This window comes from Actinosynnema sp. CS-041913 (assembly GCF_050942485.1).
In the GTDB taxonomy this organism is placed as follows: Bacteria; Actinomycetota; Actinomycetes; order Mycobacteriales; family Pseudonocardiaceae; genus Actinosynnema.
Genome location: NZ_CP192037.1, coordinates 1,080,001 through 1,192,240 on the forward strand (window position 1 = coordinate 1,080,001; position 112,240 = coordinate 1,192,240).

General features: G+C 67.6%; 113 protein-coding genes, 3 tRNA genes, 2 rRNA genes, 1 other RNA gene and 1 pseudogene (2 of these 120 running past the window's edge). 62 read left to right on the plus strand and 58 right to left on the minus strand.

All coding sequences use genetic code 11. The annotated features are described in order from the left end of the window. From ACQPZF_RS05330 to ACQPZF_RS05340, 3 genes are all read left to right on the plus strand, one after another. Positions 1-2,464, plus strand: a 23S ribosomal RNA gene (locus tag ACQPZF_RS05330) (it extends 616 nt beyond the left edge of the window). A 101-nt stretch (positions 2,465-2,565) separates the two neighbouring features. Next, a 5S ribosomal RNA gene (rrf, locus tag ACQPZF_RS05335) occupies positions 2,566-2,682 on the plus strand. Positions 2,683-2,750: 68 nt separating this feature from the next. Then, positions 2,751-3,614: a GNAT family N-acetyltransferase gene (locus tag ACQPZF_RS05340; RefSeq protein WP_433268863.1), complete on the plus strand. Its 864-nt coding sequence runs from the start codon at positions 2,751-2,753 to the stop codon at positions 3,612-3,614. On the opposite strand, the gene ACQPZF_RS05345 is transcribed toward ACQPZF_RS05340, so the two are convergent. The 4 genes from ACQPZF_RS05345 to ACQPZF_RS05360 are packed head-to-tail and all read right to left on the minus strand — an operon-like array spanning position 3,586 to position 5,411. Next, a complete protein-coding gene (locus ACQPZF_RS05345) occupies positions 3,586-3,801 on the minus strand; it encodes a helix-turn-helix domain-containing protein (RefSeq protein WP_433268865.1) in 216 nt (71 codons plus the stop codon). The genes ACQPZF_RS05340 and ACQPZF_RS05345 overlap by 29 nt on opposite strands. Continuing rightward, positions 3,798-4,397 carry a hypothetical protein gene (locus ACQPZF_RS05350; protein WP_433268867.1) on the minus strand — a complete coding sequence of 200 codons (600 nt, stop codon included), beginning with the start codon at positions 4,395-4,397 and terminating at the stop codon, positions 3,798-3,800. Before ACQPZF_RS05350 ends, ACQPZF_RS05345 begins: the two co-directional genes overlap by 4 nt. After that, positions 4,394-4,921 (minus strand): hypothetical protein, encoded by a 528-nt coding sequence (locus tag ACQPZF_RS05355; protein WP_433268869.1) that lies wholly within the window; start codon positions 4,919-4,921, stop codon positions 4,394-4,396. Before ACQPZF_RS05355 ends, ACQPZF_RS05350 begins: the two co-directional genes overlap by 4 nt. A 25-nt stretch (positions 4,922-4,946) precedes the next feature. Further along, positions 4,947-5,411 carry an Lrp/AsnC family transcriptional regulator gene (locus ACQPZF_RS05360; protein WP_433268871.1) on the minus strand — a complete coding sequence of 155 codons (465 nt, stop codon included), beginning with the start codon at positions 5,409-5,411 and terminating at the stop codon, positions 4,947-4,949. 80 nt (positions 5,412-5,491) lie between these two features. Here ACQPZF_RS05360 and ACQPZF_RS05365 point away from each other — a divergent pair, with 80 nt between their 5' ends. From ACQPZF_RS05365 to ACQPZF_RS05390, 6 genes are all read left to right on the plus strand, one after another. Continuing rightward, on the plus strand, positions 5,492-5,914 hold the full coding sequence (locus ACQPZF_RS05365; protein WP_433268873.1) for a rhodanese-like domain-containing protein: 423 nt from the start codon (positions 5,492-5,494) through the stop codon (positions 5,912-5,914). A 15-nt stretch (positions 5,915-5,929) separates the two neighbouring features. After that, complete coding sequence (locus ACQPZF_RS05370) at positions 5,930-6,667, plus strand: type 1 glutamine amidotransferase (RefSeq protein ID WP_433268875.1); 738 nt, start codon at positions 5,930-5,932, stop codon at positions 6,665-6,667. An 83-nt stretch (positions 6,668-6,750) separates the two neighbouring features. After that, positions 6,751-7,884, plus strand: a complete 1,134-nt coding sequence (locus ACQPZF_RS05375) for an anion permease (protein WP_433268877.1) — start codon at positions 6,751-6,753, stop codon at positions 7,882-7,884. After that, positions 7,881-8,105 (plus strand): hypothetical protein, encoded by a 225-nt coding sequence (locus ACQPZF_RS05380; protein WP_433268879.1) that lies wholly within the window; start codon positions 7,881-7,883, stop codon positions 8,103-8,105. The genes ACQPZF_RS05375 and ACQPZF_RS05380 overlap by 4 nt, the downstream gene beginning before the upstream one ends. Positions 8,106-8,144: 39 nt before the next feature. Continuing rightward, positions 8,145-11,087, plus strand: coding sequence for a bifunctional [glutamine synthetase] adenylyltransferase/[glutamine synthetase]-adenylyl-L-tyrosine phosphorylase (locus ACQPZF_RS05385; RefSeq protein ID WP_433268881.1), 2,943 nt, complete (start codon positions 8,145-8,147; stop codon positions 11,085-11,087). A gap of 12 nt (positions 11,088-11,099) precedes the next feature. Further along, complete coding sequence (locus tag ACQPZF_RS05390) at positions 11,100-12,029, plus strand: NADP-dependent oxidoreductase (protein ID WP_433268883.1); 930 nt, start codon at positions 11,100-11,102, stop codon at positions 12,027-12,029. 35 nt (positions 12,030-12,064) lie between these two features. On the opposite strand, the gene ACQPZF_RS05395 is transcribed toward ACQPZF_RS05390, so the two are convergent. Next, a complete protein-coding gene (locus ACQPZF_RS05395) occupies positions 12,065-12,280 on the minus strand; it encodes a hypothetical protein (protein WP_433268885.1) in 216 nt (71 codons plus the stop codon). 199 nt (positions 12,281-12,479) lie between these two features. Here ACQPZF_RS05395 and ACQPZF_RS05400 point away from each other — a divergent pair, with 199 nt between their 5' ends. From ACQPZF_RS05400 to ACQPZF_RS05410, 3 genes are read left to right on the plus strand one after another with little or no spacing between them, the layout of a single operon-like run. Continuing rightward, positions 12,480-13,094 (plus strand): hypothetical protein, encoded by a 615-nt coding sequence (locus ACQPZF_RS05400; RefSeq protein ID WP_433268887.1) that lies wholly within the window; start codon positions 12,480-12,482, stop codon positions 13,092-13,094. 60 nt (positions 13,095-13,154) lie between these two features. Continuing rightward, positions 13,155-13,421 (plus strand): hypothetical protein, encoded by a 267-nt coding sequence (locus ACQPZF_RS05405; protein WP_433268889.1) that lies wholly within the window; start codon positions 13,155-13,157, stop codon positions 13,419-13,421. Beyond that, on the plus strand, positions 13,421-14,158 hold the full coding sequence (locus ACQPZF_RS05410; protein WP_433268891.1) for a DUF6338 family protein: 738 nt from the start codon (positions 13,421-13,423) through the stop codon (positions 14,156-14,158). The genes ACQPZF_RS05405 and ACQPZF_RS05410 overlap by 1 nt, the downstream gene beginning before the upstream one ends. A 51-nt stretch (positions 14,159-14,209) precedes the next feature. Here ACQPZF_RS05410 and glnA read toward each other — a convergent pair whose 3' ends face one another. Then, positions 14,210-15,634, minus strand: a complete 1,425-nt coding sequence (glnA, locus tag ACQPZF_RS05415) for a type I glutamate--ammonia ligase (RefSeq protein WP_433274442.1) — start codon at positions 15,632-15,634, stop codon at positions 14,210-14,212. A gap of 197 nt (positions 15,635-15,831) precedes the next feature. Between glnA and ACQPZF_RS05420 the strand changes: the two genes are divergently transcribed. After that, positions 15,832-16,305 (plus strand): RDD family protein, encoded by a 474-nt coding sequence (locus tag ACQPZF_RS05420; protein WP_433268893.1) that lies wholly within the window; start codon positions 15,832-15,834, stop codon positions 16,303-16,305. 66 nt (positions 16,306-16,371) lie between these two features. Here ACQPZF_RS05420 and ACQPZF_RS05425 read toward each other — a convergent pair whose 3' ends face one another. After that, complete coding sequence (locus ACQPZF_RS05425; protein WP_433268895.1) at positions 16,372-17,100, minus strand: DUF4191 domain-containing protein; 729 nt, start codon at positions 17,098-17,100, stop codon at positions 16,372-16,374. Positions 17,101-17,171: 71 nt separating this feature from the next. On the opposite strand from ACQPZF_RS05425, the gene ACQPZF_RS05430 reads away from it, so the two are divergent. The 5 genes from ACQPZF_RS05430 to ACQPZF_RS05450 all read left to right on the plus strand — a co-directional run bounded on the left by ACQPZF_RS05430 (position 17,172) and on the right by ACQPZF_RS05450 (position 21,736). Next, positions 17,172-19,226 carry an ATP-dependent DNA helicase UvrD2 gene (locus ACQPZF_RS05430; RefSeq protein ID WP_433268897.1) on the plus strand — a complete coding sequence of 685 codons (2,055 nt, stop codon included), beginning with the start codon at positions 17,172-17,174 and terminating at the stop codon, positions 19,224-19,226. 501 nt (positions 19,227-19,727) lie between these two features. Beyond that, complete coding sequence (locus ACQPZF_RS05435; protein ID WP_433268899.1) at positions 19,728-20,153, plus strand: WhiB family transcriptional regulator; 426 nt, start codon at positions 19,728-19,730, stop codon at positions 20,151-20,153. Further along, entirely contained in the window at positions 20,150-20,374 is a 225-nt protein-coding gene (locus ACQPZF_RS05440) for a hypothetical protein (protein WP_433268901.1), read from the plus strand. Before ACQPZF_RS05435 ends, ACQPZF_RS05440 begins: the two co-directional genes overlap by 4 nt. A gap of 298 nt (positions 20,375-20,672) precedes the next feature. Further along, positions 20,673-21,566, plus strand: coding sequence for a class I SAM-dependent methyltransferase (locus ACQPZF_RS05445; RefSeq protein WP_433268903.1), 894 nt, complete (start codon positions 20,673-20,675; stop codon positions 21,564-21,566). Between the two features lie 38 nt (positions 21,567-21,604). Beyond that, positions 21,605-21,736, plus strand: coding sequence for a hypothetical protein (locus ACQPZF_RS05450; protein ID WP_433268905.1), 132 nt, complete (start codon positions 21,605-21,607; stop codon positions 21,734-21,736). A gap of 198 nt (positions 21,737-21,934) precedes the next feature. Here ACQPZF_RS05450 and ACQPZF_RS05455 read toward each other — a convergent pair whose 3' ends face one another. The 4 genes from ACQPZF_RS05455 to ACQPZF_RS05470 all read right to left on the minus strand — a co-directional run bounded on the left by ACQPZF_RS05455 (position 21,935) and on the right by ACQPZF_RS05470 (position 25,306). Next, the gene (locus tag ACQPZF_RS05455) at positions 21,935-22,501 is read right to left on the minus strand and encodes a hypothetical protein (RefSeq protein WP_433268907.1); all 567 of its coding nucleotides are present in this window, start codon (positions 22,499-22,501) and stop codon (positions 21,935-21,937) included. A gap of 111 nt (positions 22,502-22,612) precedes the next feature. Further along, positions 22,613-23,923 carry an ABC1 kinase family protein gene (locus ACQPZF_RS05460; RefSeq protein ID WP_433268909.1) on the minus strand — a complete coding sequence of 437 codons (1,311 nt, stop codon included), beginning with the start codon at positions 23,921-23,923 and terminating at the stop codon, positions 22,613-22,615. An 84-nt stretch (positions 23,924-24,007) separates the two neighbouring features. Then, a complete protein-coding gene (locus ACQPZF_RS05465; protein ID WP_433268911.1) occupies positions 24,008-25,024 on the minus strand; it encodes a thiamine biosynthesis protein ThiF in 1,017 nt (338 codons plus the stop codon). Positions 25,025-25,150: 126 nt separating this feature from the next. Then, positions 25,151-25,306, minus strand: coding sequence for a DUF5679 domain-containing protein (locus ACQPZF_RS05470; protein WP_015098458.1), 156 nt, complete (start codon positions 25,304-25,306; stop codon positions 25,151-25,153). A gap of 204 nt (positions 25,307-25,510) precedes the next feature. On the opposite strand from ACQPZF_RS05470, the gene ACQPZF_RS05475 reads away from it, so the two are divergent. Next, positions 25,511-26,038, plus strand: a complete 528-nt coding sequence (locus ACQPZF_RS05475) for a M48 metallopeptidase family protein (protein WP_433268913.1) — start codon at positions 25,511-25,513, stop codon at positions 26,036-26,038. Positions 26,039-26,228: 190 nt separating this feature from the next. Here the strand turns inward: ACQPZF_RS05475 and ACQPZF_RS05480 are convergent, their stop codons facing one another. Further along, positions 26,229-27,518, minus strand: coding sequence for a zinc-dependent metalloprotease (locus ACQPZF_RS05480; RefSeq protein ID WP_433268915.1), 1,290 nt, complete (start codon positions 27,516-27,518; stop codon positions 26,229-26,231). Between the two features lie 81 nt (positions 27,519-27,599). On the opposite strand from ACQPZF_RS05480, the gene ACQPZF_RS05485 reads away from it, so the two are divergent. After that, entirely contained in the window at positions 27,600-28,685 is a 1,086-nt protein-coding gene (locus ACQPZF_RS05485) for a YlbL family protein (protein WP_433268916.1), read from the plus strand. A gap of 47 nt (positions 28,686-28,732) precedes the next feature. Here the strand turns inward: ACQPZF_RS05485 and ACQPZF_RS05490 are convergent, their stop codons facing one another. Then, positions 28,733-29,272, minus strand: coding sequence for a PPA1309 family protein (locus ACQPZF_RS05490; RefSeq protein WP_433268918.1), 540 nt, complete (start codon positions 29,270-29,272; stop codon positions 28,733-28,735). A gap of 106 nt (positions 29,273-29,378) precedes the next feature. Between ACQPZF_RS05490 and ACQPZF_RS05495 the strand changes: the two genes are divergently transcribed. The 3 genes from ACQPZF_RS05495 (at position 29,379) to ACQPZF_RS05505 (ending at position 32,872) form a co-directional block, all read left to right on the plus strand. Then, entirely contained in the window at positions 29,379-32,366 is a 2,988-nt protein-coding gene (locus tag ACQPZF_RS05495; RefSeq protein ID WP_433268920.1) for a UPF0182 family protein, read from the plus strand. A 94-nt stretch (positions 32,367-32,460) separates the two neighbouring features. Beyond that, positions 32,461-32,534: transfer RNA gene (locus tag ACQPZF_RS05500), tRNA-Met, on the plus strand. A gap of 264 nt (positions 32,535-32,798) precedes the next feature. Next, positions 32,799-32,872: transfer RNA gene (locus ACQPZF_RS05505), tRNA-Met, on the plus strand. A 64-nt stretch (positions 32,873-32,936) separates the two neighbouring features. On the opposite strand, the gene ACQPZF_RS05510 is transcribed toward ACQPZF_RS05505, so the two are convergent. Beyond that, entirely contained in the window at positions 32,937-33,131 is a 195-nt protein-coding gene (locus ACQPZF_RS05510; RefSeq protein WP_433268922.1) for a hypothetical protein, read from the minus strand. Positions 33,132-33,506: 375 nt separating this feature from the next. On the opposite strand from ACQPZF_RS05510, the gene ACQPZF_RS05515 reads away from it, so the two are divergent. The 6 genes from ACQPZF_RS05515 (at position 33,507) to ACQPZF_RS05540 (ending at position 38,260) form a co-directional block, all read left to right on the plus strand. Further along, on the plus strand, positions 33,507-34,007 hold the full coding sequence (locus tag ACQPZF_RS05515; RefSeq protein WP_433268924.1) for a PadR family transcriptional regulator: 501 nt from the start codon (positions 33,507-33,509) through the stop codon (positions 34,005-34,007). A 51-nt stretch (positions 34,008-34,058) separates the two neighbouring features. Further along, positions 34,059-35,162, plus strand: a complete 1,104-nt coding sequence (gene prfB, locus ACQPZF_RS05520) for a peptide chain release factor 2 (RefSeq protein ID WP_433268926.1) — start codon at positions 34,059-34,061, stop codon at positions 35,160-35,162. An 88-nt stretch (positions 35,163-35,250) separates the two neighbouring features. Next, positions 35,251-35,940, plus strand: coding sequence for a cell division ATP-binding protein FtsE (gene ftsE, locus ACQPZF_RS05525; protein WP_121002587.1), 690 nt, complete (start codon positions 35,251-35,253; stop codon positions 35,938-35,940). Between the two features lie 41 nt (positions 35,941-35,981). Then, positions 35,982-36,881, plus strand: a complete 900-nt coding sequence (gene ftsX / locus ACQPZF_RS05530) for a permease-like cell division protein FtsX (protein WP_433268930.1) — start codon at positions 35,982-35,984, stop codon at positions 36,879-36,881. A gap of 48 nt (positions 36,882-36,929) precedes the next feature. Next, positions 36,930-37,406, plus strand: coding sequence for an SsrA-binding protein SmpB (gene smpB, locus ACQPZF_RS05535; RefSeq protein WP_184692469.1), 477 nt, complete (start codon positions 36,930-36,932; stop codon positions 37,404-37,406). After that, positions 37,403-38,260: an amidohydrolase family protein gene (locus ACQPZF_RS05540; RefSeq protein WP_433268932.1), complete on the plus strand. Its 858-nt coding sequence runs from the start codon at positions 37,403-37,405 to the stop codon at positions 38,258-38,260. Before smpB ends, ACQPZF_RS05540 begins: the two co-directional genes overlap by 4 nt. 686 nt (positions 38,261-38,946) lie before the next feature. Here the strand turns inward: ACQPZF_RS05540 and ACQPZF_RS05545 are convergent. Beyond that, complete coding sequence (locus ACQPZF_RS05545) at positions 38,947-39,591, minus strand: response regulator transcription factor (RefSeq protein ID WP_433268934.1); 645 nt, start codon at positions 39,589-39,591, stop codon at positions 38,947-38,949. After that, positions 39,579-40,826, minus strand: a complete 1,248-nt coding sequence (locus ACQPZF_RS05550; protein WP_433268936.1) for a sensor histidine kinase — start codon at positions 40,824-40,826, stop codon at positions 39,579-39,581. The genes ACQPZF_RS05545 and ACQPZF_RS05550 overlap by 13 nt, the downstream gene beginning before the upstream one ends. A gap of 175 nt (positions 40,827-41,001) precedes the next feature. Here ACQPZF_RS05550 and ssrA point away from each other — a divergent pair. Continuing rightward, positions 41,002-41,374, plus strand: a transfer-messenger RNA (tmRNA) gene (gene ssrA, locus ACQPZF_RS05555). Positions 41,375-42,032: 658 nt separating this feature from the next. On the opposite strand, the pseudogene ACQPZF_RS05560 reads toward ssrA, so the two are convergent. The 11 genes and pseudogenes from ACQPZF_RS05560 to ACQPZF_RS05610 all read right to left on the minus strand — a co-directional run. After that, positions 42,033-43,070: pseudogene (locus tag ACQPZF_RS05560) on the minus strand (recombinase family protein); the annotation flags it as partial. Positions 43,071-43,859: 789 nt separating this feature from the next. Further along, positions 43,860-44,777: an antirestriction protein ArdA gene (locus tag ACQPZF_RS05565; protein ID WP_433268938.1), complete on the minus strand. Its 918-nt coding sequence runs from the start codon at positions 44,775-44,777 to the stop codon at positions 43,860-43,862. Beyond that, entirely contained in the window at positions 44,778-45,824 is a 1,047-nt protein-coding gene (locus tag ACQPZF_RS05570) for a DNA-methyltransferase (protein WP_433268940.1), read from the minus strand. It abuts the gene before it with no gap. Beyond that, positions 45,821-46,633, minus strand: coding sequence for a replication-relaxation family protein (locus ACQPZF_RS05575; protein ID WP_433268942.1), 813 nt, complete (start codon positions 46,631-46,633; stop codon positions 45,821-45,823). The genes ACQPZF_RS05570 and ACQPZF_RS05575 overlap by 4 nt, the downstream gene beginning before the upstream one ends. A gap of 112 nt (positions 46,634-46,745) precedes the next feature. After that, entirely contained in the window at positions 46,746-48,923 is a 2,178-nt protein-coding gene (locus ACQPZF_RS05580) for a type IV secretory system conjugative DNA transfer family protein (RefSeq protein WP_433268943.1), read from the minus strand. 671 nt (positions 48,924-49,594) lie between these two features. After that, positions 49,595-49,798, minus strand: coding sequence for a hypothetical protein (locus ACQPZF_RS05585; RefSeq protein ID WP_433268945.1), 204 nt, complete (start codon positions 49,796-49,798; stop codon positions 49,595-49,597). Then, a complete protein-coding gene (locus ACQPZF_RS05590) occupies positions 49,795-50,508 on the minus strand; it encodes a hypothetical protein (protein ID WP_433268947.1) in 714 nt (237 codons plus the stop codon). Before ACQPZF_RS05590 ends, ACQPZF_RS05585 begins: the two co-directional genes overlap by 4 nt. Beyond that, on the minus strand, positions 50,505-51,593 hold the full coding sequence (locus ACQPZF_RS05595) for a hypothetical protein (protein WP_433268949.1): 1,089 nt from the start codon (positions 51,591-51,593) through the stop codon (positions 50,505-50,507). The genes ACQPZF_RS05590 and ACQPZF_RS05595 overlap by 4 nt, the downstream gene beginning before the upstream one ends. A gap of 5 nt (positions 51,594-51,598) precedes the next feature. After that, on the minus strand, positions 51,599-52,417 hold the full coding sequence (locus ACQPZF_RS05600; RefSeq protein ID WP_433268950.1) for a hypothetical protein: 819 nt from the start codon (positions 52,415-52,417) through the stop codon (positions 51,599-51,601). A gap of 75 nt (positions 52,418-52,492) precedes the next feature. Next, a complete protein-coding gene (locus ACQPZF_RS05605) occupies positions 52,493-52,717 on the minus strand; it encodes a hypothetical protein (protein WP_433268952.1) in 225 nt (74 codons plus the stop codon). Positions 52,718-53,299: 582 nt separating this feature from the next. Beyond that, entirely contained in the window at positions 53,300-53,614 is a 315-nt protein-coding gene (locus tag ACQPZF_RS05610) for a hypothetical protein (RefSeq protein WP_433268954.1), read from the minus strand. Between the two features lie 73 nt (positions 53,615-53,687). On the opposite strand from ACQPZF_RS05610, the gene ACQPZF_RS05615 reads away from it, so the two are divergent. Continuing rightward, positions 53,688-55,700 carry a hypothetical protein gene (locus ACQPZF_RS05615; RefSeq protein WP_433268956.1) on the plus strand — a complete coding sequence of 671 codons (2,013 nt, stop codon included), beginning with the start codon at positions 53,688-53,690 and terminating at the stop codon, positions 55,698-55,700. Between the two features lie 87 nt (positions 55,701-55,787). Next, positions 55,788-56,615 (plus strand): phosphotransferase, encoded by an 828-nt coding sequence (locus ACQPZF_RS05620; protein WP_433268958.1) that lies wholly within the window; start codon positions 55,788-55,790, stop codon positions 56,613-56,615. Here the strand turns inward: ACQPZF_RS05620 and ACQPZF_RS05625 are convergent. The 6 genes from ACQPZF_RS05625 to ACQPZF_RS05650 all read right to left on the minus strand — a co-directional run bounded on the left by ACQPZF_RS05625 (position 56,596) and on the right by ACQPZF_RS05650 (position 59,292). Continuing rightward, entirely contained in the window at positions 56,596-57,810 is a 1,215-nt protein-coding gene (locus ACQPZF_RS05625) for a JmjC domain-containing protein (RefSeq protein WP_433268960.1), read from the minus strand. The genes ACQPZF_RS05620 and ACQPZF_RS05625 overlap by 20 nt on opposite strands. Positions 57,811-57,914: 104 nt before the next feature. Next, a complete protein-coding gene (locus ACQPZF_RS05630; RefSeq protein WP_433268962.1) occupies positions 57,915-58,037 on the minus strand; it encodes a hypothetical protein in 123 nt (40 codons plus the stop codon). 5 nt (positions 58,038-58,042) lie between these two features. Then, on the minus strand, positions 58,043-58,429 hold the full coding sequence (locus ACQPZF_RS05635; protein ID WP_433268964.1) for a hypothetical protein: 387 nt from the start codon (positions 58,427-58,429) through the stop codon (positions 58,043-58,045). Positions 58,430-58,434: 5 nt separating this feature from the next. Continuing rightward, positions 58,435-58,821 carry a recombinase family protein gene (locus tag ACQPZF_RS05640; RefSeq protein ID WP_433268966.1) on the minus strand — a complete coding sequence of 129 codons (387 nt, stop codon included), beginning with the start codon at positions 58,819-58,821 and terminating at the stop codon, positions 58,435-58,437. A gap of 4 nt (positions 58,822-58,825) precedes the next feature. Further along, positions 58,826-59,044: a hypothetical protein gene (locus ACQPZF_RS05645; RefSeq protein WP_433268968.1), complete on the minus strand. Its 219-nt coding sequence runs from the start codon at positions 59,042-59,044 to the stop codon at positions 58,826-58,828. Between the two features lie 119 nt (positions 59,045-59,163). Continuing rightward, complete coding sequence (locus tag ACQPZF_RS05650) at positions 59,164-59,292, minus strand: hypothetical protein (RefSeq protein WP_433268970.1); 129 nt, start codon at positions 59,290-59,292, stop codon at positions 59,164-59,166. A gap of 114 nt (positions 59,293-59,406) precedes the next feature. Between ACQPZF_RS05650 and ACQPZF_RS05655 the strand changes: the two genes are divergently transcribed. Further along, positions 59,407-59,835 (plus strand): effector-associated constant component EACC1, encoded by a 429-nt coding sequence (locus tag ACQPZF_RS05655; protein ID WP_433268971.1) that lies wholly within the window; start codon positions 59,407-59,409, stop codon positions 59,833-59,835. A 40-nt stretch (positions 59,836-59,875) separates the two neighbouring features. On the opposite strand, the gene ACQPZF_RS05660 is transcribed toward ACQPZF_RS05655, so the two are convergent. Next, positions 59,876-61,096, minus strand: a complete 1,221-nt coding sequence (locus ACQPZF_RS05660) for a helix-turn-helix domain-containing protein (protein ID WP_433268973.1) — start codon at positions 61,094-61,096, stop codon at positions 59,876-59,878. Positions 61,097-61,303: 207 nt separating this feature from the next. Between ACQPZF_RS05660 and ACQPZF_RS05665 the strand changes: the two genes are divergently transcribed. Continuing rightward, complete coding sequence (locus ACQPZF_RS05665) at positions 61,304-61,930, plus strand: NucA/NucB deoxyribonuclease domain-containing protein (RefSeq protein ID WP_433268975.1); 627 nt, start codon at positions 61,304-61,306, stop codon at positions 61,928-61,930. Further along, entirely contained in the window at positions 61,918-62,499 is a 582-nt protein-coding gene (locus tag ACQPZF_RS05670; protein WP_433268977.1) for a DUF6461 domain-containing protein, read from the plus strand. The genes ACQPZF_RS05665 and ACQPZF_RS05670 overlap by 13 nt, the downstream gene beginning before the upstream one ends. On the opposite strand, the gene ACQPZF_RS05675 is transcribed toward ACQPZF_RS05670, so the two are convergent. The 3 genes from ACQPZF_RS05675 to ACQPZF_RS05685 form a co-directional block, all read right to left on the minus strand. After that, positions 62,496-63,545 (minus strand): ImmA/IrrE family metallo-endopeptidase, encoded by a 1,050-nt coding sequence (locus tag ACQPZF_RS05675; RefSeq protein WP_433268979.1) that lies wholly within the window; start codon positions 63,543-63,545, stop codon positions 62,496-62,498. The two genes, ACQPZF_RS05670 and ACQPZF_RS05675, sit on opposite strands and share 4 nt — an antisense overlap. A gap of 1 nt (position 63,546) precedes the next feature. Beyond that, positions 63,547-64,167 carry a hypothetical protein gene (locus ACQPZF_RS05680; RefSeq protein ID WP_433268981.1) on the minus strand — a complete coding sequence of 207 codons (621 nt, stop codon included), beginning with the start codon at positions 64,165-64,167 and terminating at the stop codon, positions 63,547-63,549. A 134-nt stretch (positions 64,168-64,301) separates the two neighbouring features. Further along, entirely contained in the window at positions 64,302-64,556 is a 255-nt protein-coding gene (locus ACQPZF_RS05685; protein ID WP_433268983.1) for a helix-turn-helix domain-containing protein, read from the minus strand. Positions 64,557-64,995: 439 nt separating this feature from the next. Between ACQPZF_RS05685 and ACQPZF_RS05690 the strand changes: the two genes are divergently transcribed. The 3 genes from ACQPZF_RS05690 (at position 64,996) to ACQPZF_RS05700 (ending at position 67,578) form a co-directional block, all read left to right on the plus strand. Further along, on the plus strand, positions 64,996-65,931 hold the full coding sequence (locus ACQPZF_RS05690) for a hypothetical protein (protein ID WP_433268985.1): 936 nt from the start codon (positions 64,996-64,998) through the stop codon (positions 65,929-65,931). 90 nt (positions 65,932-66,021) lie between these two features. Then, positions 66,022-66,303, plus strand: coding sequence for a hypothetical protein (locus tag ACQPZF_RS05695; protein ID WP_433268986.1), 282 nt, complete (start codon positions 66,022-66,024; stop codon positions 66,301-66,303). A 147-nt stretch (positions 66,304-66,450) separates the two neighbouring features. Beyond that, positions 66,451-67,578, plus strand: a complete 1,128-nt coding sequence (locus ACQPZF_RS05700) for a pentapeptide repeat-containing protein (RefSeq protein WP_433268988.1) — start codon at positions 66,451-66,453, stop codon at positions 67,576-67,578. 94 nt (positions 67,579-67,672) lie between these two features. On the opposite strand, the gene ACQPZF_RS05705 is transcribed toward ACQPZF_RS05700, so the two are convergent. Further along, the gene (locus tag ACQPZF_RS05705) at positions 67,673-68,611 is read right to left on the minus strand and encodes a restriction endonuclease (protein WP_433268990.1); all 939 of its coding nucleotides are present in this window, start codon (positions 68,609-68,611) and stop codon (positions 67,673-67,675) included. Between the two features lie 137 nt (positions 68,612-68,748). Beyond that, positions 68,749-69,672 carry a hypothetical protein gene (locus ACQPZF_RS05710; protein ID WP_433268992.1) on the minus strand — a complete coding sequence of 308 codons (924 nt, stop codon included), beginning with the start codon at positions 69,670-69,672 and terminating at the stop codon, positions 68,749-68,751. A gap of 160 nt (positions 69,673-69,832) precedes the next feature. On the opposite strand from ACQPZF_RS05710, the gene ACQPZF_RS05715 reads away from it, so the two are divergent. Then, on the plus strand, positions 69,833-70,510 hold the full coding sequence (locus tag ACQPZF_RS05715) for a hypothetical protein (RefSeq protein ID WP_433268994.1): 678 nt from the start codon (positions 69,833-69,835) through the stop codon (positions 70,508-70,510). Positions 70,511-71,015: 505 nt separating this feature from the next. Here ACQPZF_RS05715 and ACQPZF_RS05720 read toward each other — a convergent pair. The 3 genes from ACQPZF_RS05720 to ACQPZF_RS05730 form a co-directional block, all read right to left on the minus strand. After that, positions 71,016-71,981, minus strand: a complete 966-nt coding sequence (locus tag ACQPZF_RS05720; RefSeq protein ID WP_433268996.1) for a hypothetical protein — start codon at positions 71,979-71,981, stop codon at positions 71,016-71,018. Continuing rightward, positions 71,981-72,202 carry a hypothetical protein gene (locus ACQPZF_RS05725; RefSeq protein ID WP_433268998.1) on the minus strand — a complete coding sequence of 74 codons (222 nt, stop codon included), beginning with the start codon at positions 72,200-72,202 and terminating at the stop codon, positions 71,981-71,983. Before ACQPZF_RS05725 ends, ACQPZF_RS05720 begins: the two co-directional genes overlap by 1 nt. Before the next feature lie 78 nt (positions 72,203-72,280). Further along, the gene (locus ACQPZF_RS05730; RefSeq protein ID WP_433269000.1) at positions 72,281-73,138 is read right to left on the minus strand and encodes a DUF3846 domain-containing protein; all 858 of its coding nucleotides are present in this window, start codon (positions 73,136-73,138) and stop codon (positions 72,281-72,283) included. A gap of 223 nt (positions 73,139-73,361) precedes the next feature. Here ACQPZF_RS05730 and ACQPZF_RS05735 point away from each other — a divergent pair, with 223 nt between their 5' ends. Both ACQPZF_RS05735 and ACQPZF_RS05740 read left to right on the plus strand, forming a co-directional pair. Further along, positions 73,362-73,673: a hypothetical protein gene (locus ACQPZF_RS05735; protein WP_433269002.1), complete on the plus strand. Its 312-nt coding sequence runs from the start codon at positions 73,362-73,364 to the stop codon at positions 73,671-73,673. Positions 73,674-73,863: 190 nt separating this feature from the next. Continuing rightward, entirely contained in the window at positions 73,864-74,754 is an 891-nt protein-coding gene (locus ACQPZF_RS05740; protein ID WP_433269003.1) for a transposase, read from the plus strand. Between the two features lie 430 nt (positions 74,755-75,184). Here ACQPZF_RS05740 and ACQPZF_RS05745 read toward each other — a convergent pair whose 3' ends face one another. From ACQPZF_RS05745 to hrpB, 3 genes are all read right to left on the minus strand, one after another. Further along, a complete protein-coding gene (locus ACQPZF_RS05745; RefSeq protein ID WP_433269005.1) occupies positions 75,185-75,358 on the minus strand; it encodes a hypothetical protein in 174 nt (57 codons plus the stop codon). Positions 75,359-75,480: 122 nt separating this feature from the next. Further along, entirely contained in the window at positions 75,481-75,903 is a 423-nt protein-coding gene (locus tag ACQPZF_RS05750) for a hypothetical protein (RefSeq protein WP_433269007.1), read from the minus strand. 53 nt (positions 75,904-75,956) lie between these two features. Continuing rightward, positions 75,957-78,287, minus strand: coding sequence for an ATP-dependent helicase HrpB (hrpB, locus tag ACQPZF_RS05755; RefSeq protein ID WP_433269009.1), 2,331 nt, complete (start codon positions 78,285-78,287; stop codon positions 75,957-75,959). A gap of 232 nt (positions 78,288-78,519) precedes the next feature. Between hrpB and ACQPZF_RS05760 the strand changes: the two genes are divergently transcribed. The 5 genes from ACQPZF_RS05760 to ACQPZF_RS05780 all read left to right on the plus strand — a co-directional run bounded on the left by ACQPZF_RS05760 (position 78,520) and on the right by ACQPZF_RS05780 (position 83,330). Next, on the plus strand, positions 78,520-79,155 hold the full coding sequence (locus ACQPZF_RS05760) for a hypothetical protein (protein WP_433269011.1): 636 nt from the start codon (positions 78,520-78,522) through the stop codon (positions 79,153-79,155). A 67-nt stretch (positions 79,156-79,222) separates the two neighbouring features. Then, positions 79,223-80,323 (plus strand): glycosyltransferase, encoded by a 1,101-nt coding sequence (locus ACQPZF_RS05765; protein ID WP_433269013.1) that lies wholly within the window; start codon positions 79,223-79,225, stop codon positions 80,321-80,323. A gap of 4 nt (positions 80,324-80,327) precedes the next feature. Further along, positions 80,328-81,137 (plus strand): GNAT family N-acetyltransferase, encoded by an 810-nt coding sequence (locus ACQPZF_RS05770; protein ID WP_433269015.1) that lies wholly within the window; start codon positions 80,328-80,330, stop codon positions 81,135-81,137. 57 nt (positions 81,138-81,194) lie between these two features. Continuing rightward, a complete protein-coding gene (locus tag ACQPZF_RS05775) occupies positions 81,195-82,502 on the plus strand; it encodes an MFS transporter (RefSeq protein ID WP_433269017.1) in 1,308 nt (435 codons plus the stop codon). A gap of 45 nt (positions 82,503-82,547) precedes the next feature. After that, positions 82,548-83,330, plus strand: coding sequence for a DsbA family protein (locus ACQPZF_RS05780; RefSeq protein ID WP_433269019.1), 783 nt, complete (start codon positions 82,548-82,550; stop codon positions 83,328-83,330). On the opposite strand, the gene ACQPZF_RS05785 is transcribed toward ACQPZF_RS05780, so the two are convergent. Further along, entirely contained in the window at positions 83,323-84,615 is a 1,293-nt protein-coding gene (locus ACQPZF_RS05785; RefSeq protein WP_433269021.1) for a phenylacetate--CoA ligase family protein, read from the minus strand. The genes ACQPZF_RS05780 and ACQPZF_RS05785 overlap by 8 nt on opposite strands. 121 nt (positions 84,616-84,736) lie before the next feature. Between ACQPZF_RS05785 and ACQPZF_RS05790 the strand changes: the two genes are divergently transcribed. The 6 genes from ACQPZF_RS05790 to ACQPZF_RS05815 all read left to right on the plus strand — a co-directional run bounded on the left by ACQPZF_RS05790 (position 84,737) and on the right by ACQPZF_RS05815 (position 87,410). Continuing rightward, a tRNA-Ala gene (locus tag ACQPZF_RS05790) sits at positions 84,737-84,809 on the plus strand. 408 nt (positions 84,810-85,217) lie between these two features. Next, positions 85,218-85,460 (plus strand): hypothetical protein, encoded by a 243-nt coding sequence (locus ACQPZF_RS05795; protein WP_433269023.1) that lies wholly within the window; start codon positions 85,218-85,220, stop codon positions 85,458-85,460. Positions 85,461-85,476: 16 nt separating this feature from the next. Next, positions 85,477-86,130 carry a hypothetical protein gene (locus ACQPZF_RS05800; protein WP_433269024.1) on the plus strand — a complete coding sequence of 218 codons (654 nt, stop codon included), beginning with the start codon at positions 85,477-85,479 and terminating at the stop codon, positions 86,128-86,130. An 8-nt stretch (positions 86,131-86,138) separates the two neighbouring features. Beyond that, entirely contained in the window at positions 86,139-86,549 is a 411-nt protein-coding gene (locus ACQPZF_RS05805) for a YbaB/EbfC family nucleoid-associated protein (protein ID WP_433269026.1), read from the plus strand. 16 nt (positions 86,550-86,565) lie between these two features. Then, complete coding sequence (locus ACQPZF_RS05810) at positions 86,566-86,889, plus strand: hypothetical protein (RefSeq protein ID WP_433269028.1); 324 nt, start codon at positions 86,566-86,568, stop codon at positions 86,887-86,889. 341 nt (positions 86,890-87,230) lie between these two features. Continuing rightward, positions 87,231-87,410, plus strand: a complete 180-nt coding sequence (locus ACQPZF_RS05815) for a hypothetical protein (protein ID WP_433269030.1) — start codon at positions 87,231-87,233, stop codon at positions 87,408-87,410. Between the two features lie 30 nt (positions 87,411-87,440). Here the strand turns inward: ACQPZF_RS05815 and ACQPZF_RS05820 are convergent, their stop codons facing one another. The 5 genes from ACQPZF_RS05820 to gdhA form a co-directional block, all read right to left on the minus strand. Then, on the minus strand, positions 87,441-90,038 hold the full coding sequence (locus ACQPZF_RS05820) for a hypothetical protein (protein ID WP_433269032.1): 2,598 nt from the start codon (positions 90,036-90,038) through the stop codon (positions 87,441-87,443). Then, positions 90,035-91,525, minus strand: a complete 1,491-nt coding sequence (locus ACQPZF_RS05825) for a hypothetical protein (RefSeq protein ID WP_433269034.1) — start codon at positions 91,523-91,525, stop codon at positions 90,035-90,037. The genes ACQPZF_RS05820 and ACQPZF_RS05825 overlap by 4 nt, the downstream gene beginning before the upstream one ends. Before the next feature lie 991 nt (positions 91,526-92,516). Beyond that, a complete protein-coding gene (locus ACQPZF_RS05830) occupies positions 92,517-93,677 on the minus strand; it encodes a hypothetical protein (protein ID WP_433269036.1) in 1,161 nt (386 codons plus the stop codon). Then, positions 93,674-93,820: a hypothetical protein gene (locus ACQPZF_RS05835; RefSeq protein WP_433269038.1), complete on the minus strand. Its 147-nt coding sequence runs from the start codon at positions 93,818-93,820 to the stop codon at positions 93,674-93,676. Before ACQPZF_RS05835 ends, ACQPZF_RS05830 begins: the two co-directional genes overlap by 4 nt. 219 nt (positions 93,821-94,039) lie before the next feature. Beyond that, positions 94,040-95,377 (minus strand): NADP-specific glutamate dehydrogenase, encoded by a 1,338-nt coding sequence (gdhA, locus tag ACQPZF_RS05840; RefSeq protein WP_433274444.1) that lies wholly within the window; start codon positions 95,375-95,377, stop codon positions 94,040-94,042. A 1,028-nt stretch (positions 95,378-96,405) separates the two neighbouring features. Between gdhA and ACQPZF_RS05845 the strand changes: the two genes are divergently transcribed. Both ACQPZF_RS05845 and ACQPZF_RS05850 read left to right on the plus strand, forming a co-directional pair. After that, positions 96,406-97,089 (plus strand): helix-turn-helix domain-containing protein, encoded by a 684-nt coding sequence (locus ACQPZF_RS05845; protein ID WP_433269040.1) that lies wholly within the window; start codon positions 96,406-96,408, stop codon positions 97,087-97,089. Between the two features lie 163 nt (positions 97,090-97,252). Beyond that, complete coding sequence (locus ACQPZF_RS05850; RefSeq protein WP_433269042.1) at positions 97,253-97,840, plus strand: hypothetical protein; 588 nt, start codon at positions 97,253-97,255, stop codon at positions 97,838-97,840. Between the two features lie 138 nt (positions 97,841-97,978). On the opposite strand, the gene ACQPZF_RS05855 is transcribed toward ACQPZF_RS05850, so the two are convergent. After that, entirely contained in the window at positions 97,979-98,797 is an 819-nt protein-coding gene (locus ACQPZF_RS05855) for a lipase family protein (RefSeq protein ID WP_433269044.1), read from the minus strand. A gap of 164 nt (positions 98,798-98,961) precedes the next feature. On the opposite strand from ACQPZF_RS05855, the gene ACQPZF_RS05860 reads away from it, so the two are divergent. Then, positions 98,962-99,357: a hypothetical protein gene (locus ACQPZF_RS05860; RefSeq protein WP_433269046.1), complete on the plus strand. Its 396-nt coding sequence runs from the start codon at positions 98,962-98,964 to the stop codon at positions 99,355-99,357. Positions 99,358-99,374: 17 nt separating this feature from the next. Here ACQPZF_RS05860 and ACQPZF_RS05865 read toward each other — a convergent pair whose 3' ends face one another. After that, positions 99,375-99,734, minus strand: a complete 360-nt coding sequence (locus tag ACQPZF_RS05865; protein ID WP_433269048.1) for a hypothetical protein — start codon at positions 99,732-99,734, stop codon at positions 99,375-99,377. Between the two features lie 99 nt (positions 99,735-99,833). Here ACQPZF_RS05865 and ACQPZF_RS05870 point away from each other — a divergent pair, with 99 nt between their 5' ends. From ACQPZF_RS05870 to ACQPZF_RS05890, 5 genes are all read left to right on the plus strand, one after another. Further along, a complete protein-coding gene (locus ACQPZF_RS05870) occupies positions 99,834-100,517 on the plus strand; it encodes a TetR/AcrR family transcriptional regulator (protein ID WP_433269049.1) in 684 nt (227 codons plus the stop codon). A gap of 52 nt (positions 100,518-100,569) precedes the next feature. Further along, entirely contained in the window at positions 100,570-101,001 is a 432-nt protein-coding gene (locus ACQPZF_RS05875; protein ID WP_433269051.1) for a PPOX class F420-dependent oxidoreductase, read from the plus strand. A gap of 185 nt (positions 101,002-101,186) precedes the next feature. Beyond that, entirely contained in the window at positions 101,187-101,447 is a 261-nt protein-coding gene (locus ACQPZF_RS05880) for a lasso peptide biosynthesis PqqD family chaperone (RefSeq protein WP_433269053.1), read from the plus strand. Next, positions 101,444-101,893: a lasso peptide biosynthesis B2 protein gene (locus ACQPZF_RS05885; protein WP_433269054.1), complete on the plus strand. Its 450-nt coding sequence runs from the start codon at positions 101,444-101,446 to the stop codon at positions 101,891-101,893. The genes ACQPZF_RS05880 and ACQPZF_RS05885 overlap by 4 nt, the downstream gene beginning before the upstream one ends. After that, positions 101,890-103,680: an ABC transporter ATP-binding protein gene (locus ACQPZF_RS05890; RefSeq protein ID WP_433269056.1), complete on the plus strand. Its 1,791-nt coding sequence runs from the start codon at positions 101,890-101,892 to the stop codon at positions 103,678-103,680. The genes ACQPZF_RS05885 and ACQPZF_RS05890 overlap by 4 nt, the downstream gene beginning before the upstream one ends. A 169-nt stretch (positions 103,681-103,849) precedes the next feature. Here the strand turns inward: ACQPZF_RS05890 and ACQPZF_RS05895 are convergent, their stop codons facing one another. From ACQPZF_RS05895 to eccCa, 4 genes are all read right to left on the minus strand, one after another. Then, entirely contained in the window at positions 103,850-105,319 is a 1,470-nt protein-coding gene (locus tag ACQPZF_RS05895) for an MFS transporter (RefSeq protein ID WP_433269058.1), read from the minus strand. Between the two features lie 113 nt (positions 105,320-105,432). Continuing rightward, entirely contained in the window at positions 105,433-106,548 is a 1,116-nt protein-coding gene (locus ACQPZF_RS05900) for a hypothetical protein (protein ID WP_433269060.1), read from the minus strand. Positions 106,549-106,558: 10 nt separating this feature from the next. Next, positions 106,559-106,954, minus strand: a complete 396-nt coding sequence (locus tag ACQPZF_RS05905; RefSeq protein WP_433269062.1) for a hypothetical protein — start codon at positions 106,952-106,954, stop codon at positions 106,559-106,561. Positions 106,955-107,076: 122 nt separating this feature from the next. Further along, positions 107,077-111,045 (minus strand): type VII secretion protein EccCa, encoded by a 3,969-nt coding sequence (gene eccCa / locus ACQPZF_RS05910; protein WP_433269063.1) that lies wholly within the window; start codon positions 111,043-111,045, stop codon positions 107,077-107,079. 195 nt (positions 111,046-111,240) lie between these two features. Here eccCa and ACQPZF_RS05915 point away from each other — a divergent pair, with 195 nt between their 5' ends. Then, positions 111,241-111,573 carry a WXG100 family type VII secretion target gene (locus tag ACQPZF_RS05915; protein ID WP_433269064.1) on the plus strand — a complete coding sequence of 111 codons (333 nt, stop codon included), beginning with the start codon at positions 111,241-111,243 and terminating at the stop codon, positions 111,571-111,573. 21 nt (positions 111,574-111,594) lie between these two features. Next, positions 111,595-111,888, plus strand: a complete 294-nt coding sequence (locus ACQPZF_RS05920) for a hypothetical protein (RefSeq protein WP_433269066.1) — start codon at positions 111,595-111,597, stop codon at positions 111,886-111,888. 93 nt (positions 111,889-111,981) lie between these two features. On the opposite strand, the gene mycP is transcribed toward ACQPZF_RS05920, so the two are convergent. Continuing rightward, positions 111,982-112,240, minus strand: partial view of a type VII secretion-associated serine protease mycosin gene (gene mycP / locus ACQPZF_RS05925; RefSeq protein WP_433269068.1) — the 3' portion only. Its footprint extends 1,019 nt past the window's final position; 259 of the gene's 1,278 nt are visible here — the last part of the coding sequence; its start codon lies off the right edge, out of view — the gene reads right to left on this strand; its stop codon occupies positions 111,982-111,984.

The following is a 112,240-nucleotide window of genomic DNA, read 5'->3' on the forward strand; positions in this document are numbered from 1 at the left end:
CCGTCGGAGCCTTTCGGGGTGACGGCGTGCCTTTTGAAGAATGAGCCTGCGAGTTAGTGCTGCGTGGCGAGGTTAACCCGTGTGGGGTAGCCGTAGCGAAAGCGAGTCCGAATAGGGCGGTTGAGTCGCGTGGTCTAGACCCGAAGCGGAGTGATCTAGCCATGGCCAGGGTGAAGCGTGGGTAAGACTGCGTGGAGGCCCGAACCCACCAGGGTTGAAAACCTGGGGGATGAGCTGTGGTTAGGGGTGAAAGGCCAATCAAACTCCGTGATAGCTGGTTCTCCCCGAAATGCATTTAGGTGCAGCGTCGTGTGTTTCGTGCCGGAGGTAGAGCACTGGATGGTCTAGGGGGCCCACAAGCTTACCGAAATCAACCAAACTCCGAATGCCGGTACGTGAGAGCGCGGCAGTGAGACTGCGGGGGATAAGCTTCGTAGTCGAGAGGGAAACAGCCCAGAACGCCGGCTAAGGCCCCTAAGTGTGTGCTAAGTGGGAAAGGATGTGGGGTCGCCCAGACAACCAGGAGGTTGGCTTAGAAGCAGCCACCCTTTAAAGAGTGCGTAATAGCTCACTGGTCAAGTGGTCCTGCGCCGACAATGTAGCGGGGCTCAAGCACACCGCCGAAGCCGTGTCATTCCGATTATGTCGGGATGGGTAGGGGAGCGTCGTTCAGCCATTGAAGCGCCGGAGTGATCCAGGTGTGGAGGCTGGACGAGTGAGAATGCAGGCATGAGTAGCGAAAGCAGAGTGAGAAACTCTGCCGCCGGATGACCAAGGGTTCCTGGGCCAGGCTAATCCGCCCAGGGTAAGTCGGGACCTAAGGCGAGGCCGACAGGCGTAGTCGATGGACAACGGGTTGATATTCCCGTACCCGTGTGAACGCGCCCATGGCGAACCTTGTGATACTAACCGCCCGAAGCGCCATGGAAGTCTTCGGACGACTGTGGTTGTGGAGCGCGGGACCTGAACTTGTAGTAGTCAAGCGATGGGGTGACGCAGGAGGGTAGCTCCGCCAGTGAGTGGTAGTACTGGTGTAAGCGTGTAGGCCGTTCGGTAGGCAAATCCGCCGGACATCAAGGCTGAGACGTGATGCATAGCCGATTGAGGCGAAGTAGGGTGATCCCATGCTGTCGAGAAAAGCCTCTAGTGAGTGTTCATGCGGCCCGTACCCCAAACCGACACAGGTGGTCAGGTAGAGAATACCGAGGCGATCGGGCGAACTGTGGTTAAGGAACTCGGCAAAATGCCCCCGTAACTTCGGGAGAAGGGGGGCCGAGGGATTTGAAGCCTTTTTCGGGCTAGGATTTTTCGGCCGCAGAGACCAGCGAGAAGCGACTGTTTACTAAAAACACAGGTCCGTGCGAAGTCGCAAGACGATGTATACGGACTGACGCCTGCCCGGTGCTGGAACGTTAAGGGGACCGGTTAGTCCTTCGGGGCGAGGCTGAGAACTTAAGCGCCAGTAAACGGCGGTGGTAACTATAACCATCCTAAGGTAGCGAAATTCCTTGTCGGGTAAGTTCCGACCTGCACGAATGGCGTAACGACTTCTCGACTGTCTCAACCACAGGCCCGGCGAAATTGCATTACGAGTAAAGATGCTCGTTACGCGCGGCAGGACGGAAAGACCCCGGGACCTTTACTATAGCTTGGTATTGGTGTTCGGTTCGGCTTGTGTAGGATAGGTGGGAGACTGTGAAGCGGCCACGCCAGTGGTTGTGGAGTCGTCGTTGAAATACCACTCTGGTCGTACTGGATGTCTAACCTCGGTCCGTGATCCGGATCAGGGACAGTGCCTGGTGGGTAGTTTAACTGGGGCGGTTGCCTCCCAAAGGGTAACGGAGGCGCTCAAAGGTTCCCTCAGCCTGGTTGGCAATCAGGTGTCGAGTGCAAGTGCACAAGGGGGCTTGACTGTGAGACCGACGGGTCGAGCAGGGACGAAAGTCGGAACTAGTGATCCGGCCATGGCTTGTGGAAGCGTGGTCGCTCAACGGATAAAAGGTACCCCGGGGATAACAGGCTGATCTTGCCCAAGAGTCCATATCGACGGCATGGTTTGGCACCTCGATGTCGGCTCGTCGCATCCTGGGGCTGGAGTAGGTCCCAAGGGTTGGGCTGTTCGCCCATTAAAGCGGTACGCGAGCTGGGTTTAGAACGTCGTGAGACAGTTCGGTCCCTATCCGCCGCGCGCGTAGGATACTTGCGGAAGGCTGTCCCTAGTACGAGAGGACCGGGACGGACGGACCTCTGGTGTGCCAGTTGTCCTGCCAAGGGCATTGCTGGTTGGCTACGTTCGGAAGGGATAACCGCTGAAAGCATCTAAGCGGGAAGCCTGTTCCTAGATGAGGTATCCCACCCATTCGTGGGGTAAGGCCCCCAAGAGACTATTGGGTTGATAGGCCGGAGATGGAAGGTCGGTAACGGCTGGAGTTGACCGGTACTAATAGGCCGAGGACTTGTCACGAAAATGCTACGCATCCACTGTGCGGTTCTGAAAGAACCAACCGGGCACACCAGGCGACCTTTCGGGGGCGCGGGGTGTCTGTGGTGGTAATTTCATAGTGTTTCGGTGGTCATGGCGGAGGGGGAACACCCGGTCCCATTCCGAACCCGGTAGTTAAGCCTTCCAGCGCCGATGGTACTGCACTCGTGAGGGTGTGGGAGAGTAGGACGCCGCCGAACATTCTTTCCCTCAGGGGCACCCGGTTATCCGGGTGCCCCTGAGGGCTTTTTGCGTTACGGTCCCGTCCGTGGCGGATGTGAAGAGGCACGACGACCTGGCCGGCTTCTGGGCCTTGACCAGGGACTTCTTCAACGCGGACCCGGTGTTCCACACCATCCCGATCGCGGCCGTGCGGCGGCGGCTCGACCGGCCGCTGCCGACCGACGAACAGCCGACGCTGGTCACGGTCACCGAGGACGGCAAGGTCGTCGCGGCGGCCCTGCGCACCCCGCCGTGGCCGTTGACGCTCAGCGGTGTGCCGGTCGACTGGGTGGAGGCGGTCGCCGAGAACCTGGAGGGTGTCGAGCTGCCGGGCATCAACGGGCCGCGTGACTCGGCCGAGGCGTTCGCCCTCGCTTGGACGACCCGTACCGGGTACGGCGCGCAGGAGGTCATGGCGCAGCGCCTGTACCGGCTGGACGAGTTGACGCCGCCGACCGGTGTGCCCGGCGCTGCCCGCCTGGCCACCGAGAACGACGCCGCGCTCCTCGTCCGCTGGTACCTGGACTTCACGGCCGAGTCGACCCCGTACGACCCCGACGAGGAGCATGCCGACGGCTTCGTCCGGAACAGCCTCGCCGCCGGCTCGGGCCACCTGCTGTGGCTCGACGGCGACCAGCCGGTCGCGTGGGCGGGCTGCGGACCACCCGCCTCGGGCATGTCCCGCATCGGCCCCGTCTACACCGCGAAGGAACACCGCCGGCGCGGCTACGGCGCGGCGGTCACCTCGGCGTGCGCCCGGTGGGCGTTGGAGGCCGGCGCGGAGCACGTGGTGCTGTTCACCGACCTGGCCAACCCGACCTCCAACTCGATCTACCAGCGCATCGGGTTCCGCCCGGTGTGCGACGCGGCGGAGTTCGTCTTCACTCCGCCCGTTGCGGGACAACCGTGAGCAGGTCTCCCGGCTGACACCCCAACGCCTCGCACAGCGCGACGAGCGTGCTGAACCGGATGGCCCGCGCCCGGCCGTTCTTGAGGATCGACAGGTTCACCACCGTCACGCCGACGCGTTCGGACAGCTCGGTCAACGTCATGCCGCGATCGGCCAGCAGCCGGTCTAGGTGCACCTGGACGCTCACACCGTTCCTTCAAGCTCCTCGCGCATCGAAGCGCTGGTCCGCATGATCTTCGCCAGCGACAGCATCCCCAACCCGGTGACCAATGCCCACCAGGGGGCGTCCCACTCGGCGAGGAACATGGTCGCTTCGACGTCGTAGGTCACCGCGCGCTGGACGAGCACCGACCGTGACACGGCTTCGACCAGGGTCGCCGCCGGCATCGCGATCAGCAGGTACCAACCGAACCGCCGCAGCCGGTCCGCTGTGTCGGCGGTGTGGATGCCTTCCTTGACTGCCTTCTCCAGCAGCACCATCAACAGCAGGAACGTGCCCGCGTACCCGAAGTTGGACGGCGCGGACTCCAGGATGCCGAGCAGCCGGTCGCCGAACGTCGGCTCCGGCAGGCACATGCGCACGACCTCCGGGTACGCCGTGACGGTGTCCCGGTACAGCGGGGAGTCGTCCACGCCGGGACTGGGCGCGTTGTCGGCGGTGAAGCAGACCGTGCCCCGGAGCGTGTAGACGGCCCTCAACAGCGCGCCGCCCGCGAACAGGACGGCGGTGATCGACCACCCGAACCGCACCAGGCTGGTCAGCGGCTGCAACGGGTTCTTCATACCGTCCCCTCCAACTCGGCCCGCATCTCCGCGCCGGCGTGCAGGATCTTCGCCAACGTCAGCAGGCCGAGGCCGGTGAACAGGGCCCACCACGGGAAGTCCCACTCACCGAGGAAGGACAGCGCCTCGTGCGGCACCAGGACGTTGCGGACGATGCTCTCGACCAACGTCGCCACGGGCATGCTGATCAGCAGGAAAAGTCCGTAGCGGCGGGCGCCGAGGGCGATGTCGGAGCTGTGCGGCCCCAGCCGCTCGGCCCGGATCAGCAGCCGCATCAGCAAGATCAGCGCCGCGACGTAGGCGGCCGACGTCGGCAGGCTCAGCAGGACGCTCAGCAGCCGCTGGCTCCCGGACGGCTGCTCCAGACAGACGTCGCGCCACAGGTCGTGCACGCACACAGGCCGGCTGATCGCCACGTACACGGTGTGCGCAAGCCCGCTGACCAGCAGGCACGACGCCACGGACGCGAAGGCGGTGACGACGCCGAGCAGCGGTTGTAACGGGTTCCTCCTCCGACGTGACATGGTCCCCCCATATCGTTTATCGATGCTATCGAAAAACGATACCCCCGAACACCTCCGGCGTCACGGGCCGGTTGCGGACCGCCGACGAGAACACCAGCGAGGTGGTCGTGTCCCCGTACCGCTGGGCGTGCTCCACGAACTCCTCCAGCTCCACCGTCGACCGGCACACCACGCGCAGCAGCCAGCAGTCGTCCCCGGTCACGTGGTCCGCGTCGAGCACCTGCGCCATGGTCACCACCCGCTCCCGGAACCGGGGCGTGTCCAGGCTCCGTACCCGCACCCGCACGATCGCCTCGATCGGCAGCCCGATCCGCCGCGGCGACACCACCGCCGCGTACCCGGTGATCACGCCCGCCTGCTCCAGCCGCCGCACCCGCTCGGTGGCCGCCGGCGCGGACAGCGACACCCGCCTGGCCAACTCGGTGAACGTCATCCGCCCGTCCCGCTGGAGCAGCTCCAGCAGCTTCCAGTCCAGGTCGTCCAGTTCCACCGTGGAATCGTAGGCACATCCGGCCGCGCGCCTGGACTTCCCCATGTCCCGGAAAACCCTGCTCAAGCAGGATTCAAGCCATGACGAACACGCTGCGCTTCCCACCCGCCGACCCCGCTGCCGCCGCCGCGTTCTTCGCCGCCGAACTGTCGTTCGAGGCCGATCCCGACGACGTGGTGCGCGACCTGGCGGCCGGTGAGACCGAGGGCTTCCGGCTGGTCGAGACCCGCGGCGCCGAGGCGTTCGCGCGGGCGCACATCCCCGGCGCGATCAACTTGCCGCACTGGGAGATGGACGAGACCACCACCGCCGACTGGGACCGTGGCCTGGTCTACGTCTGCTACTGCGAGAGCTTCGAGTGCAACGCCGCCACCAAGGGCGCGGTCGCGTTGTCGCGGCTCGGCTTCCGGGTGAAGCGGCTGGCCGGCGGCCTCCGGGCCTGGGAGGCCGCGGGCTACCCGGTCGAAGGCCACGGGCTGCACGGGATCGGCTGCGCCTGCTGATCTACCCTCGGACAGGTGACGCGTCTGCTCGTGCTGCAACCCGACCGCAGTGACCCGATCGGCCGCCTCGGCGACTGGCTGACCGGCGCCGGCGCGGTGCTCGACGTGCTCGAACCGCAGGAGCGGCCGGTCCCCGCGACGCTCGACGGCTACCAGGGCGTGGTGTGCCTGGGCGGCGCCATGGGCGCGCTGGACGACGTGGACCACCCGTGGCTCGCCGACGTGCGGAAACTGCTCTCGCACGCGGTCGCCAAGAGGGTGCCGACGCTCGGCATCTGCCTGGGCGGGCAACTGCTCGCGGCGGCGACCGGCGGCCAGATCCGGCGCGGTCCGCGCGGGCCCGAGGTGGGCGTGCTGCTGGTGGCCAAGCGGGACGTCGCGGGCAGCGACCCGCTGTTCGGGGACCTGCCGTGGACGCCGGACGTGCTCCAGTTCCACGTGGACGAGATCGCGCTGCTGCCGCCGACGGCCGAGCTGCTCGCGTCCTCGCCGATGTACCAGAACCAGGCGTTCCGGGTCGGCGACAACGCCTACGGGGTGCAGTTCCACATCGAGACGACGCCGGAGATGGTGTTGGACTGGGCACGGGGAGCGCCCGACGCCGCCGCGTGCGCGCGGCCCGGCCAGTTCGACCCGGAGCGGCTCGAACGCGGCCACGAGGACATCCGCGAGGTGTGGCAGCCGTTCGCCGAGCGGTTCGTCCGACTGGCGGCGGGCGACCTCGCCACCCAGCGGAACCTTCCTTTGGTGTGACGAACCTCCGCTGATGTGAGTGTTCATCGGTCCGACAGGTAGCGTTCACCCACGACTGTGTCGGTTCAGCCGGAGGAATCAGCGTGGATGCCTCGCTCCTCGTCATCATCGTGGTCATCACGGCGCTGGCGTTCGATTTCACCAACGGCTTCCACGACACGGCCAACTCGATGGCCACGTCGATCGCGACCGGGGCGCTGAAGCCGCGCACCGCCGTCGCGTTCTCCGCGGTGCTCAACCTGGTTGGCGCGCTGCTGTCGGTCGAGGTGGCCAAGACCATCTCCGGCGGCATCGTGGACGACGCCCGCATCACGCCCGCCGTGGTGTTCGGCGGCCTGGTCGGCGCGATCATGTGGAACCTCGTCACCTGGTACGTGGGGCTGCCGTCGAGTTCGTCGCACGCCCTGTTCGGCGGGCTCATCGGGGCCACCTGGATCGCGTCCGGCGCGGACGCGGTGCACTTCGCCAAGGTCGTGGACAAGGTCGTGGTGCCGTCGATCGCCGCGCCGCTGGTCGCCGGGATCGTGGCGCTGCTGGCCACGTTCCTCACCTACCGGCTCACCCGGAGGACCCGCGAGTCGGTCGCGCGCAAGGGTTTCAAGGCCGGCCAGGTGGCGTCCGCCGCGCTCATGTCGCTCGCGCACGGCACCAACGACGCGCAGAAGACGATGGGCATCATCACCCTCACCCTGATCACCGCGGGGACGCTCGCGCCCGGTTCCGCGCCGCCGATGTGGGTGATCCTGAGCGCCGCCGTCGCCATCGCGCTGGGCACCTACCTGGGCGGCTGGCGCATCACGCACACCCTCGGCAAGGGCCTGACCACGATCGAGGCCCCGCAGGGCTTCGCGGCGCAGACCAGCGCGGCGACCGTGATCATGGCGTCCTCGCATCTCGGCTTCGCGCTGTCCACCACGCACGTCGCGTCCGGCGGGATCATGGGCTCCGGGCTGGGGCGGCAGCGGGACGGCGTGCGGTGGGGCGTGGCCGGGCGGATGGCGCTGGCCTGGATGCTCACCCTGCCCGCCGCCGGGATCGTGGGCGCGGCGGCCGGCAAGCTCGCGTCCACCGGCACGGTCGGCGTGGTCGTCGTGGCCGCCGTCGCGGTGGTCGGGTCGCTGGTCATCTGGCTGCTGTCCCGGCGTGAGCCGGTGCGGCCGGAGCACGTGGTGGACGAGATCGCGGCGCAGGCCGAGACGCACAAGGTGGCGGCATGAAGGTCGACTGGGCGGCGCTGGGCACCGTGTTCGGGGTGAGTCTGGGCGTGGTGCTGGGACTGGTCGTGCTGTTCTCGACCGGGCTGCGCGCGTTGTCCGCGCGGGAGGAGGCGCGGGAGCGCGGCGGGTCCGTCGTCGTGTCCACGGCCGCCGCGACCGCCTGTCTCGTGGCGTGCGTGACCGTGGTGTTGTTCGGCATCTACTTGATCGTGGCGAGCTGAAGCCTCGCCTCCGGGGCCACCGGGCTACGGTGGTCGGCGATGACCGATCCAGCCCGTACACCGACGTCCCCCGCCCGATTCGGGCTGACCGGGGCACGCAGTGGCGAATACCTGCACGCGGCCGGGTGGTGGGAGGACCGCAGGCCCGCGGAGCGCCACGAACCGGTCCTGTGGGCCCTGTCGCGCAGCCCCGACCCGGATCTCGCGCTGCTCGGCGTCGACCGGCTGCGGACCGCGCTCGGTGACCGGTGGCCGGCGCTGGACGAGGCGCTGCGGGCGAACGAGGTGCTGCGCGGCCGGCTGCTGGCCGTGCTCGGGTCGTCCAGCGCGCTGTCGGACCTCCTGGTCGCCAACCCCGACCGGTGGACGTCGCTGGCCGACGCCGAGCAGGTCTCGCCGGACACGTTCGCGCCGACCCTCGTCGCCGCCGTCGACGGGCTGACCGGCGCGGACGCGGTGCGGGCACTGCGGCGGGAGTACCGGGCGCTGCTGTGCCGGATCGCGGCCGAGGACCTGGCGCACGTCGTCGAGCCCGACGTGCGGTACGTGGACTACGACGCCGTGGCCGGGCTGCTGTCCGACCTGGCGGTGGCGGCGCTGCGGGCCGCGCTGGACGTGGCGGCGCGGGAGGTGCCGCGGGCCGACGAGTGCACGCTGGCCGTGATCGCGATGGGCAAGTGCGGGGCGCGCGAACTGAACTACGTCAGCGACGTGGACGTGGTGTTCGTCGGCGAGGGCGACCTCGGCGTGGCGACCCGGCTGGCCAGCACGATGATGCGGGTCGCGGGGCAGGCGTGCTTCGAGGTCGACGCGGCGCTGCGGCCCGAGGGCAAGGCGGGAGCGCTGGTCCGGACGCTGGACGGGCACGCGTCGTACTACCAGCGGTGGGCGCGGACGTGGGAGTTCCAGGCGCTGCTCAAGGCCCGGCCGGTGGCCGGCGACGCCGAGCTGGGGCAGCGGTACCTGGAGGTGGTCCGGCCGCTGGTGTGGACTGCGGCCGAGCGGGAGAACTTCGTGCCCGACGTGCAGGCCATGCGCCGCCGCGTCGAGGACCACGTGCCGCCGGGGCTGGCCGACCGGGAGCTGAAGCTGGGGCGCGGCGGGCTGCGGGACGTCGAGTTCGCCGTCCAGTTGCTGCAACTCGTGCACGGGCGTGGCGACGAGGAGCTGCGCATCGCGACCACGACGGCGGCGTTGGCGGCGTTGGGACGTGGCGGGTACGTCGGACGCACGGACGCCGCCGACTTCGGCCGCGCGTACCGGTTCCTGCGCACGCTGGAGCACCGGTTGCAGTTGCAGCGGCTGCTGCGGACGCACCTGTTCCCGGCCGAGGACGACTCCGCGGGGCTGCGCTGGCTGGCGCGGGCGGCCGGGCTGCCCGCCGAAGGTGGCCTGTCCGAGGCGCAGGTGCTGCTCGCGGAGTTCCGCAAGCGCGCCAACCAGGTGCGGCGGCTGCACGAGAAGCTGTTCTACCGGCCGCTGTTGCAGGCCGTGGCGAACGTGCCGACGGAGGCGTTGCGGCTGACCACCGCCGAGGCCGCCGCCCGGCTGGCCGCGCTGGGCTACGCCGCGCCGGACGGCGCGTTGAAGCACATCGAGGCGTTGACCCGCGGGGTGTCGCGGCGGGCGCGCATCCAGACCGCGCTGCTGCCCGTGCTGCTCGACCTGCTCGCCGCCACCCCCGACCCGGACGGCGGGCTGCTGGCGTACCGGCGGGTGTCCGAGGCGCTCGCCGAGACACCCTGGTACCTGCGGCTGCTGCGGGACGAGGGCACGGTCGTGGACCGGCTCGCCGCGTTGCTCGGCACGTCGAAGTTCGTGCCGGACCTCCTGGTGCGTGCGCCGGAGGTGCTGCGGCTGCTGGCCGACACCTCCGCGTTGGTGGGCCGGGATCCGATGGCCATCGGGAACCCGCTGCGGAGCACCGTGTCCCGGTACACCGACCTGGAGCGCGCGGTCACCGCCGCCCGGTCGCTGCGCCGACAGGAGCTGCTGCGGGTGGCGTCGGCGGACCTGCTGGGACTGGTGCCGTTGCGGACCGTGTGCGTGTCGCTGTCCGAGGTGTGGGTGGCGGTGTTGCAGGCCGCCCTGGACGCCGTGGTGCGGACCGCCGGTGACCGGCTCGCGTCGATCGCGGTCATCGGCATGGGGCGGCTCGGCGGGCGTGAGCTGGGGTACAGCTCGGACGCGGACGTGATGTTCGTGTGCGAGGCGGCGCCGGGGGTGGGCGACTCGGACGCCGTCCGGTACGCCGGCGGTGTCGTGGAGCAGGTGCGGCGGCTGCTGGGCGCGCCCAGCCAGGACCCGGCGTTGCAGGTGGACGCCGATCTGCGGCCGGAGGGCAGGCAGGGGCCGCTGGTGCGGACGTTCGAGTCCTACCGGGCGTACTACACGCAGTGGGCCGAGCTGTGGGAGGCGCAGGCGCTGCTCCGGGCCCGGTTCATCGCCGGTGACGCCGGGTTGGGGGCGCGGTTCATCGAGCTGGTGGAGCCGGTGCGGTACCCCGTTGACGGGCTCGACGCGGCGTCCGTGCGGGAGATCCGGCGGATCAAGGCGCGGGTGGAGGCCGAACGGCTGCCGCGCGGCGCGGACCCGTCCACGCACACCAAGCTGGGACGCGGCGGGCTGGCCGACGTGGAGTGGACGGTGCAGCTTCTGCAGTTGCAGCACGCGCACGAGCTGCCGGCGCTGCGCACACCGTCGACCGTGCGGGGGCTTCGGGCGGCGGCCGAGGCGGGGCTCGTGTCGGAGGAGGACAGGTCGGCGCTGATGGAGTCGTGGGTGATGGCCACCCGGGCGCGCAACGCGATCGTGCTGGTGCGGGGCAGACCCGGCGACCAGTTGCCCACCACCGGGCGCGACCTGGCGGCCGTGGCCGGGGTGATGGGGCACCCGCGGGATCCCGGCGAGTTCCTCGACTCCTACCAGCGGACCACGCGGCGGGCGCGGGCCGTGATCGAGCGGGTCTTCTACGGCTCGTGAACACTGGGGCGCGTGAAGGCGATAGCGCAGAACGAGTTCGGTGACATCGACGTGCTGCGGTCGCAGGACCTGCCCGATCCTGCGATCAACTTCGACGAAGTGCTGGTGGAGGTGCGTGCCGCCGGGGTGAACCCGGCCGACCGGCTGGTGCGGATGGGCTACGTGAAAGACCTGATGCCGCACCACTTCCCGCTGATCCCGGGCTGGGACGTGGCCGGTGTCGTGCGGGAGGTCGGACCGGCCGTCGACGGGTTCCGGCCCGGCGACGAGGTGTTCGGCTACCAGCGCAAGGACCACGTGCAGCACGGGACCTACGCGGAGCTGGTCGCGGCCACCGAAAGGGGGCTCGCGCACAAGCCGCCGTCGCTGTCGTTCGCGGAGGCAGGCGGGCTGGCGCTGACCGGGCTGACCGCCGTGCAGGCGTTGCGCAAGGTGGGTGTCTCGGCGGGCGACACGGTGCTGGTGCACGCCGCCGCCGGTGGCGTGGGTCACCTGGCGGTGCAGGTGGCGCGGATCCTCGGGGCGTCCCGCGTGATCGGGACGGCGTCCCCGCGCAACCACGAGTTCCTGCGCGGGCTGGGCGTCGAGCCGGTGGCGTACGGGGACGCGCTGATCGAAAACGTGGCCGAGTTGATCGGCGGCGACGGCTTGGTGGACGTGGCGTTCGACTGCGTCGGCGGGGCCGCGCTGAACGACTCGCCCGCGCTGGTGCGCGACCCGTCCCGGATCGTGTCCATCGTGGACACCAACGTGCTGGAACTGGGCGGGTGGTACTGCTACGCCAAGCCCGTGCGGGCCGACCTGGAGTGGCTGGCGGCGCACGCGGAGTCGGGTGACCTGAAGGTCGTGGTGCAGCAGACGTTCCCGCTGGCCGAGGCCGCGGAGGCGCACCGGCTGCTGGAAGGCAGGCACGTGCGCGGCAAGGTCGTGCTGACGGTGTGAAGGTGAGGGGCCTCCGGGCGGGAGGCCCCTCCGGTTCACTCCTCGTCGACCGTGGGGACCGAGGTGAGGAGTTCGACGATCCACTCCTCCACGAGGGTGTCGTCGGACTCCTCGTCCGGAACCAGCCGGTTGGAGACCTTGACGCCGAGGCCGAGCACGTCGGCGGCGCCGATCGCCTCGATCGCCTCTGCTGCGGAGTCGAAGATGTTGGTGGACAGCACCTGTGCGGTGGTTGCGACGTCATCAGACACGGCGCGACCCTAACCGCAGCCCACGATGGTGGGACGGGCAGCCCTGCGTGCGCCCGGCGTCCGCACGTGGGCACGCAGCGTGGGACAGGGGTTCGTTTCGGGCCCTGAGCATTGACTATTGGCGTCCGCTATGCCGAAACTGTCGGGGCCTCATGGGGAGATCCACGTTCGCACGCGTGCGCCCGGACGTAAGGACGTCATGGTCGACGGTCACCACCGCAAGAAGAACAACGCCGCCCTGAAGATCAGCCTCGTCGTGCTCGGCGTGCTGGTGCTGCTGGGCGTGGTCCAGGCGGCTACGGCGGGCACGGTGGGCATCGGCGCGCTCAGCGTGACGTTCCGCTCAAGCACGCCCCCGACCACCACGACGGCCTCCTCCTCGGGCGGGCTGGACGGCGCACTCGGCACGACGACCGAGGAGACCACGACCACCAGGGCGGAGAGCAAGGTCGGCGTCGGCTCGTGGAAGCAGTCCCGGGGCCTGCTGACCGTCGAGGTGACGAGGGTGGAGAACACCGGGGGCCTGCTGCGGCTGCACGTGACGGCCGTCAACGCCAGCACGTCGAAGATGGACCTGCCGTTGTCCACGTCGACGGCGGTCGACGACACCCTGCGCGACTACACCGCTTCGCTGTCGACCAGCAAGTGGCCGGTGACCATCGCGAAGAACGCGAGCATCTCGGGCTATGTGGAACTGGACCAGAAGGCGCCGGCTGCGGCTGCCGCGTTGACTCTGACGTTCTCCGGGATCACCGGCCAACTCGCGCCTACCGGCGGTGCCGTGTCGGTGGCCGGTATCCCGATCCCGAGGTAACGCCTCGTGCCCGATCCACGACTGCTCGGATAGGGTCAGGCGAATCGCGGGAGGCGGGCGATGGCTGACAAGAGCCCTGAGAACAGGAAATCCGACCTGGTTGTCGAGATCGACTCGACCGAGTCCATGGCCCCGGAGGGCGGGCCTTACGTGATGACCGGCGATCCGGTGGTCGCCCCGGACGGCGGTCCGTACAAGACTGTGGAACCGGAAGGCAGCCCCTACCCATCGGCGGAGCCGTCAGGCGGTCCCTTCGGGGCCTTGCCACCCAGCTACCTCGACTCCGAGCCGGTGGAACCGCCCAGGTCCGGCGGTGACACGGACTGATGGTGCCCCAGACCCTGGGCACGCTGCTCTCGTTCCTCGCCCTGGTCGCGCCCGGCATCGTCTTCGAACTGCTGCGGGAACGCCGACGGGCGGGCCGCAAGGAGTCGGCGTTCCGCGAGGCGGCCCGCGTCGCCCTCGGCAGCCTGGTCTTCACCGTGGTGTCGTGCCTGCTGGTCCTGGGTCTCCTGGCGGTGGTGCGACTGGTGTCCGGCACCGACCTGCTGGACGTCGCCAAGCTCGTGACCGACGGCGGCGCGTACGCGAAGACCCGGCTCTGGCCGATCGTGGGCGTCGCTTCCGCCGTGCTGCTGGTGGCCTGCGCCTTGGCCGTGCTCGTGGACCACCTGGTGGCCAGACGGGGCCGCGAGATCGTCGCCGTGCGACAAGAGACGGCCTGGCGCCAGGTGTTCCGCACTGATCGCCCCGACAACTCGGTGCCGTGGGTGCACGTGCACTTGGTGGACGACACGTCGTTCTTCGGCTACCTGCGCTCCCACACCGCATCCGGAACGCCCGACGAACGCGAGATCGTGCTGGAAGGCGACGCCCTGACCTACCTGGGCCCACCCCTGCGAGGCGGCGACACCCCCGAACAAAAACTGATAGGCGACCGCTGGCCCCGCGTCGTGATCCCGGCAAACCAGATCAAATACCTCCGCGTCCAGTACCGCTCCCTCGTCACCGACGAACGCGTCCCGGCCCGGGAACGGCTTCGTGTGCTCGAAGAACAGCCGTAAACCGAAGGCCCGGCGTCCAACGGACACCGGGCCTTCAGGCTTCGAGCAGGATCAGACGTCGTAGTAAAGCGCGAACTCGTACGGGTTCGGGCGGAGGCGGAGGGGGTTGATTTCCTCTTCCCGCTTGAACGAGATCCAGGTGTCGATGACGTCCGGCGTGAAGACGCCGCCTTCCAGCAGGAACTCGTGGTCCGCTTCGAGGTTGTCCAGGACGGCGTCGAGGGTGGCCGGGACCTGCTTGACGTTCAGTGCCTCCTCGGGCGGCAGCTCGTAGAGGTCCTTGTCGATCGGGGCCGGGGGCTCGATCTTGTTCTTCACGCCGTCCAGGCCCGCCATCACCATCGCCGAGAAGGCCAGGTACGGGTTGCCCGACGAGTCGGGGCAGCGGAACTCGATGCGCTTGGCCTTCGGGTTGTTGCCGGTGATCGGGATGCGCACGCACGCCGACCGGTTGCGCTGGCTGTAGACCAGGCTGACCGGGGCCTCGTAGCCCGGCACCAGGCGGTGGTAGGAGTTCACCGTCGGGTTGGTGAAGGCCAGCAGCGACGGCGCGTGGTGCAGGATGCCGCCGATGTAGTGGCGCGCGGTGTCGGAGAGGCCCGCGTAGCCGGACTCGTCGTGGAACAGCGGCACGCCGTCCTTCCACAGCGACTGGTGGGTGTGCATGCCCGAGCCGTTGTCGCCGAACAGCGGCTTCGGCATGAACGTGACGGTCTTGCCCGCCTGCCACGCGGTGTTCTTGATGATGTACTTGAACAGCATCAGGTCGTCCGCGGCGTGCAGCAGCGTGTTGAACTTGTAGTTGATCTCGGCCTGGCCGCCGGTGCCGACCTCGTGGTGCGCGCGCTCGACCGTGAAGCCGTTGGCCTCCATGTTGAGGACCATCTTGTCGCGCAGGTCGGCGTAGTGGTCGGTGGGCGTGACCGGGAAGTAGCCGCCCTTGTACTTGACCTTGTAGCCGCGGTTGCCGCCGTCTTCCTCGCGGCCGGTGTTCCACCAGCCGGAGATCGCGTCGATCTCGTAGAAGGAGGCGTTCGCCGTGGTGTCGAAGCGGATCGAGTCGAAGATGTAGAACTCCGCCTCGGAGCCGAAGTACGCGGTGTCCGCGATGCCCGACTCGGTGATGTACTGCTCGGCCTTGCGCGCGATGTTGCGCGGGTCGCGGCTGTAGGCCTCCCGCGTGAACGGGTCGTGCACGAAGAAGTTGACGATCAGCGTCTTCTCGATGCGGAACGGGTCGACGCGCGCCGTGTACAGGTCGGGCAGCAGCAGCATGTCCGACTCGTGGATCGACTGGAAGCCGCGCACCGACGAGCCGTCGAACGCGAGTCCCTCGGCGATGGCGTCCGCGTCGAACGCCGAGGCCGGGAGCGTGAAGTGCTGCATCACACCGGGCAGGTCGCTGAACCGGACGTCGATGAACTTCACGCCCTCGTCGGAGATGAACTTCAGGACCTCGTCGGGATTCTTGAACACCCTCGTCGACTCCTCTACTGCGGTGGGGGCGTGGTTGTACGCCGCGGGTTGCGTGCGGCCTGCCATCGTCGGCGACGCTATGGCCGCGGTGTTGCCCAGCAGTCACCCTCGTGTTTCGCCAGTGTTAACGGGCCGCCCAGGTCGGGCAACCGGACCTGGGCGTGCTCACCCGCTGAGCACAGCCTTACTCTGGTGGGGTGAGCAAGTGGACCGGTTCGTGGCTGTCTGGACCCCGCTCGGCCCTGGAGCCGGGCGCCGACTCCGGTGACGGCACCGGCCAGCGCTGGAAGGGCGAACGGCTCGGCCTGCCCCAATCCGGGCCCGGCTCGGTCGCGGGCACGGGTCGGCGGGCCTTCGCGATCCTGGTCGACTTCGCGCTCGCGATGGGCGTGGCGAGCGTCTTCACCTACCCCGAGCTGCCGCGTAACTGGAGCCTGTTGGCGTGGTTCGCCATCACCGTGATCGCGGTCGGCTTCTTCGGCTTCACGCCTGGTCATGCACTGTTCGGCCTGCGCGTGGCCCGACTGGACGGGGCCGGCGTGGTGGGCGTGCCGCGGGCGGCGCTGCGGACCGCGCTGATCTTCCCGATCATCCCGGCCGTGGTGTGGGACGCGGACGGCCGCTGCCTGCACGACAAGGCCGCCGGCACGGTGGTCATCCGGGTCCGCTGACGTCCGCGGACCCGCGCGGGCGTCAGCAGACCCGCGCGGACCTCCGGTGACGGACGTTTTCGCTGGTCAGCGGCGACGCATGGCCCGCTGGATGTTGCGCATCTTCGCACCCTGCGGCAGCGGGCCCTTGGGGATGGCCGCGCCCCGGCTGGCCAGGGCCGCCAGGCGGTTCTCCAGGGTGTCGACCTGGGCCGCCGCGATGTTGCGGGGCAGCTTCATGAGGTGGCTCTGGAGCTTGCGCAGGGGGACCTGGCCCTCCTCGCTGCCCACGATGACGTCGTAGATCGGGGTTTCGCCGATCACCCTGGCGACCCGCTTCTTCTCCTGGGCGAGCAGGCCCTTCACGCGGTGCGGCGCGCCCTCGGCCACCAGCACCACGCCCGGCCGGCCGATCACCCGGTGGACCATGTCGCCGCTGGTCGTGCCCGCCACCGCCTGGGTCACCCGCCAGCGGCCCCGCAGGTTGTCCAGGGCCCAGCCCGCGGCTCCGGGCTGCCCGTCCGCCTTGGCGTAGACGTTGCGCTGCACGCGGCGGCCGAACACGATCACCGCCAGCAGCGCGCCCACCGCGATGCCGAGCGGCAGCAGCACCCACTGCATGTCCCAGATGAGGCCCAGCAGGAACGCCGCCGCTGTCGCGCCGAGCACGCACGCCAGCATCAGGGGCACCAGCGCCTTGTCCTCGCGGCGCTGCACCTTGAACGCCTCGAAGATCTGACCGCGCCGCGCCTTCGAAGCCGCGCGCCGCGCCTTCGCCGCTTCCTTGGCGGCGGCCTTGTCCTGCTTTCCAGCCATACCCACCAGGATACGGCGCGCCGTGTCGCCCCATCACAGCGCTGTCCGTGTGCAATGCGAGGATGCAGCGCATGGACGGGCTGCTGGAGGGACTGGATCCGGAACAGCGCGCCGCGGTCGAGGCGCCGCGTGGCCCGGTCTGCGTGCTCGCGGGTGCGGGCACCGGCAAGACCCGGACGATCACCCACCGCATCGCCTACCTGGTGCAACGAGGTCATGTCGCCGCCGGCCAAGTCCTTGCCGTCACGTTCACGGCGCGTGCCGCAGGTGAGATGCGGACCCGGTTACGAGCACTCGGCGTGCCCGGTGCGCAGGCCCGGACGTTCCACGCGGCCTCGCTGCGGCAGTTGCGGTACTTCTGGCCGCGCGTGGTGGGCGGGCCGCAGTGGGACCTGATCGACCGCAACAAGCTGCGGTTCGTGGCGCAGGCCGCCAACCGGGTCGGGCTGTCCACCGAGTCGGACTCGCTGCGCGACCTCGCCGGTGAGATCGAGTGGGCCAAGGCGTCGCTGATCTCGCCCGACGAGTACCCGGTGGCCGCCGGACGGGCGCAACGCGACACGCCCGCACCCGCTGAGCAGGTCGTTCAGGTCTACCAGACCTACGAGCAGCTCAAGAACGAGGCGCAACTGCTCGACTTCGACGACCTCCTGCTGCACACCGCCGCCGCGCTGGAGGAGCACAGCGACGTCGCCGAGGAGTTCCGCGACCGCTACCGCTGCTTCGTGGTGGACGAGTACCAGGACGTCACGCCGTTGCAGCAGCGCGTGCTGGACGCGTGGCTCGGCACGCGGGACGACCTGACCGTGGTCGGCGACGCGAACCAGACCATCTATTCGTTCGCGGGCGCCTCGCCGCGTCCGCTGCTGGACTTCCCGCGCCGGTTCCCCGAGGCCGCCGTGGTGCGGCTGGAGCGGGACTACCGGTCGACGCCGCAGGTCGTGGCACTGGCCAACGAGCTGATCAAGTGGGCCCGCGGCCGTCCCGCCGGGTCCCGGCTGCGGCTCATCGGGCAGCGGCCGGAGGGCCCGGCGCCGCGGTTCACCGAGTTCGACGACGAGTCCGCCGAGGCCGCGGCCGTCGCGCAGCGGGTGAAGGCGCTGCTGGACGACGGCGTGGCGGCGAGCGAGGTCGCCATCCTGTACCGGGTCAACGCGCAGTCCGAGCTGTACGAGCAGGCGCTGGCCGAGCTGGGCATCCCGTACCAGGTGCGCGGCGGTGAGCGCTTCTTCCACCGTGCCGAGGTGCGGCAGGCGATGGTCGCGCTGCGCTCGGCCGCCGCGCAGGAGCCGTCCGGCGAGCTGCCGAAGGTCGTGCGCGAGGTGCTGACCGGCATCGGCCTGACCGACGAGCCGCCCGCCGGCGGCGCCGCGCGGGAGAAGTGGGAGTCGCTGCTCGCCCTGGTCGAACTGGCCGAGGAGCTGGTGGCCACGGTCGGGGGCGCGGACCTGCCCAAGTTCGTCGCCGAACTGGACATGCGCGCCGAGGCACAGCACCCGCCGACCGTGGAGGGCGTCACGCTGGCGTCCCTGCACGCGGCGAAGGGCCTGGAGTGGGACGCCGTGTTCCTGATCGGCCTGGTCGAGGGGACCGTGCCGATCCTGCACGCCGAAGGCGACGAGGCGGCGATCGAAGAGGAACGCCGGCTGCTGTACGTCGGGGTGACCCGCGCCCGTGAGCACCTGTGGCTGTCCTGGGCCCTGGCACGGGCCGCCGGCGGCCGCCGGTACCGGCGGCGGAGCCGGTTCCTCTACGGGCTGATCCCCGAGGACCACCCGGCGTCGCGCACCGCCAAACGGGAGCCGGCGCAGCGCAGGCCCACGCCGCAGTGCCGGGTGTGCGGGTCGGCGCTGACCGACGCGCGGGCGATCAAGCTCAGCCGGTGCGGCGGCTGCCCGTCCGACCTGGACGAGGAGCTGCTGAACAGGCTCCGGGCGTGGCGGGCGGGGCGGGCGCGGGAGCTGAAGGTGCCCGCCTACGTGGTGTTCACCGACTCGACCCTGGTGGCCATCGCCGAGCAGCGCCCCGAGGACATCGCGGGCCTGGTGGCCATCGCCGGCATCGGCGCGGCCAAGCTCGACCGCTACGGCGCCGATGTCCTGGCCCTTGTGCAGGGCAAACGCTAAACTTCACACGATCGACAGGTATTTGGAAAAAGCGGTTGCATCCCCCTGGGACAGGGTCATAACCTGCTGAGGCCGGGCGCGAAGCGCCCGCTGGGGATTTTGATAGAGCGTTGCTCCGAGACTAGCTGCCCGACCGAGGAGGTGACCGGTGGTGAACACTCCGATGTGCTTCGAGACGCCCGGTCAGCTCTGGACTGAGGTTCTGGCTGTGTCCGGCACCGCTCCCGTCGTGGGGCAGAAGTCTGCCCGCGATCGCCACGCCTCCAAGCCAGGCGTCGAGCGAGTCCAGATGATCAAGCTGCCGGCCATGTACGCGCCGACCGTTGTCCCGACTCAGAACGTTGCGCCGTCCGCGCACGAGCGAGGTACCTGACCCACCCGTCAGGACACTCAGGCTCACCAAGGCCGCGGACCCGTAACCGGATCCGCGGCCTTTGTGTTTGTTCGACCTGTTTTAGCAGGACAAACCCCATCGCAAGACCTGTGACAGGAGTCCACGAGATGTTGACCGCCACCGTCCCGATAGCCGGGACGTTGTCCACCGAGCCGGACCTGGCAGGAGCCGGGGTCGCTTCCCTGATCGACACCGCGCCCGAAGCCGGCTTGGAACTTCCTTGCCGCACCAACAACCCCGACCTGTGGTTCGCCGACGCTCCGGCCGAGCTGGAGGAGGCCAAGAAGTTCTGCGCCACCTGCCCGGTGATCGCCGAGTGCCTGGCGGGCGCGCTCGCCAGGCACGAGCCCTGGGGGGTCTGGGGCGGCGAGATCTTCGAGCGCGGAGCAGTGATCGCGCGCAAGCGTCCCCGTGGACGCCCGCGCAAGGACGCGGCACCCGTCGCGCCCGCGGCGCCGGCCGCACCTGTTGTTCCCGCGGCGCCCGCCGCGACCGTTGTCCGGGGGGCTACCGACCAGGAGGCCGCCGCGTGACCACGTACCGAACCACCAGCGACGACAGCACGATCATCGAACTCAACCCGCGAGGTAACCCCATGTTGCTCGAAGAAAACCTGGCCAGATCCCGAATGCATGACGCAGAGGTATTCGCCCAACAGCAACGCGTGGCCCACCGCCTGGTCGTCGCCCGCAGGTGGCGCCGGCTGGCCGGTTGGGCCGAGCGCAGAGCGCGACTGAAGGCCCGCGCGCTCTGACGCCCGCGCTCCGAGCCCGCCGTGCCCGCACGCACGCTAAGGCCTGAGTTCGACCCGGCCCGTGTGCCCGAGCGCCAAGGACCTGACCCAGGCCCTTGGCGTTCGGGTGCCGAAGGCCTGACCAGGCCCGCGGGCCCGGACGCCTGACCCCAGGTCCGCGTGTCCGAACGCCGAGGGCTCGACCAGCCCGCGTTCCTGACACCTGACCCCAGGTCCGCGTGCCCGGACGCGATGAGCCCAGGCCCGCCCTCCCCGTTTCGAGGGGAGGGCGGGCCGACTCGTAGGTACGGTTTGTCCTGTGGCCGCTCACACTCACGATGGCATCGACTGGGCAACCCGCCTGACCGCGCTGCGCCGGGCCAACGAACTCGACGCCGAGGCCGAGCGCGTGATCGCGCGCAGACTTGTCCGCCCACTGCCGGACAACCCGACCGTGGTCGACGTCGGCTGCGGCGCGGGCGGCATGAGCGTCGCCCTGGTGGAAGCCATGACCGCACGCGGCGGCGGCACGATCGTCCTGGTCGACGCCGTGCCGGAACTGCTCGACGCCGCCACGACCGCCGCCCGCGCCGCGGCGGCGTACGAGACGGAGACGACCACCTCGCCCGTCCACGTGCGCCCGGTGCTCGCCGACCTGGCCACCGAACGCCCGGCCGACTTCGCCGGCCCCGCGGACCTGGTGTGGGCGGCCCGCGTCGTCCACCACCTGCCCGACCAGCGCCAGGGCGTGGCCGACCTGACCGGCGCCCTCACACCCGGCGGGTGGCTGGCGCTGGCCGAGGGAGGCCTCGAAACCAAGTTCCTGCCCTGGGACGTCGGCATCGGCGAACCCGGCCTGCAGGAACGACTCTCCTACGCCCGCGCCGAGTGGTTCGTGCGGATGCGCGAGTCGATGACCGACTTCCACCGCCTCCCGGTCGGGTGGAACATCGTCCTGGCCGAAGCCGGCCTGCTCGACGTGACCGCGTTCAGCTACCTCGTCGACCACCCCGCACCCGCCAAGCAGGCCGTGCGCGACTGGGCCGTCGAGCAACTGCGGTGGCTGGCCGAGGTCGGCGGCGACCGCCTGCACGCGGCCGACCGCCGCACGGTGACCCGCCTCCTCGACGCCGAGGACAGCGAGTACATCGGACTGCGGGACGACGTGTTCCTGCTGACCGCCGGCACCGTGCACCTGGGCCGCAAACCGTGAACGACGCCTGCGCGCGCTGTGGCAGAACCCGCGAGTCGGTGACCGAACCTGCCCAACTGCTCGCCTGGGCGCGGGAACGGGAAGACGGCACCGACCGCTGGCTGTGCCACGAGTGCGCACGGGCTCATGTGCGCGACATCGAGGGCAAGCTGCCTGCCGAGTATTGGTGAGGTGACTCCGTTAGGCACTCCTTTCCTGGAGCGTTGAAGGTCCGGCGGGCTCGGAAGCCTTGACGCCCGGCGGCGCGGTGGTCCGGGCCCGGTGGTCGGGGGCGCGGTGGTCGGAGGTGCGCGGTGGTCGGAGGTGCGCAGTGGTCCGGGTGCGGTGGTCCGGGTGCGGCGGGGCTGGGGTGCGGCGGGCTGGGTGTGTCAGGTGAAGGCGGCCTGGTGGTTTCGGGCTAGTCGGCGCAGGGCTGAGCGTGGTGTGGCCGCGCCTCGTTTGCTGCCTGCGTCGAGTTCGCGGAGCAACATCGCGACGCTGCACGTGCCCGCGCCCACCACGGCCGTGATCATGGTGTGCTGGCGCTGCGGACGGGACTCGTGGCGGGCCGCGTCCAGCACTGCGCGGACCGGCGGCGCCAAGGGCAGGCCGTCCTTGACGACCGGGCTCGGTAGGCGGGTGGTGCGTTCCAGGAGCAGGTGGTGGTCGCCGGTCTTCCGGCGGCCGGCCGGTTGCAGCACGTGGACACGGGGTGGCAGCGGCAGGTCGTGGAAGCCCTGTTCACGCAGGGCGTCCACGCCGGTGAGCACCGCGTCCGGGCCGGCGTAGGCCAGGGCTGCCCGGACGCGTTGCGCCCTGGTCGGAGGCCCCGCGCTGAGCAGCAGCACCCCCGGCAGGATGCGCTGCCACGGGCCGCCCGGACGGCAGCGCAGGTCGATGACGTAGCGGGACATGCCCGCGGCTTTCAGGTCGGTGGCCTTGATCACTTGGGTCATACCGTGATCTTCGGCTGGTCCGGGCTGTGGCGCGAGGTGCGAATCGGGATCTGTGGACAACTTTGAGGGCTGTGGATAACTCAGTTGTCCCGACGACGGCGTCGGGACAACTCAGTCGTCGAAGCCCGGTTGCCAGCGGGCGACGATGGAGCGCGCCGGGACGTTCGCGTCGAGCTGGCACAGGATGCCGGTCGCGCCCAGCGTCACCCGGTGGATCAACAGGTACTGCGGTGGGAGGTTCAGGGAGCGGCCCGTCTGGGAGTCCGGGCTCCGCAGGTCGCCCACCCGTTCCGCCTGCTTCTGCAGCCACTTCCGGGTGAAGTGGAACGTCTCCGCGCGCAGCGGCTCGACGAACGGGCCCAGGTAGTTGAGCACGTCCTCCTCGTGCAGTTCCGTGCCGGGCCGGATGAAGTGCTCCGACCGCAGCAGGTCGACCAGGTCTCGCGACCGCCCGTCCAGCGCCAGCCTCGTCATCAGGCCCAACGTCCGCGGCAGCCCGTCGGGCAGGCGCGCGACCGCCCCGAAGTCGAGCACCCGCAGCCGGCCGTCCTCACCCAGCATGAAGTTGCCCGGATGCGGGTCGGCGTGCAGCAGGCCCGACCGGCTCGGCGCGGAGAAGTGGAACTCCGACAGCAGCCGGCCCGCCAGGTCACGCTCCTCGCGTTCCCCCGAACGGATGATCTTCGACAGTGGCGTGCCGTCCGTCCACTCGGTCACCATCACCTTCGGCGAGCTGGCCACCACCCGCGGCACCAGGACGTGCCCGTCGCCCTCGAACGCCTTCGCGAAGATCCGCTGGTTGGCCGCCTCGGTCCGGTAGTCCAGCTCCTCCAGGTACCGGTCCCGCAGCTCCTCCAGCAGCGGTTTCACCTCGGTGCCGGGCATGATCGCCTGCAACAGCCTGCTGAACCTCAGCAACTGCTTCAGGTCCGCCTGCAAGGCCTCGTCCGCGCCCGGGTACTGCACCTTCACGGCCACCTCGCGGCCGTCGTGCCACACCGCGCGGTGCACCTGCCCGATCGACGCGGACGCCGCCGGGGCGTCGTCGAACGACGTGAACCGCTTCACCCACCCCGACCCGAGCTGCTCGGCCAGCACCCGGTGCGTGGTGCGCGCGGGCATCGGCGGCGCGGCCGTCTGGAGCTTGGTCAACGCCTCCCGGTACGGCTCGGCCAGCTCGTCCGGCACCGCCGCCTCGAACACGCTCAGGGCCTGCCCGAACTTCATGGCACCGCCCTTGAGCTGCCCCAACACCGCGAAGACCTGCTCCGCGGTCTTCGCCGACACCTCGGCGCTGACCTCCTCGGAACTGCGGCCTGCCAGCCGTTTCCCCCAACCGCCCACCACCCGGCCGGCCACCCCGATGGGCAGGCTGGCCAGCTTGGCGGTGCGCTGCACGGCCTTGCGCGGGATCTCACTCACCCGAAGATTCTCCCCCCGCCCGACTAACGCGGTCGCAGTGGTTTACGCATCATCGAACCTACACAGCTCCGGCTGAGGAACGACTCACACAAGTGAGCGGCACTCACAGCGAGGGTGCACCGGCGCGATCCGGTGTTCGACCAGGCCCGCGTACGCGTCCACCTCCAGTGTCGCGTCCCACGCCGGGGGCCGCGTGCGGGCGACCGTGTGGTGGTCCAGGGCGAGCAGCGCCTGACCGCTCGCGAGCCCGGCGGTCGCCGTGACGGTCGCCAGATCGGCCTGCTGCGGCTGGTCGACAAGCTGGGCGGCGAGCATCGGCCAGCCCCGGTCCACGTCGGTCCGGTGCAGGTCAGCGCACCTCAGGCAGCTACTGCGGCCGGGCACCACCAGCGGTCCGACCACGCCCAGCCCCTCGCCCGCCCGCACCGCCAGGTGCGGCGTGCCTTCCAGCAGCAACACCCGCAGCAGCTCCGGCGGGGGCACCAGCGCGTCGGCGAGCACCACCAGGTCGGGGGCTTTCGTGCTGGTCGACGTCCGCACCGTGCCCGACGCGCGCTTCAACGCCTCGCCGGCCGCCTCGCCGCGCGGCCTGCCCACATCGGCGTCCAGATAACCCGAACCGGTGTCTTCCGGATTCACCCGACCGCGTGCGACCACCCGTACGTGGCCCACGCCTGCGCCGGCGAGCAGCACCGCGACGGCGACCGTGAGACGCCCGTCGCCGTGCACGACGACCGATCGGGCGGAGCGCGCGGGCGCCAGGTAGGGGGCCGGGCGGCCGGTGCGGAGGGCCCAGCCGGTGGTCTCGGGGGTCAGCCGGCCGTGCGGCGACGGCACGGCCTCCTCGACCAGCCCGGCTTCGGCCAGACCGTGCAGCAGGCGCACCAGCTCGGCCGCCTGGTCACCGTGGCCGGCGAGCTGTTGTCGCAGCTCGGGCACGGTGTGGCGGCCGGTGAGGCCGAGCAGCGCCTGGTCCATCGGAGAGGGGACGTCCTCGATCAGCAGCGAGTGCCGCGAGTCGGTGCCGATCTGCACGGCGTCGGTGCGACGGCGCAGCACGGGCAGACCCGGCAGCACGCGGGGGCGGTGGGGCAGGTTCACGCTGTGCAGCCTGCCGGTATCGGTGATCAGGGGTGAAACGGTTGTCCACAGGTCGGTGACTTGTCCACAGGCAGGTGAAGAGGGCCTTGACAGGTGGCCGGGCGGACACCCGGCCACCCGCCCGGCTCAGACCTTCGCCTTGCCGAGGATCCGCGTCACCGTGGTCCCGCAGACCGGGCACTTGCCCTTGGCCATCCTGCGGTTGTTGCTCTCGTGCACCTCGCCCGTGAAGTCGCGCTTCTCACGGCACTTGACGCAGTAGCCGTTGTAGGTCTCGGCCACGGCTTCCTCCCTTGTTTCGAGAGTGCGGAGCGATCTGCGCCACACTCGGGGGCTGCGCAGCACGCTACCTGTGTGGACGGACAACCGCTGCACGCCGCGTCCAGCGTGTCCAGCCGTCGTTCGGGCGAATCTGTTCGGCCGTACCCGCACACACCGCCGCTTGGCCGCCGCGAATTGTCGGTGCGGGGCTTTACCGTGAACGCCATGCCCGAACCGCAGGTGGAGGTACGGCGTAGCGCTCGACGCCGTCGCATGGTGAGCGCGTACCGCGAGGGGGACACCGTCGTCGTCCTGCTGCCGGCGCGCATGAGCAAGAGCGAGGAGAAGCACTGGGTGGCGGAGATGCTGAGCCGCCTCCAGCGCAGCGAGACCCGCAGGCGTTCGCCCACCCGCACGTCCGACGCCGCGCTGCTCGCGCGGTGCGAGGAGCTGGCCGACCGCCACCTGGACGGGGTGCAGCCGAGCAGCGTGCGGTGGGTGCCGCCGATGCGGACCAGGTGGGCGTCCTGCACGCCCAGCGAGGGGACCATCCGGATCAGCGAGCGGCTCCGCGACGTGCCCGCGTGGGTGTTGGACTACGTGCTGGTGCACGAGCTGGCGCACCTGCGCGTGCCGGGGCACGGGAAGGACTTCTGGGAACTCGTGCACCGGTACCCGAGGTCGGAGCGGGCCATCGGGTACCTGGAGGGGCTGTCGGCGGCGGCCGGCCTGGGCATCACCGAGGAGGACTGAGCACGCCGGGTCAGCGCGAGCGCCGAGGTGGGTGACGGCATGGGTGGCGGCGCGACCGCCGACGCAAGCGCCAAGCCGGCGCCCGGACGTGCGCGGTGAGGCCGGCGGCACGGGAACACACGCCTGCCGGGCGCGTCGAAGAGCGAACTCGCTGCCGACGCCGAAGCGGCCGGCGGTCGGCCTCGGGGAGCTAGTCCTCGTCCTTCTCGTCCCGCAGGGTCCGCTCCAACTCCGCCATCGGGTCCTCCAGCGCCTTGCGCGTCCGGCCGAACCGCTCCGCGAACTCCATCGGGTCGTCCAGGTCATCGGACGAGGGCACCAGGTCCGGGTGCTCCCAGACGCTGTCCCGCTGCTCGGTCCCGTGCTGGTCGCCCAGCAGCTTCCACAGCGCCGCCGCCGACCGGTGCCGGCGCGGGCGCAGCTCCAAACCCACGAGGGTCGCGAACGTCTGCTCCGCCGGCCCGCCGGACGCCCGCCTGCGGCGCAGCGTCTCCCGCAGCGCCTCCGCACCGGGCAGCCGATCGCCCACGGCCTCCGCCACCACCACGTCCACCCAGCCCTCGACCAGCGCCAGCAGCGTCTCCAGCCGGGTCAGCGCGGCCTTCTGCTCGGGTGTGGTCTGCGGTTCGAGCATGCCCGACTTCATGGCCTCCTCGATCGAGGCCGGGTTCGCCGGGTCCACCTGGCCCGCGAGCTGCTCCAGCGCCGACGTGTCGACCTTGATGCCCTGCGCGAACTCCTCCACCGTGTCCAGCAGCCGCTGCCGCAGCCACGGCACGTGGCTGAACAGCCGCTGGTGCGCGGCCTCGCGGGCGGCGAGGAACACCAGCACCTCGCTGGCCGGGCGCTCCAGGCCCTCGGTGAACTTCTCGATGTTCGCGGGCAGCAGCGCCGCCGTGCCCTCCGGCCCCAGCGGCAGGCCGACCTCGGTCGACGTCAGCACCTCGGAGCCGAGCTGCGCCAGCGCGCCGCCAAGCTGCGAGCCGAACGCCATCCCGCCCATCTGGCCGAGCATGGACAGCAGCGGCCCCGCCGCGTCCTTCGCCTCGGCCGGCATCGCTTCCACCCACGCGCCCGACACCCGCTGCGCCACCGGGTCGCACAGCCGCTGCCACGTCGGCAGCGTGCGCTCCACCCAGTCCCGCGCGCTCCAGCCCTCGGACTTCGTGGTCCCGGCGGGCAGCGCCGTCACCGGGTCGAGCCACATCTCCGCCAGGTGCACCGCGTCGGCCACCGCGGCGCTCTGGTCCGGCGCGAAACCCATGCCGCCCTGACCGGCCAACTGCTGCAAGGCGATCTGCTTCGCCAGGTCGTAGTTCACCGGACCGGACGACGTGCCCGCGTTGCTGAACATCGCGCCGAGCTGGCTCAGCATCGCGCCGAGCTGGTTGAAGTCGAACGGGTTGCCCGCAGGCTCCTCCGGCTTGCGGCCACGATCGTCTGGGTCCTGCGGGCCGAACCCGAAGGGCACGTCACTCATGCCCCCACGGTACGCGGGCCGTGGGTCGCGCGCGGGACCGGTTCGCCGAGGGCGTGAGGGGTTGGTCGTACCCTGTCGAGCGTGAGCGAAGGCACCGACACCGTCGTGGAGCAGCCGACGGCCCGACCGGCTCGGCCCCGGCGCGGACTGACCAGGCGCACGTGGACGCTCGTGATCAGCCTGGCGGTGGTCCTCGCGCTCGGCCTGCTCGGCGGGTTCGCGCGGGTGCCGTACGTGGCGCTGGGCCCCGGTCCGACGTACGACACCCTGGGCCAGGTCAACGGGTCCGACGTGGTGCGCGTCGACGGCCAGGAGACGTTCCCGACCAAGGGCGCGCTCACCATGACGACGGTGTCGCTGACCGACGACGTGTCGCTGTTCGGCGCGCTCGGCCTGTGGATCAGCGGCCGGTACGCGCTCGCCCCGCGCGAGGAGTTCTTCCGGCCCGGCGAGTCCGAGCAGGAGGTGCGCGACCAGAACGTGAAGGCGTTCCAGGACTCGCAGTCCAGCGCCGAGGTCGCCGCGCTGCGCTACCTCGACTACCCGATGAAGGTCGTCGCCGCCGAGATCACCAAGGGCAGCGCGGCGGACAACGTGATCCAGCCCAACGACCGCCTGCTGGTGGTCAACGGCCGCGACGTGACGTCCTTCGAGGACGTCCGCGCGGCACTGGAGACCACCGAGCCGGGCGACCAGGTCGACGTCACCTTCCAACGCGAGTCCGCCCGGCAGACCGCCCGCATCACGCTGGGGAAGGTGGACGACCGGCCCACCGGGTTCCTCGGCGTCCTGCCGGTGGACCGCGCCGACGTGCCGTTCGACATCAAGATCAGCCTCACCGACGTCGGCGGGCCGTCCGCCGGTCTGCTGTTCGCGCTGTCGATCGTGGACAAGCTGACGCCGGGGGAGCTGAACGGCGGCCAGTCCGTCGCGGGCACCGGCGAGATCAACGACAAGGGCGAGGTCGGCCGGATCGGCGGCATCAACTTCAAGATGGTCGCCGCGCAGGAGAGCGGCGCGACGACCTTCCTGGTGCCGGCGGGCAACTGCGACGAGGCCAAGCAGCACGCGCCGGAGGGCATGCGGCTGGTGAAGGTGGAGAAGCTGGCGGACGCCGTGGAGTCGTTGAAGGCGATCAACGCGGGCAAGGACGCGCCGAGCTGCTAGGCGGTCCGGGCTCGGGGCCGGAAAACCCCGGCCTGCCGGCCGAACGCTCAGGGCCGCAACGTCTCCAGCAGGGCGTGCGTCAGGTTCGGCGCGAGTTCGGGGTGCTCGACGACCTCCTCGGGCACCTCCACGTTGCCGCGCAGCCGCAGCACGCAGGCCGCCGAACCGTCCCGCAGCACGGCCGCCACCAGACGGGCCTCCCGGCGCAGCGGGTGTTCCGCCGCGAACTGCCGCGCCGCCTCGTCGTCCAGGTCCTCGGACAGCTCCGACTCCGCGTCCGGCGGCAGCACGACGATCTCCTGCGCCAGCGCGCACCCGCGCACCACGTCCGGCCACACGATGCCGGCCAGCGCCTTGTCCAGCTCGGCCGCGGGCAGCGAGTCCTGGGCGATCGGGGTCAACGGCGACGACACGGGGTCCAGCTCGCCCGCCAGTTCCGGCTGCTGGGCGAGCAGGTCGGCGGTCGGCACCAGGGCGAAAAGCTGAGGCCCCTGATTCCAGCCGGCGGTGGACACGAACTCCTCGACCTCGCGGGCCACGGCAGGCAGGACCACGGGCGGCGTTTCACTGGCTGACACGTCCGCCATGGTCGCATCCGCCCGAAACGGACGACCGAACGGGGAACCCTGGGCGGCCTCCGTACAGTTGGACAGAACGTACGAAAGCCATTACCGCGATCCAGGAGCGTGCCCAGTGGCCACTCGGCCCCCGGTCGGACTGCCCAGGCTGTCCCGTCGAAGCCGGATTCTGCTCATCGTCGGTGCGGTGGTCCTGGTCGGTCTGATCACCGGCTCCAGGTTGCTCGGCACCTACGTCAACTGGCTGTGGTTCGGCGAGGTCGGCTTCCGCAGCGTCTACGGCACCATGTTGGCGACCCGGTTCGGGTTGTTCTTCGCCGTGGGCCTGCTGGTGGGCGGTCTCGTCGCGCTCAACCTGATCCTCGCCTACCGCGGCCGGCCGGTGTTCGTGCCGGTGTCCGGGCCGGACGACCCGGTGGCGCGGTACCGCTCGGTGGTGACCCGGCGGATGAAGCTGTTCGCGATCGGCCTGCCGGTGCTGATCGGCGTGATCGCCGGCAGTTCCGCGCAGGGCGAGTGGCAGCAGTTCCAGCTATTCCTCAACGCCACGATGTTCGACCAGGTCGACGCCGAGTTCGGCCACGACATCGGCTTCTACGCCTTCCAGTTGCCGTTCTACACCTGGCTGCTGTCCTGGCTGTTCATCGCCACGGCGGTGTCGTTCGTGGGCGCGGTGGTGGCGCACTACCTGTTCGGCGGCATCCGGCTGGCCGGGCGCGGCGGGCAGCTCTCCGGGCCCGCGCGCACCCACCTGTCCATCGTGGCCGGGGTGTTCGTGCTGCTCAAGGCGGTGGCCTACTTCTTCGACCGGTACCAACTGCTGTTCTCCGACCGGAACGAGAAGTTCTACGGCGCCACCTACACCGACCTGAACGCGGTGCTGCCGGCCAAGCTGATCCTGCTGTGCATCGCGGTGTTCTGCGCGATCGCGTTCTTCGTCGGCGCGGTGCTGCGCAACCTGCAGCTACCCGCCATCGCGACCGTCCTGCTGGTGCTGTCCAGCATCCTGGTCGGCGCGGCGTGGCCGGCGGTGCTGGAGCAGTTCTCGGTGAAGCCGAACGCGAACGAGAAGGAAGCCGACTCGATCAGCCGCAACATCGCCGCCACCAAGGAGGCGTTCGGGCTGACCGACAAACAAGTCGAGACAAAACCCTACGAAGGCAAGCAGAACGTCGCCCTGGACGCGCTGAAGGGCGACCAGGCGACGATCGGCAACGTCCGGCTGCTCGACCCCGCGGTGATCTCCAAGACGTTCACCCAGTTCCAGCAGTTGCGGCCGTTCTACGCGTTCCCGGAGAAGCTGGACGTCGACCGGTACAAGGTGGACAACGAACTCCAGGACTACATCGTCGCGGTCCGCGAACTGCAGATCTCGGGCATCCCGCAGGGCCAGCGCGACTGGATCAACCAGCACCTGATCTACACGCACGGCAACGGCATGGTGTTCGCCGAGGCCAGCAGGGTGAACTCGCCCGCCGACGAGGGCGGCAACGGCGGCTACCCGATTTTCCAGGCGGCCGAGGTCGACCAGGACGGCAAGGTCAAGCCGGGTCCGTTCGGCGTGCAGCAGCCCCGCACCTACTTCGGTGAGCTGGGCAGCCCGTCGGACTACTCGATCGTCGGCGGACGCGGCGAGGGCTCGCCGGGCGAGTACGACACCGACCGCGCGCAGTACACCTACGACGGCAAGGGCGGTGTGCGGATCGGCGGCCTGTTCAACAAGCTGGTCTTCGCCGCCGCCTACGGCGAGCGGAACATCCTGTTCAACTCGGCCATCGGCGACGACTCGCGGATCATCTTCAACCGCCACCCGCGCGACCGCGTGGAGAAGGTGGCGCCGTGGCTGACCGTCGACGCCGACCCGTACCCGGCGGTGGTCGACGGCCGCATCACGTGGATCGTCGACGGCTACACGACGCTGGAGAACTACCCGTACGCGCGCCGCACGTCGCTGGCGTCGGCGACGAACGACTCGCTGCCCGGCGTCGCGCAGCAGCCCAACCGGGAGATCAGCTACATCCGCAACTCCGTCAAGGCCACTGTGGACGCGTACGACGGCACGGTGACCCTGTACGCGATGGACGAGCAGGACCCGGTGCTGAAGGCGTGGATGGGCGTCTTCCCCGGCACGGTGCAGCCGAAGAGCGACATGAGCCAGTCGCTGCGCGAGCACCTGCGCTACCCGGAGGACCTGTTCAAGGTGCAGCGCGACACGCTGGCCCGCTACCACGTCGAGCAGCCGCGCGACTTCTACTCCGGTGTCTCGTTCTGGGGCGTGCCGTCCGACCCGACCGTCGACAACCCGACGACCGTGGAACAGCAGCAGCAGAACAGCCAGCAGCCGCGCGACCAGCAGCCGCCGTACTACGTGCTGGCGGGCGACCCGACCGGCGATCCGGGCAAGGTGAGCTTCCAGCTCACCAGCTCGCTGGTGCGGCAGAACCGCGAGTTCATGGCGTCGTACGTGAGCGTCCGGTCGGATCCGGACAATTACGGCAAGATAAGCGTGCTCACGTTGAACAACGAGGCCAAGGGTCCACAGCAGATCCAGACCCAGTTCCTGACCTCCGGTGAGGTCAGCGGCGAGCTGAACCTGCTGACCCAGCGGCAGACCAAGGTGGTGTACGGCAACCTGCTGACCCTTCCGGTCGGTGGCGGGCTGCTCTACGTGGAGCCCATCTACATCGAACGGGCCAGTCAGAACACCCAGTTCCCGCAGCTTTTCAAGGTCCTGGTGAGCTTCGGCGACAAGGTCGGGTACGCCCCGACGTTGCGGGAGGCGCTGGAGAAGGTGCTGACCGGCGCCGGCACGCAGGTGCCGGACCAGCCGGGCACGCCGACGTCGACCACCACACCGCCGACGTCGAACACCAACCCGCCGGCCAACGGGCAGAGCACCGAGATGCAGCAGGCGGTGCGGGACATCCAGTCCGCCCTGGCCGCCGTCAAGGCCGCGCAGAGCAGCGGTGACTTCGCCGCGCTCGGCAACGCGTACAAGGCGCTGGACGAGGCGACCAGGAAGTTCGAGGCGGCGAGCACGTCGACCACCCAGCCGCCGCAGCAGCAGTCCTCGCTGGTTCCGACCCCCACGCCCACGGGCTGACCTGGGCCGGAGCAGTGCGTCGGGTGGCCTGGAACACTTCCGGGCCACCCGATTTGCATCTCGGGGTAACCACCGCGTAGAGTTCACATTACAACGCGGGGTGGAGCAGCTCGGTAGCTCGCTGGGCTCATAACCCAGAGGTCGCAGGTTCAAATCCTGTCCCCGCTACAAAGTCGGAAAGCCTTGCCTACGGAGTGCGTAGGCAAGGCTTTTCCGCATTTACACCGGGGGCGCAGCCCCCGGGCCCCGCGCAGGAGGGCTTCGCCCCCTGCACCCCCGGGCGACTTGCGTCGTTTGGCTGGTGGGTGCGGCCGGTCCTGTGTGTGGTGGGGGGCGGGATGGACTGCGTGTTGGGGGGTCTGCCTGGGGTTATTGGTTGGAGGGGGCCCGGTGAAAAGGGGGTTTTCGGGGTGTGTATAGTTGGTCTTACGACGCGGGGTGGAGCAGCTCGGTAGCTCGCTGGGCTCATAACCCAGAGGTCGCAGGTTCAAATCCTGTCCCCGCTACTATGTGAAAGACCCCCCTCTCCTGGTGGAGAGGGGGGTCTTTTGTTTGGTTCGTTTGGCTGGGTCAGGTCATGTTTTCTGCCCAGTACTGCGCGCAGACCAGCGAGCACACGCGGCCCTCGCCGCTGACCGTGCGGTGCCGGCGGATCTGCTTGCCGCACACCATGCACTCGTCCTTGCCGGCCTGTTCCGGGAGCGAGCCGCTCGCCCACGCCCGCGCGTTCTTGACGACCTTGTTTTCCATCCACTTGATGCCCACCGCGCACCTCCAGAGAAACGCCTACAAGGAGTGATGATCCCAGCACTGCCGGTATCCGCCAGACCAGAGGCCGGACATCACCGGGTTGTGCTAAGCGGGGCCGCCCCGACCAAGACCATCAGCGCGGCCTGTCACCCCCGTCGGCGTTCGGGTGAACGCAAAAGTGCGGTTTCCCTTGCCGGGCAATGGCTTTCCAGACCGGTTGGATATTTGCGGTCAAGCGGCCGAAAGCGTGGCGTTGATCAGCTTGTCGTCACGCAACGGAGCTTCTCGTTGCTCCGCTTGGCCCAACTCCACTAGCCCGTGATCAGCCACTGTGGACAGAACGGCTGACCATTGTGGACAGCCGCACCTGAAAGTGGCACCGTTGGTGTTGTGTCGGACCTGAACGCGACTGCCGCCGCCCTGCTCGGGCTGCTGCACGACGGACCCAAGACCGGTGGCCAGCTCGTGGCTGAGGCCGGGGAGCGCTTCGGTGCGTTCTTCAGCGTCACCCGCAGCCAGGTCTATCGCGAGCTGCCCGCGTTGGCTGACGCGGGCCTGCTGCGCCTCGGAAAGCAGGGCCCCCGCTCCAGCCAGCAGTACGTCCTGACGGCCGCGGGCAAGAAGGCCTTCAAGAACTGGCTGCTGTCCGAACCGGGCCCGGACCACCTGCGCAGCCCGTTGATCCTCCGGCTGGTGCACGCCGGCTCACTGACCGCCAAACAGCGCCAGTCGCTGGTGGACGCGGCGCGGGCCAGCTACAGCGCCGACCAGGAGGCCGCCAAGACCGCGGTGAAGACCGCGGAGGACGCCTACGCCAAGGCGGTGGCCGAATTCGGCCTCGCCCACGCCAAGGCCGTGCTCAAGCTGCTCGACGCCATCCCCACGGCCTGAGGAGCGCCGACCGGTCGCGCTCCGCGACCGGTCCTGGCGTAATCTTCTGCCGTGAACCCGGACGTCGAAGCAGACATCAAGGACCTCTCCGCCACCCTCGCGAGCATCGAGGCGGTGATGGACCTCGCTTCGCTGCGCGCCCAGGTCGCGGAGCTGGAGGAGGCCGCGGCCCGGCCGGACCTGTGGGACGACCAGGAGGAGGCGCAGCGGGTCACCAGCCAGCTCTCGCACAAGCAGGGCGAGCTGCGCCGCATCATCGGCCTGCGCGACCGCCTGGACGACTTGAGCGTGCTCTACGAGCTGGCCGAGGACGAGGGCGACGCGGGCAGCCTCGCCGAGGCCGACACCGAGCGCGCCAAGCTGCGTGACGAGATCTCGTCGCTGGAGGTCCGCACGCTGCTGTCCGGCGAGTACGACGAGCGCAACGCGCTGGTCACCATCCGCGCCGAGGCGGGCGGTGTGGACGCGGCGGACTTCGCCGAGATGCTGCTGCGCATGTACTCGCGCTGGGCCGAGCGCCACGGCTACGGCGTCGACGTGTTCGACACCTCCTACGCGGAAGAGGCGGGCATCAAGTCCGCGACGTTCCGCGTCACCGCGCCCTACGCGTACGGCACGCTGAGCGTCGAGCAGGGCACGCACCGGCTGGTGCGCATCTCGCCGTTCGACAACCAGGGCCGCCGGCAGACGTCGTTCGCGGGCGTCGAGGTGGTGCCCGTGGTCGAGCAGACCGACCACGTGGTCATCGACGAGAAGGACCTCCGGGTCGACGTGTACCGGTCGTCCGGCCCCGGCGGCCAGGGCGTGAACACCACCGACTCGGCCGTGCGGCTCACGCACATCCCGACCGGCATCGTGGTGTCCTGCCAGAACGAGCGCTCCCAGCTCCAGAACAAGGCCACCGCGATGGCCGTCCTCCAGGCGAAGCTGCTGGAGCGCCAGCGGCAGGAGGAGCAGGCCAAGATGGACGCCCTGAAGGACTCGGGGTCGAGCTGGGGCAACCAGATGCGCTCCTACGTGCTGCACCCGTACCAGATGGTCAAGGACCTGCGCACTGAGCACGAGGTCGGCAACCCCTCGGCGGTGCTCGACGGGGAGATCGACGAGTTCCTCGAAGCGGGCATCCGCTGGCGCAAGCAGCAGCAGTCCGCCTGATCCCTCATGATCGGTCAAGTCCCCGTTTCGCCCGGTTTCGCCGGGCGAGACGGAGGCTTTACCCAGGCCACGGGTAGACTCCCCCGTCGTGATTCGCCTCGAACACGTGTCCAAGGTCTACAAGACCTCCACGCGCCCCGCGCTCGACAACGTCTCGGTCGAGATGGACAAGGGTGAGTTCGTGTTCCTCATCGGACCATCCGGGTCCGGAAAATCGACGTTCCTACGACTTTTGCTCCGCGAAGAAGTGCCGAGCAAGGGCCGTGTGTACGTGTCGAACTTCGACGTGGCCAAGATGTCCCGGCGCCGAGTCCCCCGCCTGCGCCAGTCCATCGGCTGCGTTTTCCAGGACTTCCGCCTGCTCACGAACAAGACGGTGGCCGAGAACGTGGCGTTCGCGCTGGAGGTCATCGGCAAGCCGCGGAACACCATCGTGAAGGTGGTGCCCGAGGTGCTGCAGCTAGTCGGCCTGGACGGCAAGGCCGACCGGATGCCGCACGAGCTGTCCGGCGGCGAGCAGCAGCGGGTGGCGATCGCCCGCGCGTTCGTCAACCGGCCGCTGGTGCTGCTCGCCGACGAGCCGACCGGAAACCTGGACCCCGACACCAGCCAGGACATCATGCTGCTGCTGGAGCGGATCAACCGCACCGGCACGACGGTGCTGATGGCCACCCACGACCACTCCATCGTCGACTCCATGCGCCGCCGTGTGGTCGAGCTGGACCACGGCCGCATCATCCGCGACGACGCGCGGGGTGTTTACGGCGTGGGCCGCTAGAGACCACCCTCATCCCCCGACCCTGAGGAACGTTCCCCCCGATGCGTACCAGCTTCGTGTTCAGCGAGGTCGTCACCGGCCTGCGCCGGAACGTCACGATGACCATCGCGATGATCCTCACGACCGCGATCTCGCTCGGCCTGCTCGGCGGTGGTCTGCTCATCGTCCGCATGGTCGACAAGATGCAGGACAACTACCAGAGCAAGCTCGAAGTCTCGGTCCTGCTCACCAACGACGTCAGCGCCACCGACAAGGACTGCGCGCAGCAGCCGTGCGCGGGTCTCCGGAGCGCGCTGGAGAACACGTCCGGGGTGGAGACGGTCGTCTACGAGAACCGCGAGAAGGGCTACGAGCGGTTCCGGCAGATCTTCGAGGCGCAGCCCGAGCTGGTGAAGCTGGCCCGGCCGGAGGCGATCCCGGCCACGTTCCGGGTGAAGCTGGAGGACCCGGCGCGGGCGAGCGTGATCGTGCAGGCGTTCACCGGCAAGGCGGGCGTCAAGGCGGTCAACGACCAGGGCGAGTTCCTCAGCCGGCTGCTGGACGTGTTCAACGGCCTGCGCAACATCGTGCTGGGCCTGGCGCTCGTGCAGGCCCTGGCGGCGCTGCTGCTGATCTCCAACACCATCCAGGTGTCGGCGTTCACCCGGCGGACCGAGGTCGGCATCATGCGGCTGGTGGGCGCCACCCGGTGGTACACCCAGCTCCCGTTCCTCATCGAGGCGGTGGTGGCCGGCGTGATCGGCGCGATCGTCGGCTTGGGCGGACTGGCGCTGATGGCGTTCGGCGTGACCAGGGTGTCGGGGGACCTGTTCTCCTCGCAGATCCTCCCGCCGATGGGGATGCTGGACGTGGTGATCATCTCGCCGATATTGCTCGGCGTCGCGGTCTTCATCTCGGCGCTGACCGGGTACGTGACGCTGCGCCTGTACGTCCGGCTGTAGCGGCGCGCGGGCGGATATCGGCTGGCGTGCTCACGTAAGGTTTTCGACATGGTCAAGGAACGCGGTCAGAAGGTGATCGCGTCGAACCGCAAGGCTCGGCACGACTACACCATCCTGGACACCTTCGAAGCGGGTGTCGTGCTCGTCGGCACGGAGGTCAAGAGCCTCCGCATGGGCCGGGCGTCCCTCGTGGACGCGTTCGGCCAGGTCGACGACGGCGAGGTGTGGCTGCACGCCCTGCACATCCCGGAGTACGTGGCCGGGACCTGGACCAACCACGAGGTGCGCCGCAAGCGCAAGCTCCTGCTGCACCGCAAGGAGATCGAGCGGCTGATCGGCAAGACCAAGGAGAGCGGTCTGTCGCTGATCCCGTTGCAGATGTACTTCAAGGACGGGTACGTCAAGGTCGAACTGGCGTTGGCGCGGGGCAAGAAGGCGTACGACAAGCGGCAGGACCTCGCCAAGCGGGATGCCCAACGGGAGATCCAGAAGGCGCACGGACGTGCGCTGAAGGGCCGCTATTGAGCGCCGGCCATGGCTTCGACCTGGTCGACGTCCATGTGCACTTCATGCCTTCACGGGTGCTGGAAAAGGTCTGGGCCTACTTCGACGCGGCCACCGAGCACTACGGCGTCGAGTGGCCGATCCAGTACCGAACGCCCGAGGCCGAGCGGCTGGCGGCGCTGCGGTCGTTCGGCGTGGCGGCGTTCGCGCCCTTGGTGTACCCGCACAAGCCCGGGATGGCGGAGTGGCTGACGTCCTGGGTGCTGGACTTCGCCGCTCGCACGCCTGGCGCGGTGCCGACGGCGACCGTGTACCCGGAGGCCGGGGTCGCGGGGTACCTGTCCGACGCTTTGTCACGGGGCGCGCGGTGCGTGAAGGCGCACGTGCAGGTGGGGGCCTACGACCCCCGAGACGACCTGTTGGATCCGGCTTGGGGCTTGTTGGCCGAGGCCGGCGTGCCTGCCGTGGTGCACTGCGGCGACGGGCCGATCCCCGGGAAGCACACCGGTCTCGGTGTGTTCGAGGAGGTCTTGAAGCGGCATCCCCGGCTGGTGGCGGTACTGGCCCATGCCGGGATGCCGGACTACGTCGAGGCGCTGGACCTGGTCCGACGGTACGAGGGCGTGCACTTGGACACCACGATGGTGGGCGTGCCGTTCAGCGAGACCCGATCACCGTTGCCGTCCGATTGGGCATCCCGCCTGGTCGACGTCGCAGACCGGGTCGTGCTCGGCTCGGACTTCCCGAACATCCCGTACGAGTACGGCGTACAGATCGCGGCGATCGAGTCGTGGGCGGCGGCAGACGAAAGACTGGGCGACCCGTTCCTACGTGCAGTGCTGCACGACAACCCGTCCAGACTGCTCGGCCTCTGAACCACCAACCGGCGAGCCACACGCCGAGGCCGCGCGCAGCGCACACCCCCAGGTGGGCTGCGTGTCATCCCCGTATGGCCTGCCCGCAGGGAACCACCCTTTTCCTGGGAATGCAAGCACGCTTTTCGCTTGCATTCCCAGGAAAAGGGTGGTGGTCTTTGACCAGGTCATGCGGGGATGACACGACGCCCGAGTCTTGCTTTTGTGTACATCCTTGGCGGCCTGCCTGTCCGGCGAGGACGCTTTTAGCTCTTCGACTAAAAGCGAAAAGCGACGCTCGCCGCTTGGCAGGCCTCCGGGGAGGAAATGCCAAGGCGTCGTGTTCTCCCCGTATGGCCCAATGCCACTAACTTTAGCCACGTTTTCACAGCTCAGATCGATCCAGAGGACGTTCAGCTCGACCGGATCCGGGCCATCCCGGACTCGTTGGGGCGAGAGGCGACCTGGGGATCTGCGCCTGCGCGATGCAACTATGTCCTAAGTGGACAATCTTTCGTAGTGTCATCCGGCCTGTTCGGCGGACGAACCTGGCCCTGACCAGCGGAAAGCTTAAGTTAGTGGCATTGCCGTATGGCCTGCCCTGCGGGCAGGCCATACGGGGAGAACACGAGGCCCCGCTTGTGTGCTCGCGCAGGCTTCTTGTTGCTGTGCTCGCGCAGGCTTTGGGCTGGTGGGTGGGGGTCTGGTCAGCCCAAGTTGAGGAAGGCGAGCACTGCTCGTACTCGGCGGTGTTCGGAGTTGCTGGGTTCGAGGCCCAGTTTGGCGAAGATGTTGCCCACGTGTTTTTCGACTGCGCCGTCCGAGACGACGAGTGATTTGGCGATCGCCGCGTTGGACAAACCCTGTGCCATGAGTCCCAGGACTTCGCGTTCCCGTTGGGTGAGTGTATCGACGGGGTTGCGCTTGCTGCGGACCATGAGTTGGGTGATTACCTCGTGGTCGATGCTGGTGCCGCCGTCGGCTACCCGGCGTACGGCCGCCACAAACTCAGAAACGTCGGCTACCCGCTCTTTCAGCAGGTAGCCGACGCCGCTTGCGCCGCCCGCGAGTAGTTCCACGGCGTAGCGCTCCTCCACGTACTGGGACAGCACCAGCACTGGCAGGTTCGGGATTCTCTTCCTGGCCTCGATGGCCGCGCGGAGGCCCTCGTCGGTGAACGTCGGGGGCATTCGCACGTCCACGATCGCCAGGTCCGGTTTGTGTTCGTCCACGGCTGCCAGCAAGGCGTCGCCGTCTTCCACCGCCGCGACGGTTTCGATGCCCTCGTCCGCGAGGAGGCGTTCCACGCCCACTCGGAGTAGGACCGAGTCCTCGGCGATCACCACGCGCACGGCAGCTCCGTCCGTATCACGGTCGGCCCCCCGATGGGGCTGACCACCACGACCACGCCGTCAATGGTCGCAGCACGGTCCGCCAAGCCCGCCAGGCCACCTCCCGGACGGATCGCCGCGCCGCCGTGGCCGTTGTCGGTCACCTCCACGACCACGGAGTTCTCCGTGCGGGTCACCCTGACGCCTGCCTGGGTGGCGCCGGCGTGCTTGGCGATGTTCGTCAAGGCCTCGGCGACGGTGAAGTACGCGGTGCTCTCCACCGCTGTCGGAGGGCGCGGCTCGACGTCGACGGAGACGTCCACGGGGATGGGGCACTTCGCCGCGAGGGACGACAGGGCCGCGTCCAGGCCCCGGTCGCCCAGGACCGACGGGTAGATGCCCCGGGCCAGGTCGCGCAGTTCGGAGATGGCGAGTTTCGCGTCGGCGTGGGCCTCGGCGATCAGTTCGGCCGCCGCTTCGGGGTCGGAGTCCATCTTGCTGCGGGCACGGCCCAGGCCCATGGCCACCGCGACGAGGCGTTGCTGTGCGCCGTCGTGCAGGTCGCGTTCGATGCGCCGGCGTTCGGCCTCCGCCGCTTCGACGCCACGGGCACGGGACGCGGTCAGGTGGTCCGCCTTGGCTTCCAGCACGCTGGTGCGGGACGGGCCGAGCAGGGTGCGCGCCAACGCCGCGTGGCCCCGGCCGGTGGCCTTGACCAGGGGCAGGACGATGAGACCGAGGGCGATGCCGAGCACGCTGACGGGGATGGCGCTGGTGAACGAGTCGATCAGCCACACCGTCTGGCCGAGCGTCACCTCGAAGTTGCTCGGCAGCCACTGGTAGTAGACCGGGAAGAACGTCAACGACAGCACAGCCGGCCACAGGGCCACCACCATCGCGAACTCGACGACGCCGAGCGGCAGCATCAGCATCCAGTAGCCGAAGTCACGCCACGTCGCCGGATCGGTCATCATCGCCTTGGTGCGGACGAACAGGCTGCCCTCCGGCAGGGGCCGGTACGGGCGCTCGATCTCCACGCCCAGCGTCACGCCCACCCACGCCCGCTCCACGGTCGCCGCGCTGCGTGCCAGCAGCAGCGTCAACGCCAGCAGCGGGAAACCGACCCACACCACCATCGTGCCGATGCTGACCGCCAGCAGCGGCACCAGCAGGCAGAACCAGAAGAGCCCGGTGACCAGGTTGAGCAGGAAGTACCCGCTGGTCCGTGCGATGTCCGGGTTGGCCCGCGCAGTCATGTTCCCCACCTTCACGCCCGATGTACCCGACCAGCATCACCCGGACGTGTGGCGGAAACCATCAGGTCGACCGGCGTCCGAGGGGTGGGGACAGCCCTACCAAGCCCGTCGAGCGTATTGGGAATGAACCTCGGTGCGGCACGCGTTATGCTGTGCGGACGCAAGACCCAGACCAGGGGGTGAACGGTTTCGACTTTGTGCGTTGATCCAAGGGAAGCGTGCCGGTGCAGGCGAGAGACCACCGTGAGCGTCATCGCAAACCAATAAGCGCCGAGTCTAACGACCAGCGCGCGTTCGCCCTCGCCGCCTGAGGCTAGGAGCGACGCTGTCGGCCCGGAGGAGCCTCCGCTCCGGTCGCCGGCATCAGCTAGGAGGCTCACCTCCGTTCCCGGTCACGGGGAACGGTTGGGACACCCACAGTGACTGGGCTCATCACGGCGACTTGTCCGCGTGATCGTCGGGGCCGAGTAGAGATTTAGCGGACTGCGCACGGAGAAGCCTTGGTGAGACGGCAGAGGACCCGGGTTCGATTCCCGGCACCTCCACCAGCGCGGCCCTACTTGAACCGTGGTCCGCAAGGACCACGCCAAGCAGGTCAGCGTCGGTCATGAGATCAAGAGCGGTCTCCTCCTTCGGGAGGAGGCCGCTCTTGGCGTTGGTGGCCGTGGTCGCGCCGACGTCGACCAGCCCGCCGACACCGTCCGTGAGGGTGTGACCCTCGATCACGCCCAGTCCCTCGTCAGGCTCGGCGTCGACGTGCAGCTTGCTGAAGATGACCTTGGTGATGGCTCGCTTCACGGCGTCGCTGCCACGGCGGTAGAAGCCCTGCGGGTCGGCAAGGAGCGTCAGAGCTGCCCCGAAGAAGCTTCGCCCGGCTTCCAGCTTGGTGGTGGTGTCGGACAGTTGGGCTTGGATCTCACCGCGCTCACGCTCGATCGCCGCGAGCTTGCCCTTGATCTTGGCCCGCGGCCAGTCCGGGTCGCCGAGGAGATCGAGCAGCCGGTCCTCTCGCGTGTCCAGCTCGTCCAGGCGAGCACCGAGGCGCTTCTTCAGGCCGCTCATGACGGCCTGTTCGCCGAGGAGTGCTTCATCGAGCTGACGTCGGACGGCCGCTTGGAAGCTGTCGCTGAGGCGGACTGTGCCCAGATGCGTGTCCACTGCGGCTTCGATCTTGGCGACGCCGAGGTACGGCAGGTCGCAGGTGTGCTTCTGCCGCCCTCGGCAGAAGAAGTAGAAGTAGACCCCGCCGTTGCCCTTGCCTCGCGTGATGACCATGCGGGAGCCGCAGCGGTGGCACCAGAGAAGACCCTTGAGCCAGTGGTGGTGCTGGCGTTGGCGGATGCCTCCGCCTCCCCGGAGCGTCAGCACGCGTTGGACGCGGTCGTAGGTCTCCTCGGTGATCAGTGCCTGGTGGCGGCCGGGGTACTCCTCGTCGTCGTGGGTGACGAAGCCGCAGTAGTAGCGGTCGGTCAGGATCTCGTAGAAGTGGCTGAGGGAGAGTGGCTTCGCTGGTGTGCGTCGGGTGCCGCGCGTCCGCAGGCCGGCGGCGTTGATCTGGCCGAGGACTTCCTGTGCGGTGTGCTGTCCGGTGGCGAAAAGTTCGATGCCCCTGGTGATGAGCGGGGCACGTTCGGGGTCGGGCGCGACGGTGCGGATCTCGCCGCCCTCGGGCTTGGGCTCCCGGACGTTGAGGTAGCCCAGGGGCGCCAGGCCGACCGAGCCGCCGTTCTTGACCTTTTGGCTCATCTTGTACTTGATGTCCGCGCCGCTGGCCTCGGACTGGTATTGGTCGACGGCGTGGATGATGGCTTCGACCATCGAACCTTCAGGGCTTTCGCCCATGTCGAGGACAGTGGAGATGATGCGCGTGCCGACCTTCTTGAGGTCGCGCTTGGTGATCCCGGCGTCGACGCCGTTGCGGAAGACGCGGTTGAAGTGGTAGACGATCACATAGTCGATATCTTTCTGGGTCTTGACCCAGGCGATCATCTCTTGGAAGGCGGGTCGCTTATCGATGCTGGTGGCGGTTCGCCCGGGTTCGACGAACTCTTTGACGATGTCCGCGCCCAGCGAATCGGCCTTGCGCTTGCCTGCTTCGCGCTGTGCGGGGATAGAGATGCCTTCGGGGTCGTAGTCGGTGTGCACCTGCCCTGGGGTGGAAACGCGCAGGTAGAGGGCGGCACGCTTACGTCCTACGGCGGACGCTTGACGTGCGACGTGGCGGTTGAGTGTTGTTTCGGTCATGATGTTCCTCCTTTAGGCTTCCTCTGTCGGTCGACGTCGTCGCCCACCGGCTTGGTTTGGTTCTTCTGCCTCTTCGGCAAGTTGGCGTCCGAGCATGATTACCAGTTGAACTATGAGGTCGGTATCGATCTGTTCGGCCTGTCGACCGTAGACTTTCACCTTCCATTCGGGTCGTTTCTTCGATGTCATGCATCGCGCCTCCTTATTTTCTCAATTTCGTACAGAAGTGCCAAGAGAGGTAATCCTGTCCTTATCTGTGGGAGTGCTGCTATTTCTACGGTGTGTTTAGGATTAAGGGCGACAGGCAGCAGCGATGTGTGCTGCCTGTCGCCTCTGGTGAGGTGGAGTGCCGTGGGCGAGCGGTTACCCCTCGGCTTCAGCCTTACGGTTCCTGCCGGTGGCCTTCGTCAGCGGCGTCACCTCTGCGCCGCCAAACAGGCCCTGGATAGCCCCACGTCGGGCAGCGGCCTCACGCTCGATGTCCTCCAGCGCCCGCCGGGCACGGTCGGCGAAGTCGGGCTCGCTCCGCTTGGCCTCGACGTAGTGCTCAACGGCACGTACAACCGCGTCGCCCAGGTTCAGCTCATCGAGCTGGGCAACCAGGGCGAACTGAGCGTGCAGTTCGCCGGGTAGGCGGACGCCGAGTGTCTTGACGCCGCCATTCCGGCCGCCGTTCGGATCGGTCATGGCCTGCTCTCCTTCCTCGGTGTGGTGTGACCGCTCATGTCCGCGTGAGTCGCGGGCGTGGATGAGCAGCCACAGGCCACCGAGGAGTGGCCGTAGGGAGTTTCAGCGCAGGAAGACGTGGATGCGGTCGTCGTGGCCGCGGACGACGTCCCAGCGTTCGACGGCGTCGGCGGCGAACCGGCCGTAGTCGATCGCGACGTACTTCCTTACCTGTGGGTCGATCACCTCGTCGAGGTGTTTGTCCCACTCCAGATCGGCTGCTACCTCGCGCACCCAGTCTTCGAGCGACGCGTAGCTGGCCAAGTAGAAGTCGCTGAACCTGTCCAGGCGGCCCAGGTCGTCCACGCCAGCGATGGTGGCCCAGACCGCGAACGGTGCGCCGTGCTCGCGGATGCCACGGGCGATGCGCGAGATGATCTCGGCGCTCTGGAATCCACTCATGTCGAGACCCGCGAAGTCCTTGTGCGCGCTGACCACCCACCGCTTCGCGCCGACGGTTGGCGAACTGCTCAGGAGGGCGGTGACATCGGCTTCGATGTCAGCTGCTGGCTGGTCAGCATCGACCCACAGGCTGTGGTAAATCCGGCGCTCAAGGCTCTCCAGGTCGGTGACGTACACCTGCGGCTCGTACCGGTGTTCCCGCTCACCGCTATTCGACGTTTCGCGCTGTTCGGTGTACTGCCGCTCGACGCTCAACCAGTACTGGCTCAACCACCCAAGCCACTCGGTGTGTACCTCGTTGACGGCCGGATCGGCGCGGAGACGCATGAGCTCCTGGTAGGCGACGCTTCCTGCCAGTTGACCTGTTTCGGCGTACAGGTCGAGGGCTGGCGTGGTGTCCGTGCGCACGACCTCGGCGATCAGGCGGGCGGTGTGCGGGTCGATCAGAAGATCGTCGTCGCCCATCATCGCGCCGATGATGCCGAGGTGGATGCGGTCGGTTGGGTTGAACTCGTAGATCTCGGGCCGCGACTCATGCTCGCGGCGTTCACCTCCTTCGAAGCTTGGTTGTCGTTCCATCTAGTTGTCCTCCTTTCGGTTACGTGGTTGCTTGCTGCGCCAGGCGTCGAGTCGCTCGTTCGCCAGCGCGGCGTAGGTGGGGTTCAGCTCACAGCCGAGCCAGTCGCGGCCGTGCTCCTCGGCGGCCAAACCGACCGTCCCGCTGCCCAGGAACGGGTCGAGCACTCGTCCGCGCCGCCAGGTTGTGTGACGGCAGGCTGCTTGGAGCGGCCCGGTGGCAAGCGCCCGCCCGTTGATCACCTGACGTGCCTTCCTCCACGGGAGGCCGCAGACGGTGCACACCCGCTCCGGACACGTACTGAGCAACGGACGGCGTACCAGCTCAGCGGGGAACGTGGCGAAATGGGCGCCCCGGAAGCTCGCGGTTCCAATTCGCCAGACATCGCCGGGGTTACGACCCAGCGGATGGCTTTCCTGGCCGCGTGCCTTCATGCCCGCGAGCCCTTGGTTGAGATCGATCCGCGGGGTGGTGCCAGCACCGAGGCTGGGTGCGGCATGCCGGGGCGGATAGCTTGGGCGTCCCTTGCGACCGCTGTGCGGTTTGGTGACAGCTGGCTCGCGGATCGCGTCGAGGTTGAAGTAGTAGTTCGACTGCTTCGTGAAGAAGTACAGGAACTCGTGCGTGGTGGTGAGCCGGTCGGTGACGGAGGACGGCATCGGGTTCGGCTTCGCCCACACCACCTGGTTGCGGAGCAGCCAGCCTGCCCGGGTCAGCCTGAAGGCGACCCGCTGAGGAGCCAGTAGCAGGCTCTTCTTGGCTGCACCGTCTCGTGGATGGCGAGCGAAGCTGTCGCCCAGGTTCAGCCAGAGGGCACCCGTCGGTGTGAGCACCCGGGTGAGCTGCTGGCACAGAGTCGCGATCTCGTCGGCCCACTCGTCCACGGTCGCCTCCGCGCCGATCTGACCGTCGTGCCCGTAGTTCCGTAGCGCCCAGTACGGCGGGCTCGTGATGACGCTGTCCACCGACGCTGCCGGCAGGTCATCAAGCAACGTGCGCGCGTCCCCGATGAGTACCTGGCCAAGCGGGAGTTCCTTCGAGGTGCTCATACACCGCCTCCTTCCGTCGGTAGATGGGTGAGAGCTGCTGTTGCCTCATGGGCCAGGCACACGGCGAAGAGGGCCTGGGCTTCGCGGGCGAGTCCGGCGACGACGCGCCGGATGGCCTCGGCACGGCCAGTCGTCGGCACGAGCCACCACACCCGCGGAAAGACACCGTGCTGGCGCTGCTCCTGCCCGCTGCGCCAATACGCCACGTAGACCGCCAGCTTCCGGGCGATCGTCGGCAACGACTCAGTCGCGAGATCCTGTTCGATGAACGCCAGCACCTCGACGTCGCCGATCCCAAGTCGCACGAAAGCGTCGGGTTTCAGGGTGATGGCTTCGCCGCCGAGCCCGCCGAAGCGGCGCCAGGCATCTGGCTCGCCCGCGAACTCCAGCAGTTCGTGCCCATCTCGGCGGCTGTGCTCCACCAGGTCGACGTACAGCTCGCTCACCGCGAGGATGTGGCTCTGGAAGGCGGGCTTCGTCTCGATAACCCGCCGATGACGGCGCTGCCGGTTGTGCACCACGTCGAGGACGGCGAAGCCCCAGCCGCTGAGGCCGATGACGAAGCCCTCGCTCCCAGATCGCATGCCGCCGACCCGGCGCTCCAAGCGCACGATGACGCCGAGATCGCTGAGCCGCCGCATGACGGCTCGTGCCTTGCGTGCTTGGGTGACCGGATCGCCATCGGCGAAGTGGAGACGACGGAGTTGCTTGCCGGTAAGGAGTCGCAGCCGGTCAAGATCACCGAGGATGGCGATGTCGCGCTGAGAGAGGCGGTCGAGGAGCCGGACGGCTCGTCCCCGCGCACTCACCAACTGCCTCCGCGTGGGGCGAAGTGTCGTTGACGCGAGATGAGGGTTTGTCGTGGCCAAGCGGCTGTGAGGTTGCTTCGAGAGGTAGGGCGAGCGGTAGGTGCTGTGTCCGTCATGGGTTCCTCCGTTTCCGTACTCCGATCTGGTCGGTTGATGGCTTGTCACCGTCGCCGCGCCACCGCTGCGTGAGGTAGGCGTCGATCTCTTCTGGGGCGGTGCCGAAGCGCTCGCTGATCTCCCGTCGCGCTGTCTCCACGTCCTCGGTGGCTTCCGGCAGCGGCTGCGTGTTCACGACGAACGGGTCGCTGACTGCGCCGTTCGTCAGCACTTGGGCGGCGGCGTGGTAGGCGGGGAGCCGCATTAGGTCGTCCGGTGAGACGCCGTCGCCGAGGACGCTGGCAAGTTCCTTGGCGTCGGCGCGGGCTGGACGCCAGACGAGGCGGGAGCGGGCGTTGGCGAGGACTGCGGCGCGGAGGTTAGGCGTTAACTGGGGCAGCAGTTGGTGGGCCAGAGTGAAGCCCGTTCGCATGCCGCGAGCGGTCGCGAGCATGTCGCTGAAGTCCATACCGGCCACGAAGGTCTGCCACTCGTCAACGACGACAGACACGGGGCGGCGGTCGGCGGCTGGGCGGATGGTTTGTCGTTGGATGGTTTCCCGGAGCTGTCCCAAGAGGAGGGCACCAAGCAGCCGAGCGGTTTCTGGGCCTACAACGCCGGTGTTGAGGCTGACGAGCACGATGTGCTGCTGCTCATAGAGGTCGTCGAGACGTAGGGCGGGGTTGGGTGCGCCGAGAAGCTGGCGGATCGGGCCACGCGCGGTCCACGCCCTCGTCTTGTTGAGGATCGGCATGACGACGCGCGAGCGCTCCAACTCCGACAGCTGATCGAACCAAGCTGCCCACGGCGCGATGGTGAGCGGGTCGCTTACCTGGGCCAGCACCCGGCGGCGGAAGCCACCGTTCGTAAGGATCAAGGGGACGTCGGTGAGCGTGCCGTCCTCCAAGCGCGCGGCCATGATGAGGGCGTGGAGCAGCACGTCGGATGAACGCGGGCCGAGGGCCGTGCCGAAGATGTCGCGGAAGAGACCAAGCAGCGAGTCGGCTCGCCGCTCGGCGTCCGCCCGCGGTCCGGCGAGCGGGTTGAAGCCCGTGACGGCGCCGGGCGACCCCGGCTCGATGAGGCGGACGTTGGCGCGAAGGCTTGCTGGAAGCCGGGCCAGGAGGTCATTTACAAGATCACCTTTTGGTTCGATGAGGAAAATCGAGTGCCCGGCGGCGATGTCCTTCAGCAGCCAACGGGCGAGCGTCGTGGACTTTCCGGCCCCGGTCGGCGCGATCACGTGCGTATGGCTCGCAATGCTTGAGGCGGGAACCCGCACACTCATGCTTCCGCTGCTCGGATGCACGCTCACGCCGACGATCCGGTCGGTAGTGGTCTCGGCTTCAGCCGCCGGAACGAGCAGCGACTTGGGCGGCGGGTTCAGCGCGAAGCCGCGTCCCGGCACCCTGGTGCCTTCCACCGGCCACGCCAGCAGCGCGGCGAGCTCCGCCGCGTTCACGACCGTGCTCCAGGTGCGCTGTTTGCCAACGACACCAAGGAGTTGCTTCGCGACGTGCCGCGACTGCCAGGTGCCGCCGAGGTGGGTATGCGTCCCGGAGGCGAGCGCGAGAACGCTCATCACGGGCCCGATGAGCTGGCTCGCACGGTGCAGGTCAGCGGCAATCGCACCGACACGTCCGCGGACGCCGTAGAGCGGCTCGGCGCTCTTCTCCTTCCAGGCGGTCTGCTCGCCACTGGCTGGTTTCGGCGTGGCCACGATGCCGAGGGCTTCGAGCGGGGCGAAGGTTGACGGCGGCGCGGTACGGGTGTGGCTTGGCCCGATGCCCCACTGGAGAACAAGGGCTTCGTCTGTACCGAGCCGGTGCCGGAGGCCAAGGAGTCCGGCAGAGAGCGCCCCTGCCGTGTCGAGGCGGAGGGGAAAGGCGGCACTGGACGCCCGTACCTCACGGGCGGTCGTCGGCAGACGGCGCGGCGAATCTCGGAGCGACGTCAGCGACAGACCGGGGAGTTGCACTCCAAGGTCGCCGAAGAAGTGGCGGCCGAGCTGCTCGTCGGCACCGATCAGCCAGCGTGCAGTGTCCCTGGTGAGCCACAGCTCGAACACCACGGCCGGCTGCTGCTGCCGGAGGCCGAACCGCGGTCGACCGGCAAGCGCCCGCACCAGCCCGGTGAGCTGCTTGAGGCTGAGTTGATCAGGAGGGATGGCTTCGCGCCAGAGCATTTCAGCCATGAGGGGCCTCCTTCCCGGTGTCTCTGTTGGCTGGTTTCGGGGCAGACGGCTGCCGCGACGGGCGGCTGCTCGTGGGTTCCTGCTGGGAGCGGACGAGGGCGATGACCGCCCGAGCCAATTTCCGAACGGCGGGGTGTGCGTGTGGCTGTGATGTAATAACTACATTGGATTCCGAGTCTGGCTCGGGCATTGGTCACCTCCTTGTCGAATGAACTCGGAACGAGGAAGCGTGCGCATCTTGAACGACGCCCGGCTTGACGGAGCAAGGCGGTATATGCGTAAATAGAAGGCAGCCCTCGTTACAAGGCGTTTGGTATATGGACGGCTAGCGCGTCATGGCTTTGACGCTGCGAAGTGACATTCCGCAGGTTGTGTCAGCTTGGAGGCGCTAGCTTTTCGTCCAGTCCTTATTATCTCTAACTGTCGCCGGGTTTCATACCCGGTTTGCTGATTTGACAACACCGATCGGCAGGCCGTGACCTCTGGGGGTGCGTCGTTGGTTCGTGCGCTTCCAGGCCCTGTGGAGCGCGGCTTCAAGCTGCCTGCACCACTCGTCCGCCTCATGGATGGCGTTGTTTTCTTCGTGCTTGCCAACAAGGCGCTTCCGGCTTCGTCTGGGCATAGGTCTCCTGTCTGTGCAATTATTCGAGTCTTTCTTTAACTGTGTTTGGTCACTTGTGGCCGCAGCGGAACATGAGGACGTAGACAAGCGCTACGCCGAGGAGCGGTACCGCGATAGCCACCAGTTCGGCGATGACGTCGAGCGCCAGCATGACGGCGAGCGAGAGCAGCGCGAGCCCGATCGCAAGGCCAACAAGGCGTCCGGCGAGCGGCGGACGCGGCCCGTCGCCTCCGGAGGGGAGGAGGAATTTCATGGCGTCTCCTCCACCCAGCTTCCGGGCCGGTGCCGCACCAGGCTCCGAAACAATGCCCGCGCTACGGCGCCTGGCTGGGCCTCGTGTGTCACGGACGTGACGGTGATGCGCTCATCGAACAAGCCAGGCGACGCAAGGCCGCCGAGCACCACGGCGTGGACGTCGCCGGGGAACGCCGCCAGTTCAAGGAGCGCCGCAGTGGGATCGGCGTCCAGGAGGGCGAAGTCCGACAGTACGACGAGCGTTGTCTCGTGGTTGGCGTACGACCGCGCCAACTCAGCGGCCTGACGGAGGCCCGGCAGCAGTTCGCTTGAGCCGTATACCTGGTGCGGGACACGGAGACCGCGCCCAAGCCGCTGCACGCCGAGACGAGTCAGCGGTGTCGGCGGGACATCGGCGTCGGTCGGGGTGTCGAAGTGGAGGACGGCTCCACGCTCGCGGCGCGAGGCGCGGCGGGCGACCACACCGAAGGCTTCGCGCATCTCGGCGTACCGGTTCGCCAGTGGATCTGCACCGCCGGTGGTGGTCACCGAGCCGGAGTTGTCGGCGAGCGCGATAACCAGCGTTGGCACCGGTGACGGCTCACCAGGGTCACCCAGGGCGAAGCCGATTTGGCGCTGAGGGGTGCCCGGAGGCGAGACCGAGGCCACGCCTCCGACCAGTGACGGCGCCAGCAGCGTGCTCGGTTGGAGCCGCGGCAGCCGCTTCACGAGCCCTCACCCCGCCGTGCCCGCCACCCGATAGGCCCGCACGTCTCGCCGACCGCGTAGCCGTGGCCGAGTACATGCGGATTCCGACGCTGCACCCGCCAGCCCAGCGACTCCACGCGCCTGGCGGCGGCGTTGCCGCGGTGAGCGGCTTCCCGCGTGAGCGAGTCCGCCGTCTCGTCGGACGTCGCCCTGGTGGTGAACACCGGCGAGGCGGCCAAGCTGAGGTAGTGCTTCTCGGCTTGGCGGACGCGCTTTGCCATAGATGCAAGGAGATCGGCTACCTCGTCGGCTGCCGCGTAGCCAAGCAGCCCCGACCCGATTGCGGTGGCGGCGGCCAAGAGGCCGAACGTCAGCCCGGCCACCGGGCCCTCGATACTGCTCCTGAGCGCGAAGATGCCCACGCCGATGAGCGCAACCACGAGCACCGACAAGAGCCCGATGAGCTTCACGATGGGCGTGCCGTCGTCGGTGGTGATGAACAAGCGGCGGTAGCGCTGCTCGTCCTCAGTGAGATCGTCCGGGTCGCGGCGGCGAGCCTTCGCCATTCGGATGTCGCGGAGTTCGGAGCCAATAAGCCCAGCGCACGCAGCGGCCACACCGGACGCAAGCGCTTGCCAGAACGCGATGAACACGATGTCGCCCAGCACAACCGCGGCTGACCAGACTCCGGCTGCGTCACCTGCAACTAAGAGGGGCCAACAGACGAGGTACCGCAGCTTTTCGCCCGGAGCCCGCCGAACGTACGGCCCGAGCACTTTGGCCGCGTCCTGGTAGGCCGCTTGGGTTTCCTTCAGCTCCGCAGCACGTTCGCCGAGCGCCAGCGCAAAGCCTTCAACGTGCTGGTCGACGCCGCGTGCCTTCGCCCGATGCGGCCGGGCGCTTCGTTCTCCTTCGGCTGACCAGCTGGCTTCCTGCTCGTCGGCCAGGGCCGCGTGCTCCAGCTCGGCGTACGTCGTGCCCACTGCGGAGGGACGAGCGAGGGCGCTGGCGTCAGCCAGCCGGGGAAGCGTGACGGCATCAGCTTCGCGTTTCCAGCTGTCCACGGGTTCGCCGCTTCCGCGCGGCGGCAACAGCTCGCTGGTCACGCGCGTCACCGGCCCGCTTCGGCGTAGTCCGACACCGAGGTGCACGTCGCGGCGGATGCCTTGGCGCAGAGCGCGTTGTAGTAGTGCACCAAACCTTCGACGATGGCTGAGGGCGGCGCGCCCTTGGCGATGCGGCCGAGCCCGGCCACGGTCACCGATGCCCCGGCGAGGTTGGGCATAGCTACCCGGTCGGCGAGCACCTTCGCCTCGTCTGCGGAGAGTGCCTTCGCGGCCAGGTCGACCGAGACATTTTGAAAGCCGTCCGTCAGGATGACGAGGTTGAGCGCGGAGTTGCCGCCGAGTTGCTGCTTCCACTCTGAGGCGAGGCGGTACTGGGCCGTGATGTCGCTGGCGCCCTGTGGAAGTGAGGCCATGGCCGATCTGTAGCCGGAACGCACGGTGTCCATGACGCCCTTTACCGTCTCGGGCACGCGGCGGAGGCGGGCGTTGTCCGTAGCTCCCAGCTGCTTGAGGTCGCCGTCGAACAGTACGGTCGTGGCGGCGCTCGATGCCGAGAAGACCAGCACTCGCAGGTGGCCAGAGCAGACGGCCGTGCGCGTGGCGATGGACTCGACGGCGGTGATGCGCTCCGCGGTGATGGCGTCGCTGGCGCTGGAGCCCGTGCCGTCGATCTCCACCAGGGAGGCGGGCGGCTTGGCCGGGTCGCAGGTGGTGAGGAGCTGCTGATTGGCGGTGAAGTCGGCGTGGGAGGAGGGGCCGTCGCCGCAGGCGGAGAGCAAGATTGCTGCGGTGAGCGTGGCGACCAGGGGAACGGTCGTGTGCCTGCGGCCGACGCAGCGTGCGAATACGTTGTTGACCTTCATATGTGTTCTCCTTCTCGTGAGGTGGAGAGAAGGAGCCGGGGCTAGCGAGCGCCAGCCCCGGCTCCTTACTAGGAACTACGAGGACTGGCCGCCCTGATCTCGGTGGCGCTTCGGCTTGTGCTTCTTGTTCTCCGCGCGACGCTTGCTGCGCTCGTGCTTGGCGTCGTCGGTGGTCGGCAGGATGGGCTCGTCGTTTCCGGCGCAGAGCGCCTTGGTGAGCTGCTCCAGTTCGCGCTCCTGGCCAGCGAGGTGGTCGCGTTCGCTTTTGCGAATAACCTTGGTGTAGCGGTTGCGTGGCATCAACTCTCTCCTTTCTCTTGTGGTGCGAGATTGCTCGAGACGCCTGTCGATATTTGGAATGCAAGTGCGGGGGCGTGGGGGATTTGGGCAGACTTGTCCTGTGGTACAAATTGCGATACGTAGGCGAGTGGCCCATGAAAGCGTCCGTATGAAGTGGCGACCTAGTCGCGATCTGTGTCTGCCGAAAAATGTCCGTTCGCTGTATCGAAAACCGTTCCAATGATTGTCTGTGCTGTTCGGGACGCGCCCGTGTGAGTACCTCATCTATTTAGGTACTGCATACGTACAGGAAAATTCGGTTAAGAAGCTTCCTTGCTATTGAGTCCTTGAGGAGCCCGGCATCATGTCGACTCTGTGTCCGGCCGTGCGGACAAGTACAACTAGACACCAGGCGGCACCAGAATCATGTCTAGTGGCCACTGGCCACCTTGTGGCCACCGCGTTGCGGCAGGTCAAAGCGGTAGTGGCCACTTGAGCGATGCTTTTGGGAACGATTGGCCAGAAATCGCTGTGATGTGTAGTTGCATCCGGTTCGCCGCAAGGCATGGGGGCGGACGCTGGTAGGTCAGCGTGGGTTGCGACTCACCGACCGCTGGACTTCCCCGGAGGGTCGCTCGTAGTGTCGCGTGGATCCGGGTAGCCGAAGAACTCCTCGAAGGTGATATCGAACAGCTTCGGGCGCGATGCGTTGTATCTGTCCATCTCTTCTATTTCCGTTTCTGTCGGATTGGCGGGATCGCGGGCGAAGCTCTCTATTGACTCCTCGTCGAGCAAGCTTGCATTCTTAATACCTTCGAACTCGCGAAGTTGCTCTGGCGTTGGATATTGTTGATGATTGGAGTCGATTTGCAGCTCTCGGTTTGCGCCTCCACTGGCTTTGGGCATTTTTTCGTTCATTGTGAATATCTCCTCTGCTTCAACTTATAACACTTCCGTAAACGCAAGTCGAGATGATTTAATGTACGATAAGATGAGCGACGGGCCAGTTTCGGGCGCGCTGGAAAGAGGTGGGATGGTTACTGAGATCGAGATCGAAAAACGAAAGTCTGAGTTGCGGCAGAGTTTGCGGGCACTTGCCGAACGTCAAGGAGTGCATAGGGAGGACTTGCTAGAAATTCTGGAAAGCAAAGCCCGGCCTCTGCGTCAGGTATGGCCCATGGGTGAGGTGTACGAAATTGGTACGGCGCGCAAAGTTGTCCGAGCGAATCTGGTGGCGGTCATCGAGCAACTTTCGCCCCGAAGTTCGCGCCAGCAGCTTGCCGCGCGTGAACGCGAAGCCCAGTACAGGTACGCACTTCTCGTAACTTTCAATCTGACCGAGATTGAAGATCTGAAATCGATGACCCTTGAGGAGCGCAGGAGGTGGTTGGCCGAGGCTGATCGTGGTATCCGTCGGATCGCTATCCGGACGAGCCGTCGGGATTTTGGAAATGCCCTCGATCAAATGGCAGAAATACTAACGTCTTCTACCTATTGGCCGCGTGAGGAGCGTGACGTAGATCCAGCGTCAAATCAGATGGCCACGTATGTGCCTGATACTGCGAGCCAGTCGGTATCTCTACGGCTATACGGTGGCGCAGATATCGTTCACCGGCCCGAGCTTGTACGTCAAATAAATGCGCTTGTCGAGCAAGGGGCGCGACTAATCGCATTAGTTGGCCTGCCTGGCATGGGGAAAACAGCCTTGGCTAAGGTGTTAGCGCCTGGTGCCCCGTTCATTCATTTTGAGGACGGCGAACCGTGGCGCGAGCATCTCAGTGCTGCTGTTTTGCGCCACCACCCTGAGGTGGGGCATGCCGGACTTGATTCGGCAGCCCTGCTGGCGGTCTTAATGCACGGTAGACGCGAGAATCCGTTTCTCGTCCTAGATAATCTGCAAAGCTCTGAAGAGCTGAACAAGCTAGTACCGCACGATGCAGCCGCAGTCGTAATTGCAACGTGTCGGCAATCGGGTGAAGGCGCTCCGCTCTGGTGTCATGAAATTCTCGTCGACGTTATGACGAAAGACGAAGCATCTCAATTCGCTCGTCAGCTTGTCCCGTCACTTTCTGTTGACGCTGTGACATCCGTTGTCAATACCCTTGGTAGGTACCCGCTGGCTATCGAGGTCGCTTGTAGCCTCGCAAGGTCATCTGGAGTGCCTATTCAGGAAATATGTGAAGATTTGATTGAAGGGGACTACGACCTTAAGGTGAAATCTCATGACACGCTACGTGCTGTACTTGCGCGCACGGTCGCAAGGTTGCGTCAAGAGAATTCATCGGTCGTGTATTTGCTGGCACATATTGCCTCGTGTGGGCATCTGGTGCGGTTTGGTGCGATCAAGGAGTTGCGCTTCTTTGTAGATGAGGTATTTGCCGGGGAAATAGGTGGGGCCAACTTTGCCGCAGGTCTCGAAGAGCTTCAACGACTTGCGCTTATAAAGTACGAAGAGGATCCAATTGTCGCAGACATGAGGGCCATTCCATCGTACAATCAACGTGCTGTTGATCTGATGAAGAATCTATACTACTTCAACATGCATTCACTAGTTGGCCGTCTTCTGCGCGATAGTTTGCGCGACGAAATTATTGCGATTAACTCTCTGATTTTTATGCGCGCATACGACCTTCTTGGAGAGATTGCCGACCTGGGGGAGCGCGATCCAGAAGCGCTGTGGAATGATATCGATCTAACGTCACGATTGAGCCAGTTGAGTGCGATGTTGCATGGAGTCGAAATTCCTCTTGAGGTGGATGTTTCTGAAGAGTATCAAGCGCTTGCTCAGGACTGGATTCCAGATCTCTTTCGGCTGGCCTTGGAGTATATGTACGAGGAGATATATGAGAGGCAGGAAGGGGACGAGCGCGATATTGTCATTATACGGGCTCACTGGTTGGCTGAGCACCTCAGTGCGAAGTATGCCGATCAGTTGGCGAAGGAGGCCGAGTACATCGACGGCTGGCCCTCGGATCCTCGGTACTCGACGAGGCATCAAGGTTAGATCGGACTGGTTTCCAGTTTGACGGTGTGTCGTCGTTTCAGCTTTGTTTAATGAGTTTATGTGACTTGGGAATGATATGCTGCACGGATGTTCCCCGACCTCCGCAAAACCCCGACTGACTCCATGGTCTCCCGCGTCAAGAAGGCATTGGATGCAGACGTCGACTCCCAGTCCGAAGTCCGCAAACGCCGCTCCCTCGGCTACGCCACTACCCGCGGAACCTGGGTGCGCATCGAAGTCAAAGACCTGGCGCGGATGAACGGCCAGGGCTGGGGCCTCGAAGATGCCGTCGTCCTTGAGGGCGTGGCCATGCCCGCCTGGCTGCAAGGCGTCTCCTGGATCGACCACGACCTCGGCGTCATGTGGCGCGCCGACGAAACCGAGCTCATCACGGACACGCCCATCAAGGCCGGGGGCACCCTGAAGCAGAACCCCAACCTGTCCGAGTCGTGGTGGGAGGCGTTCCGAGGCTCCATGCAAGCCCTCGCTGCCCACACGACGACCCGAACCGCCACCCCGCATCTCCACCCGGTCACCCAAGAACGGATCACCACCACCATCCACAAGCTGTTCCCAGCTGTGGATGCCACCGTCAGCGAGTGGCGAGCCGCCCACGCCGATCTCGCCTGGGCCAACCTGACGGCTCCAAGCTGCTACTTCTTCGACTGGGAAGATTGGGGCATTGCACCCCGCGGCTGGGACGCCGCCAACCTATGGGCCTCGTCCTTCGCCGTGCCCGAGCTGGCCGAGCGCGTCTTCGAGGAGCTGCAAGGCGACTTGAACAGCCGGACGGGCAAGCTCGCGCAGCTCTACCACTGCGCCGAGATTCTGAGCTACCCGCCCGGCTACGCCGACGAGCTCGTGCCGCTGGCTCGTGAGAACGCCGACCGGCTGCTCAGCGACCTTCGCTCGTGACCATGTCCTCGTAGCCAGCGGCCAGCTCCGGCGTCACTGCGGCGCAAATGCCCTCTTCGACCAAGACCTCGGCGAGCATCGCCGCGTCGACGCCGGTCTCGGCCGCTACCTCCGGGATGACCACCGGCCTCCCGCTGAGCAGCAGCTGGAGCGCCGGAAGTGCGGCCTTGCCGAACTCGATCCGCCGGGCGGCTGCCGCGAGCACCACCGTGTCGTCCAACTCTTCGAGGTGCGGGGCGAACTCCGTCACGCAGACCACCGCCGTGAGCGAACCGAACACCCCGTGCGTGGCGATGTGCCTGCTCGGCGGAATCTCCCGTTCGCGGGCGGCCAGGAAGTCGTCGATGCTCGTCGTCGCGGACAGCTTCACCGCACCGTCGGTAAGAGCGAACTGCTGTTCACCGCGGAAGCGCACCGAGTCCCAGCGGGCGAGGTCGTGCCGGAACACTTCGCTGCGCCGCGACTGGTCGGCCAGCCAGGTGAAGTAATCCACGCCGGTGCGCTGGGGGAAGCCGAACGTCAGGTGCAAGCTGAACCCATCGCCTCGGTCTTCCCGCGTGGCCTGGTGCCAGTAGCCACGTGGAATGTGCATGACGTCGCCGGGTTGCATGGTGCCCTTCCAGACGATCTCCTCCGGCGGCTCCACGTTCGGCCCGGCGTCGCGGTACATCGGCGCCGGGCGCGTAAGACCCCGGACTTCCCATGACTTCTGCCCGGCCACCTGCACGATGAGCACGTCGTGGTCGTCCCAGTGCAGGTTGAACCCGGCCGCATCCCCGGTGGTGAGGTAGGTGTTGACCTGCACCAGCTCGTGCGTCCACCACTGGAGAGCCCGGCAGGCGACTTCGAGCGTCGGGTCGTAGATGTTGACCCCGTCGAGCACCAGCGTGGCGCCCTCCTGGATGAGCCGTCCCAGCCGCTCCATGTCGACCATCGGGACGCCCTCGGAGCGTCGGACGGGCCTCGTCGAGATGAAGGCGTTCGGGTGCAGGTCGCGGCCACCTTGCAAGATGCGCAGGCGGGAGGCCGCGAGGCTCCTGCGCATGATGATGTCCAGCAACTTCTCGGGCGTGAGCAGCTTGGAGCCGAAGTCCGGGTCGGGTAGCGCGCCGCGGGCGAACTCTCGACCGAGGAGTCCCGGCCCCATCCAGCCCAGAGCGTCCTCGATGCCGCGAACCAACGGGTGATCCAACACGTGGGTGTCCTCATCTCTTCATGACAGAAGGGGCTCCGCGGTGTAGCCAGGTGCGGAGCCCCTTCTGCTTCGGGTGGGTGTACATGAAGGAGCGGTCTTACGGCTTACGGATCACGGGTCTCACCCGAGTCACCGACAGCGCCGTCCGACGCCTGCAGCTCCGTGCGGTTCTGGACGATCGGGGTGCGCTCGACCTGCACCACCAGTCCCAGTTCGGACTCATCCACGTGAATCACCTCCTCTCGTAGGTGTGCGTGATCGACCCCTCCAAAGGCGAAGGGGTTGGCTTGAGGGTTGGGCGCAACTCCGGCGGAGCCGGAAGCCGTTGTCCCGGCGGCAGGAGCAGCGCCCCCGCGATATCGCCGAGACGACCGCTGACGCGCACCAAGGCTGCGGGCGGCGCGAACGGCGCGTCGCTGCTAAAGGTGTTCTGTACTCGTGCGTGTGCGGCGTGGTACAGCTCCTGGCCGCCCGGCCACACCTGGACGACGTCGACCACGCCGCCCGGAACGACGCGGTGAAGATGCAGCCCGCTGAAGACGCCGTCGCCGTCGAGCAGCGGCAAAGCAGCGAAGCGCGCTTCATGCAGCAGTTGCCGCACGAGGTCGTCCTCGAACATGGGCGCTACCACCACACCGACGTGTCGTCCGTGTGCTGGCTCATGACCACGATCTGCGCCTGAGTCTGCGAGATCCGGAGCGCCAGCACCATGAGCGCCTGCTTCGAGCGGGACAAGTGGTCTTCGCTGGGTACGACGAAGCCGAACGTCTCTGGCATGGCGAGCACGTCGAGGAGGCCACCAAGGCCAGGCCGCTGCACCGTGTCGCCAAGCGGCCCTCGGTCAACGAACACATTGGCGAGCAGGAGGCCACGAGTGCGGCAAAAGTGCCGGATCTCCCGCTGCCAGGCCACGATCTCCAACTCGTCCGGCTGCTCGGCCAGCAAGTAGCCGTAGACGACCTTGGACGACTCCACCTGGAGGACGGGCTTCTCGTTCTTGGCGGGCAGCATGGCTCTAGAACCCCTCCCTCAGCCGGTACGCACGGCGCACGTGGTCGCAGGGCCACACCACGCGGCACCGCGGGCAGGTGCCCTCGACATCGACGTGCAGCAGGAAGGCGATCACCGTCAGGTAGTAGAGGGTGGCCGGTTCTGGAACGTCCGCCGTGGACACGGCGCTCTCGCCGAGGATGTCCTTGCCCTGCAGAGGGATCACTGCCGCCAAGTCGGTCATGGGGATCGCCACCTGCTCCTGCTCGGCGTTTGGTCGTGGTGGGCGGCACCCAGCGCCGGGGAGCAGGCCGGATCGGCAGAAGTGGGAGAGAAGCGTGCCGATACCGACCTGTCGGGGTGTCACCCGGCGCCGGATGCCTTGCCGTCGACTATGTCGAGGAACGGGAGGCGGTAGAAGCGACAGGCGTTCAGAGTGATCACGAACGCGCGGGTGGGGTAGGACAGGGCGTCATAGGACGCAGTGGTCAAGCGCTTGCACCGGGCGGCGTGTACCCGCGCGGTCTGGCGGCGCAACACGATCAAGGGAGGCCGACTTCGTCGGCCCAAACTGATGTGTCGTCAATCGACTAGCATGCTGAACTCGTGACGGAGACAGCTCAGCACGAGCAGCCGCTTGTCCTCGGCCTTGAAGCCTGGACGAGTACTGATGTGAAGATCCGGGTCAATCGGCATCACGGTCGCGACATGATCATGTTGCTGAAAGACGAGGGGGTTAAGGCCAGCTACGGCGCTGAGTTCTCGAACGGACCTGCGTACGAACTCGTTGTTGCAGCGATCTCGAACGAAGCCTTCTGGGTCTCGTTGGGCGGAGCCGTGACGGCGTGGCTCAAGCTGCGCCCTGGGCGCAGAATCCGGATCAAGACTAGAGATCTGGATCTGACGGCCGACCGCTACTCCGTCGATGACGTCGTGAAGATCATCGAGTCGGTTCACAAGCACCACGACGAAGTCTCTGAGCGTGACGCTGACACTATGCGTCGTCTTGACGAGGGCAAGGAAACCTCAGGCTGACAGCATTGCACCGCTGGTGAAGGGTGCCTTCGTCGTGCCCCTACAGCTCCACTCCGAGCCGATCCGCCAGCTGCAACAGCGGCGTCTGCTTCCGCCGAGCCCGCTCGGCTAGTTCCTGCACCGTCTGCCGGCTCAGGGTGTGGTAGCGCATCCACTCAGGCGCGATCTGTTCTGCGGCAAGGAGTTGCGCTGTTGCCGCTTCGTCCTGGTCGAGTTCGCTGTGTGCAATCGCCACATCGAGCAGATGTCGCGCCCGCCACGTCGGCGACACCCAGCCGTTCGTCGGTACGGTCTTCACCAACTCCAGCGCGTGCTCGAACCGTTCGCTCTCGACAGCCGCGTTCACCGCGGCGATGCCGGCGTTCGTCGGCCCGAACGGCGTGGCGTAGATGTTGTAGTCCTTGCCCACCCGGGCGGCAGCTGCCCGCGCCAGGCTCATGTGTTCCTCGGAGCGGTCGACCTGCTTGTTCCGTACCGCCGCGCTGGCCGCCCGGAGCATGAGGATGCCCCACACCGCCAGACTCTCCGCCGAGCCCCGCACGAAGTCCGGCTCCAGCTGCTCCGCCTTGCGCAGCGCAGCCGTCTCGGCGTCGTCCAAGCGCCCCTGCTTGAAGAAGACCCACGACAAGGCCGAGACGTTCATCGCCTGGAGCAGTTCGTTGCCCGACTTTTCCGCTGCTTCCTGGGCGCGGATGAGGCCGATGTAGCCGATGTCCGGCTTCCCCAGCGCCGTCAGCATGGTCGAGGCGATCTGGATGACCTCGGAGAGCAGGCCGAAGGCGGCCACCTGGTCGTCGCCACGTAGCTCCCGAACCGCGGCACGCGCTTCCGCCATGAGCCCGGGCAGCATCACACCCAGCTCAGCGAACGAGCCGTGCTGGCGGATCGACTCGGCGTGAGCGAGCGCCATGCGTAGTCCGTCGACCGTGGGCGGCTCGTCGTTGAAGACCTCTTCATCGGCGAGTCCCGGGAAGTACCCGAGCGACGTCAGCTCGTCGCGGATGGCCAGGATGCCGACTGCTTCTTCATCCACCTGCGGCGCGATGGTGCTCGTCTGGCCGAGGAGCTGCGGCACGTCCTTGTCCACGGCGCGGGCGATGCGCGTCAGCGAGCTCATGCTGGCCGTGTGCCGGACGCCTTGCTCCAGCTTGCGGATGAGGTCGACGCTGACCTCGGCCTTCTCGGCAAGTTGCTCCTGGGTGAACTGGCGTCGCGTCCGGGCACGCTTGATGCGCTCGCCGAGGGTCAGGTCGTCGCTCATGGCTGGGCACCTCCCTGCCAGGGGTGAAGCCGGATCACTGCCCAGAATACGCAGGTCAGGCGGGTTGGCGAATGGGTGACGAAGCGGTAGGACAGGCTGTCCTAGGAGCCGAACCGTTCGGGTGATTCACCTCGAAACCGCTGCCCCACTGCCTAACCGTCCAGCCACGCTGGTGGGCACCTTCACCGTACTCGGGAGCCTTCCACCGTGGCCAAGACTCGCTCCACCGGTCTCTTACCCATCCTCGTCGTCGGGGCCGTCGTCATCCTCTTTGGCCCTCAACTCCTCGACACGGTGCAAGACGCCGTCACCGACTTGGGCAGTGCACCGGCCGAGAGCTACGAGGTAGCGCCCGCCATCAAGCCGCGCACCGACAAGTGCACCGCGGAGCAGCTCCTGAAGGACAGGCAGTGCGACGACCTCAAGGTCGTGCTGCTCAGCGCTGTGAAGATGCCCTACATCACGCGCAACATCCAGCTCGCCTGGAGTGAGGGCAAGCCTGCCCTCCTCCACAAGGACGCCCCTGGTACCGACCAGACCAAGCGCAGCACCGTTTGCGGCACTGGCGTCTTCACCAAGACCTTCGCCGATGGCAGTTGTGACGAGTACGCCTTCGCCTCCAGCGTCGAGGGCGGCCAGTGGGCCAACGTCCGTACCGAAGAAGTGCCGCTCCGGGAGCAGAACTGTCAGGGTGGCACGCTGCGCCAGGAGTACCGTCGTGCCAGCATCCAGCAGGGCGATGCCTTCATCGTCGTCATCACCAACCCCGAGAGCATCGCCACCAGCGCCTACGCCGGAAGCGACACCGCCGAGGACCAGTCATGCACCAGTTGATCGAGGCCTACGACTGGATCGAGCACCAGGACGTCGTGCTCACCTTCGCTGTCATCCAACGCTCCACGACCCAGGAAGTCGTGCGCGTCTACGGCGGTGACCCGGTCCAGAGTCAGCTCATGACCACCATCGAGGCCGAAGACGCCGCCCTCGATGACCCCGGCTTCTTCTACATCCAGGTATTCGAGCACCAGGAGCACGTCATCGCCCTGGAGAACAACGGCTGGAGCGGCACCATCCCCGAGATCGCCCGGCGCGTCTCCGCGGACGGCGCCACCTTCTTCAGCGTGCACTGGAACGTCAATGGCTTGTTCCGCATCACCGGGGCCGAGGACGGCACAGTGACCGCGTCCTTCGACCCCATGCGCGTCGACGCCGACGACCCTGGCGATCTTGTGCCGAGCTGGGCGACGAACGTGCCCTTCGAGGTGGGCAAGTTGCGGGCAACGTCGCTGGCGGTCGCCGAGCAGCAGACCGGCATGGCGTTCGACCAGGCCTGGCTCGCGACGAAGCTGCCGACGTACCGCGCCCCGGAGCCGGATGAGCAGTCCGCTGGCAGGAATTTTTAGTTCACAGCCTTGAGCGTCCGATGCCTCTTCGTCGTGAATTCGTTGATAAATTGACTCCGCGGCATGCCGAGCACTTTGGCCAACTCGTCGGGTGTGTACTCATGTTCATCGAGATGTACTTGAACGATGTCCGTCAGTACGGTCGGATCTTCCCTCGGGACTGGCAGAGGCTCAATAGGGAGATAGCCGAGCTTGTTCATATAGGCATGAAGGCTCCGGCAGCGTCCCGGTGAAATGATCCCCAAGTGCTCGGCGCGAAGAATCAACGATTGCATCGAGACTTTCCAGTACGGCTTGAGCGCTGCCGCTTTCTTGAGGTCGATGCTCCGTAGGTCACCTGCTACATCGGTCGCGGGCATCAAGAACTCTCCCGCGAACCGATCCGCCTCGCGCTCGGCTTCTTCCCGCGGAGGCTCGCCTTCATGCATTACCATGTGTCCAAGCTCATGTGCCAGTACGAATCGCTGCTGCTCAGGCGTAAGAGTCGAGTTGACAACGAACAGTGGCGGCGAGCCTGGGTGCCAGACGCTGATGGCATTGATCCGGTGCGTCTCGAAGTCGTGCCGCACGATGACGCCACCAGCATTCTCGATGGCGTTGACAACGTTTCCTACGGGGCCAATAGGGAGGCGCCAGGCGGCACGAAGCCGCCTGGCAACTTCCTCCGGCCCTCCTGCTCCGTCCGGGTCAAGATGGGGAATGGTCATCGAAGCATCGACCTCGACGCCTTGCGACAGGCGCTGGACACGCATACGCAAAAAGTTGACCTGTGCCTGGATGCGGCGCAAGGTCTTCTGGCTCAAGCTCTGCTGCTTACGGTGGAAGAAGCTGGCGCTACCGAACCCGTAGACGTCATCAGGCCAACTCAGGAGGTCGGTCGTGACACCGAGACGCTCGGCAACACGCTTGAGTTCGTCCTCAGTTAGAGGACGGGTGCCGTTCTCAGCCTTGCTGATGCTCGACTGAGCAATGCCGCACGCGTCCCCCAACTCCTTCTGAGTGAGTCCCTGCGCATCCCGTGCTGCGGTGAGCATGCGCGGGTTCATGTCACTCCCCTTCTGTGGCTTTCTTGCGCCGGGTGCTGCGCACGCGAGGCTTCGAGACGGTCGGATCCGCGACGTCGGTCACGTGGACAGTCGCAGTGTGCTCGGCGGCTTCGGTAAAAATCTCGATGGGCGGCCAGAAGTGCTGACCTTCAACCAAACAGGTGATGGCAACCTTCTCGATGCCAGCCTCCAGCTCGTTGAGCAGGTAGCCCGCCACCAGGTGAGTGATCGGCTGAAGCTCGTCCTCAGAGAGTTCGAGGTGATGAGCATCGAAGGCTGCGGTCTGCTGGTTCCAGTTGCCCGACGTCTTCAGCGCCTTGCCGCTGAACTTCTTGAAGCGGATGACGACCCGGTCGCGGATGCGAACCACGAGGAGCCCCCGCGACTCCTTGATCTGCACGCCAGGCTTGCCGAGGAGCCGCCGCTTCACCTCTGCCCTGATGAAGTCGTGCAACACGCGAGCCCGTGCGTGCGCCGTGAGATCGGCAGGGGAGCCCTTCACTTGGGGCAGCCAGTCGCGCCAGCGTTCCCACGCGCTTTGGAAGCACTCGTTGAGCACGGAGACGTGGTTCGACAGCGTCTCCTCGCACTGGGTGCGCGTCAGCAAGCTCGGCTCTGTCACGAGCGCATCTTGGCAGGTTGCAGAACCCCTGTCAATTATTCAGCTAGTGATTCGGAACGATCACCTAGGAGGCCGTCTTCGCTGTTCAGCGCGTCGGAGTCCACCCCGTTGGGCGATGTGAGTTGCGGTCATGTTCACTCATCAGTGGTGTCAAGCTCTTGGTTCAACCGCAGTACAACCACTGCCAGCGTTGTCCCCAGCGCCTGTGCTACCCGCCGCAGTTCGATGACGTCCAACCGCCGCTCGCCCGACTCGTACTTGCTCACGAACGACTGCGGTTCGTCCAGGCGCTTCGCCACCTCGACCTGCGTCAGTCCCGCCTCCAAGCGCATCTGCCTGAGGAGCGCTCGGAAGCGGCGGTACTCCTCGGCCGTGATGCCCTTGTCCACCGGGATAGGGCACTTCGCCGCTTGTCAATATCCCAAAATCGGATATCGTGGCCGTGTCCTCGGCTGCTAGAGATCAACAGCGGCCTCCGCAGTGACCTACGAGGGGGTGAGTCATGCGCATCGTGATCAGCGGTGGCGGCGGCGGCATCTGAGCCGGCTGCCCATGAAGGCACAACGACGGCCCTGGGTGTCTGTAGCACCCAGGGCCGTCGTCTACGTATTCAACACTAAGACAAAACTTGGTACAATAAGGCTGCATGGCCACGTCGTTCCGTCAGCTGTACAAGACCAAAGCCCAGCTCGTCGCTGTGCTCCTTGCTGCTGGCGGCCTCGTGACCCTGATCTTCGCCAAGTGGCCGCCGCTGGCTGATCTCCTAGCGGCACTGCCCATCCCATCCCGCTGGCCGAGCTTGGCTCGGGGCTCTTCGGGATTGGTGTCGTGGTCTTCTTCTTCGAGCTGCTGGATCGAGAGCTCGGCGAGCAGCACACCAAGGAAGGACTCCGCGAAGCCGTCCGCGCTGAAGCACCCGCCATCCGGGATGCCGTCCTCGACGCCTTGGCCTTCGACCCCAAAACCTTGGAGGGCGTCGCCTCCGACGATCACCTTGACAGGGTGGCCACCAACGCCATCGCCTTGCGGCTCAAGGACAACGCTCTCGCGAACGACCTCTACGCCGACCTCCGTGACCAAGTCATCCACGCGCCCGAACGGTGGCACGACGTCGATGCCACGGTTGCCCTGTACCCGTGGAACGGACGACCAACAACCGCGAACGACTCGATGTTCGTTGCGACCGTTCGCTGGGAGTACAAGGTGCGGCCAGCCACCAGCACGATGCGCTTTTCCTGCGTCTCTGACCCCGCCGAGTACCGCAAACTGCTGCGCGACCAGGCCGTCACGTCCGTGTGGCACTTCGACCCGTCGAGCGGTCTGGATGCCGCCAACCCGGAAGTCTTCGAGCTCACCAGCGTCACGGTCAACGGCAAGCCGAGGAAGGTACGTCGGACTGAGCGCACCGGCGCCCAGCTCTACACCGTCGACCTGGGCAGCGCGGCCCACGGCAGCGGGGAGATCACGGTGGCCTACACCTACCGCGCGCTCGTCCTCCGCCACGGACACCTGCTGTACCTCGACTTGCCGAGGCCAACCAAGGGCTTCCATGTCCAGCTCGACTACGGCCAGGCGGGCATCCGGCGGATGAACACGCTGGACTTCTTTGCAAGCAGCCAGGTCTCCCGTGTCGAGCACTCCGAGCGCAGCGACGAGCCAAAGACGGTGAACATCGGCTTCGACGGCTGGATGCTGCCGCGGGCCGGGGTGGCGTTCGTGTGGGTGCTGGAGGAAGAGTTCATGCAACTCCGCACTAACTTGTAGGTTCGTACTGCAAAATTCGCAGCTCGATGTGTAGACCGTTCACCTTCATGAATCAGGTGAACCCGCTGGATAAGCGGAGTCCTTCCAGTCATGGAGGTGAGCGTTGTGCGCAATCGATCGAGATTGAGCGACAAGGCGTTCTGGCTCGGTACTGTGCTCATGCTCGCTGGCATTGTGCTTGTATGCATTGCTGGCGACGGGCTGATCGAAGGATGGCCGGTAGATGAGGTCGTATGGTTTGCTGGCGGGGCGATCACGCTGATCGTCCTCAGTCTCTTCGTGATGCTCGCGGCTAGTCTGTTGGCAATCTCTCAGCTTGAGACTACCGTGCTGGAGCTCATGTCGGAAAAGCGAGAAGCCGCCACTGACTAAGGTAATGGTTGATCAACGGACGACTGTGGCATGACACCTAAGGCCGGGCCTCTGCGCCCGGCCTTTCAAATTGCCACCGCTGATCGACGTCTCGCTGGTAGCGTGATGTGTCGGCAAGTACTCCTGTAGATGAGATGAGTCGAGTTGATGTCAGCAGTGGTCTGGCTAAGCGTTAGCCTGGCGGTGGTCACACTTGTCGTGGTCTGGATGCTGAAAGATCGGTCACGACGTCAGTCCGAGATCGCGAAACTCTCCGACCCAAAAGACCGCATCGCAGCAATAGATGCCGGTCGTACGTATAGTGTTGGCATTCTCGGTGGGGTAGCGCTTCTCGCGGCGCTTGTCCCCACCGGCATTGGAACGCACCTCAGCCGTCAGGCGCTTGAGGTTAGTAATGATACGTTGAAGGTTACGCAGGATACATTCAACAACTCGCTTAAGCAGCAGGCGATCGATCGATACGCCAAGGCTGTCGAGAATTTGGGTTCGGAAAGCGAAACGACTCGGGTGGGCGCACTCTACTCGTTGCGTGCACTTCTTGGAGACCTCGACCATCATCAGGCCGTCGTTGACCTCCTGGCCGCGTTCGTTCGACAACACGCCAAGGCACTCGCCGCGACGACGCAAGCAAGCGCTCCGGCTTCGTGCACTGATACGCCGCCTTTCGAGCCGTCGCTACCCGTCCAAGTGGCGATGGAGCTGCTCGCCAAGCGCGACTCCCGGAACGAAGAACGGCGACTCGATCTCCGTGGAGCGTACCTGGCCGGGCTGAAGCTCGACCCTGGCGCGAATTTTGAGGGCGCGCTCTTGGATGAAGCTAATTTTGCGTATGCGCAGTTGTGGGACGTTAACCTTAAGGTGGCAAGCCTGGATCACGCCGACCTCTCCTACGCGTGCCTTCGCAACGGTGAGTTCCGTGGCTCCCATACCTACTACGCAAATTTTGAGCACTCACTACTCGACAACGCCGAAGCTCATACTGACTTCAAGTGTGCGCGTATGCGCGGCGCTCAGATGAGCGAGGCAAAGCTTGACGGCATGATTGTGCGTGGCGCTCATATGCAGGACGTCAACCTGGACAAAGCAGATTTTCGACGCGGTGCGCTCGATCGCGTAGATGTCACCGGTGCAACCTTCAACGGAACGCACCTTGAAGGTGCCGATCTTGAGTTCACGATCGGACTTGTGGAGGGACAGCTTACGGCCGCCCATACAGATGCATCGACGCAGATGCCGATGAAAATCGATGTGCGGCCACCAGTGGATTGTAAATAGTAGGTGGCACAATTTGCGTTTGCATCCGGCCAGGTTGCCGCCTCGCGCTTACGTGCTCGTCGCCACGGGTTAGTGCGGCCACGAAGTAGGTAGTCTAAAGCATGCTCGTCACGGGAAAATAACAGTCGCCCGTTTCATTGGCATGACGCTTCTTCCGCTTGAGCAGGTCGTCGAGACGTACACGGCCGTCGAGGACCGCCATGAGGTCGGGCCCATCGAGCGTGATGAATGGCGTCTGGTACTTGTAGGTGTCAAGCGCCTCTTGACTGAACCCGCTGAAGCTCACGTACAGACCGAGCGCGTTCTTACCTTTGCGATGAACCTTGCTGGCGAAGACGTCGAGATGACCGCGGCCGATCGCCTTCTTCCACCAGCGCGCTTCGAGAATGTAGTCGTCAGTGTCGAAGCTGAACGCTCCGTCGATCTGTTCGTTCTCCAGGGAGTATGCAGCTCGCGGTTCCAGATCGAACAGGCCGAAGAGTCCGTTGAGAAACTTCTCGAACTGAATGCCTCGTTCTTGCGGTGTTCCCGTGGCCTTGTGCATCTCAAGGAACTGATCCCTAAGCTTGCCGAGCGACTCCGAAAATGCTCGATTTCTGCTCGCCTCCGCTGCAGCCTTGGCCATCGCAGCAGCAGCGCGTTCATTGGCCTCCGCAATCTCCTGGTGGCGCCTTGTCCACCTGCGTAGTTCTGCGACCGCGTCCGTTGCCTTTGCGACTAGGGCGTCCCTGTCGACCTGAGCGTTAAGGTTTGGAAAGCTGTCCATACTCGCGACTCGTAGCATCAGGGAGATCGCGAAACTTTGGTACTTGCTCTCGTTGGCCATGAGTCGATCGATCAACTCGCCAGCAGTTTCACGCTTAGTCGTAGGGCCCGTTAGATCCAGTCCTGCCAGAAGTTCCGGGTAATCCTTCAAGTGGCCACGGAGATAACGTGCCCAGGGCAGCTTGTTCCAGTAGATGACGGCGAGGGCGTCGGCGAGTGCGTTGTAGGCATTCGGGTCGATCTTCTTTTTTGTGTTCTGCACATTCACCGGCGCGTCCCTTGCTCATTCACTATTACGCACAAGCATGGTTCTGCTTCGCGCCCCGACGCTGAGCAGTACTGCAATAGTATACAACGCGGTTCAAGCTGTGTTGCCAAGTGACGGTGATGCGTTCGTCCTGCAACTCATTCTCCGTACTTTTGACGAAGTGCGGCCTGTACGTGTGGAAGCTCGGCTTCAAGATCTGCAAATATCCGATCGTAGGTCTTTAGTAGTGCGTCAGAACTTCTCCCGAAGTAGCGAGCAAAATTGTGTCCAGCTGTAGTGACGACACCTGCGATGTTAGAAACCAGATGGAAGTGGCGATCCTCATGGTTATTAAAGGCATAACGCAGGGCGGGCTTTGTGTCATCGACGCGAAGCCGCCCCCAGTCGGCGAAGGCCCATGCCACATGATGCGCCAAGCCGCTCCACTCGTGGTAAAGGACCCGCCCAGCTTTAGGTGCAAGCTCGTCTATGGCTGCTTGGTGCGAGTAGTATCGGGCCTTGCCCTCGATCTCAATACCCAGTCGTCGACCGGAATTGCGGACGCGCAACCCGCTCGCTTCGATCTTCTCCCGCCAGAAGTTTAGAGTATCTTTGGGTGGAGGGTTCGGCCCGGCCTGTTCTTCGCTATGTGACCATAGAAGTATCCGCGCTCCTCGTCGAAGACGCTCCTCAATGTCAATACGTGGGTTGGTAAACCAACCGGTCAGAGCACATCCTTCAAGAATGGCACGACCTGCCGTGAAACTAGCAACGCCGGGCCACCTGTCGGCAGGCCATCCCTTCCGAGAACGGGCTGCTGGCTCGTAGCTCAGTGCGAGCGCACGCAGGTGGTCAAGGACACTGTCGATCGCAAAGACCGTCGCGAATTGCGCCCCTCTCAACACATACTCCTCAGCTTCCGAACGTGAAGCCGCTGCCGAGTACGGTGCTGATTCGTCATGAGTGCTGTCGTCCGTGCGAAGCGCCGTCCAGGAATCCCGGAGTTCAATACAAGCGCGGTACAGAGGTGTTGCGGACGATAGCGGGTTGACTTCAGGAGTGTCGGTGCCCATATCGGTCATAGTTTCTGCTTATTCGTGGGAAGGCAGTGATGCGGGATACTAGATCATAGACTAGGGGCAGAGGGCTGGTCGCTATCGACATACAACAATCTCATGATCACAAGTTGAGGCTGGCAACACCGAGTGATGTTGCTTTGATGCCGAGCCCACGCTTCTCAACGTGAAGAGCGAGTTGACCGAGCACCATCTGGCCCTATTACTTCACCGGCGTCAGGATGGAAGTTATGGGCCAGTACTCATATGTTGTACAATGAGAATTATGCGCTTTACCCTCACTTATTCGGGTCGTCTTCCTAGCAGCAGCAACGCCGGGGTGAAGCATCGAATCAGACTCGACCTCCATCCACAGCTTAAAGAGCTTTGGAATACGCATCCAGCGCTCGCGGAAAAGCAGGACTGGATCACGCCGCCCAACGTTCCGGTCTTGAGAGAGGAGGAGCGCGGCGTACTGCTCAAAGAGGTTGGCGGAAACTACTTTGCGACCCTGGTCAACCCATACCTACGACTCTATACGGAGCTGGACATCTTAGTGCTTCGCCCCGAAAATCCAGGTGCGCTTATTACGCATTCGGGCGACATTGATAATCAACTTAAGACGCTCTTCGATGCACTCAGGCGTCCCGTAGACACGAGTGAAGTTCCGAAAGCTTGGTCTTCGTTGGCAGATGAGAGCCCTCTGCACTGCCTGCTCGACGATGACAAGCTCATCACGCGTGTTTCCGTAGAGACTGATCGACTCCTTCATCCGGGCGCGGATCCGAAGGATGTGCAAGTGACGATTAGGGTTGCCGTTAAGGGCTTCACGGCGGCCTGGGGGAACCTTGGCCTGATCGGATAGGATGCCCAACATGAGCGACACACCCATACGGCCACTCAAGAAAAACGACTACCTCATCACGAGTCTAACGATCGTCGACGTCGAGGGAAGGCCCATCTCGAAACCTTTCCTGTTGCAGGAGGGTGAGAACGTGTTCAGATGTATCGCCGAGTACGTCGATGGCTCAACCGCATCCTATGAACCTTACTGGACGTGCCCTTTGCGTCTTAAGGCCGGTGGCGTTAACTCCTGGGCTGTCTATGGGCGAGGACGAAGGTCGAGTATCGCAGTCCGTGCCTCGGCTCGCCATGAGCGCTACAGTGAGATTGCTTGCTGGGTATCTCCACCTGACGAAGGTCGACGTGGTGAACGGATTTCGAGCTCCACGAGCTTTGACTACTCGGCCATAGACCGCGTGTCAAACAACGAGCAGTGATTCTAACTGCTGTGTTGCACGCCGCTGCTTCCGCAGGTGCTTCTATGCGTGTTACGGGTACCACTTATACCGAGCGCTGGATGCTGCGTCTCACTCCGCTTCCATCCGCACAAGATTAGCTTTGGTGACGGCTACGGTCTGCTGGTTGCCTCGTCTGCTCGCGGTTGCCGTTGGTAGTGCCCGAATCGCCACGATATAGATCGTGACACCCGAAGCATGAAGCCGGGGCGGCCACATCGCAGTTGGCTCATCCGACTCGAACTGGAGGTTGTCGTCGCTCAGGTTGACGACGACAAGGTGTCCAGTGGTCTTGCCGTGGTCATGGGCGTACTGAACAGCCTGGTTGAACCCCTTGCGAAGGTAGGTGACGCCGTAGTTGGAGCCGTTGTAAAGCTTCATCTCCACGACCAAGGCGTCGTCGCTGTCGAGGTTCGCTACGACATCGGCCTCCCCGGATGCGGTGCGTGGCTTTGAGATCACGTGTTCGATCCCTTGATCAAACAGGAACTTCTGCATGTAGTGGTCGTAGATCGCTTCGCCGCGTGCAGTATCCGCTGAGTAGGCCGCGTGCAGTTCGTCAATATCGAACCGCTCAATGCGTTGGCGTAGCCGATCAAGCTGGTACAGGGCGGTGCTCTCAGTCCCGAGCTTGTCTTCGAGGTACTCGATGAACGGCTCGAAGACCTGCTCGGCGATCGCGCGCGTCATGGCTTCGGACTGGCTCTCAAATGTGAAGAAGTCTGCCACCTGTAGCCAGTCCCAATCCTCATCTCCAGAGGTGAGCTGGTTGATAAGGTACCAAAGTACCTTGAATTTCTTTTCCTCGGTGTCCGGCCAATCTTGGTTGTGGCGTGAAAAATTCTGGTCTACCCATTCGCTTGCGCGGAATTCGGGGTCATCCTGACCGGCGTAGTCGATGATCGCCTTGAGTGTGGGAACCGCTATGATGAAGTCTCTCAATAGGCGCATTTGTGAGTTGTAGCCGCGAAATTCTGTCTTGTAGAGTCGCTTGAATCGCTCACGCAGGCGCACCTGGAGATCGCGTTCATACTTCACTAGAAGAACCTCCTGAGCTCGCGCATCGATTCGTCAACGGATTGGAGGGCGCCGAAGAGCGAGCCGTCGTCAACGAAGTGGATCTGTACTCGGCAGCACGGGCACAGCCGGAACGTTTGCACCCTGATATCAAGCAGTTGTATCTCGAACTCGTAGCCGCACCCAGGGCAGGGGATGTCGATGAGTTCTTGAAGCATCGCGAGCGACAGCGCCTGGGGCATCCAACCTCCCGGTGTTGGAGGGGGAGCATGGTAACTCCGCCCGCCGTGCGCAACGCTGCGACACGGCGGGCGGTCAGGTCAATACTCCAGCCGCAAGCATGCCTCCTTCGATGCCGCCAGCAGTCGAGCGATCAAGGAGGCGAAGGTGCTCGCCTCGATGTAAGGCATGAACGTGATGCTCTCGAACACCACCCCGTGCCGGATCGTCAACCACTCATCGCCGCCGTCGACCTGGTTGATGAAGCACAGATCGCGGTAGTAGAAGGCTGTCCCCAGCGACCAGCTCGTGTGCCCAATCTGCTCCGCCAACTCCTCGACGCTGTAGCAGCCGACGAAGCTGCTGCGCGTGAACGGCGGGTCATCCGCAGCGGCGATCCACGGGTTGGCCAAGCTGAGCTGGTACCACACCTCCCTGAGCTCAGGGGCGAGGTCGGGCACCACCCGCACCTCAGCGATCTCCGGTCGAAGGAGTGTCAGACGAACCGCATCGCGGTAGGCCTCGGACCATGACAACAGCACCGGATCGGCTTGGCGCCACTGCCGGGTCGCTCCGGTTAGCACCTGCACCCGGAAGCGCGTGGTACCAAACAGAAGGTCGACCAAGCCGAGTGGTGCGGACTGGTCGTCGCCGTGGCCGTCCGTCGGTCCGACGATGAACGCTGGTCCGACGATCACATCTCCCGTCGCTCGCAGGGCGCTGTTGTGCACCCATGCCAGCACCGACGCCCGCGGGTTGACCGGCAGCTCCCGGAGCTTGCCCTCTTCGTTGAGGTACAGGCTTGCCGAGGGTCGGTCGAGCGCGACCACTTCCAGGTTGCCGCCCACGATCTGCCGGTAGGCGTTGAGGTCGTGCGGTTCGATCTGTTGCTGTCGGATCGGCTGCCGTTCGTCGGCAGGGATCACGATGGCTGTGAGCATGATGAGTGCTCGCTTCATGAACCGAGTGGCATGTGCCTGGCGGGCGGTCCGTTCCGCGCCAGGCCGCGCATCTCGATCGTCTGGCGCGCGGTCTGCTGCGGGCGTTGTGGACAGGCCCTACCTCTATTTTTGCAGCTATTTTGCGTGGTGAATATAGTAGAAATTGCAGCTAAACCGTCGGGCTCGGAATGAAGGTATTGAACTTGATTATCCGTGGCAATAGGCGCATACTAGATACCATATGAACGACGAACAACTACTTCAGCTCCAACGGGTCGTAACCGATATCGTGCAAGAGCAACTCAAGCCGATTGTGGAGAACATGGCTACCAAGGACGACATCAATCGCCTCGAAGCCCGTATCGACAACGTACGAAACGAGCTCAAGAGCGACATCGCCGGTGTTCAGCTCCAGGTCGAACAAGTTGGCAGCGAACTGAAGCGAGATATAAAGCACGTTGAGGCCAAGCTCGACACTATCCATGAGGCCAGTGCAGATACCGTCCAAGGCCATGAGAACCGCATCGCTCGTCTTGAGCGCCGGGTGGCGTAGCGAACGCAGAACACTCTAACCGAGCGCAACGTCCTTGCTGCGTGTGGCGAAGTTTCATATCTGGAACATAATTCGGGGCGCTGTGCGATGCCCGATTTTCACGAGTGTGCGTTGTGTACGTGGAGGTATTCTGGAATCGGCGGGCGTGTGCTTGATCTTTCGTCCATTTCGAGGTATAACTTAGCAAGTAATGCACTATGAGCTACTTGCCAATTACCTCGCACCGACGTACGGGAACATCTATCAGTACAATCTCGGCGCCAACGGGCTAGTTGGCCTGGACGTCCAGCAGTGGACCGATGACCTAAAACGAGCCGTGCGGCACTACCTTATGCACGAGTTGCCCGCTGATGTGAAGCCAAGACTGCTTGAGCAGTACCCTGATCTGCCGACAGATTCCGATGAAGCGGCTTTGGACGCCCTCATCGAAGCCACTGAGCCATGGTCGCTGGCGTTTGCTGTTCGGAAAGCGGCCGTTGCCGCCGTACCGACGCTCGACGGGCTCGTCGGCGATGTCGACGATATGCGCGCTATGGGCGAACTGTCCGAAAACATTAGCTTCTGGCTTGATCGCCACGCGAGCGAGGCTCAGCTAGAAGAACTCGCCGAGCTTACCGGTCATCCTGAGATCGATCTGCACGTACCGTCATATAAACCCAGGCCTGAGGGCTATCACTTTATCTATACTAAGCCTCGTGACGTACTGGACGCCTGGCAGCAGGTAGCAGGATCGTCAGTCAGCGATCTGACTGACCAAGAGTGGGATCTTGTCGTCAAGGCATTGCGGCTGAAGCGTCACGTCCGCAGCAGCGTAATACTTCGATCATACCGTGAATTGAATGCCAAACGTCGAACCTTCAACGGGGTTAGATACAAGGTGGCACATCGCTGTACCTGGTCGCAAGTGCCTAGGCGATATGGTGACTCGCGGACTCTATATCAGTCCGACCGAACCTACAAGATGGAGGGCCTCTATCGCGAACTGCTCGAAAAACTCGGAGAAGAGGCCGGTGCGGAGAGAGTGGTTGCATGGCTCAAAGACCGGACCTCCGCACGCCATGCTTCTGGAGCTTCTTCTTAATCGTGGAGACGTGTACGCCGTAGTGCTCTGCTAGCGCTCGGGCTGTCGTGCCGGAGCGGTATTCCTTGATCAGCTCCGTGATGTCCTCATCGCTCAGGACGGATCGGGCGTAGTCAGGAGAGGCTGTCCTCCCATGAACGGTTGTCACCATCTCATGACCCTCCTGTGCCGGGTTGTCGATCTTCTGCATGACCCTGACCAGCGGCCCAAGGAGATCGGGGCGGTTTGAATATCGGCGGAGAAGCTCCACTCGGGCGAGGTGTGTCCGCGGAACGCGCGGACACACCCCGCTCCGGATTTTCTCCGGGGTGCGACCCCCGGACCCCGCCCGGAGGGCTGCGCCCCCGGACCCCCGCTGCGGTGGTCGGTAGGCGATGGAGGCCGCCTCAGCGGGCTCACAAAGATCACCTGTTCGGTGTATCGGGTCCGGCTAGCGGTTGTCGAGGAAGCCCTCTACCAGGGTGGCCACGGTGCGGGGCTGGATGTCGATCACGGCTGGGCATTCCGGGTGCCGCCGTCCCCACAGCGCGGCGACCATGCCGCCCAGTGACATGTCCACCACGGCGGGGTTGTCCGCCGCGTGTTCCTCGATCCGGTCCAGCACGGATTCCCAGTCTCAGGGCCCGTGCAGGGGCAGCGGTCGGATGTCGTGCACGCCGGCTAGCTCCCCGACCACCGCGTCCCAGTCGGCGGGTGACCCGCCGGCTCCGTGCAGTGCCAGCACCTTCACGTGTTCAGCCTCGCTCTCACCGATTCCGTGGTGACGCCGCCGTCGGCGTCCCTGGTCAACTTCCCCCGCCGCACGAGGTCGTGGACGCCCTGCTTGGTGACGCCCAACATCGCACCGGCCACGGAGTAGGAGACGGCCTGCGCCGCCGGGTGCCCCAGCCGCCTCGCCGTGGCCTGCCCCAGCGGTGTGCGCCACCACTCGGCGGGCGGGTCGAACGGGCCGTCGCTCGGGTAGAGCGCGCCGATGAGTCGTGCGATGGCGTGCACCGCTGCCCGTTCGTCGTCGCCGAGGATCGCGTCGGCGAGGCGCCCGGCCAGCGCGTCCGTGCGTTCGGACAGGTCACCGGCGTCGCCAAAGAGGATTTCCACCGGGTCGAGCAGACGTGACCGGATGATCGCCGCGATCTGGTCCGCGAGCATGGCCCACCTCCTTGACGGCTATCGTCAAGTACTTGACGCTCACCGTCAAGTAGCTAACGGCGGGCCGGGGAGGCGGTGAACGGGTCTTCCGGCCAGCGGTGCTTCGGGTACCGGCCGCGCAGTTCGGAGCGGACCTGCGGGTAGCCCGTGCGCCAGAACGAGGCCAGGTCGCCGGTCACGGCGGTCGGCCGACCGGCGGGCGAGAGCAGGTGCAGGACGACGGGCACTCGGCCGCCGGCCAGGCGCGGGGTCTCGGTCCAGCCGAAGACCTCCTGCACCTTCACCGGGAGCACCGGTTCGGGGCCCGAGTAGTCGACCCGGATCCTGGAGCCGGACGGCACTTCCAGGCGGTCGGGTGCGAGTTCGTCGAACTTCGCGGCGGCCGGCCAGGGGAGGAGCCGCCGGGTTAGCTGTTCGCCGCTGATCTTCGCCAGGTCCGCACGTCGTCGCGCGTTCCCGAGGTCGATGACGGCGAGCAGGGCGTCGTCGTCCACGGCAGGCCACGGATCGCCGAGGGTCCGGTGGAGGAACGCCATGCGCTCGCGGGTGCGGGCGCCGTCGGCGTCCCAGCGGAGCAGGCTCAGGCCTTCCGCGCGGAGGCCGGCGAGCAGGGCGGTCCGGATCGCCTCCGGGGTGCGCAGTGGCTTGCCGGACAACGTGATCGCGCCGAGTTTGTGGAGCCGGTCGGCCACTACGTCGCCGTCCCAGCGGATGTCGTCCTCGTGGGTGAGGAGCGTGGGCGCGGCCTGGCGGGCCAGTTCCTCCGAGGCGCGGGCGGCGAGTCTGATGCGGCCTTGGCTGCGGCCCGGTTCACGGTCGGCGATGGCGATGGCGAGCCATTCCGCGTCGCGCAGACCGCTGCCGGGCGGGAGTTCGGCGGCGGTGCCGCCCGCCATGAGGTAGGTGGAGGAACCGGGGGAACGCCTGCGGGCCAGGCGTTCCGGGTAGGCGAGGGCGACCACCAGCGCCTGGGCGTCGGCGCGGTCGGCCACCTCGGGCGGGTCGCCTCCCGCCACCAGTGCGGCCAGGCGTCGCACTTCCCGTGGATCGGCTTGGCGGGTCGACAGTTCCACACCTTCCGAGGCGCGGTCGTTGTCCAGGAGGGCCACCACCTCGGCCGCGGTGCGCGGGCCGGCGAGTGCCGCGCCGTCCAGCAGCGCCCTGGCCAGCCTGGGATGCAGGCCGAGGTCGGCCATCCGCCGGCCGCGTTCGGTCGCACCCCGTTCGTCCAGCGCGCCCAGCGCCGCCAGCACCGCGCGACCCGCGTCCAGCGCGCCCGGCGGAGGCGCGTCCCACCAGCCCAGGCCCTCCCCGGACGGCACGCCCCAGCAGGCCAGTTCCAAGGCCAGCCGGGTCAGGTCGGCGGTGCGGATCTCCGGCTCGGGGTAGCGCGGCAGCGTGCTGTGCTCGTGTTCCGGCCAGCACCGGTACACCCGGCCGGGCGCTTCCCGCCCCGCGCGGCCGGCCCGCTGGTCCGCCACGGCCGCGCTCACCCGGACCGTGGCCAGTCCCGCCAGCCCGCGCCGGTGGTCCACGCGTGGCACGCGGGACAGTCCCGAGTCGACCACGGCCCGCACGCCGGGCACCGTCAGGCTCGACTCCGCGATCGCCGTCGCCAGCACGACCCGCCGCCGCGCGCCGGGCTTCAGCGCCGCGTCCTGCACGCCGGAGGCGAGGCGACCGTGCAGCGGCACCACGTCGACGTCGTCCAGCAGCGCCGTGCAGCGGCGGATCTCCGCGACGCCGGGCAGGAAAGCCAGCACATCACCGTCCACTTCGGACAGAGCGCGCCGGATCGCCCGTGCCACCACGGCCTCGACCCGCTCACGCCGGGCCGGCGGCAGGTAGGAGATGTCGACCGGGTGCGTCCGGGCGGACACCCGGATCACCGGGGCGTCGCCGAGGAGGGCCGCCAGGCGGTCGGCGGCGACGGTCGCCGAGGTCGCGAGCAGCCGCAGGTCCGGTCGGAGCCCGGCCCGCGCGTCCAGCAGCAGGGCCAGCAGGAGGTCGGCGTCCAGGTGCCGCTCGTGGCACTCGTCCAGCAGCACGGTGTCGACGCCCGCGAGTTCCGGGTCGTGTTGCAGCCGTCGCACGAGCAACCCCGACGTCACGACCTCGATGCGGGTGTCGCGGGATGTCTTGCGGTCGCCGCGCACCGCGTAGCCGACGGTCCGGCCCACCGGCTCGCCGAGCAGGCTCGCCATCCTCGCGGCGGCGGCGCGGGCGGCGATGCGGCGGGGTTCGGCGACCACGACCCGGCCGTCCAGCGCGAGCGGCACGAGCGTCGTCTTGCCGGTGCCCGGTGGGGCGACGAGCACCGCCGACCCGTGCGCGGCCAGCGTGCGCACCAGCTCGTCCAACACCCCGGCGATCGGCAGCTCCACAATGAGCAAGTGTGGACCCGCGCCCGATCACGGCCGTGCGCAGGTGCGCGTGGTCCGTGGACCGCCCGGGTCGCCCCTACGCTTCGTTCACGTTTTCCGGGGCGGTGCGACCATCTGTGCGACCTGCCCACCCCGTCGGGTGACGGGTGTTCCAACGTCTGTCCACCTGGGACTAACGTGGGTCTTGGTCGACGATCGCCGGCCGCGAATCCTTTGGTATTGGGGCAAAGCCATGTCCACTGTAGAGCAGGGCGCGCAAGTCGCGCCGCCGGTCGGCGTCGAGTTCGAACTGACCGTGGTCAACAACTCGCCCACCCCGGCGAACGCGATGGTGTTCCCGATGGTGCCCGGCGTGACTCCGGGCAACCCGGTGGTGTGGCGGTCGTTCGACCTGGCGCCGAACCAGACGACCGCCTTCCAGTGGAAGCACACCCTCAACTTCGTGCGCGGCAGCCTCACGCAGTTCGGGCCGGGGCAGAACTACGAGCCGGTGGAGATCATCGAGGCCGTGCCCGGCGAGTCGAACCAGGTGACGCTGGCGCTGGTCGACGGCGCGCTCGCCTTCACCGACCAGCAACCCGGACCGCCCGGGACGCTGCTGGTCAACCAGGACCCGAGCGTGCCGTCCGGCGCGGGCAACGTGGGCGTCGGCATCGGCGGGTTCGGCACGCTGGTCGCGCTCGCCCAGCCGGGCGCGAAACAGGGCTACGGCTATGCGCCGCAGTTCTACATCGGCACCGGGACCTACCGCGAGGGCGAACTCCTCAGCACCATGGGCATCAACACGCAGGCCGCGCTGGACTTCCCGGCCGGAGTGACGACCGCGACCGCGACGTTCGACGGCTCCGGTTGGCAGATCACCTACTAGACCGCGCCCGCTGTTCCGTCCCGCCGATCGGCCGCACCGCGCCGCGCCGGTGTGCCACTGTGGAGCCATGGGGAAATGGGGAGTCCTCGGCGCGGCGGTGACGCTGGCCCGCGCGGCGTGGACGGTGCGGACGTGGCAGCAGGTGCGACGGCTGCCGGTGGTCTCCGTCGACGCCGGCTCGGTGACGGTGGTCGTCCCGGCGCGGGACGAGGCGGCGAACATCGACCGCTGCCTCGCTGGCCTGCGCGCGCAGGACTACGCCGACCTGCGGATCGTCGTGGTGGACGACGCGTCGACCGACGGCACCGCCGCGATCGTGCGCCGGCACGCCGCCGAGGACCCGCGGGTCGAGCTGGTGACCAGCGCCGGGCCGCCGTCCGGGTGGGCGGGCAAGGTGCACGCGATGCACCTGGGCGCGGAGGCCGCGCGGTCGGCGTGGCTGCTGTTCATGGACGCCGACACGGAGGCCGCGCCGGACCTGGTGGGCAGGCTGCTCGCCGCGGCCGAGCGGGACGACGTCGACCTGGTGTCCACCGCGGGGCGCTCGACGACCTCGAACGCCGGGTGGTGGCTGCTGCTCCCGCCGACGAACGTGCTGCTGTTCGAGAGCACGTCGGTCGACGGCAGCCGCGGGCAGGCGCTGGCGGTGGGGCACTGCATCCTGGTCAGCCGCACGGCGTACGACCAGGCGGGCGGCTGGCGGGTGATCGCCGGGACGCGCGCGGACGACGTGGCGTTCGCGACGCTGATCCGGGACACCGGCGGGCGGACCCGGTACGTCGACGGCACGGAGTCGCTGACCACGTCGGGGCTGTCGACGTTCGGCGACACGTACCGGTCGATGCGCAAGAGCCTGGTCGCGGGCACGTCGATGTACGCGAAAGGCCCCGCGAGCGCCTTCCTCGCGCTGGGCGGGATGGGGCTCGCGCAGATCGCGTACGGGCTGGCGCCGATCGTGACGGCGGCGCGCGGCTCCAAGCGGGGCGCGGCGGCGTGGCTCGGGCACTCGCTGGCCAACTGGGTGTACCTGAGGCGCGTGCGGCAACCCCGATCGGCCGCGCTGCTGGGTCCGGTCGGGACGGTGGTGTTCGGCGTGCTGATGGTGGACGCGGCGTGCCGCGCGCTGCGCGGCGGGGCGACGTGGAAGGGCCGTGACGTGCGAGGCTGATCGCGTGGTTGACCCGCTGCGCGACCCCGACGACCCCGAGCTGCTGGACCCGTACCGCGCCCGTGAGCTGGCCGGGCTGGTGGAGGCGGCGCGGCTCGCGTCGGGCGCGGTCCGGTACGGCAAGGTCGGTCGGGTCGGCTGCGCCCAGGTGGTGGTGAACCGGGACAACCCGTTGCCGCTGGGCAATCACGCCTGTGCGCTCGACGGCTCGTCGGCGGAGGTCGCGGGCACGTTGATGCGCTTGGAGCAAACGTTTGCGGACGTGGGACGGGCGGAGGCGGTGGTGTACGCGTCGCCGACCACGGTCGCCGAGATCGAGGGCATCGCGGACGACGCCGGGTGGTACGCGGTGGAGGAGTCGCTGGCCGTCGTGCACCGGGGGCCGGTGGTCCAAGCCGGGGCGCGGACGGCGGTGGACGCGGACCTCGACGGCATGGCCGGGCTGCTCGCCGACGACTTGGGCGCGGACCCGGCGCGGCTGGTGCGGCACCTCGGGCAGCGGCTGGACGACCCGCGCTGCGTGTTCGTCGTGGTGGACGACGGCGACCGGATCGGCGGGTTCGCGGCCGGGTTCGGCGAGCGCGGGGTCGGGCTGGTCGAGCATGTCGTGGTGCGGCCCGCGCGGCGGCGGCGTGGCGTCGGGTCGGCGTTGGTGAACGGGGCGGTGGCCGCGTTGCGCGACTCGGGGGCGCTGCTGGTGGCCTCGCACGTCGCGGAGGGAGGGGCGGGCGAGCGGTTCGCCGAGGCGTGCGGGTTCGCCGGCGGCTATCCCGTAACGGCCTATGCACGCAGAGTTGACGAACTCTTGGATTGAGTATTTGGTTGCCCCACCGCATATCCTTAGCACAGCTAACGGAGAGCGGAGGGCGCTGTGCTGGGGAACGACGTGAAGTCCAAACCCCGGTTGCCCCGCGAGGTGTGGGTGCTCGTGGTGGCGAGCTTCATCATTGCGGTCGGGTTCGGCATCGTCGCGCCCGTGCTGCCCGCCTACGCCAAGGGCTTCGACGTCGGCACCACCGCCGTGTCCGCCATCGTCAGTGCGTTCGCCCTGGTCAGGTTGCTGTTCGCGCCCGTGAGCGGACGGCTGGTGAACCGGTTCGGGGAGACCCGGACCTACATCGTCGGCATCCTCATCGTGGCGGTCGGCACCGGCGCGTGCGGGTTCGCCACCGCCTACTGGCAGTTGATCGTCTTCCGGTCGTTCGCGGGCGTGGGCTCCACCATGTTCACCGTCGCCGCGGTCGGCCTGCTGATTCGGATCACGCCGGCGCCGATGCGCGGCCGGGCGTCCGGGCTGTGGGCGACGGGCTTCCTGCTGGGCAACATCGGCGGCCCGATCGTCGGCGCGGCCCTGGCGGAGATCTCCATCCGCGTGCCGTTCGTCACCTACGCCGTCGCCCTGGTGATCGCCGCGCTGTTCGTGTGGTGGTTCCTGCGGCGGTCCACGCTGGCCGCGATCGACACCAGCACGCCGCAGGAGTCGCTGAGCGTCGGCCAGGCGTTCGGGTCACCCGCCTACCGCGCGGCGGTGGCGTCCGGGTTCGCCAACGGCTGGGCCGTGTTCGGCGTGCGGATCTCGCTGGTCCCGCTGTTCGTGGTGGAGGCGCTGCACGGCAGCCCCGCCATCGCGGGCATCTCGCTGTCGGTGTTCGCGCTGGGCAACGCGGCCGTGCTGATGATCTCCGGCAAGCTGTCCGACAGCATCGGGCGCAAGCCGATGGCGATGGCCGGGCTCGCGGTCTCGGCGGTCGGCACCATCTGGCTGGGCTTCACGACCGGCGTGCCGATGTTCATGGTGGCGTCGCTGGTCGCCGGTGTCGGGGCAGGGCTGCTCAACCCGCCGCAGAACGCCGTCGTGGCGGACGTCATCGGGGCCAAGGCCAAGGGTGGGCCGGTGCTCGCGGCGTTCCAGATGGTCACCGACTGCGGCGCCATCATCGGGCCGCTGCTGGCCGGCGTGCTGGTCGACCACTGGTCGTACAGCGCGGCGTTCACCCTTACGGGGGTGATGATGGTGGTCGCCCTGGTGTTCTGGTTGTTCGCGCCCGAGACGCTGCCGAAGGAGCCGTCTTCGCACGTCGCGGAGGTGGTCGCCGGAGAGTCCGGGTGCCTGCACGAAGGCCCCGAGGTGCCGACCGGCGAGCGGCTCGCGGGCCGGCCGCGTCAGCCGGACGCGTGATCACTCAGGTTCCGCTCAGCATCTCTCGGTAGCCTGCGGCCCCAGGTGACCGGGAAGGAAGCTGACGACGTGGGTGGCGCGGAGCGCAACGCTCGGAAGAAGAAGCAGGAGCAGCGGGCGGTCAAGGCGGTGGCATCCGCACGAGGCGCGAAGAACGACCGGTCCAAGGTCGTGATCGGCGTCGTGGTCGTCGTCGTGCTGGCGCTGGCCGTGATCGGCGGCGTGATCTGGACCAAGTCGGACTCCGCGAACGGCGCGCTGTCCCCGCCGCCCGACGTGACCGGCGTGTCCGCGCCGATCAAGCGCGAAGGCGCCGTGGTCGTCGTCGGCAAGGACACCGCGAAGGCCACGATCGACCTGTACGAGGACTTCCTGTGCCCGGCGTGCAAGCAGTTCAAGAAGATCTACGGGGCCCAGATCAAGCAGGAGATCGAAAAGGGCACCCTGCGCGTGCGCTACCACGCGCTGCCGTTCCTGGTGCGGCTGTCCGACCCGCCGGGCTACTCGAAGGACTCGGCGAACGCCGCCCTGTGCGCCGCGGACCAGGGCAAGTTCTGGGAGTACCACGAGACGCTGTTCGCGAAGCAGCCCGACGAGGGCGGTCCCGGCCACACCAAGCAGGAGCTGGTGAAGCTCGGGACCGACCTGGGCATCACCGGGGACGCGTTCAAGACGTGCGTCGACAACGACACGTACGACAAGGACACGCAGGCGGAGCTGGACAAGGTGCGCGGGATGTCGTTCTTCGAGGGCACGCCGTCGGTGGCGGTGGGCGACCAGAAGATCGACGTGCGCGAAGAGGACTGGTTGACCAACCTGGTCAAGTGAGTCCGGCGATCGGAGGTCGGCCCTCGTCCCAGCGGGCCAGTCGCCGTGCCTTGCCGGTCTCCGTGCGCGGCACTGTTCCGGGCTCGGTGACCAGGACCTTGCACGTGATGCCGAGGCGTTCCCGGAGCGCTTCGGTCAGGTTCCGGTGCAGGCCTTCGGGTTGTGGGCTTTCGACGACCACCCACAACTCGGGGCGTGCGCGGCGGTCGTCCACGATGAGGTAGTGCGGGCTGACCCGCGGATCGGCGAGCAGCACGCTCTCGATCTCTGTGGGGAACACGTTGACACCGCGCACGATGAGCATGTCGTCCCGACGCCCCAACACCTTGCTCATCCGGCGCAGGGTTCGAGGGCTGTCCGGCACGGGCGGGGCCAACGTCGCCACGTCGCCGGTCCGGTAGCGGAGCAGCGGCATGCCGGTCTTGGTCAACGTGGTGAACACCAGCTCGCCGGGCGTCCCGTCGGGGACAGGTTTCCCTTCCGGGTCAACGGCTTCCACCAGGAAGTGGTCCTCGGCGACGTTCAACATCCCTTGCGAGTCAAGGGACTCACACGCCACACCGGGCCCGATGATCTCGGAAAGCCCGTAGATGTCGAGCGCCGTGAGGTTCAGCAGCGCCTGGATCTGCTCGCGCATCCCGTCCGTCCACGGCTCGGCGCCGAACACGCCGACCGTGAAGCTGGGCTCGATGCCGTTGTGCCGCAACGCTTCGCCGAGGTGGATAGCGTAGGAAGGCGTGCAGCACAACACATCGGGCCGAAGATCGGCGATCAACCGAACCTGCCGCTCGGTCATCCCGCCGGACAGCGGAAGAACGGTAGCCCCCAACCGCATACCACCGTGATGAACACCGAGCCCGCCGGTGAACAATCCGTACCCGTACGCGTTGTGGATGAGACTTCTGGAAGTGGCCCCGGCCCCACCGAGTGCGCGTGCCATCACAGAGGCCCAAATATCGACATCGTGCGCCGTATACGGGACCAAAGTAGGCCGCCCCCCGGTACCCGAGGACCCGTGGATGCAGACAATCCGATCGTCGACCTGAAACCCGGTCGGATAGTGCTCCCAAAGATCCTGTTTGGTCACAAACGGCAACCGCCACAACTCGTCCACCGACACATCCCCGACACCGACCACCCCCACCTCCCGCAACCGGGCGGCCTGCACCCCACCGGCAGCCAAGAGCCGCGCTACCAGCCCCCGCAACCGGCGTTCCTGCACACCCCGACGAACCTCCGGCCGGACACCCTCGGCATCCGGCTCGACCAACGACGAGACACCCATGCACCCCGGTCTAGCAGCCCGAACGTGCCCCCGGTACCCCCGATTTCCATCCGTCGGGCCCGATGTTGTACGGTATTGCCACGCGAGAACGGCGGGTAACCACCGGGGAACGTGACTGCACGGGGCTGTGGCGCAGCTGGTAGCGCATCACACTGGCAGTGTGAGGGTCAGGGGTTCGAGTCCCCTCAGCTCCACAAGTGAACATGGTATGAGAATCGCCCGCTGACCTGCTGTGATGCAGGTGGTGGGCGATCTTGCTTTTTGGTCCACTGTGGACTGCGGTGGTCGGGCTGGAGCAAATCTGGAGCAGGCGGTCGCTCCGGACGAAATGTTGTCAGATGTGTGCTCCAGGTCTCACTAACCCGACCGGGTGGATCTACCTGGCGACCTTTCGGTGGCCGCTTCTTCGTTCAAGGGTGGCGGTTGATGCCTGCTGCTACATTGCGGCACGAGATGGTCGCAGGGGGTGACGAAATGGGGACTCCTGGTCGGGCTATGCGCTCGAACCGGGCGAGTTCGAGCAGCTGAAGGCCAATCTCAGAGCGGCTGGGGAGGCGCTGGGGTTACAGGACTTCCGCGCCAAGGCCAGCCTCGAGGGCAGCATGACGGTGCAGTCCGTGAGCCCGCACGAGAACATCGAGGAGACCGTTGACGGGGTGATCCAGGCGTTGACGAAGTTCGTCGACCAGGACTACGCCCGCGCCGGCCAAGCCGTGCAGGACTTCATCAACCGGGTCCACACCACGATCGAAACTGCGATCGACGGCGTCCATCGGACGCAGCAGGAGTACGTGGGAGCAGAGAAGCTCATCGGTGAAGGGCTGCGCCGGGTCTACCCGGAATGACCAGGGGGAGGAGCACGTGGGCTTTCTTCAGACCGTGATCACGGACTCGTTGCTGTCGGACGCGGGGGAGATCGACGGGTTCGCGGCCCGGCACGCTCCCGGTCTGCCGTCCATCGCGGCCACCTTGAGGGTCATTCGGGACATCGACCCGGAGTCGTTCCGCCGGATCGGGCGGGACGTGTGGGGCACCGGGCAGTCCGACGGCGCGGATCAGCTCGGCAAAGCGATCGACGGCTGCGTCAAGGGCTTGGAGACGGCCGCCAACCAGGCATCGGCGTGGACCGGTGAGGCGAGCAACGCCTACACCGAGCGCATCAACCGGATGAAGCAGGCGTTGGGCGAGATGCGCAAGCCCGCCCACGACGTCGGTCAGGCACTGGTCGACATCGCCGACGGCTTCGAGTTCAAGGCCTCGGACATGTGGAACAACATCTGGAGCGCCATCGGGTTCGTGCTCGGCATCATCGGTGTCATCGCGGGCATCATCGTCGGTCTGACCGGGATCGGCGCCATTGTGGGACTGATCCTGGGCATCCTCGGTGTCCTGGCGGGCCTGGCCGCGTGGTGGCACTCGCAGAAGTTCAAGGCCGACGAGCAAATCGCCAAGTGCGCCGAGGCGTCTGCGGACGTCGCCAAGGCGATGGAGTCACTGGGCAAGCTCCAGCCCTAGGAGGGGACGTGGACCCGCAGGAGATGGTCGCGCAGGCGCAGGAACGTTTCGCCAAGATCAGGCGCGACCCGGAGAAAGCACTGTTCAGCCAGTACAAGGGTGTGTCACCCAGCGGTGCGGTCACGGTGTGGGTGGACATGATGGGCAAGCTCGTCCGCGTGCACATCGCCCCGAACACCCTTCGTGAGGGTGGAGAGCCCTGGTTGACCGAGGAGGTCATGGCGGCGCACGAGGCGGCCAAGCGGGCTGCCGAGGTGCTCGACTTCAACATGGCCGACCTCGCGCGTGAACTCGACGACGCGCTGGCGTTGAAACAGCACCTCACCGCTGCTCCCGAGACGCCGCCGGTCGACCGGCGCCGCACCGCACCTCGCCCTGACGATGACGAGTGGTTCGAGAACCGGAGTCACCTGCGCTGATATGTCACGCCCACTCATGACCGACCGCGGCCTCGCCGTGTCGTGCGCACTGGTCTTCGCGATCCTCCTGGGAGTCGCGGCGCTCGGTTTCGCCCAGATCGCGTCGACCTACCAGTGGTGCGAGGGCGATGCGGCAGGGCAACTGGCGTCGACCCGGGCGGTGGCCGAGCTGCGCCTAGACACAACACCGGCCGTTGTTTGTCGAAGCGGTGAGGTGACCGTGGAGTTGCCGATCGCGCCGGCTGCCGCCGGCGTGGTGTTCGCCGTGATCGGCATGGCGCTCAGCCTCGTCACGGTCGTCATCACGGCGCGGCGTCCCCGTGCTGCCCAACGGCGTTGACAGCGGGAACAGTTGGTTCGGCGGTTCACTGAGAAGCAATCTGGGTGGATCTGCTCAGTGCTTTTGGACGGCCGTAGCGGCTGTCAACGTTCGGCTCCGAGACCACACTTTGTTGGCGGATGCAGATCTTTTCAAAGATCTTTCATCACATGCTGCTGGCTGATGTGAGCGCTGCATCGCCACCGGATCAAGCCACCGCGGTTCCGCCGGGATGAGTCCCTAATCGCTGGTGAACCGCCGCCGTCATCACGGCACATCGGCCCCGCCACGGCCAGGTGCTCGGTATGAGGGCGTGGTCTCGGCATCATGGGTGGTCCTCAACCCACCCTGGGAGCCTCGTCGTGATCGTGTCCTTGGTGATGACCGACCATCCCTCCTGGCTGTCGGCAGGTGACGCCACCCTTGACGCCATCGTCCCGACCACCTGGACGCCGTCGGCCACCACCGAACTGCTCGACCTCATCCACGTGCTCGGACGACTCGTGGCACTCGAACAGCCGGACTTGTTCTCGACGGATTAGGAGTTCGAGTTCACGGCAGCGGGCCGGCGGCTACGACACTGTGCGGACTCCGGCCACGAGCTGCGTCAAGTCGACCTCCAACCGATCGGCGAGCTGGCTTGCCTGAGGTGGAGCGGCGTCCAGCGGGTGCTGACTCACCGCAGGTGGGAGCCCTTCCGGGTTGCCGAGCAGCGACAACGGGGTGCCGAGTGGCGAGAGCCGGTAGACACGCCACCTCGGTGCGGTGGACTCGGCGAAGTAGAGCGTGGCGTTATCGCGGAGAACCAGAGCGGCCCGGCCGGCGTTGCGGGCGAGGACGGCGGACTGCTTCCCCGCCACGGTCGCCGCGTGGGCGGCGGTGCGTCGCGGGTTGCGGAATTCGCCGTCCACCACCCAGACACCGTCCACCAGCCGTGCGGGCAGCCCGGCCTGCGCGAAGGCCGCCCGGACTTCGGCTCGGGGATCGTCGACGACCGCTTCGGCGAGGTGGATGATCTCGTCCACCTCGGATTCCGACACCACCCTGGCGTGCGCTTGGACGGCGCGGTGGAGGTAGTCCACCGCGAGTCGGCGGTCGGCGAACGCCACTGACTCGCGTGCAGCCGCCCAGGCGGCTTTGGCGATGATGTCGCGTTCACCTCCGCCGTGCGGTGAGGCGTCTTGGAAGAGCAGGGCGAGGCACACCGCCGTCAACGAGCATTGGTAGGAGATGGTGCGCCCGGGGAGCGAATCCATCTCGTCCTCGTCGGGTAGCAGGGCGTGAACGAGGTCCCGGACCTCCGTCCGCCAGCTCTCCTCCGTGCCCCACACACCTGCGGCGAGGAGGTCCAGGTAGAGGAGGGCGACGGTCATCCGAAGTTCCAGCGGTGGACGGGCGGGACGGGACACCGCTTTGACCCACCGCGTCGCCCAGGTTCGCAGCTTGCGGTGTTCGGACGGCGGGATGGTCTGGTGCGCCGAGTCAGGCTCGATCTCGGTGTCCACGACGTCCTCGTCCTCGCCGTCGGCGAGTTCGGTGTCATCCGGGTCCGCTCCGACCGTCCATCTCGTGACCGTGCCGTCGGGCAGCCGCGGCGAGGAGGGGAAGACGAGCCCCGTCAGTGAAGGACCGAGCATCCCCTCCACGTGGTGCAGCCACGCACCCCAGCGGTCTTCGGAGGAAGCGACTTCGACTGCGGACGGTTGCGTTCGCAGAGCAGAAGCACCTGTGGGCGGCCTCTGCGGCACCTGGCTGAGCAGGCGCAGGAGATCGGCGTTGAAGCGGGCGGCCAGCGCCGGGTCGGTGATGGTCTTGTCCAGCTCGTAGTCACGGACGAGACGTGGCCGGTCCTGTTCGTCCTCGCGCGGCAGACAGCGCACGGGGTCTGTCAGGTACACCGCGGAGGACACGACGCGCTCACCCGAGACCTCCACCCACGCGCGCACGGCGCCGCCGAGCTGTTCTGGCGCCGGGAACCGCAAGGTCGCCGAAGTCTCCCCGGTTGGGCGCCAGACGTGAAACGCCGTCCAAGTCCCTGGGGTTCCGTCGCGGGAGGATTCGATGGTGACCGGCTCGTGGGCGGTGGTCGTCAGCTCCACGATTAGGTTCTGTTCTTGGCGTCGCGCCCCTAGCAGGACCAGCTTGACCGCGTGGCGAGGTTGCGTTGCTGACGCGTGCGCCTGGCTGGGCGGGATCGTGGTCGCCGCGGTGCCCTCCGGCAGCAGGCTGTCGAGGACGGGCGCGACAGCGACCAGTTCGCAGTTGCCGCCTGCCGAGGTGGTGCTCAGCAGCGCTGCCGCAGTGCAGTTCGCGCTGCCCACCAACGCTGTGGTGGTCCCGTCGACAGCCCACTCCACGAGCTTGCCGTGATAGGTGCGGCTCTCGTCGAGCAACCGGAAGCCGGCCGTCGGCACGGTCGCCGCGACTCGTGCCAGGGCAGCGGCGTCGTACTGCGACAACGTCGGTTGCAGGGCCACGTCGAGTGCGTCGGGGGAGAACCGGTCGACCAGCGCTCGCAGGGCCGCGCCACGCGGGTCGAAGAACGGTGAGCTGACCCGCAGCGCGTCCACGGGGCCCGTCGACAGCCGGCTGAGGATCGGCTGTCGCAGGTTGCCGAAGATCCGCAGGTCCGGGAGCGAGTCGTCGACCTCATCGGGGGCCACGTAGCCGCCCACTCGGACGACCGCGTCCGCGATCCACGTGGGCATCGCGACCACCTCGGGCAGATCGACCAACCAGGCGGCGAGGTCGCGTTGCGCGGCCGGTCCCTGCCGCATCGACGTGCGCAGCACCAGCCAGAGTTCCTGGTTGTGGCCCCACCCGGACCACGTGGGGTTGCCCGAGCCGATCGCCGCCCACACGTCCTCATCGCCGACCAGGACGACCAGCTTGGGGTGGAATGCTCCGGCGCACGCCGCGTGGCCGTGCTGGTAGGTCCTACCCGCGTACCGGACGTCGACCGGTTCGTGCACGGCCTGCCCCGCGTCCCCGAGGACGGTGACGCGGACGCCCAGGGCACGTGCGGTGGGAACGCAGTGGCGTTCCAGGAAGACCAGGTCATGCGTGAAGCCGGTGATGAGGACTTCGCGCAAGCGAGCACCGTCCGACCGGTCGCGCCATTCGCGCAGCAGGGTCAAGGGGGAGTGGAACTCGTGAATCGCCCGGCTCATCCGGCCAACTCCAGCAGTTCGGTGCAGAGCGGGGTAACCCCGTCCGCGGTGAAGAGGCCGAGCTGTTCGGCCATCGCCGAGAGCTGGTGGATACGCAGGCCCACGTTGCCCGCCCCCTCCGCCTGCTCGGCGAAGTACCGGCCGTTGCGTTCGTGCAACTTGCTGAACACGGTCATCCGGCCGTCGTCACCGACCCGCAGCTTGCGCAGCGCGACCCTGCGGGACTGCGCGATCATGTCGTCCACGAAAGCGCGGGCGAGTTCGGGCAGCGGCCGGTCCTCGTGCTCGGACCTGCGGAAAGCGACCCAGTTGGGGTCCAGGAACTGGCCGCGTCCGGATGAGTTGCGGCGACGTCCCAGGAACGCGTCGAGGCTGCGATCCTCCAGGTGCTCAAGGCGCCGTGCGCCGAGCAGCAGCACGGCCAGGTCGGCCTCCGGGGAGAACGGCTCACCGAGGAAAGGCTCCTCAGCGGGCAGCGGGTACCCCTTCCGATCTACATCCGGCGGCAGGGACCGGGCGAACTCGCGAACGGTTACGTCGGATACCTCGGAACTGATCCACTCGTGGAGGTCGTCCTTGGTCGCGGTTCCACTCTTGTCGAGCACCTGCTGGACGAGTGCCGCCCACATGCGGCGCCACGCGCCCACCGAGTGGTGCCGGAGCAGCACACCGCGCCACGCCCGCGCTCGCCCGTCGCCGATCAGGACCGGATCGGTGTCAAGAGTGTCGCCATAGGCCAGGTAGTGCCGGAATGCGTCCACGTGCGCCTTGCCGGGCTTGCGCTGAACCGCTCGTGCCAGGAAACGCAGTGTGGCTCGCCGTGTGTGGTCGTCACCGCTCCACTCCTCCGGCAGGTGGCGCCCGTCGCGAGTCGCGGCGAAGAGATCGCGCAACGGCGGCAGGTCGGGAGTGTCCGGAGCCTCCATAGCCAGCGCGGCAACCCGGTCGACATCGCCCATCTCATCACGTGTCGCGAGGTCGATGAGCGGCCGGAACATCAGGCGCACCGAGGCGGGACACCCGTGCTTGCCGGCCCGAAGTGCACCAGCCTCGACGGTGACGGTGCCCATGGCCATGCTCGGACCGTTGTACTGCGACCAGAACCCCCAGGAACGAGGCGAGTACGAAGAACGCCCAGGCTCCGCCAGACCGTTGGCGGAGCCTTTGCGTAACAGTGCTTTGACGGTATCGGTGCCGTGCGCGAACAGATCCCGGTCATGGGTTATGGATATGAGAGCCAGACCGACCTCGGTACGGCGTACCAGCGTCTGACACACCGCAGCGTCGAGGTCGTGTTCCTCCGCGTGGTCGCCCAGCGCCCAGTACAAGGAGTAATAGCGGGCCAGTCTGGTCAGCGTGGACACACCGGGCACCAGCGTGTCCACCATGCTCGTCACCGGCGCTTCGACCGACAGCGGGTAGCGGCCACCGCGCCGGTCGAGGCCGGGCTCGCACCACCGGGGCCCGTCGACTTCAGTGGGGATCACAGTGCTCCACCGGACCGAACTCAATACCGCGCACCTCGTGATGATCGTTGTGACCGCGTCTTCGTTTCACCACGGCCAGGAAGGTGCGGCATCCCTCGGTGCGACCGACACAGGTGGTGCGTTGTCCAGAGGTGTACCGCCCAGATGGAGGGGTGGGAGTCGGCAGATGCGCCCGATGTGAACAACGCCGGTCGGTTACGTGCTCCAGTCGTACCCGTGCGGCGGTCACATCTTCAATGGAATAGGTGTTGAGTTCGCATTTGTGCGGACTGGTGTGGTGCTCACTAGCATCGGTTGCCAAGTGGGCGGAGCTATCCGGGCAGGGTGTCGCTAAGCAGTACTCCCGGGATCACGTCGAGTGCAAGGGGATTTCATGAATCGCCTTCGGGAAGCCGACCCCGTCACGCACTTCGCCAAACGTCTTGGCAGGTCAGCGGCGCAGTTGGGCGTCACGAACGATGACCCCTGTGTCCGGACATCTGGGAGTTGGCCAACGGCGACATCGCGGTCATCGGTCGAGACCGCACAGCGGACTACGAATCCCGCTTACCCGACGGAGGGTCAAGGGTTCGAGTCCTCGCGGCAATGCAAGTGGGAAGTCCGTCCGAATCGTCTGTTGACCTGCGTCTATGTGATCGATGGACGATCATTATTCCGCACCTGCTGTTGATGGTCGGGCTGAGTTGCCGACTCGATGACGGTTCTGTGTGGCGGTCGGCGGGCGGTTGGTGCCCGATCTGGGCGACCAGTCTGCTGCTACCGCTGCGTTGGTCTGCGCCAGGTGTTGTCGCCGACCTTGCCCGCCAGGTTGGGTGCCGCCGAGCCGTACCTCCTCGGGAGACATCGGCTCGTGCTGGCCGTGGGGACGACAGTGGTCGCCGCGCACCACGACGCGGCGGACGGGTCGGCGAGCACGCCGCGACGCCGCGCTCATCCCGCTGGCGGTGGCGTCCGGCGTCGGGACGGCTGGCCCGGTGACGGGCTGGCCCGGTTACAGGTTGACGTGTGCCAGGCGGGCGATGAGGCTGGGTTTGTTCTTGTGCGCCTGTCGGAGGGCCGCGTGGCGCCGGGTGAAGTCGTGCGGTCGGTTTTCGCGGTTGGCCAGGGTTTGCAGGTCTACGAGGAGTGCGACGGCGGCGTCGTAATCGGCGGGTTTGCGGGTGGCGATCAGAGCGTCGACGCGTGCCCACGCGGCTTGTTCGTCCTGCGCCAGTTCGTCCAGCCGCTGCTGGTGGGCGAGGGCTCGATCGCGCTCGCGACGGGCTTCCTCCTCAACGCGCTTCGCCTCTTCCTGCTGCTGCCTTTCGGCGCGCCTGCGTGCTGTCTCGTCCAGGAGTTCGCCTACGGTGCGCTGCTGCGGTGCGGTGGCGGGCGGGGTGGTGTGGTCGCGGAATCGGTGCAGCAGTTCCATCCGAACGGTTGCGGCCTGGTCCTGGATGACGCGCAGCAGTAGATGGTCCTTTTCTGCGTCGGGCAGTGCCGTCACCCAGGCCGCGAGCTGTTCGGGGTCGTCGGTGGTCTCGTCGAGTGGTGCGCTCGCTTCGGCTGCGATCGTGAGCAGGTCGTCGTCGAGGCGGAGGAAGTCGGCCAGGGCGCGCTGTGCTGCGGTGAGTGTTTGCAGTCCGGCGGGTACCGGTGGTTCCGGGTCGTCGTCGGTGTCGCGGTCGAAGGCGTCCTCGTCGCGTTCCCAGGTGCCGTACCCGGCCAGCCATGCCAGGTACAGCGCGCGGTGGTCGCCGGCGGCGAGTTCGTTCCGGACGCTGACGATGGCGGACAGCGCTCCCTCCGGCTCGTAGTCCCAGTCGCCGGTCTCGTCGTGGTTGCGCAGGTCGACGATGAGGTGGGTGTCTGTCGTCCAAGCTTCGACCTGCTCGTCGACGAGATAGGGCTCGACCGCGTCCAGGTCGAGCACACTGCGCGGCAGGCGCAGCAGGAGACGTCGGGTGCCCCAGTTGGCGAGGTAGAGGTGCGCGTCGTAGTGGCGTTCCACCAGCCGGTTCGGGTCGCCGCGGAAGTCGCCCCACTCGTACTCGTTGACGAAGCCGGTGGCGGTGATCCGCGCGCGGGTGGACAGGGCGCGGACCTCGGCTTGCGCCTTCGCGTCGAGCGGCTGGTCCTGCGCGACGAATTCGTAGTACTGGTACTCGCTCAACGCTCGCCTCGTGCTCTGGTTCCGGGGAACGGCGTCGCGCGGAAGCCCGAGTCCTCTCCCAGGTGGAGGAACAGGTGCCCGGTGAGCGTGTCCATCTCCACGATCCGCCACCGACCAATCACGCGCCCTGCGGGCTTCGCCACTCGTCGCACCCTTCGGGTCGGAGTCGCTCTGTACGGGCCGAATCACCTTCCGATGCGGCCGAGTCGAGGTGAGAGGGTAACGCCCGGCCGGTGGACGGTGGCCCAGTAGCTGCGTCATCCGGGGCGAACAGGGCACCGTCGCATACTCACCCGGCGGGCGATCGGCACCCCGTCACACCGGGCTGAACGACGGATCGGGGCCTGGCCCGCCTGCGCGGATCAGATCACGCCGAGGGCGAGCATTGCGTCGGCGACCTGGATGAAGCCGGCGATGTTCGCGCCGGCCAGGTAGTTCCCGGGCTTGCCGTACAGGTCCGCCGCCTCCAGGCAGCGGTCGTGGATGCCGTGCATGATGTCTGCGAGGCGTCGTTCGGTGTGGTCGAAGCTCCAGGAGTCGCGGGACGCGTTCTGTTGCATTTCCAGAGCGCTGGTGGCCACGCCGCCCGCGTTGGCTGCCTTGCCCGGGGCGAAGAGGACTCCGGCGTCGGTGAACAGTCGGACGGCGTCCGGGGTGCACGGCATGTTCGCGCCCTCGGCGACGATGGCGCACCCGTTTCCGATCAGTGTGGCGGCGTCATGCCCGTTCAGCTCGTTCTGCGTCGCGCAGGGCAGCGCGATGTCGCACGGGACGTCCCACACGGAGCCGCCCTCGACGTACCGGGCCTCGGAGCGGGTCTCGGCGTAGGCCGAGATGCGGGCCCGGCGCTTCTCCTTGACGTCCTTGAGCAGGTCGAGGTCGATGCCCCGCTCGTCGACCACGTAGCCGTTGGAGTCCGAGCAGGCGATCACCGTGCCACCGAGCCGCCGGACCTTCTCCGCCGCGTAGATGGCGACGTTCCCGGACCCGGAGACCACCACCTTCTTGCCGTCGAACGAGCCGCCGCGGACCTTCAGCATCTCTTCGACGAAGAACACCGTGCCGTAGCCGGTCGCCTCCGTCCGCACCTGCGAACCGCCCCAGGTCAGCCCCTTGCCGGTGAGCACGCCGGACTCGTAGCGGTTGGTGATGCGCTTGTACTGGCCGAACAGGTAGCCGATCTCACGGCCGCCGACCCCGATGTCGCCGGCGGGCACGTCGGTGTGCTCGCCGAGGTGCCGGTACAGCTCCGTCATGAACGCCTGGCAGAAGCGCATGACCTCGCCGTCGGAGCGGCCCTTGGGGTCGAAGTCCGACCCGCCCTTGCCGCCCCCGATGGGCATGCCGGTGAGCGAGTTCTTGAAGATCTGCTCGAAACCGAGGAACTTGACGATTCCCAGGTACACGGTCGGGTGAAACCGCAGACCCCCCTTGTAGGGCCCGAGGGCGGAGTTGAACTCGACCCGGAAACCCCGGTTGATCCGCACCGCACCCGAGTCGTCGACCCACGGGACGCGGAAGATGATCTGCCGCTCGGGCTCGCACAACCGGCGGATCACCGCCGCGTCGGTGTACTCCGGGTGCTTGGCCACCACCGGGCCGAGGCTGTCCAGCACGTCGCGCACCGCTTGGTGGAACTCCTCTTCGCCGGGGTTCCGGCGCAGCACCTCGTCGTAGATGGCACCCAACTTCTCGTCCAGGACCGACACGCGCGCACTCCTCGATCACCTGTCATCGTCACGCCGGGGTGTCCACCCCTACCCGACGCATTCCATCCCATGTTGGGTGCCATCGGGCCGACGGGCAGCGGTGAGTCCGATCACCCGGAGTGCTTCGCGGTAACACAAAGTGCCCACGTCACCACTTAGGGGTGAAGTCAGCGCAACACGGGTCCGCCGACCGACGCCGGTATTCACGGTCGACACGACGAAAAGCACAACAGCCGAGCTTCTCGGAAATGGGGGGTGGTCTTGACTCCGGTCTACGTCGACAGGGCATTTCAGCGTGGCCGTAGGGGCATGACGCGGGTGAAAGGGTGTTCGTCGTCGGTTCTGAATGTACGTTGTCGGTGGTCGATCGGGAACGTTCGGGCGGCGGCGCCGGATGGGAGTGGGACTCGTCATCGCCGCCGGCGCCGGCGCAAGTGAGGCTGCGGCGCGTCGAGGGGCCGTCACCCCCCCGGGACAATTGGAGCTGGCTGAGGTGGTGGCGGAGCGGTATTCGCGGCGGCGAGTCATGGGAAATCGTGAGCGTGACGGCGCCGTACTCGGCGCGCTGCGAGTACGGTCGGCGACCTGCGCGGCGCCGGCGAAATTCCACGCCGCGATCGTCCGCGCTGGTGTCGCCGGACGGCCGGCGGCGCCGACGCGGACCCGGGTCGGTCGGCCCCGCGAACCCGCTGTATTCGGTTTTTCGATGCGAACCCTGAACGTGTTCGAGATGGATTCGCAATCGTTGGCGACGATTTCTCCCTGACCCGTCGGATGGGCGGTACTGATCGGGGGCGATGAGTGCGTGCTTTTGGCCGTTGCGAGGTGACTCGGCACCGGTGACGCTGGGAAGCGGAAAGTCCGGTTCGGCGAAGTATTGCATCGGTTGAATGGAATGCGTCCCTGGGTACCGGCTTGTCCCCGGCGTGGCCGACCTGGTCCACCATCCCGTGGGTGCGATCTCCGTCAACCCGGAGCAGGCGGCCGGAGGTGGGGCCGTTCCACGGGAGGAGGCTGCTATGACCGGCGGCCGGCGCGGGGTTCTCGACGGGGCGTTCGCCCTGCTGGACGCGTTGTCTGAGACGGGTGAGCTGGGGCTGACCCGGCTGGCTGCGGAAACCGGGTTGCCCAAGGCGACTGCCTACCGGTTGTTGGAGCAATTGACCGCACAGGGTGTCGTGGAGAAGTGCGGGCGGAACTACCACATCGGTCTGTCCATCCCGATGTGGAGTCAGGCGTGGCGGCCTCACCAAAACCTTCTTCGGGTGGCCCTCGGTCCGATGCGGTCCATGGCTCGGCTGACCGGCGCCACCGTCGGTCTGGTCGTGCCCTCCCGCAGTCGGCCGGTCCTGATCGGCAGGGTTCCGGGGAGGCTGACCACACCACTGCCTGCGCCGTCCGGGACTGCCTGGTACAAGAGGTCCGCTGCTGGTCGGGCCGTGCTGACGCCGCCGACGAACCCCACCCGGGCGCGCGGCTCGGAAATGATCGCCGACGGGTCTCCGCAGCCCGGCAGAGGGGACGTGGTGTTCGACCGGGAGGAAGTCGTCGCCGGGGTGTGCTGTGCGGCGGTGTCGTTCACCTTCGATAGCGACACTCCTGTCGCCGCGCTCTATGCGATGGTCGACGCCGGCTACCCACTGCTGCGGTTGGCCACCATTTTGACCAGTACGGTCGACGTGATCCAAGCAGTGCAACCCTGATCTGCCAATCGTTGTCCCGGCGGCCCGATTCACCGGCCGCGGTCCGCTCAGCGAACCGGAAGAAGACACCGGAGATATCCGACGAGACGATGGCGCGGACCGTATCGACCGCCGGATCCCGACGTGCCGCGTCCTGGATTCGGCGCCGACGAGAGGAATTCGCATGCGCAGAATCCGCACCGCGTTGGGCGTGATCGCGGCCACCTTGCTGCTGATCACCGGATCGGTGGTTCCTGGAGCGGCCATTGCCCAGGCCTCGTCGCCCGACAGTTCCTGTGTGAGCATCGACAACCTGTTCCTCAGCCGGTGGCAGCAGAAGACGTGGGCCTACGGCTGCGCGATCTCGCCGCTGGCCCCGACCTACAACGGTCTGTACCAGAACTTCGAACGCGGCCAGATGGTGTGGTCGCCGAGCCAGGGTCGAGGGATGATCGTCTCCGGGTGGTGGACGAGGTTCGGGGAGCAGGGCAACCGCTTCCGGCTCGACTTCCAGTGGGGCACGACCGACCCGGATTCCTACAACAAGTGGCTGGTCCGACTCGACATCGACGACAGAGCCAACCTCGGGCAGTGGGACTGCTACACAGGCGGCACCGAGTGCGGCAACACCGCCGGGTACTACGGCTTCGGTCAGGATTTCGTCACCCCGGGCCACTCGTACCAGTTCCGGGTCGAAGGCTGCCACTACTCCCCGATCACCGGCCACAACTGTCCGCGGAGTTGGGCCATTCCCGTCTGGCTCTGGTTCTGACCTGTTGGTTCCGATTCGCGGAGGGAGGCTTCGAACCGACTCGTCCCGGATAGGCGGATGACGTGTCGGCCGCGCGATGTGCGCGGCCGACGACCGTTCATGGCCGGTGTCGACCCCGTGATTCGTGCGGGGTCGTGGTCAGCCGGCGTTGTTCTTCAGGGCTTCGACGTAGCGGTTCATCACGTGGTCTCGGATGCCGTCGCCGGCAGGGGCGAACGCGTCGGCGGTCAGGCCTTTGGCGCGGTCGGTGAGGCTGCCGATGGCGGACATGCGGTCGCGGATCTTGCCGTTCGAGTCGATGTAGTGCGCCGCTTCGATGTGGTGGAACGCCGGTGCGGGCGGGACCTGGGGAACGATGTCGTTGTTGTTGACGAAGCGGTGTGTGCGGTCGCGGAAGGCCTCGTCGTGGGCCTCGGCGAGGGTGCGGTCGCATACCCGGGGCTGGCCGAACGTGTAGACGCCGTCCGCCAGCAGGCGGGGTTCCTCGAAGTGCAGCCGCATCGCGGCCAGGGCGGCGAGTGCTCCGCCGAGGCTGTGACCGGTGAACCAGATCGTCTGGTCGTTGTCGCGGAACTCCAGGATGGCGTCGCGCACCTGCGGGTAGATCGACTGGAGGGCTTCGCCGAAGCCGTAGTGGACGAAGCCCTTGTTCGCCGGGCCGGGCCACGGCGGGGTCGTGCCGTCGGACAGCCAGTCCTGGATCTTCTTCGGCTCGGTGCCGCGGAACGCGGTGACGATCATCCGGTCGCAGGCCGCGGTGTAGGCCTGCGTGTCCTCCAGCGGGAACGGCGGGCGGAACGTCGTCTCGTGGTGTCGGACGCGGTCGAATCCCCAGTTCTGAGCGGTCTTCTCGATCGTCTCCGGTGACTGGTAGGCGAGCTTGGCCGCCTCGGCCATCCAATACGCCTGCCGGACGCTGTAGCCGGTGGCGCTGTGGTCGAGCGTCTGGACGGGCATCGTGGCCTCCCTGTCTTCGCACGAGGACAACTCCGGCTTCGGTTCTAGCGGCGTGGGTGTGCGCGGTGCCTCCCGGATCGGGACGTGTCACCCTGTCGTGCGGTGAACTCGTGAGGTGGTCCTCACGTACGGGTGGTGATTCGTGCGGTCGGAGGGGTGGTGGCATGCTGCGGCGACGCACGCTGGTTTACGTGTCCGTTGTGCTGGTCGTCGGTTGGCTGACGTTCCTCACGATCTCGACCGGTCGTGCACCGGACCCCGGTGCGGCCAGTCCGCACGAACTCGCCGAGACCTTCGAGCGCTCTCTGCGCGACCGGGACGCGGAAACCCTCGGGCGGATGATCGACCTGCCCTTCTCCGAACAAGCGGCGTTCGCGGAGGGGTACCTCGAAGAACTCTCACGGGTCGACGCCTCGGAAATCAGCGTCGCTCTCGACGGGGGCCAACCGCCTTCGGTGTCGGTGCGCGTGGCGACCGGCGACGGCCGCACGATCGAGTACCGGCAGCGCATCGGCAGCTCGGGTGATCGGTGGAAGATCAGCCTCGTTCCCGCGCTGTGACCCGGCCGGCCCGGGTGCTACCGCCGGTCGAGTCGCACGGTGATGATGACGTGGCCCTTCTCCCGTCGGGCGACCGCATGACCGGTGCGGGCGGCGCCGTCCAGGTCGAGTGACAGCGGGCCGCCCGCGCCGGTGAAGTTGCGCCACCACGTCTTGGCGTCGGGCATGCGGACGGTGATCGTGACGATGTCGCCCTGCCTGCGGTAGCCGATGAGCGTGCTGAAGGTGCGTCCCGAACGCCGTCCGGTGTAGGTGACGATCGTCAGGTGCCTGCGGAGCATCGGGCCCCATCGGGCCGACGAACGGAGTGCGGTCAGCCAGGCGTTGACGCGGCCGATCGCCCGCTTCGGCAATGGTCCCCGGTAGTTCAAGGTCATCTCCACTGGTCGCGAGCCGCGGTATCGGCGGGTGGGCGGTACCGGCCACGGTAGTGCGGTAAGCGGAGCGACCCCTCCGCTTGAGTTAAAGTGAGAGACATGAGCGCCGCGGACTCTCGCCTGTCGACCGGTTCGCTCGCCGGCGGACCGGTGGGGCTGCGCGCCGACGCGCGGCACAACCGCGACCGGATCATCGAAGTCGCCCGCGAGCTGTTCGCCGAACGCGGGCTCGACGTGCCGATGACCGCGATCGCCCGGCGTGCCGGGGTCGGGGTCGCGACGCTCTACCGCCGCTTCCCCACCAAGGGGTCGCTGGTCACCGAGGTCTTCGCCGAGCAGTTCGCGACCTGCGTGTCGGTCGTGGACGACGCGTTGGCCGATCCCGACCCGTGGCGCGGGTTCCGCACCGTCATCGAGCGGGTCTGCGCCATGCAGGCCGTCGACCGGGGCTTCACGACGGCGTTCACCGCGGCCTTCCCCGACGCGCTGGACATCGACCGGGAACGCGTCCGCGCCCTGCACGGCTTCGCCGAACTGACGCGGCGCGCCAAGGAGGCCGGCCGGCTCCGGGCCGACTTCGCGCTCGACGACCTCACGCTGCTGCTGATGGCCAACGGCGGCATCGTCGCCGACTCCGCCGAAGCCGCCGTGGCCGCCTCGCGCCGACTCGTCGCGTACCTGCTGACCGCCTTCCGCGCGGACCAGGCCGAGCCCCTGCCGCCGCCCGTCCCGCTCAGGCTGCACGACGTCGTCCACCCGGCGGCGAACTCCGGCGCACGGTGACGTCGTGGTGTGAGCCGGAATACGCGGCATCCGGTCGCGGGTTGGCACCGACATGACGGACACACTCTTCGACCCGCACGTGCTGCTCGCGCAGAGCCGGCTCGGCGTGCTCGCGACGATCAAGGCCGACGGCCGTCCCCAGCTCTCCCCGGTCCAGCCGTCATACGACCGGGCCGCCGGTGTCATCCGGATCTCGACCACCGAGCGGACCGCCAAGATCGCGAACCTGCGCCGGGATCCCCGGGCCGCGTTGGAGGTGACCAGCACGGACGGCTGGGCGTGGGCCACCGCCGAGGGCACGGTCGCGCTCGTCGGGCCGGGCGCCGACCCGCACGGTCCCGAGGTCGAGGCGCTGGTGGACTACTACCGCGCCGCCGCCGGCGAGCACCCGGACTGGGACGAGTACCGGTCGGTCATGGTGTCCGACCGCAGGGTGCTGATCACGATGACGGTCGACAAGGTGTACGGCGCCAACCTCCGCTGACCGCCGCACGCTCATCGCTTCGCGCGGTGACGAGCGCGAGGGAACGGGTCTCTTCTCGGTGAACGTGCGGCACGAACGTGTGGAGGTGTCCGCGGGTCGTTCTGCGCGGCGGGCCACCTGTGCCACGGTGGACCTCTCCCGTTGTCGGGGGAGTGGCCGTCGAACCCCGTGACGGGAGCACCCGGATGACCCTGCGCCTTGCCGAGCACGTGTCCATGACGACCACCGAGGACGGCGCGGTGCTGCTGGACGAGCGCACCGGCCGGTACTGGCAGCTCAACGCCACGGGTTCCGTCGTGCTGCACACCCTCCTCGAAGGCGGTGACCAGGAGGCGGCCGTCCGGCTGCTGCTGGCCGGCGCGGACGCCGACTCGGCCACCGTGGGCGTGGACGTCGCCGAGGTCGTGGAGCACCTGTGCTCGACGGGGCTGGCGGTGCGCCGGTGAGCAGCCCGGTCGCGCTGCCGGGGAAACCCGAGGGGCTGGGCGTCGGCCGGCGGGTCGTCTGCTGGGTGGTCACGGTCGTGGCCAGGGTCCTGGCCAAGCTGCCGCCGCGGTGGATCCGGTCCACGTTGGCCGTCGTGAGCGGCCGGGCCCGCCCGGCGAGCCACGCCGAGGCGAAGTCCGCGCGGGACACGGTGGTCGCGGTCAGCCTCCGGTGCGCGGGGCCCGGCTGCCTGCCGCGTTCCATCGCCACCGCCCTGCTGTGCCGGCTGCGCGGGACGTGGCCGACCTGGCGGGTCGGGGTGCGCACCGCCCCGTTCGGCGCGCACGCCTGGGTGGAGGCCGAGGGCCGCCCGGTCGGGGAGCCGCCCGGCACGGAGCACCTGCACGTCATGATGACCGTCCAGCCCACGCCGCGCTCGACCGAGAAGCAGGAACACCGCGGATGACTGTCGTCGCGCCGCGTCACCACACCGCCGGACCGACGCCAGTGCCGGACGAAACCGTGCGGACCCGGATCGGCTTCCGCCAACTGCTCGCCGCGACTCGCGGCCACCGCAAGTCCATCGCGATCGCCCTGGTGCTCACCCTCGTCGGCGCCGGGCTGGGCCTGGTCCAGCCGCTGGTGGCGATGCGCACCATCGAGACCGTCACCGGCGGCGGCGCGATCTCGTGGCTGCTGGTGCTGCTCGCGGTCATGTTCGTGGCGGAAGCGGTGGTCGACACGTTCGGGCGGTACTGGCTGGAGCGCTCCGGCGAGAGCGTGGTCCTCGGCCTGCGGCTCCGCCTCATCGACCGCCTGCTGCGGCTGCCCATGCGCGTCTACGACCGGCACCGCGTCGGCGACCTGCTGTCCCGCACCACCAGTGACACCACCCTCCTGCGCGACGCCATCGCCTACGACCTGGTCGACATGTCGTCGGGCATCTTCATCGTCGTCGGCGGGCTGGCGGCGATGGTGTGGCTCGACCCGCTGCTGTTCCTCATCGTCGCGGTCGTGGTCGGCGGGATCGGCGGTGTCACGCTGTTCGTGCTCAGCGGCATCCGCAGCGCCACCGAGAGCGCGCAGGACAACCTGGGCAGGATGTCCGCCGAACTCGAACGCGCCCTGACCGCCATCCGCACCGTCCGGGCGATGCGGGCCGAGGACCGCGAGAAGGACCGGATCGGGGCCTGCGCCCGGACCAGCTACGAGCAGAACCTGAGGTCGGCGCGGCTGGACTCGATCTCCGGGCCGGCGGTGACGCTGTCCGCGCACGGCTCCCTCATCGTGGTGCTGGTGGTCGGCGGCGCGCGGGTCGCGAACGGCCACCTCACGCTCGCCGAGCTGGTGGCCTTCCTGCTCTACGTCAGCTACATCGCGATGCCCGCGGCCGGCCTCTTCGAACTGGTCGCCACCCTCCAAAAAGGACTGGCCGCGCTCCAGCGGGTCCACGACGTGGTCGAACTCCCGGTCGAGACCGACCGTCCCGGCCCGCGCCGGGGCCCCGTGACCACCACGGGTCCGACCGACGCGCCGCGCCCCGCGCTCGAACTGCGCGACGTCTGGTTCAGCTACCAGCCCGACCGGCCCGTGCTGCGCGGCGTGTCGTTCACCGTCCCGCACCACGGCCACGTCGCGCTCGTCGGCGGGTCCGGCGCCGGCAAGTCCACGATCTTCGCGCTGGTCGAGCGCTTCTACGACCCAGACCGGGGCACCATCCTGCTGGACGGGCACGACCTGCACGCCGACCTGACCATCGCGCAGGCGCGGGCGCGCATCGGCCTGGTCGAGCAGACCTCCCCGATCCTGCACGGCTCGCTGCGCGAGAACATCGCCTACGCCGTGCCCGACGCGCCCGAGGACCAGATCCACCGCGTCCTGGCCATGACCAACCTGACCGGGCTGGTCGACCGGCTGCCCGACGGCCTGGAGACCCAGGTCGGCGAGCACGGCGGCATGATCTCCGGCGGTGAGCGCCAGCGCCTGGCCATGGCCCGCGCCCTGCTGCCGCGCCCCGGCCTGCTCCTGCTGGACGAGCCGACCGCCCACCTCGACGCCGTCAACGAAGCGGCCTTCGCCCGGACCATCGAGCAGGTCTCCACGGAGTGCGCGCTGCTGGTGATCGCGCACCGCGGCACCACCGTGCGCCTCTCCGACACCGTGGTCGCGCTCGACGGCGGGCGGGTCACGGCGATCGGGCCGTACGAAGAGGTGGCGCAGGAGATCCCCATCTTCCGAGACCCTTCCGCCTGAGGTCCCTCGCCGACCGACCCGCGGCGGTCCGTGGTGTGGAGCCGCGGGTTCGGCAGCGAGGCCAGGCTGTCCGGCGACCGGCGACCGGCGACCGGCGATCGGCGACCGGCGACCGGCGACCGGCGGCGGGATGCGCGGGAGGTGTTCGCCGAGCCGGCCTGCTGTGGCGTCAGGAGGTGTCTGACGGGCTGCCGGCCGGGTCGCGGGACGGCTCGGGTCGGGCCGGGCGGTTCGCCGCGCGGGCGGTGGCGATGCCGAGGGCACAGATGGCCGCGAAGCCGAACAGCAGGTAGCGCGCCGCGTCGAGGGTCGACTGGCCGCCCAGGTTGACCAGGGCCCCGGCCACCGCCGTGCCGAACGCGATGGACAGCGTCGTCACGGTGGCGACCGCGGCGGCTGCCTGCTTCCCCTCCTCGGGATCGGCCGTGCTGCCCATCGCGGCCACCGACAGGTGCGGGTAGGCCAACCCGATGCCCGCCCCGGCGACGAACAGCACCGGGAGCCAGGCGAGCACCAGCAAGATGGGCGCGCTCTCGCGTTGCAGCAGTCCCTGGACGAGGAAGCCCAGCGCCAGCAGCGCGGGGCCGATGGCGCACAGCCGCCGGATCGTGCGCGCCCCGGTCGCCGAGGAGCTGAGCAACTGGCTCGCCGCCCAGCCCAGGGAGATGGCGGCGGCGAAGAAGCCGGCCGCCAGCGGGGGCAGTCCGCCGAGTTCTTGGCCGAACAGCGGCAGGAACGATTCCACGGCCACGCCGAACGCCAGCAGCCCGATGGTCAGGTAGATCCACTTCAGCGACGAGCCCACCTGGTAGGTCGTGCGGGGGAACACCCGGTGCCGGCCGCGTCGCTCGTGGGCGACGAGTCCGACGAGCAGCAGCAGCGCCACCACGACGCCGGCGGCCTTCGCGGGCGTGCCGGGCAGCACACCCGACACGCTGACGGCCATCGTGGCGGCCGTGACGAACAGCAGCGACACCAACGGGATCGGGGTCCGCGCCCCGCTGCGCCCGTCACGCGGCAGCACGCGGGGCACGAGCGCGCCGCACACCGCCGCGATGACCGCCATCACCGCGAACGCCAGCCGCCACGGGCCGAGTTGGGCGAACAGGCCGCCCAGCGCCGGGCCGACGAAGTTGCCGATCCCGTACATCGCCGACATCAGCGCGTTGCCGCGCGTCCACAGCTTGCGCGGCAGGGCCGAGCGGATCACGGCGAAACCCAGGCCAGACAACAGACCCGCGCCGACGCCCTGCACGCCGCGACCGGCCAGCAGCACCGGCATCGCCGGGCTCACCGCGCACACCAGCGAGCCGGCCAGGAACACCGAGAAGCCGATCAGATACGCCCCGACGTTCCCCCAGCGGCCGAGGACGCGGCTGACGAGCATCGTCGCGACCACCATGGCCACCAGGTAGATCGTCATGTTCCACGCGTAGAAGCGCTCGCCGCCGAGTTCGGCCACGGCCGTCGGCAGCAGGCTCGCCGCCAGGTAGATGTTGACCGCTCCGACGAGCACCCCGGCCGCCAGCACGATCGCCGCCCCACCGTGTCGCGATCCCAGCAGTTCACGCCAGGGCGGACTCGGGTCGGGGCCTCCGCCGGGTTTCGCGGCGGTCTTCTGGTGATCGGCGAGATTCATACCCTCAATGGTGTCGTTGAACCGACTCCGGAGACTTTTCGCCGTGTCCGGGGTGGACGGACGCGAAAAGCCTCAACCCGGGGGTCGAGGCTCGTCGCGTCACGTGCCCGCCGTCAACGGGTGGCGGGGGTTTGCCAGAGGTCTTCGTCCAGTGGCTCGGGGTGTCGGGGGAAGGTGAAGGACGACGTGGCGGGCTTGGCCGACCTGCCGCGCAGTGCGCTCGGCACGCCGTCGGTCCCGTTCACGGCTCGTCGGGTGGTCCGGGAGTTGCCCGCCCGGTGTTCCGGGGCCGACGTCGGGCGCGGCGTGCCGCCGGTCGCGTGGGGTGGCGGCACCATCGGCGGGATCATCGCGGCGCCGGTGGCCGTCGCGCGGGTCGCAGCCTGCTTCGACGGAGCCGGCCTCGCCGGCGGCAGCCCCGCTCCGCCGGTCGAGCCGGGTGTGCCCGGCAGGGCCATCGGCACCGGCGGGCCGGACAGCGCCGGTAGGCCCCCGCCGCCGGGCAGACCGGTCGGGTGGAAGCCCGCGCCGGTGACCGGGGGCGGCAGGGTCGACGTGACACCCGCCAGCGACGGGCCGTCCGTGGTGGGCAGGTCGGGGATTTCGGGCATGGGCAGGTTCGAGCCGGCGCCTGCCGCGGACGCCAGGCCTTGCAGTGACGACAGGGCGCCCATCGTCGCCGTGGCCGCCTCCATGGTCTCGGCGGGCGTGCCCGTCTCCTCGACCTCGGGCAGGACGTCGCCGGGTGACTTGATCCCCGCCGCCGCGCACACTTTCAGCATCGACATGTCGAACTGCGCGCCCAGAGCGGTGAGCTGGGTGCCCGACGCCTGTTGGAACCCTGGGGCCGCCGCCGCGGTGAACGGGTTCGAGATGGCCGCCAGGTATGCCTGGTAGAGGCCGGTCACGGTCTGGAACGCCTGCGGGATCGCGGTGGCCAGGGTGGTGAGCGTCTCGACCACCTGTGCGCCGTCGATGCGCTCGCCCCACATCTTCAGCTCGGCGTCGGAGCGCTGGAACTTCTCCTCCAGCTCGCGCCCCGCCTCGTCGCGCCAGTGCGGGGCCAGGTTGTGCGCCCGGGTGTGCAGTTCGACCCGGGCGGACTCGATCCACGTGCGCACTTCGGTCCACATCTTCGCCGCGTCCACCAGGACGGGCACGTTCGCCTGCTCGGCCGCGATCATGGCCAGGTGCGTCTCGATGGGGATGACGTTGTAGGGGACGGCCATTGGTGGCTCCTCAGGCAGCGTGCTGCGGGTCGTGGTCCTCGTCGGTCGGTGGCTGTCCGGTGGGGCCGGCCACCTGCTGCGCCATGCCCAGTCCCTGTTGCGCGAGTTGGGCGCCCGCGGACACGAGTCCCGCGACCGCGGTCACGTCGGCCGCCGTGTAGGTCGCCGCGGCCGTGCCGACCTTCTGCCTGTAGGTGACGAACTCCTCGGTCACCTTCGTCAGGTACGCGGCCACCTCGGCGGTGGCGGCCTTGTCCAGCAACGTCATCGCCATGCCCTCGAACAGTCCGCTCAAGTTCGGCGGAGTGCCCAGCCGCGCCAGCGAAGGCGGCAGCGGGGGTGCGCTGAGCTGTTGGGAGAACAGGCTCATCGCGGCGGTGTCGCCGTCGATCTTGTCGGTGGTCATACGCCCCCTCCTCGGTGTCCCGGTGGTGGCGGGACAGCCCCGTCGGCCGTGCCGCCCGGCTTTTCCCCCAGAGACAAGCACTTCCGTGATCCGCGAAACCGGTCACGACAGGAACCGGCCGGCTACTCGCGCGGCGGCAGCCAGGCGAGCTGGACGAGGCCCTTGTGCCCGCGCCGGTCCACCAGCCAGCCCCGGCCGGGTGGCAGCACCTGCGCGCGCATACCGCCGAGCAGCGGCCCCTCGTCACGGTCGCCGGACATCATCAAGCCGGGCGTGCCGACTTCCCTCAGGCGTCCCAGGAACGGTTCGAACAGGCCCCGGCCGGCACCGCCGGAGCGGCGGGCGAGCACGACGTGCAGACCGATGTCCGCGCCCTGCGCGGCCAGGGGCAGCAGCGGCATCAGCGGGTGGTCCTTGTGCGTGGCCACCATGTCGTAGTCGTCCACCAGCACGAAGATCTCCGGGCCCTGCCACCAGTTCCGGGCCCGCAACTGCTCGGGCGTGACGGCCGGGCCGGGCAGCCGCGCGGTCATCGCCTCCGCCACCTCGGCGAGCAGGCCCCGGCTGTGCGTGTCGTTGGTGCCGTAGCCGAGCAGGTGCTGCTCGCCGACCTCGCCGAGCAGCCCGCGGCGGTGGTCCACGAGCACGATGCGCGCCTGTTCCGGGGCGTAGGCGGCGCAGATCCGGCGGGCCAGCACGCGCAGGAACGACGTCTTGCCGGACTGGGTGTCGGCCAGCAGGAAGAAGTGCGGGTCGGCGGCGAAGTCGAGCCGCAGCGGGGACAGGTCGTGCTCGTGGATGCCCACCGCGAGGCCCGCGTCGGGGCCGGTCACCGCATCGGCGGCGGGCAGTTCCGCGAACGGGAACACCCCCGGCAGCAGCCGCACGGACGGCGCGGGCTCGCCCGGCCACGCCGCGCGGACCGCCTCGACCAGCGCGCGGACGCCGTCCGTGACGTCGTCGGCACGCGGGGAGCCGTCGATGCGCGGCAGGGCGACCAGTGTCTGGTGCGCGGTCATCGAGATGCCCCGGCCGGGCGCGTCGGCGGGCACGCTCATCGCGGCCCGGCGGTCGATGAACGAGTCGATCGGGTCGCCGATCCGCAGCTCCAGCCGACTGCCGAACAGGTCCCGGACGTTCATCCGCAAGTCGAACGAGCGCGCCGCGCTCGCCACCACGTGCACGCCGTAGGACAGGCCGCGGGCGGCGATGTCACCGACCGCCTCCTCCAGGTCGTCGAAGTCGCTGCGCAACGTCTGCCAGCCGTCGATCACGAGGAACACGTCGCCGTAAGGGCTGTCGGCGAACTTGCCCTCGGCCCGCAGCCGCCGGTACGTCGCGATGCCGTCGATGCCGTGCTCGGCGAACATCCGCTCCCGCTGGGCCAGCACCGCAGCCACCTCGGCGACCGTGCGGCGGACGGCTCCGGTGGCCAACCGGCCGGACACGCCGCCGACGTGCGGCAGGTCCGCGACGGACGCCAGCGCGCCGCCGCCGAAGTCCAGGCAGTAGAACTGCGCCTCGCGCGGCGTGTGGGTCAGCGCGAGGGACGTGATCAGCGTGCGCAGCGCGGTGCTCTTGCCGGTCTGCGGCGCGCCCAGCACGAGCACGTGCCCGGCCGCGCCCGCCAGGTCCAGCACGAGGGGGTCGCGCCGCTGCTCGAACGGCCGGTCCACCACGCCGAGCACCGGCCGCAGCGCGCCGGCCGCCTCGGCCCCGCCGGCGGTCAGGCCGCGTTCGGGGTGGACCCCCAGGCCGGGCAGCAACCGGTCCAGCGTCGGCGAGTCCGCCAGCGGCGGCAGCCACACCTGGTGCGCGGGCGTGCCCTTGCCGGTGAGCCGGTCGACCAGGATGTCCACCAGCGTCTCGCCGACCGCGTTCTCCTGGTCCTCTTCGGTGTCCTCCTCGTCCTCGGCGTCCAGTTCCGCCGCGACGTAGGAAGTCGTGTACTCCCGCAACACCAGTTTGTCCACAATGGACGCTGTGGCGCCCGTGCCGGTGTGGCGTTGGTGCACACCGGACACGTAGGCGGCGCGGAACCGGTCCATCGGGTCGGTGCCGACCTTGAGGAACCCGTGGCCCGGCGCACGCGGTAGCTGGAACGCGTCGGGCACCCCGAGCACCGCCCGGCTCTCCAGCTCGGAGAACGTCCGCAGGCCGATCCGGTACGACAGGTGCGTCTCCAGGCCGCGCAACCGGCCTTCCTCAAGCCGTTGCGAGGCAAGGAGGAGGTGCACGCCCAGCGACCGGCCCACCCGTCCGATCTGGACGAACATGTCGATGAAGTCCGGCTTCGCGGACAGCAGCTCGGAGAACTCGTCGCAGATCACCAGCAGCGTCGGCACCTCGGGCAGCGGCGCGCCAGCCGCGCGGGCCTTCTCGTAGTCGCGCAGCGACGAGAAGTTCCCGGCCGCGCGCAGCAGCTCCTGGCGGCGGATCAGCTCGCCGTTGATCGCGTCGGTCATCCGGTCGACCAGGTGCAGCTCGTCGGCGAGGTTGGTGATCACCGCGCTGGTGTGCGGCAGCGCGTCCAGGCGGGTGAACGTCGCGCCGCCCTTGAAGTCCACCAGCGCGAAGTTCAGCGAGTTCGGCGGGTGCGTGACGGCCAGCGCCAGCACCAGGGTGCGCAGCAGCTCCGACTTGCCGGAGCCGGTCGCGCCGATAAGCAGGCCGTGCGGCCCCATGCCGTCCTGCGCGGACTCCTTGAGGTCGATCTCGATCGGCACGCCGTCCGCCCGGATGCCGATCCGGACCCGCAGCCGGTCCCGGTTCGGCCTCGGCGCCCACGTGTCGGCCGGGTCGAACAGGTACGGGTCGCCCAGCTCCAGCAGCTCGCCGAGGCCCAGCTCGGTGGTCATCGGCGCCGCGCCGCGCCGACCCGCCGTCAGCCGCAGCGGCGCGAGCTGCCGGGCCAGGCCCTCGGCGGCGGCCGGGCCGAGGGCGTCCGCGCGGCCGAGGTGGGCGTGGCCGTCGTGGGTCTCGGCGACGAGGTCGCCGTCCGCCGCCACGTCCAGCACCACCGTGGCGCGGTCCAGCACCCTGGGTGGCGGCGTGGTCAGGTCCAGCACGGTCACGCCCTCGACCCCGCCACCGGTCGTCAGGTGGCCGGAACCCGCGACCGAACCGCCGTCCAGCACCACCACCAGGTGCGGCCCCGCCGAGCGGGTGTCCACCTCCGGGTCGAACCTGGGGCGCTTCGCCAGCTCCTCCTCCAGCATCGACTCCAGCGCCGGCACGGTCGCCGCCACCAGCCGGAGCGGTCCGAGCGCGTCGGAGCGTTCCGGGTGCAACGCGTGCGGCAGCCACTTCACCCACTCCCAGTCGGCGCGGCGCTCCTCGCCGACGCACACCGCGACCCGCAGGTCGTCCGGTGACTGGAGGGTGGCGAGCTGGGCCACGACGGCGCGTGCCGTGCCGAGCGCCGCGTCCCGGTCGCCGCGCAGGTAGACCCGGCTGAACCCGGTGACCGCGATCGCGACCGGCAGCCGGCCGACGGCGGCGAACGTGGTGATGAACCGCCGCAACGCGAGCGCGGACAGCGGCTCCAGCTCCTCCAGTGGCTTGGTGTCGGGCGTCACCAGCGCGGTCGCCGGGCTCTGCGCGCCGCGGCCGATCCGGGCCACGCCGAAGTCGGGGTCGTCCTTGCGCCGCTCCCACAGCCGGTGGCTCGCGGCCAGCGACCACAGCGCGGACGGCTCCGGGTGCAGGTACTCCAGCACGGCCCGCTGCCGGCGCACCGCACGCCGCAGCCGCAGCCGGTGCTGGGCGAGGTGCCGCAGGTACTTGCGCCGGGCGTGGCCCATCTCCCGTTTGCTCGGCCCGCCGCCCTGGAGGAGGCCCATCACCACCATGCCGAGCATCCCGACACCCATCAGGCCGTAGATGACGAAGCGGATGTGCCCGTTGAGCGAGCCGGAGAACATCAGCATCATCGCCGCCATCATGGCGACCATCGGCAGCACCATGAGCAGTTGCAGCCACTGGCGCGCCGGCGGGGGCGGGATCTCCGGCGGCGGTTGCAGGATCAGCTCGCCGGCCGGCATCTCCGGCGCGGGCCTGCGGTCCGGTCTCTTCACCACGACAGTCGCCACGGAGGCGATGGTTCGCGACCGGAGCCGCTCCGTGCACGGGGTGGCAGGAACGTGCCGACCGGGCTCGTGCGGGGCGCATGTGTCGGCAGGGCTCGCTTGGCAGGAACGTGCCGACGGGCCCGGAACGGGGGTGGCCCGCCATAGCTTGCGTTCGGGAGCCGTCTAGTCGGAACCACCTCCAGGAAGGGAGTGCCCATGGCCGGCAGCTTTCTCCACGGCGACACCGACAGCCTTCTCCGGCTGTCGAACAACACCGTCGCCCACGCCGAAGAGATCAACGCCAACAGCACGGCGCTGGGGAACCACAACGCCCAGCTTGCCGGGTCGAGTTGGACCGGGACGTCGCACACCGCGTTCGCCGCGGTCGAGGATGCCCGGCTCGGTGACAGCCAGAAGCTCACCAACATGCTCCAGGCGCAGGGGGACGACACCCGCACGGTGGCCAACCTCTACGCGGCGGTCGACTCGGACAGCCACCACGTGGTGGGCGGCGTCAGCTACGGCGTCGCCTCGGTAATCAACGGCTGACACCTCTCGGAAGGACGGACCATGACCGAAGTTCGTATGGTGTTCGACGCCATCGCCGGCGCGGTGGGTGCGATGAACTCCACGGTGAGCCGCAACATCGACACCGGCGCGCAGCAGTACAAGTTCGTGCAGGACGCCTCCGGCTCGTACTTCACCGACGAGGCGGGCAGCGAGCTGAACACGACCCAGGGGATGTGGTCGAAGCACGCCGACCAGCACGACCAGGCGCTGGTGCAGGAAGCCAAGGCGACCGACACCGCGCAGCAGCTCATGATGGACGCCCTCGCCCAGGCCAGGCGCACCGTCGCGATGTGATGCCGAACAGCGGAGAGCCCCGGCGCGCCGTAGCGTCGGGGCTCTCCGCTGTTCGGGTTGTCGGTTGTCGTCGGGGTTTTTGGATGGCGGGTGTCAGCGTTCGGGGATCAGGAAGGTTTGCTCGGGCGGTTCGACCGCGGCCGGCCGGTCCGGCAGGGTGGCCGCCCAGCCCGGTCGCCACCCGCGCCGGCGACCGCGCGCCCGGACCGCCGCGAACAGGACGGCGGGCACGAGCGCGCCGAGCACGGCCGCGGTCGCCCACTTCGCCGTGGTCCCGGTGTGCCGCAACCACTCCGCCCGGTCGAGTGCCGCCTGGTCCGGCGGTGCCGCGACGTGCGACGGCAGCGCCGCC

Coding starts and splice junctions, on each gene's coding strand:
- ACQPZF_RS05350 (WP_433268867.1), bottom strand. CDS start 4,397: ATGAAGAACCCGTTGCAGCCGCTGACCAGCCTGGTGCGGTTCGGGTGG.
- ACQPZF_RS05355 (WP_433268869.1), bottom strand. CDS start 4,921: ATGTCACGTCGGAGGAGGAACCCGTTACAACCGCTGCTCGGCGTCGTC.
- ACQPZF_RS05365 (WP_433268873.1), top strand. CDS start 5,492: ATGACGAACACGCTGCGCTTCCCACCCGCCGACCCCGCTGCCGCCGCC.
- ACQPZF_RS05380 (WP_433268879.1), top strand. CDS start 7,881: ATGAAGGTCGACTGGGCGGCGCTGGGCACCGTGTTCGGGGTGAGTCTG.
- ACQPZF_RS05385 (WP_433268881.1), top strand. CDS start 8,145: ATGACCGATCCAGCCCGTACACCGACGTCCCCCGCCCGATTCGGGCTG.
- ACQPZF_RS05400 (WP_433268887.1), top strand. CDS start 12,480: ATGGTCGACGGTCACCACCGCAAGAAGAACAACGCCGCCCTGAAGATC.
- ACQPZF_RS05405 (WP_433268889.1), top strand. CDS start 13,155: ATGGCTGACAAGAGCCCTGAGAACAGGAAATCCGACCTGGTTGTCGAG.
- ACQPZF_RS05410 (WP_433268891.1), top strand. CDS start 13,421: ATGGTGCCCCAGACCCTGGGCACGCTGCTCTCGTTCCTCGCCCTGGTC.
- ACQPZF_RS05425 (WP_433268895.1), bottom strand. CDS start 17,100: ATGGCTGGAAAGCAGGACAAGGCCGCCGCCAAGGAAGCGGCGAAGGCG.
- ACQPZF_RS05430 (WP_433268897.1), top strand. CDS start 17,172: ATGGACGGGCTGCTGGAGGGACTGGATCCGGAACAGCGCGCCGCGGTC.
- ACQPZF_RS05435 (WP_433268899.1), top strand. CDS start 19,728: ATGTTGACCGCCACCGTCCCGATAGCCGGGACGTTGTCCACCGAGCCG.
- ACQPZF_RS05455 (WP_433268907.1), bottom strand. CDS start 22,501: ATGACCCAAGTGATCAAGGCCACCGACCTGAAAGCCGCGGGCATGTCC.
- ACQPZF_RS05475 (WP_433268913.1), top strand. CDS start 25,511: ATGCCCGAACCGCAGGTGGAGGTACGGCGTAGCGCTCGACGCCGTCGC.
- ACQPZF_RS05480 (WP_433268915.1), bottom strand. CDS start 27,518: ATGAGTGACGTGCCCTTCGGGTTCGGCCCGCAGGACCCAGACGATCGT.
- ACQPZF_RS05490 (WP_433268918.1), bottom strand. CDS start 29,272: ATGGCGGACGTGTCAGCCAGTGAAACGCCGCCCGTGGTCCTGCCTGCC.
- ftsX (WP_433268930.1), top strand. CDS start 35,982: ATGCGTACCAGCTTCGTGTTCAGCGAGGTCGTCACCGGCCTGCGCCGG.
- smpB (WP_184692469.1), top strand. CDS start 36,930: ATGGTCAAGGAACGCGGTCAGAAGGTGATCGCGTCGAACCGCAAGGCT.
- ACQPZF_RS05550 (WP_433268936.1), bottom strand. CDS start 40,826: ATGACTGCGCGGGCCAACCCGGACATCGCACGGACCAGCGGGTACTTC.
- ACQPZF_RS05565 (WP_433268938.1), bottom strand. CDS start 44,777: ATGGAACGACAACCAAGCTTCGAAGGAGGTGAACGCCGCGAGCATGAG.
- ACQPZF_RS05570 (WP_433268940.1), bottom strand. CDS start 45,824: ATGAGCACCTCGAAGGAACTCCCGCTTGGCCAGGTACTCATCGGGGAC.
- ACQPZF_RS05580 (WP_433268943.1), bottom strand. CDS start 48,923: ATGGCTGAAATGCTCTGGCGCGAAGCCATCCCTCCTGATCAACTCAGC.
- ACQPZF_RS05585 (WP_433268945.1), bottom strand. CDS start 49,798: ATGAAATTCCTCCTCCCCTCCGGAGGCGACGGGCCGCGTCCGCCGCTC.
- ACQPZF_RS05600 (WP_433268950.1), bottom strand. CDS start 52,417: ATGAAGGTCAACAACGTATTCGCACGCTGCGTCGGCCGCAGGCACACG.
- ACQPZF_RS05605 (WP_433268952.1), bottom strand. CDS start 52,717: ATGCCACGCAACCGCTACACCAAGGTTATTCGCAAAAGCGAACGCGAC.
- ACQPZF_RS05610 (WP_433268954.1), bottom strand. CDS start 53,614: ATGAACGAAAAAATGCCCAAAGCCAGTGGAGGCGCAAACCGAGAGCTG.
- ACQPZF_RS05615 (WP_433268956.1), top strand. CDS start 53,688: ATGAGCGACGGGCCAGTTTCGGGCGCGCTGGAAAGAGGTGGGATGGTT.
- ACQPZF_RS05620 (WP_433268958.1), top strand. CDS start 55,788: ATGTTCCCCGACCTCCGCAAAACCCCGACTGACTCCATGGTCTCCCGC.
- ACQPZF_RS05635 (WP_433268964.1), bottom strand. CDS start 58,429: ATGTTCGAGGACGACCTCGTGCGGCAACTGCTGCATGAAGCGCGCTTC.
- ACQPZF_RS05640 (WP_433268966.1), bottom strand. CDS start 58,821: ATGCTGCCCGCCAAGAACGAGAAGCCCGTCCTCCAGGTGGAGTCGTCC.
- ACQPZF_RS05645 (WP_433268968.1), bottom strand. CDS start 59,044: ATGACCGACTTGGCGGCAGTGATCCCTCTGCAGGGCAAGGACATCCTC.
- ACQPZF_RS05660 (WP_433268973.1), bottom strand. CDS start 61,096: ATGAGCGACGACCTGACCCTCGGCGAGCGCATCAAGCGTGCCCGGACG.
- ACQPZF_RS05670 (WP_433268977.1), top strand. CDS start 61,918: ATGCACCAGTTGATCGAGGCCTACGACTGGATCGAGCACCAGGACGTC.
- ACQPZF_RS05675 (WP_433268979.1), bottom strand. CDS start 63,545: ATGAACCCGCGCATGCTCACCGCAGCACGGGATGCGCAGGGACTCACT.
- ACQPZF_RS05695 (WP_433268986.1), top strand. CDS start 66,022: ATGGAGGTGAGCGTTGTGCGCAATCGATCGAGATTGAGCGACAAGGCG.
- ACQPZF_RS05700 (WP_433268988.1), top strand. CDS start 66,451: ATGTCAGCAGTGGTCTGGCTAAGCGTTAGCCTGGCGGTGGTCACACTT.
- ACQPZF_RS05710 (WP_433268992.1), bottom strand. CDS start 69,672: ATGACCGATATGGGCACCGACACTCCTGAAGTCAACCCGCTATCGTCC.
- ACQPZF_RS05725 (WP_433268998.1), bottom strand. CDS start 72,202: ATGCCCCAGGCGCTGTCGCTCGCGATGCTTCAAGAACTCATCGACATC.
- ACQPZF_RS05730 (WP_433269000.1), bottom strand. CDS start 73,138: ATGAAGCGAGCACTCATCATGCTCACAGCCATCGTGATCCCTGCCGAC.
- ACQPZF_RS05735 (WP_433269002.1), top strand. CDS start 73,362: ATGAACGACGAACAACTACTTCAGCTCCAACGGGTCGTAACCGATATC.
- ACQPZF_RS05740 (WP_433269003.1), top strand. CDS start 73,864: ATGCACTATGAGCTACTTGCCAATTACCTCGCACCGACGTACGGGAAC.
- ACQPZF_RS05750 (WP_433269007.1), bottom strand. CDS start 75,903: ATGCTCGCGGACCAGATCGCGGCGATCATCCGGTCACGTCTGCTCGAC.
- ACQPZF_RS05760 (WP_433269011.1), top strand. CDS start 78,520: ATGTCCACTGTAGAGCAGGGCGCGCAAGTCGCGCCGCCGGTCGGCGTC.
- ACQPZF_RS05765 (WP_433269013.1), top strand. CDS start 79,223: ATGGGGAAATGGGGAGTCCTCGGCGCGGCGGTGACGCTGGCCCGCGCG.
- ACQPZF_RS05785 (WP_433269021.1), bottom strand. CDS start 84,615: ATGGGTGTCTCGTCGTTGGTCGAGCCGGATGCCGAGGGTGTCCGGCCG.
- ACQPZF_RS05795 (WP_433269023.1), top strand. CDS start 85,218: ATGACGGTGCAGTCCGTGAGCCCGCACGAGAACATCGAGGAGACCGTT.
- ACQPZF_RS05810 (WP_433269028.1), top strand. CDS start 86,566: ATGACCGACCGCGGCCTCGCCGTGTCGTGCGCACTGGTCTTCGCGATC.
- ACQPZF_RS05820 (WP_433269032.1), bottom strand. CDS start 90,038: ATGAGCCGGGCGATTCACGAGTTCCACTCCCCCTTGACCCTGCTGCGC.
- ACQPZF_RS05845 (WP_433269040.1), top strand. CDS start 96,406: ATGACCGGCGGCCGGCGCGGGGTTCTCGACGGGGCGTTCGCCCTGCTG.
- ACQPZF_RS05850 (WP_433269042.1), top strand. CDS start 97,253: ATGCGCAGAATCCGCACCGCGTTGGGCGTGATCGCGGCCACCTTGCTG.
- ACQPZF_RS05855 (WP_433269044.1), bottom strand. CDS start 98,797: ATGCCCGTCCAGACGCTCGACCACAGCGCCACCGGCTACAGCGTCCGG.
- ACQPZF_RS05860 (WP_433269046.1), top strand. CDS start 98,962: ATGCTGCGGCGACGCACGCTGGTTTACGTGTCCGTTGTGCTGGTCGTC.
- ACQPZF_RS05865 (WP_433269048.1), bottom strand. CDS start 99,734: ATGACCTTGAACTACCGGGGACCATTGCCGAAGCGGGCGATCGGCCGC.
- ACQPZF_RS05870 (WP_433269049.1), top strand. CDS start 99,834: ATGAGCGCCGCGGACTCTCGCCTGTCGACCGGTTCGCTCGCCGGCGGA.
- ACQPZF_RS05875 (WP_433269051.1), top strand. CDS start 100,570: ATGACGGACACACTCTTCGACCCGCACGTGCTGCTCGCGCAGAGCCGG.
- ACQPZF_RS05880 (WP_433269053.1), top strand. CDS start 101,187: ATGACCCTGCGCCTTGCCGAGCACGTGTCCATGACGACCACCGAGGAC.
- ACQPZF_RS05890 (WP_433269056.1), top strand. CDS start 101,890: ATGACTGTCGTCGCGCCGCGTCACCACACCGCCGGACCGACGCCAGTG.
- ACQPZF_RS05895 (WP_433269058.1), bottom strand. CDS start 105,319: ATGAATCTCGCCGATCACCAGAAGACCGCCGCGAAACCCGGCGGAGGC.
- ACQPZF_RS05900 (WP_433269060.1), bottom strand. CDS start 106,548: ATGGCCGTCCCCTACAACGTCATCCCCATCGAGACGCACCTGGCCATG.
- ACQPZF_RS05905 (WP_433269062.1), bottom strand. CDS start 106,954: ATGACCACCGACAAGATCGACGGCGACACCGCCGCGATGAGCCTGTTC.
- ACQPZF_RS05915 (WP_433269064.1), top strand. CDS start 111,241: ATGGCCGGCAGCTTTCTCCACGGCGACACCGACAGCCTTCTCCGGCTG.
- ACQPZF_RS05920 (WP_433269066.1), top strand. CDS start 111,595: ATGACCGAAGTTCGTATGGTGTTCGACGCCATCGCCGGCGCGGTGGGT.